We start from the raw sequence: 111,248 nt of genomic DNA on the forward strand, positions 1-111,248 counted from the left end.
TTCTTTTCGGTCACTTGATTGACCGCTTGGATTTTGAATTCTTCGGGATAACGTGGGTTGCTCATGGCACCTCCTGATTGGCCTCAGTTTAAGGCATGGAGGTGTCTACGAAACCCGGGGCGATTCAGTTCGAGTTTCTACTTGTTCACCAATCAAATGGCTGGGTCATTCGTCCGCGCAGGCGAGAAGACCAATTTCGGACAGTACCTGTATGACTTCGCAGCGAGTGGAGTACCAGGGTTAAAGGCCTCGTTGACCTATCTGCGTGGTCATCAGATCAAAGCAACTTCCGGGGTCGGGCACGACCTGAATGAGTGGGAACGCAACGTTCGCTTGGATTATGTAATCCAATCGGGCACCTTCAAAGGCTTGGGTGGAACGGTTCGCTACGCTCAGTATCATGGTTCCGGCACTGCATTGCAGGATCAGGATCAACTCCGGGTTTTCCTGAACTATTCGTACAGCTTTTTTTAGTGTGTATAGACCGTGAAACCAGAGAACCTGGCGGGTGTGACGGCGCCCGTAGGGGGACGCGGTGTCTAATTTGCTGGTTTGACCTTCAGCAACTTTCACATTGATACCTGCAGTCGCGTCCTTGCCAGGGGTAACTCATGACGCATGACCCGAAGGATTAACCCTGTCCCCGATATTGACGCTTCGGCGTCTTTTTTCGTTGCGCTGACATCCCTCGAAAGCCGCGAGTATCCGGACGTTTTTAGTCCAGAATCTAGTCCATGAAAATGGGGGGCTTCGAGATCGGATTGCTGCCGGAGCCCGGCGAGTCATTTGCTGAACATCTCGCCCTGAGCCCAACCTTCAGAAGGCTGGAAGCAGGGCGCTTTCAGATGCAGCCGTCCGGTAGGCCAAGACTACACCCTTGCAACATTGACGGCCGGTCTCTGGTGGTGACGGCTTCACGCGGGCGTTGTTGGCACGTGCATGAGTACTTCCTCGGTCGTTCATTGTAGCAACCCGATATGTCACATCAGTGAGAAGTGCTGAGTAAATTCAGCGCAAATCACTGTTGCAACACTTCGAGGCTCTATCATGCTGACCCGTTGTTTTATCCCCTTTCTATTTCTTTTGGTTTCTTGTACTGCCGGACAAACCCACGGCAGGGATCTGGCTGAAGGACTGACCGAACAGGACCCGTCTGTGGCGTTGCAGAACCACGACCTGCGCTATGGGCTGTGGTCCGGCATTGGACTTATGAAAAATGCAATCGGGCAAAGCTGCAATGCGGTTCTGCTGGATACTCGCGACCGGCAGAATAAAACCGTTGGCCCCGCCTATGTACTGACGAGTGGGCATTGTGTTTACTTCAGCTACGGCACGGCTTCTATCAACCAAACCGTAGAGGCGAGCATCACCTTCAACTATTTCCACGATACTCCCGCGCAACACCGGAAATTTCGCATTAAAACAGCGCATTGGAGCAGTATGGTCGGCACTGATCTGGCGGTTCTGGAGCTTGATGCGCCATTGGCTGCCCTCATTGCAGAGGGGGTCATGCCACTCAAGCTCGCGGCTCATCAGCACACTGGAGAGCGGGAGGTCATCAATGTCGGATCCCCGACCGGGTTTCGCCAAAAAGGCTTACGCATGAGTGCGTGCAAGGAAACGGCAACAAATAGCTTTGTCGAGCATCCCGGTGTATTTCCTGGCGCCATGAAAAACCGTTGCCAAGACCTTCAGTACGGAAGCTCCGGGAGCCCGATGCTCGATCGGGGTACCAACGAAATTACTGGCATTGTCAGCAAGGTCGCTGCTGTCATCAAAAAGGACATCCTCAGCAACTGTCTGAATACCTCCGCGTGTGAAGCGGCCAAGTTTAACTATAGCTATCCAGCGAACGACCTTCATCATTGTTTTGTCGATGGCCAGTTCTTGAATAACACGCGGGACTGCCAACTGAAATCCGTCGAACTCGTCCTTGAAGAGCCTTGGAAACTCAACCCCTACGTGCATTTGCAGCAGGGTGTGAACGGGCTCAGTATTTGGCCCACGTGGAACATCAGATTCTCGGTCAACGATCCCTACTATCGATTCAAGGCCGTGCGCGAGGTCAGGGAGTGTCGATCTCCCAGCGACTATCACAACGCCGTAGCGTCAACGGATGGTTACATCAACCAGGCGATCGGGCCGGCGCTGGGGGCCCATGTGTTGTGCATCATTGGGATACAAAACCGCAGCGAGCCCCTGACGCCAGCCTTGCTCCACAATGTTTTCACACACTCCGTATTTTTGACCGCCCCAACGCCGACACCGCAGATCAGCCTGAGCTACAACGTCAACTGGGACGACCAAACCACAGACTTCACCCATCACTACTTCTACGTGGATGCTTCAGAACGGGCTTTGTGCCAAGACATCGACGACGTCCGCTATGCATTGGCCAACGGCGGCAACCCTTACCAGGTGTCACAGCTCCCCATCACATTGTGCAGCTATGCCCGCAACCTTGCTGGTCAGCCGTCCGCCGTCCGTACGGATGTAATCGAAATATCAAGGTATCTCCCGTCCCAGCAAACGGTGAAGCCATCACCGTCACTACGCTAAGAGCTCATCGGTGACGATAAAAACGTCCCCGCTTGTTCACAAGGAGTGTCAGCGGGACGTTTACAGCGTAAACGCCTTAAGCCACTGGCCATGCCATGGCACACCGACTGCCCGGCGCGAATCCGTGCTGGTACTCCTCGCTCACTATGGCCGCTAGCCTCTGATTCAGGTCTGCGGTGGCTTTGATCTGGAATCCCAGGCGGGCATAAAAGGGGGCGTTCCATGGCACGCTCGTGAATGTCGTGAGCGTTACGAAACTCAGTCTGTTGGCGCGGGCATAGTCCTTTGCGGCCTCAACCAGACGCCGCCCCCAACCTTGTCCCTGCACCGCGTGCATCACGGATAACTCATAGATGTGTAAGTCATTGCCGTGGCGCGCAGCGCTGAGAAAACCTTGCGGCCGGTTTTCGGCGTCCAGGGCGACCCAGCAGGTCGAGAGCGCGATACGTTGGCGATGTTGCTCAACGGACATCGGGGGTGATTCAGCCAGCCAACTCAACCCATCAATCATGCGGAAGGCTTGAGCTGCGGAAATTTCGATGGCAGGCAGGCGTTGCGCATCTTCCGGTACAGCAACGCGAATAATCGCCGGCATGGGTCGCCCTTGGTGAGGTGAGACTGAACTGGAAAAACCAGCGTTCGAGGGGTGAAGATATCATGCACTCAGAGCCTCAGGCTCAGTGGTTTTGATGGCAGTCGAACTCATCAGAGGCCGGTCTAGAGCGGTTGCCGGTATCGCTCAAGGTCCGCGCGCAGGCTCTTACGATCTGCGTGCGGTAACGTCCTCCGCAGTCCAGCTGTCACACCAAACGCCAACCTGGCGAAACAGATGACGCAAAAGCCTTGACCTTTCCATCATGGGAAGCTTCAGGCTTGCTTCATCAGTAACATTCAAGGGGTATTGCAATGGCTACGGTTTCCCATCAGCAGGGGTCCAACCCATCCAGTTCGCGGGAGGTGCGCCTGAGTCTGCCGGTCGAGGGCATGACGTGCGCATCCTGCGTCGGTCGGGTCGAGCGCGCGCTGAAAGCGGTGCCTGGCGTGCACACGGCCGCCGTCAATCTTGCCACCGAGCATGCCAGCATCACCTTCACCGGGGCGCCCGATCCCCAGGCGGCGGTGCGTGCCATCGAGAGCGCAGGCTACAGCGTGCGTGAAGAGACGACTCATCTTGCGATAGAAGGCATGACCTGTGCGTCATGTGTGGGCCGGGTCGAAAAGGCCCTGGCTAAAATCCCCGGCGTGCTCGAAGCCACGGTTAACCTGGCCACCGAGCGTGCCCGGGTGCGCCACTTGGGCGGCGCAGTCTCCACGGCAGACCTTGAAGCAGCAGTGGAGCAGGCCGGCTACAAGGCCCGCCGCTTGTCCGCCGAGTCGCCGAGCGAGGGCGACCAGGACGCCGCGCGGCGCGACAGCGAAGCTCGGGAGTTGCAGCGCTCCATGTTGATTGCAGCGCTCCTCACATTGCCGGTCTTCATCCTTGAGATGGGTTCGCACCTTATCCCTGCCATGCACCATTGGGTGATGGGGGTCATGGGGCAGCAGACGAACTGGTATGTACAGTTCGCGCTGGCCACCCTCGTGTTGTTCGGCCCAGGGCTGCGGTTTTTCCGCAAAGGCGTACCGGCGTTGCTGCGAGGGGCGCCAGACATGAACTCGCTAGTCTCTGTGGGCACCGCGGCGGCTTACGGTTATTCGTTGGTCGCGACGTTTATTCCCGAGGTTCTGCCGCAGGGCACCGCCAACGTCTATTTCGAAGCCGCAGCGGTGATTGTGACCCTGATCCTGCTGGGCCGCACGTTGGAGGCGCGCGCCAAGGGGCGAACCTCACAGGCGATCAAGCGGCTGGTCGGTCTCCAGGCGAAGACCGCGCGCGTGGAGCGCAATGGCGAAATGTTGGAAGTTGCCCTTGATCAGGTGACGGCCGGCGACATTGTCTTCGTCCGTCCGGGGGAGAAGGTCCCGGTCGACGGCGAGGTGATTGAAGGCACCTCGTACGTTGACGAGAGCATGATCAGCGGCGAACCGGTACCTGTGTCCAAAAGCGTAGGCGCCGAAGTCGTTGGCGGCACGATCAACAAGACCGGTGCGTTCAGTTTCCGGGTGACCAAAGTGGGGGCCAACACCGTCCTCGCGCAGATTATTCGCCTGGTGGAAGAGGCGCAGGGCTCCAAGCTGCCGATCCAGGCACTGGTGGATAAGGTCACGATGTGGTTTGTCCCGGCGGTGATGGCGGCGGCCACGGTGACCTTCCTGGTCTGGCTGATTTTTGGCCCGACGCCGGCGCTGACGTTCGCGTTGGTCAACGCGGTAGCGGTGCTTATTATTGCCTGCCCCTGTGCCATGGGGCTGGCCACGCCGACCTCGATCATGGTCGGCACGGGCCGCGCAGCCGAGCTCGGGGTGCTTTTCCGCAAGGGCGAGGCATTGCAGGCGCTACGCGATGTGTCGATTATCGCCCTCGACAAGACTGGCACGCTGACCAAGGGCCGGCCTGAGTTGACCGACCTGGTTCCCGCCGAGGGCTTTGACTACGACGAAGTATTGGCACTTGTCGCGGCGGTGGAGACACGCTCCGAACATCCGATTGCCGAAGCGATTGTCAGCGCGGCAAAGAGCAAGGGCATCACGCTTGCACCGATTGAGGCCTTCGACGCCGTACCGGGCTTTGGCGTGACGGCGAAGGTCGCCGCGCGCACGGTCTCTGTGGGGGCTGACCGGTTCATGACGCAACTGGGCCTTGATGTGACGGGCTTCCAGTCGACTGCCCAGCGTCTCGGCGAGCAAGGCAAAAGCCCGCTCTATGCAGCGATTGATGGCCGCCTGGCGGCGGTGATCGCGGTTGCCGATCCCATCAAGGAGACCACGCCCGAAGCGATCAGGGCCCTGCACGCGCTGGGGCTCAGGGTGGCGATGATCACCGGTGACAATGCGGCCACGGCAGCGGCAATCGCCAGGCAACTGGGCATCGATGAGGTGGCGGCCGAGGTGTTGCCCGACGGTAAGGTCGCGGCGCTGAAGAGGTTTCGCAGCAAGGGGGCGCGAGTCGCCTTTGTGGGTGACGGGATCAACGACGCACCGGCACTCGCCGAAGCAGACGTCGGGCTTGCCATCGGCACCGGCACCGATGTGGCCATCGAAGCCGCTGACGTGGTGCTGATGTCGGGCGACTTGCGCGGCGTGCCGAACGCCATCGCCCTCAGCCAGGCGACGATCCGCAACATCAAGCAGAACCTGTTCTGGGCCTTCGCCTACAACGCGTTGTTGATACCGGTTGCGGCGGGCGTTCTGTACCCGCTGAACGGCACGCTGCTGTCGCCGATCTTCGCCGCGGCGGCGATGGCGCTCTCCAGTATCTTCGTGCTTGGCAACGCACTGCGGCTCAAGCGCTTCCGAGCACCGATGACAGTAGAGAGCAGCGCCGAGGCGCCAGTGGGTGGGGCGGCATTGGCCAAGCCCCGCCTAGCGAATGAGCACTGATATCAGGCTTGGGTTTGAACACGATTGAGGAGGCTGTAATGGCCAGTGAACCTCATCCGAGCGTGATTGTTTAAGGACACGGCCAAGCGTACTCATGCGCCGTGTGCAGGTGAGTTCCCGAATTTGCGGTGAGTAGTTGATAGGTTCCCTCAGGAGGAGAGAATGATGAATATCGGTCAAGCAGCCAAGTTCTCCGGCGTTTCGGCTAAGTCGATTCGGTACTACGAACAGATTGGTTTGGTACCCAAGGTCAGCCGGTCTGATGCCGGCTATCGAAACTACGGTTCACAGGATGTGCAAAACCTGCGTTTCATTCGCCGCGCGCGTGACCTTGGCTTTTCGGTCAGGCAGATCTCCGAGTTGCTGGTTTTGTGGGGCGACCCTGACCGCGGCTGTATCGACGTCAAGGCCATGGCCCTGTCCCATGTGGCCGGGTTGAAGGCAAAGATTGCTGACCTGCAGGCCATGGCGCAAACCCTTGAACAGCTGGCCGAGCAATGCCATGGCAACGATCGTCCGGATTGCCCGATCATTGCCGGTTTGGCACAGCGCACAGCCGCCGTGGCGATGGAACTGCGCCCCAGGGCTCCTCAGAATCCCCCCCGGTTTGGGGGGGATACGGCGGCCTCATCCCAGCATCGCGCCGCGATGCAGATGCATTTGTAAGCGCTGGCAAGGCTCACATTCACTCTTCAGAGCAACTTCAGGAGTTCCACATGCTGCGTTTTTTCATACCAAACATGACCTGTGGCGGCTGCGCCAGGTCCGTTACCCGGGTACTGCTGGGCGTAGACCCGCAGGCCCAGATCAAAACTGATCCGCCCACACGTGTGGTCGTGATTGACAGCACTCTGGATGCGCACACGCTGCTCACGGTGCTGAGTGACGCCGGGTATCCGGGTGAGCATCTGCCGCAAGGGATATCCAGCTGATCGTTGCCGGCGTAGCCCCGCAGGGCTGGCGCGAGATCAGATTTTTATCAATAAAAAGCCGGGAGATTGTCTCCCGGCTTTTGTATTTCCCACGTTTAGAAAGCCGTCACAAGGTGTCAGGAGGCTACGCCTGCAGCCCAAGCAACCAGTACATCAGCAAGATCAGGCGGGTAGCTGCTGAGCGGGTCAAGCTGGGTGCATTGGCTAACATGAACGCCACTCAAATCAAGCCGATGTGCTGACACAAGATTGACCTCGATCATCTGCCTCCCCCGATACTCCCTCTACTCTGGCACTTCCATATAAGGCCAAGGATGGCTCAAGGAGCCTGCGGCCATGCATTCTCAAGGAAGAGTCAGTCATGCAGTCATTGAAGATCATGTTGTTGTCATCGGCGTTCAACGGTTTGACCCAGCGGGCCTGGCTGGACTTACGCCAGTTGGGGCACGCGCCCAGTGTGGTGCTGTTCACCGATGAAGCCTCGGTATGTCGGCAGATCGAGGCATCGGCGGCGGACCTGGTGATTTGTCCGTTTCTCAAGGACCGCGTACCGCAACAACTCTGGAGCAATCCTGAGCGCCCGGTGGTGATCATTCATCCGGGCATCGTCGGCGACCGTGGCGCCAGCGCGCTGGACTGGGCCATCACCCAGCAAGTCAGGCGCTGGGGCGTCACGGCCTTGCAGGCGGTGGAGGAAATGGACGCCGGTCCGATCTGGTCGACCTGCGAGTTCGACATGCCCGCCGACGTGCGCAAATCCGAGTTGTACAACGGCCTGGTGAGTGACGCGGTGATCTCTTGCATCCGCGATGTGGTGGAGAAATTCGCCAGGGGGTTCGTGCCCACGCCCCTCGATTACACGCAGCCCGACGTCGCTGGGCGTTTGCAGCCGAATATGAAGCAGGCTGACCGCACCTTCAGTTGGTACGATTGCGCACGGTTTATCAAGCGCAGTATCGACGCCGCTGACGGCCAGCCCGGGGTGTTGGCCAGCCTCGCCGGCGGGCAGTATTACCTGTATGACGCGCACCTGGATGCGCGCCGCGGCACGCCGGGCGAGATCCTTGCGGTACAGGACGACGCGGTATTGGTTGCTGCCGGCGATCACAGCCTGTGGCTCGGCTCGCTCAAGCGCAAGGCCTTGCCCGGCGAGGAAACCTTCAAGTTACCGGCCCGCCATGTGTTAGCCGGGCAACTGGCTGATGTGCCGGTGCTGGACGGCTCGCTCGCCAACCAAGGCTTCGACGAGATGGCGTATCAGCCGATTCGTTACCGAGAAACCGGTCATGTGGGCGAGCTGACCTTCGAGTTCTACAACGGTGCCATGAGCACTGAACAGTGCCAGCGGCTGGTCGCAGCGTTGCGCTGGGCCAAGGCTCGGGACACCCAGGTGCTGCTGGTCAGGGGAGGGCGCGGGAGCTTTTCCAATGGTGTGCACCTCAACGTGATTCAGGCGGCCGAAGTGCCAGGGTTGGAAGCCTGGGCCAATATCCAGGCCATCGACGATGTCTGCCGCGAGCTGCTGACGGCCCGGCAACTGGTGGTCAGTGGCCTGACGGGCAGCGCCGGAGCCGGCGGTGTGATGCTGGCGCTGGCGGCCGACATCGTCTTCGCCCGGGCGGGTGTGGTCCTTAATCCGCATTACAAGACCATGGGTTTGTATGGCTCCGAATACTGGACCTACAGCCTGCCTCGGGCGGTCGGCAGTGAAGTCGCCCACAAGCTTGTCGAAGAATGCCTGCCGATCAGCGCCCTCCAGGCCCGGCACTGGGGAATGGTCCAGGACATCGGCCCACGCTGCCCACGGGCATTTGGCTTATGGCTGCTGCAACAGGCCAGTGACGCGTTGACCGATGAAAGATACGCCCTGCATCGTGCGCGCAAATCGAACATGAACCTTGCGCAGATTGAGCGCTGCCGCGAAAACGAGCTGGCACAGATGCGGTTGGATATGGTGGAAAACCGCCAGCAGTTTGCCGAGAAGTGCCGCAACTTCGTGTTCAAGCGCAAAACCTGCCAGACCCCGCAGCGCTTGCAGGCGCCGTGGGCATTGGCGCCCAGGGCCACACTGGTTGACTGAGAGGAAAACGCCGCATCTACTCTTTTACCGCCAGGGCGGAATTTCCTTTCTGCCGTGGCGGTCCATAATGCCAATGGAAAAAAGACAGAAAAGGGTGAATTGATGCGGCGAATTTATAGGGGCGTCATCTGCCAGGCCTTGCTGGCCATGGTTATGGCTATCAGCCTGCCGGGATGGGCAGATGCGGCCGCCACGCCGGCGCCAGTAGAGGTCGTCGACAGCCTGGTGCTGTTGCCCGAAGACGCCAACCTCAAGCAGCTTGGCCAGCAGCTTGAGCTGATTCGCCAGAGTGTCCCCATCAGTACCAGTGACGAAAAGCTGGCGGAATTTCGACAGGGCGCACTGCAGGTGCAACAACTGGCCGGGGCATTGCTCACGGTGCGCGCCACCGAGATGGAGCGCATTGACGATCAACTCAAGGTATTGGGCGCGGCCCAGCCGGGAGAGGCGCAGAGCCTCACCGAGCAGCGGGATGCCCTGACCCGAAAAAAGAACAGCCTGCTTGAGGATGAGCAGCACGCCAAGCAACTGAGCCAGACGAGCCGCGAACTCGCCGCGCAGATCGTCAACCTGCGGCGCAATCTGTTCAATTCCCAGGTCACCTCCCGTACCGATTCGCCCTTCAGTCCCACATTCTGGTCGACCCTGATCCGCCCCACCGCTGAAGACCTGCAGCGCCTGGACAACCTCAAGGCCGAAGGCATCGTTGCCCTCAAGAGTGCCATCAGCCCGGAGCACCGCTGGGCGTTCTTCAGCACGCTGTTGGTGGCGGTACTGATCTGGAGTTTCGGCCGGCGACTGCTCGAGCATCTGCTTACCTGGGCGATGATCCGTTGGCTGCCGGAGGGGCGCCTGCGGCGCAGCACGTTGGCGGTGGCGGTAGGCTTATCGTCGATCCTGACGATCATGGGGGCCGTCTCGCTGATGCGCTGGGGCCTGGAAAGCAATGCGGTCCTGAGTGAAAACCTGGGCCGGCTGTCCGATCACTTGGTCACCCTGGCTACATTCTGTGCATTTATTGCCGGCCTTGGACGCGCCTTGCTGATGCTGCCACGCCCGTCCTGGCGGTTGCCGGCCATTGCCGATGAAATCGCCAGTGCCCTGGGGCCTTTCCCGGCGATTCTGGCGGTGGCGCTGATGCTGGTGGCGACCGAGGAGCGGATCAACAATGTCACGGGGGCCAGCCTGGCGCTGACCGTAGCGCTCAATGGCCTGACCGCCCTGACCACCGCGCTGATCTTCATCGCCGCGTTGCTGCGCGTGCGCCACGTGCGCAAAAAACTTGAGTTGCAGCGCCCGGGTGGGCTCGCCGGCATGTTGCCCTTTGTCGCATCGATGTGGGTGGCGGTGATTGTCCTCGCGTTGTTCACCGGGTATCTGTCCCTGGCCTACTTCCTTACCGTCAAACTGTTGTGGGTCAGCGTCGTGGCGGCCACGGCCTACCTGTTGATCGCCTTTTTTGGTGACGTCTGTGAAACCCTGCTTTCGCCCAGGCAGCCCAGCGGCCTGGCACTGGCCAACGCCCTGGGGCTGTCGCCACGGCACCAGGCCCAGGCGTGCACGGTGCTGGCGGGCGTCGGCCGTACCTTGCTGTTGCTCACCGCCGTGATGGCGGCCTTCCTTCCAGCGGGCTCCAGCCCCAGTGAGTTGCTCCAGGGCTTCAGCCAACTGGGCGAATCCAGCAAGACCCTGGGTAACCTGCAGATCGTTCCCCAGGACATCCTCATTGCGCTGCTGATGTTTGTCGTCGGCTTGTTCGCCGTGCGCACCTTGAAGCGCTGGCTGAGTGAGCGGTTGCTGCCGGAAACCAACATGGATGCCGGCATGCGCGCGTCCCTGGTGACCCTGGTGGGTTACCTCGGTTTTGTGTTGTTGAGTCTGCTGGTGATGTCCACCCTGCGGATCAACCTGACCAGCCTGACCTGGGTGGTCAGTGCTTTGTCGGTGGGCATCGGCTTCGGTTTGCAGGCGATTGTGCAGAACTTCATCTCCGGGCTGATCCTGCTCACCGAACGGCCGGTGAAGGTCGGCGATTGGGTCAGCCTGGGGGGCGTGGAGGGCGATATTCGCCGGATCAACGTCAGGGCGACCGAGATCCAGATGTCCGACCGCTCGACGGTGATTGTGCCGAACTCGCAGTTCATCTCGCAAAACGTGCGCAACGTCACCATGGGCAACGCGCTCGGCGTGGTGAGCATCACCCTTACCTTGCCGCTGGATACCGATGTACTGAAGGTTCGCGAACTGCTGATGCAGTCGTTTACCGAGCACGAGGCGATTCTCGACACTCCCGCACCTTCGGTCACGTTCAAGGACCTGGCCAGGGATGGCTTGATCATTGGGGTCAGCGGCTACGTCAACAGCCCACGCTCGGTGTCCGGCACCCGCAGCGACTTGCTGTTCATCCTGCTTGCGCGCCTGCAGGACATGGGGATTACATTGTCTTCGCCCCAGAGCATGGTGCTGATTCCCGGAGAGGCAGGTGCAGTGGCTGGTGATGTTCCTGTGAGGCAATCATGAGGTGGCAGTGCGTGACACTAAAAAGCCCGATAACCGTGATCGCTGCGGTCTTGTTCTGTTTTTCCATGGCGGCGTGCAAGAGTAAAGACATGCCTGAAACCTATAGCTGGACGGGAACTGTCTCTGCACCACAGGAATACCCCATGGAGGTTTACCGTGGCGCCCTGGTCGCTGAGGGCTTTACCTACGGTTTTGATGCGATCTGGGGCACACAGAACACCGGTTGGGGGAGTCCGGGCGGAACCATGACCACGGCGCTGGAAAAAAAGGCAGTGCCCTATCAACTGGAATTCACGTGGTACTCGCTGGTGGAGAGAACGTTCTATAGCGGCCAATGGAACTTGGACCCACTGAAAATAAAGAGCCTCCTGGATGAGGGCTTTGTTGATCAAGACACCCATAAAAAAGACACCTACAGCACGTTTATCGTGGGGTTGGCGCCACAGGGCAGGGTGGTGCTCTGGATGAGCGGGGCGGGAAACCAGAAGGAAGTGGGAGTCTTTCAAGCGCAGGCCACAACGCTTACCAAGGAGAGCGCCTACAGCAATGCCCAGTACATGTTCAAAGACGGCTATGCAGACCGCATGCTCAATGATCCATCCTATAAGACCTTCAGTGCCGATATCCGGCAAAAAATAGCCACGCAGGGCTATCCCCCGGCAAACATCTACGACACCTACCGGGAGAAATACAGCTGGAAGCCTGTCGTTGTGCTGCAGCAAGGCGAATGGCTAGATTTCGGATTCAGCGCCTACAACGGCGAGCAGGAGAATCTTTTCGGAAAGGCCCTACTCGACAATCACTATGTAAAACGTGCCATTCCAACGTTCTGCGGGTTCTATTGGCGCAATGGCAACAGCCGGTATGGCGTCTGGATTGACGCATTCGATGAAAAAGAAATCTTCGATGTTTTCCAGAAACTGGGCAAACAAAAAGACATAGACCTGCTGGTGAAGGTTGACGCGCAAAACACCCGGGTTTCCCTGGCATTAAGGGCGGGCGCGCAAGAGTTTCCCATCGGCAAAGCCAAAGTCAGGCTGTCCCGTAAAATCGAGTAGGCTCCCCCGCCTGAGGGGAGAGCCAGGTTTCACTGCTCAGCAGGGCTGGGCCGCAAGGCTGTTGCTGACATTGCGTCCCAGCACCAGCACGGTCACAAAACCCAAGCCCACCAGCACCGTGGCGAGGCTCAGGAGCACCGAGCTGCCCAACTGGTCGACGATCCGCCCACCAAAGAATGAACCCAGGGCAATAATCACCTGGAACAGGGCGACGAAGAGCGGCATGCCGCGTTCGACATCCTTGGGCGCCACGACAAACATCCAGATACTGGCACAGGCCGGGAAGGCGCCGAAGGCAAAACCCCAGAGCCCAATCAACATGGCCGCGCCGGTCATGCCGGTGGCGAAGTGGGGGAACAGGGCGGTGCTGGTGCCTATCATCAGCGCCACCAGCAACAGGGTGTGACGTACGCTGCGGTTGGCGGCAAAGCCGGCAAAAATATTACCCGCGACCCCAGCCACGCCGAAGAGCAACAGCAACGAGCCAATCGTCGGGCCGTCGAAGCCGGCACTGTGCTTGAAGAACGGCGCCACATAGGTGTACGCGGCAAAGTGCGCCAGGCCGATCAGCAATACTGCGATCAATCCGACCCGCGCTTGGGGGTTGATAAACAAGGCGGGCAGGTCGCGGATGTGGATGGCTTTCTCCGGGTTGAGTCGTGGCAGCAGAAATATCTGCGCCAGGAGGACCGGGACGCCCATCAGCGCGGTGACCAGGAAGGTCATGCGCCAGCCCATCAGGCCGCTAAGCCAGGTGCCTACGGGCACGCCCAGCACGGTGGCGAGGGTCACGCCGACCATGATGATCGAAGTCGCCTGGGCGACGCCCACACCCTTGGGCGCCAGCCGGCCGCTGAGAGCGATGGCGGTCGCCCAGAAGCCGCCGATGCTGATGCCCAGCAGTACGCGGCCCAACAGCAGCAGGCCAAAGTCGCTGGCAAAAGCCACCACCGAGTTGGCGATGATCATGATCAGCGTCAGGCCGATCAATAAATAGCGACGGTCCATGGTGCCAATGCTGACCGACAGCAAAGGCGCGGCGAGGGCGGCCATGATGCCGGGCAGGGTCACCATCAGCCCGGCGTGACCGGCAGTGATACCCAAGTCACTGGCAACATCATTGAGCACACCCACCGGCAGAAACTCGCTGGTTACCAGGGCGAAGGCACCTACAGCCACGGAGAGAATCGCCAGCCACTGCTGTTTGACACTCTGTTGATTATGTTCGGGAAGGCTGCGAGGGGCCTGGTGGGCACTTGGCATGGTGTTGAAATCCGGGGGGAATGCAGCCTGAAGCCAGGCCGGGGGAGAATGTGGAGGCGATTATAGGAACCAGCATTGGCAATTAAACAGGCCGGTCGGTTTGATAGTCATCATCAATGCAATCAATGCAGCGCCTACAAGACCGTTGAGTGGCAGGGACTGTTCAATCGTCCACGGCTGCTTTGGGCTTCATCTGCAGCCCAAGCACGCCCATGGCTACTAATGCCGCGCCGGCACCCGCAATGGGTATATAGGCCAGCCCGAACTGGCTGATCACCCAGCCTGCCCCGATGCCACCCAGCGCAGTGCCGAGGTTGAACGCGGCAATATTGAGCCCTGAAGCCACTGCACTGGATTGGGGAATATGCTGGTGTGCCAGGCGCAGCAAGCGCAGGGTCGACAGGGTCACAATGGCAAAGAACACCACCCCCAACAGCCCCACCAGCATCAAGGTGGCGATGATCGAGTCGCCCCACACATACAAACCCAAGAGGTTGAACATCAATGCGCTCAACCCGCCGAGCAGGCATCGGTCGGCGTCGAATGCATCCGCGAGGTAACCGCCCAGCACGTTGCCAAGGATGGAGCAGACACCGAACACCAGCATCGCAAAACTCAGCACTTGTGGTTGAACGCGGGTGATCTCCAGCAGGAACGGCGACACAAAGGTAAAAAATGAGAAAGTCGCCACGCTCACCAGCATTGCGATGCTGGCAGCCATCAACAGTTCGCGCTGCAGCAGGGCGGCGAGGCTTTGTTTCAGGCCGTGGTCTTTGTGCAGTGCGTCGGCGGGTGGTTGGCGCATCAGCAGTATCAGGCCCAGGGCGCTGATCAAGCCCAGGCCGCCAATCGCCAGAAATACCATGCGCCATGACCAGTAGCTGCCGAAAAAGGTACCGATCGGCACGCCAAAGGCGATCGACAGGGTCAGGCCAATCCACACCAGTGATAGCGCACGCCCGGCCCGTAGCGGGTCAACCAGCTTGACTGCGGCGTTGGAGGCCACGGCCATGAATACACCGTGCGCCAGGCCAATAACGAAGCGTACGCCATGTAGGGTCACGATATCTGCTGCCAGGCTGATGACTACGCTGCCGGTGGCCAGCACGGCGAGGGTCAGGAGCAATACGGTTTTGTCGCGCCAAGTGGCCAGCATGGCGGTGATGACCGGGGCGCCGATGGCCGCACCCAGGGCGTAGGCTGCAATGGCCGAGCCCACTTGCGAGATGGACTCGCTCAGGTCGATGGAGATTGCCGATACCAGGCCGGCGACGACGAATTCGGACAAGCCGAATGTGAAGGTACACAGTGAAAAAATGTAGATGACGGCAGGCATAAGAACTCAGTGACGGGAGGAGGGCGAGCGAGGCTTTAGGTGATGATGGGGCGCTGCTCGCCCGCTGGGAAATACTATAAAAGTCTCTGCCTGATACCTTTGACGACGACTAACCCCAGGTCGATGGCACCGAGGCCGGATTGAAATCGAGCATGGCGATAAAACTGTCCAGCAACGGTGATGGGTTGTCGGTGTTCCAACTCATATACAGGCCGATTGTCGGGTTGGGGGTCGCGCTCACGGGGCCGATCCGCCGAAACACGACCTTGTCGCGCATGATTGAGTGGGCAATCGATTCAGGCACCAACGCGACCCCGAAGCCACAGGCCACCAGGCCGATCAAGGTATGGATCTGCGCGGCCTCCTGTACCACCCTGGGGTAAAAGCCGGCGGCTTCACACAGGGCGATAAGTTGGCTGTGATAGCCAGTGCCCAGGGCTTGGGGGGTGAACACGAAGTCTTCGCCAGCAAAGTGCCGCAAATCGATCTGGCCAGCACCCGCCTTGGGGTGATGGGCGGGCAGCGCCATCACGATCTCTTCATCCAACAATAGGCGCGACTCGACGTTTTGCGCCGAAATCGGCAATTTGCGCATGAAGGCAATGTCCGCTTCTCCCGCCACAATCGCCTTGGCCTGGCTGGAGGATGGCATCTCCTTGATGATCAATTGCACCTTGGGGAAGTGTTCGCGGAACCGGCGCAGGCTATTGAGCAGCGACTCGTAGTAGGTGATCGACACGGCGGTCACTGTCAGCTTGCCCGCGATCCCTTCGGACACTTGGCGAGCGTGTTCGATGCCCAACTCCAGTTCCTTGAGGGTGCTATAGGCGGCGTGCAGGAACGCGTCACCGGCCGGGGTCAGTTTTACCCCGCGTTTGCTGCGGTTGAACAGACTGAACCCCAGCTTGCCCTCCAGGCGGTTGATGGCCTGGCTCAGCGGCGGTTGGGCCATGTGCAGGCGGATCGCCGCCTTATGAAAGTGCAGCTCTTCAGCCACGGCAATGAACTGGCGCAGCAGGCGGGTTTCGATCATGTCTTCTGTTCCTTCATTTGAACCGATCAGTGGGCCAGGCGCGGCAATGGTACCGTTTATTGGCCCGCGTCGAGCCCCAGCCTCTTGTCACTGCCCGTCCGCCCACCCCGGCTGGCGCCCGAACGCCTCGAACAGCTCAATGATGGTTGCCTTGACCTTCTGCACGGCATTGCTCTCGACCACCGTGTCATGCCAGCACAGTGAAAGATCGCGCTTGAACAGTCGATGATCGATCCTGGCCAGCTTGAGCCGCTGTTGCACCAACTCGGCGTGGGCCGCTGCCCACGGCAGGATCGTGACACCCAACTGCGCCTTGACGGCTGAGAACAACAGGTCGGTGGAGTTGGCTTCAAACTCAACCTCGCATTTGAGGCCGGCCTCCTGCAGGGCAAACTCGACCCGGCTGCGGATGGTATTCGGCGCACACGGCAGCACCAGCGGCATTTTTGCCAATGCCTCAATCGACACCGGGTCTTCGGCCAATTCAAATTCCGGCCAGGCCACCAAATACAGTGTTTCAGTTAACAGCCGCTGGAACGCCATGCCTCGGGTTTCGACCACATCAACGTTCACCGCCAGTGCCACCCGCCCCACGGTGATCAGGCGCCCCAGTTCGGCGCTGGGGGCGTCAATCAACTCCAGCTTGATGCCGGGATATCGCTGGCCAATCGCGCGCGCCAAGGGAATGGCCAGCATGCGTGCGGTACTCGAGGGCATGCCGACCGAGACTTTGCCCTGGGGGAAGTCGGCGTCCTGGCGCAGCATTTCCCGGGTGCCATCGGCTTGGCGCAGCAGCTCGATGGCGTGCCGGTAAAGGGTCTGCCCGGCCGCCGTGGCGACTACGCCGTGCACGCTGCGTTCGAGCAACGGCATGCCCATATCCAGTTCCAGATTGCGCATCTGCTGACTGATTGCGGGCTGCGCAATATGCAGCGCTTCACTGGCGCGGGTAATGTTGCCGCACTCGATGACTTTGACGAAGTAGCGCAATTGGCGCAGGTCCATGGGTACCTCTTGAGCCATATGATTTTCCGATGAGATCAGAGGAATATCATATTTTTGGTTTATGAGATACGGCGCCTAGACTCGGACCACAACCCACTAAGCGTTCTTCACTGGAGAACCCTATGCAAGCTTTGCAAGGCGTGAAAATCGTCGACCTGAGTCGCGCACTGTCGGGGCCGTTCTGCACCATGGTGCTGGCAGATCTGGGCGCCGATGTGATCAAGATCGAGTCCGGCCCCGATGGCGACATGAGCCGTACCTGGGGGCCCTTTGACCGGGGCGTGAGCACCTACTATCTATCGTGCAACCGCAACAAGCGCGGCATGTGCATTGACCTGCGCAACCCCAAGGGGCTGGCCACCCTCCAGCAACTGATTGATGACGCCGATGTGGTCATCGAGAACTTCAAGCCCGGCACGCTGCACAGCATGGGCCTCGGTTATGAGGTGCTCAGCGCCCGCAATCCGCGACTGGTGCTGGGCAGCATCAACGCCTTTGGCGCCGATGGGCCGATGAGCAGTTGGCCGGGCTTCGACCAGATCGCCCAGGGCTACTCGGGGCTGATGAGCCTGACTGGTTTCGGCGATGGCGACCCGACGCGCACCGGCACTGCTATTGGCGACCTGACTTCGGGCATGTGGCTGGTGACAGCCGTGCTGGGCGCGCTGCTGGAGCGCGAGCGCAGCGGGCGTGGCCAGCATGTCAGCACCTCGTTGCTGGCCAGCCTGGTCGGCTTGTTGAGTGTGCATGGCCAACGTTACCTCAGCCTCGGGGATGTGCCGCGCCGCACCGGCAACGCCCATTCGGTGATTGCGCCTTATGGCGTGTTCCAGACCCTGGATGGCCCGCTCAATCTGGCGCCGATTACCTCGGCCATGTGGGGGCGCCTGTGCATACTGCTGGATTTGCCCGGGCTACCGGACGATCCGCGGTTCGCCACCAATGAAGCGCGGGTCGAACGTCGTGATGAATTACGCGATATTCTCGAAGACCGCTTGAAAACCCGCAGCAAACGCGAATGGACCGCTCTGTTTGTCGACGCAGGATTACCCGCAGGCCCGATCAATACCCTCGATGAGGTGTTCGCCGACCCACAGGTGCTGCACAGCCAACTGACTGAAACACTTACCCATCCGACCCTCGGCGCCCTGCGCCAGGTGGTGACCCCGGTGTTTGGCAGCACTGCCAGCGGTGCCAGCCGCCCACCGCCACTGCTGGGCGAACACACTGTCGAAATCCTGCGTGAAGCCGGCTTCGACAGCGCCTCGATCAACGCACTGCTCGACGCAAAGGTCGTGTTCCAGGACTCCGCCGACAGCCCCTGCACCCAATCAACAGGAACCGCACAATGAATCCCGCTGCTACTGCCACCGTGACCGTCCACCCAGTCGATGAGCGCATCGCGCGACTGGTCTTCAGCAACCCCGCACAACGCAATGCACTCAGCGCACAACTGTTGCAGTCACTCGATGAGAGCCTGCAGACCCTGGCGGCGCAACGCATCCCGGTGGTGATCCTGGGCAGCGAAGTCGGCCAGTCGGTGTGGAGTGCCGGCCACGACATTCGTGAGTTGCAACACGACCGCGACCCGATTGCCTACGGCAAGCCGCTGGAGCGGGTCATACGTCGCATCCGTGCTTATCCCGGAGTGGTGATCGCCCTGGTGTCCGGCTCGGTGTGGGGTGGTGCGGTGGACCTGGTGATGAGCTGCGACCTGGTCGTCGCGGACCCCAGCGCCAGCTTTGCCATGACCCCGGTGAATATTGGCTTGCCGTACACCACCAGCGGCTTGCTGCGCTTTTTCAACAACTTGCCGATTCATGTGTTGAAGGAAATGTTCTTCACGGCGCAGAAGCTTGATGCGCAGCGTGCGGAACGCTTTGGCCTGGTCAACCGCCTGGTCGACAGCGATGTATTGGAAGCGACTGCGCTGGAGCTGGCGCAAGGTATTGCCAGCAAGGCGCCCCTGGCGGTTGCGGCGGTCAAGGAACAACTGCGCATCCTCGAAGACCTGCAGCCGATGCCGGTGCAGGCCATGGAACAGATCGCCGAATTGCGCCGACAAGCCTGTGAAAGCGCCGACTTTGGCGAAGGCCTGGCAGCCTTTGCCGAGCGCCGGCCGGCGGTGTTCAGCGGTCGCTAGAACACGCGTGCGGTAGCGCCACATCCCGAAAAAATAATAACAAGGGCGGTACCTGCGGGGCCGTCCGACTGCGGGGAGTCAGATTGCAATGAATAATGAGCTTCTGTCGATTCTGGTGTTGGTGGTCATCTTCGGCATCGCCAGCGTGTTGCCCATCAACATGGGAGCGCTGGCCTTTGCGGCGGCCTTTGTCGTCGGTTCGGTGATATTGGAAATGACCCCGGCGACGATCTTTGCCGGGTTTCCCAGTGACCTGTTCCTGACGCTGGTCGGGGTCACCTATCTGTTCGGCATCGCGCAGAACAACGGCACCATCGACTGGCTGATCGAGCGGGCGGTGTTGATGGTGCGTGGACGCGTCGCCTGGATCCCCTGGGTGATGTTCGTGGTGGCGGCATTGCTGACCGGTTTCGGCGCGCTGAGCCCGGCGGTGGCCGCGATCCTGGCGCCGATTGCGCTGAACTTCGCCGTGCAGTACCGCATCAACCCGGTGTTGATGGGGCTGATGGTGATTCATGGCGCCCAGGGCGGCAGTTTTTCGCCGGTGAGCATTTTCGGTGGCATCACCAATCAGATCGTGGCGTCGTCCGGGCTGCCCTATGCGCCGTTCACGTTGTTCATCACCAGCTTGCTGTTCAACCTGGGGATTGCCATGGTGGTCTTCGTCGTGTTCGGCGGTTTGCGCAGCGCGCGCCTGTCGCTGGCACCGGTCTCGTTCGGCCCCACGTTGCATGCGGCGGGTGCATCCCTGGCGATTCTTGGCCATGGCGGTACGCCGGCTTCCCCGGCCTATCACCGCACCGACCTGACCGGCGCCGGTGCGCCGCTACAGGCTGTCAGTGGCCTGGACGGGGCCAAGCTGTCGACACTGATCGGCTTGTTGGCCCTGGCGATCTCGGCGCTGGTGTTCAAGTTCAATATCGGCCTGGTGGCGATGACGGTCGCGGTGGTGTTGGCCATGTTCGCACCCACGGCGCAGAAGGCGGCTATCGACAAGGTCAGTTGGTCGACGGTGCTGCTGATCACCGGGATCATCACCTACATCGGCGTGATGCAGACCATCGGCACCATCGACTATGTCGCCCATGGCATCTCCGGGCTGGGTGAGCCGCTACTGGTGGCGTTGCTGCTGTGTTTTACCGCCGCGATCATCTCGTCCTTTGCGTCGTCCACGGCGTTGCTGGGGGTGATCATTCCCCTGGCCGTGCCCTTCTTGAGCCAGGGCCATATCAGTGCGGTCGGCGTGGTCGCGGCCATCGCCATTTCCACCACCATCGTCGACACCAGCCCGTTCTCCACCAACGGCGCACTGGTGGTTGCCAATACACCGCCGCAGGAGCGCGAAAAAGTCTTGCGCAGCCTGCTGATCTACAGCGCAGTGATTGCCCTGGTCGGGCCATGTGTTGCCTGGCTGACCCTGGTGGTGCCGGGGCTGCTGTGACGATCAGGTACCCATCAGCGGGTTGAACAGTGACTCCAGTGACAGCCGGGCACGGCTCTCCTGGAGCGCTGCTTGGACCGCTTCCTCACCGAATACCAGGCCCTGGAGGTAGGTGAAGTGCGGGTCGAACAGCCCGAGGGTGCCCAGTACCTGACGCAGGTAGGGTGTCAGGAAGTCCGGTTGCCGTGCCGACGCGCCCTGATGAAAACCACCGGAACCCACCAGCACATACACCGCACGGTTGCTCAGCAGACCGGTCTTGCCCTCGGGCCCTGAGCTGAATGTGCGATGAATACGCAGGACGTAGTCGATCCACAGCTTGAGTGCAGCGGGCAGCATGAAATTGTGCATTGGCGTGGCAATCAGCAGGATATCGCAACCTTCCAGCTCGCGGATCAGCGTTTCGGAGACCTCGAAAGCCGGGGCGTCGAACGGCGTGGTCGTCGCCAGGCCCCGGGCGTAATCCATGCCGAGCGGTGGCAGTGGGTGTGTGCCCAGGTCACGTTCGACCAGTTCGAGCCTCGGATGGCGCTGGCGAAGGGTGTCCACCAGTTCCAGTGCCAACTGGTTCGCATGGGAAACCTGGCCATTGGGGCTGGCGTTGATCAATAGAACACTCTTCATGCCGGACTCTCTGTGTGAAGGCGTTGGGTGAAGTGCATGCCGTGGGCCAGCAGCCCTTGGCGAAAGTAGAAACGTTGGGCCAGCGGCATATGCAGCCCGGTGTCCAGCACAAAATGCGCGCAACCGCGCTGCACGGCTTCTTCGCGCACGGCGTCCAGCAGCCGTGCGCCGAGGCCACCGCGCTGCAGGTCGGGGTGTACCACCAGGTCATCGACGTAAATGAAGCGCCCGTAGAGCAGGTTCTCCAACTCGCGGTAACCGGCCAGGCCCACCACCTGCCCAGCTTCCCATGCAGCCAGTAGGCGGTAGCCTTGCCCGACCTGGCGCAGCAGTTGCGCGACATAGTTGGCCGGGTTGGCGACATGGGGTCGCAGTACGCGCATCAGGTTGAAACTGGCCGCGAAGGCCTGCTGGTCCTCCAGATGCCCAAGGGTATAAGCCATGTCGGTCGTCCGCTGTAGAGAGGTAGCTGACCTTAAAGCCCCGATGACTTAAGCTACAGGGCCGAAAAGTGCATAAATGACTAGGCCATGATTCCTCCCTTTACGCTGGACCGTAGCCAGAGCGCGCCGATGTATCGCCAGCTTTACCAGCGATTTCGCGAATCCATTGCCGATGGCCGCCTGCGCCCGGGGGATCGCGTGCCTGCCGTACGCGCGTTGGCGGCGCAGTTGAACCTGGCGCGTGGCACGGTGGAGGCGGCTTACCAGTTGTTGATAGGGGAGGGTTACCTGATTGCACGGGGCGCCGCCGGGACGATTGTCACGCCGCAACTGGCTGCCGTTGCCTCGCCCGTACTCCAGGCCCCGGTTGCTGCGCCGCAGTACTCGTCCAATCATTGCGGGGCGCTGCCGTTGGCACTGCAGATGGGGCTGCCCGCACTGGATGCATTTCCCCGCAAGCTCTGGACCCGGCTGGCCGGTCGTCAACTGCGCCAGGCCGGCCTCGAGGGGCTGGTGTACCCGGACCCGCGTGGCCATGCAGCATTGCGCGCAGCCATTGCCAGCTACCTGGGGATTGCCCGAGGGATTGCCTGCCGCCCGGAACAGGTGTTCGTCTGCGCGGGCTATCGCGCGTGCCTGGACCTGATCAGCCACACGCTGATGCGCCCCGGCGATCGCTGCTGGCTGGAAGAGCCGGGCTACTTCATGGCGCGCAACACACTCCGGGAGGCCGGCGTGCAGTTGGTGCCGGTTGCCGTGGATGAGCAGGGGCTTGATGTCGCGCAAGGCATCGCCCGCTGTGCGGATGCACGCTTTGCCGTGGTTACGCCGACCCACCAGAGCCCGCTGGGGGTATCACTGTCCCTGCCGCGCCGGCTGGCACTGCTGGACTGGGCCAGTCGCCAAGGCAGTTGGATCATCGAGGATGATTACGACAGCGAATACCGCTATCAGGGCCGGCCCTTGCCTGCGCTCAAGAGCCTCGATCAGCAGGGGCGGGTGCTCTATACCGGCACCTTTAGCAAGGTGTTGTTTCCGGGCCTGCGCCTGGCCTATCTGGTGGTGCCGCAGGCGCAAAGCGACGCCTTCGCCCGCCAGGCTGACCGCCTGCATAACCACTGCCCGCAGCTTCTCCAGGCGACGGTCAGCGCCTTCCTCTACGAGGGGCACTTTGCACGGCATTTGAAAAAAATGCGTACGCTCTACGCGCGCCGTCGCCAGTGGCTGGTCGATGCGCTGCAGCAACAGTTCGGCGAACGGCTGTCGATCAACCTCCAGGCCGGAGGCATGCACCTGATTGCGGGCCTGAGTGAAGGGGATGATGTGGAACTCGCCCAGCGTGCCCGGGCCATTGGCCTCGCTGTCGAGCCGCTGTCGCAGTGGTACCTCGAGGCCAGGTCCAGGCACGGCCTGGTACTGGGTTTTACCAACATCGCCAGCGCCGAACAGGCTGCCGCGGTGGCGCTTCGATTGGCTCAAGTCATCACTTAGGTGGTGTGCCGGCAAAAAGGCTTTATCGCTAGGTAAAACCCTACAGTTGTGTGTCTCGAAGGTACTCAAAAGACGTGCTAGCGTAGCCCTTTCATTGCCCTGGGAAGCAAACATGACCACCCGCTACGCAAAAATCGTCCTGACCCTGATGCTGGCGGCCTTCGCCGCGCTGGTGGCGTTCAACAACCTTACTGATTACGGCTCCAACTTTGCCTTCGTCAAGCATGTGTTGAGCATGGACACCACCTTTCCCGGTAATACGGCCATGTACCGGGCAATCACCACACCCTGGCTGTGGCATGGCGCCTATGGGCTGATCATCGCCAGCGAAGCCTTGACTGCCGTATTACTGGCCCGTGGGGCGCTGGCAATGTGGCGGGCCAGGCTAGGTACTGGCCGGCAGTTCGATGCCGCCAAACAGGTGGCCATTGTCGGTTTTACTGCGGGCCTGCTGGTGTGGTTTTTCGGCTTCATGGTGATTGGCGGGGAGTGGTTCCTGATGTGGCAATCCCATCAGTGGAACGGCCAGGAAGCGGCATTCAAGTTCTATATGGCGCTGCTCGGGGTGCTGATTTTTCTCAACCAGGCGGAGGCTGATCGGGACTGAAGCGCCTCACACGGTTAGCGAGTAAATTTGACGAACAACCGTTCAGGGTCGTGTTCGTCAAGGTGCTCGATGCTCCCGCTGGGGACAAACCGGGCCTTTGCGATCAATGCCTGAGAGGCAGTGTTGGAGGCATTGGTCGACACAAACCCTGATGGCGGAGATACCAGGCATGGTGCGACACCGTCCCTATGCAGGCTGAGGACTGGGGCCTTCTGCCTTAAGCCATTTGCGCAAGCGCCCACGTGCATTGTCATAGGGGGAGGCGGTGTTGAACTGGATCATCCGCCCCATCGTCCAGTGCTCGTACCACGGGCATTCATACAGCTCGGCATTCTCGCGGCTCTGGATGCTGGACACGATCCGCTGCTTTGCGCTGTCGAGCCGCTCGAGCAATTGCTCAAAAGGGATGCCTTGGTAGTCGCGGTAGAACTTCTGTGCAAGCTGGCCCAACTGGTTCCACTTGAAGCCGGTTTCCGGGAAGTCGATGACAATGCCGGCGGCGTCCGCGTCCAGCCACTTGAGCACCAATTCATTCCAGCCCACCAGGTAGGCGACCAGATTGGCGACGCTCATCTGCGTCCCCTTGGCATGCCCCTCCAGGCTGCATTCGTTGACCCGGGGCATGGGTACCCGCCGGATGACGCTGAGTAATTTTTCATAGGTTGCATTAATGGCATCGAGCAACTCTTGTTTGTCTTGAGGGACCGCCATAACTCACCCGCACTGTAAAACTGCATCCTGCCTCAGCGTGGGGGGCGAGATCTACACCCACTGCCCTCGATCCTGCCCCATGACCGTCTGCGTGCCCCGTGTGCCGGTCCGGGGGGGCGCATTCTGTTCGGTGATCGACCAGGGGGCCGGAATGAGCGCGCACGGGGAGGGCACTACGGCAGAACTTTGGCTGCCGGCTGCAGTGACAATGACCGAGGCGCCTGTGTCGGCCGGACTTGAGTCGGCCGCAGACGACTGCCTTTCTCAACGGCGTTTCGAGAGACTGCTGGTCGATGACGACCCATTGGTACTGATCAGCAGTGGGGCGATGCCGGATATGACGGGTAGACACCGGCCGCCCTGACGCTAATCCGGACTTCGCAATTTGGTCTGAACTAACGCCCCCGGAGTGTCCTCGCAAGAAGAGGAAAACCCAGGAGGAACACTGATGATCAACTATCCAAAACCCCCTTTCGCACCTCAACAGCAACCTGTGCCGGGTGATCAACGCCGAATGGATCCCCAGCCCGATTGCGGTGAACAAACCTATAAAGGCTCAGGCCGGCTTGCCAACAAAATCGCTTTGATCACCGGGGCTGACAGCGGCATCGGGCGCGCAGTGGCCATCGCTTTTGCCCGGGAAGGCGCTGACGTAGCGGTGTCATACCTGGACGAACACGAGGACGCAAAAGAGACTGCGCGCTGGGTCGAGGCGGCCGGGCGCCAATGCCTGCTGCTGCCGGGAGATCTGAGGAACCTGGCGCAGTGTGCGGCCATCGTGAATGACACGGTGGAGACGTTCGGGCGCATCGACATCCTGGTCAACAATGCTGCGTTCCAGATGTCCCACGAAACCCTTGAAGAAATCAGCGATGAAGAATGGGTAATGACATTCGATGTCAACGTGACAGCGATGTTTCGCATCTGCAAGGCCGCGCTGCCCCACATGGCCGAGGGCAGTTCCATCATCAACACCAGCTCGGTCAACTCCGACACCCCCAACCCGACGCTGTTACCTTACGCGGCCACCAAAGGCGCCATCGCGAACTTCACCGCTGGGCTGGCGCAGTTGCTGGGTAAGCGCGGTATCCGCGTCAACAGCGTTGCGCCGGGGCCAATCTGGACGCCCTTGATCGTATCAACTATGTCGCAGGAGGCGGTGAAGCATTTCGGTGCCAATATGCCCCTCGGTCGGCCAGGCCAACCGGTCGAGGTGGCGCCGATTTACGTACTGCTGGCGTCGGACGAGGGCAGTTACATCTCCGGTGAACGTTATGGCGTGACCGGCGGCAAGCCGATTCTCTGACGCGCCCCTGGTGCTGAACGAAGCGGCGCAGGTCACTGATCCGCCGCGACTTTCAAGGCCTCGGCGCACCCCCAATTCACCGCCGAATTGGGGGTGTGTATCGCCACCTCCGAGCCGGGGATCGGTCACTATCCGGGCATTCTCGCCAAGGCGATTACCCCACCGGCGGCAGGTGGGATGATTGCCGGGATACCACCATTTCCTCGAGGATCTCCCGGACAAGCCTATTGATTCCCGACTCGGCGTGATACTGGGCACGATTGATGCTCGCGATGGTGAATTGATTGGCATCTGGCGCTAAAACAGTCACTGACAGGCTGCCGTCCGGGTTGATCAGGCAGGTGACGACACAGTTGGGTAGGCGACTGGAAAGAGCACTTTCGATCTCTGTTTTGGTGAGCGTTTCCATGAGTTCACTGTGTAAGAAGGAGCGGCAGGGCAAGGCTAGCTCAAAAAGACGCTGCGTAAATACTGGCAGGGTAATGGCAGTGCCTGATGGCGCCACGGTGCGGATTTGTGTGGCGCGATAGTGGACGTTTCGTTGTGCCTCGCCCGGGAGAAAAACAGCGGCCAGGCGCTTCGTGGCTCTAGCTGAACTCATCGAAGTTTGACGTTCTCGCGGCCTGGCTTTGCTGGTGTTTTTCAAACGCCTGCGCCAGAAAGTCGATCAAGGTACGCACCGACGGTAACAGCCCGCGCCTTGAAGGGAAGACAGCGCTGATCACGCCTTCGGTGGGCTGCCAGTCGGGGAGCAGGCTGACCAGGCGGCCGTCGTCTATCTCATCCTTGACCACGGCCAGTGGCAGGTTGGCGATGCCCACGCCCAGCAGTACCGCACTTTTCAGGGTCGGCATGTCGTCGCTGATCAGCCGTGGCGTGTGGCAGATCTCAGCCGTCACGCCTTCTGGCCCGGTCAGCCCCCAGGTGTACTGCAGCATCGGGTTGCCCCAACTGATGGTCGGCAGTCCCGATAAGTCTGCAGGGAGTAGGGGCAATGGATGCTCCTGCAAAAACGCCGGGCTCGCTACCAACACCTGGGGGCTTCTGGCGAGCAGCTTCATCACCAGGTCGCTGCTTTCCAGGGGCGGGAAACACAGGTTCAGCGCAATGTCATAGCCCTCGCTGATCACATCGACCTTGCGGTTGAAACTCTTCACGTTGAGTTCAACGCTGGGGCACTGCGCCATGAACTGGCCCAGCATCGGCGCCACCCAGTAATTGAGCAGCGCGGTGGTGCAACTCAGGCGAATCACTCCGCGCGGCTCGGCTTTGTTGAAGGCGATCAGCTCCTCGGCGGACTCTGCCTCGGCGGTCATTGCCACGCAGTGGCGGTAGTAGGCCTGGCCAATATCAGTGACCTGGAACTGACGGGTGGAGCGTTGTATCAGGCGTGCCCCCAGCCGCGCTTCCAGCTGGCTGACCCGGCGGCTCAAGGTCGACTTGGGCATGTTCAGCGCCCGACCGGCCGCTGCGAAACCACCATGCTCAACCACCTTGGCGTAGAGGAAGAGCTCATTCAGGTCGAACATGGGTATCGTTCCATTTTTGAGATGGTGAAGTTTAATTCAACCACTACCGAGCACCTAGTGTGATGACTAAAGTGGGACCCTGGTTTTTTCCTACAACCATCAGCGGGGCACGCGAGGACGGTCAATAGGCGGGTTTTGTCAGTGAAAGTGGTTCAGTGACGACGAGCTAGACTCCCAGCGCCATAAACACCGTTGACTCTTTCCGGTGCGGCCCATTTCGGGAAACACCTTTTTACCAGGAGCATCATGATGTCTAAACCCTACGTTCGCCTGGACAAAGACAACGCAGCTGTCCTGCTGGTTGACCATCAGGCTGGCTTGCTGTCACTGGTCCGCGATATCGAGCCCGACAAGTTCAAGAACAACGTACTGGCCCTGGCTGACCTGGCCAAGTACTTCAAGCTGCCGACCATCCTCACCACCAGTTTCGAAACCGGCCCCAACGGCCCGCTGGTGCCCGAGCTCAAGGCGCTGTTCCCGGACGCGCCGTACATTGCCCGCCCTGGCCAGATCAACGCCTGGGACAACGAAGACTTCGTCAAGGCCATCAAGGCTACCGGCAAGAAGCAACTGATCATCGCGGGCGTAGTCACCGAGGTGTGCGTGGCGTTTCCGGCGCTGTCGGCCCTGGCCGAAGGCTATGAAGTGTTTGTGGTGACCGATGCCTCCGGCACTTTCAACGAACTGACCCAGCAATCGGCCTGGGCCCGCATGACCGCCAACGGCGCCCAACTGATGACCTGGTTTGGCCTGGCGTGCGAGCTGCATCGCGACTGGCGCAACGATATCGAAGGCCTGGGGACCTTGTTCTCCAACCACATTCCTGACTATCGCAACCTGTTCACCAGCTACAACGCGTTGACCGAGGGCAAGTAAGCCCAGAGGGGGTGGCTGCCCTGTCACGGGCAGCCGCTATTTCAGTCCAGTGCCGCCTGGAACTTGTGCACGACTTCGGTCGGCAGTCGGGCCATCTGGTCCGTGACGGTTTGAAGCTTTTCCTTGAGTGAGATGGGTAGCGCCTGTTCACTTTCGTTGAGCAAGGCTGCGGGTCGCCCGGGTAAAAATCCTGGTGGCGGCCTTACCGCTGGGTGGGTAGCGCTCGAACAAATCCTGCACCCAGTCCGGCCGGGTTTTACTGGCGTCGTTGATCCAGTTGGCCACCGAGTCCTGGGCGTATTTGTCGGTTTCCTCTAGCATGGCAATCAGCAAGGGTTCGGCGATTTTCGGCTGGGCTTTGAGTGGGGCGATGTGTTCGCACCAGACCCCGCGCGGACGCAGGATTTCAACGCAGAAACGGCGGATCAGCGGGTTGTCGTTGCGGGCATGGCTGCGCAACAGTTCCAGCGAAGCCGTCAGGTCCTGGGCCAGTAGAGGGCGCAAGGCAATCCAGGCCCATTCGCGCACGCCAAAGTGGCTGTCGGTGGCGAACCGGAACTGGCTCAGCAACGCCTGTTCCAGCGGCGTGTCGCGTACGCAGAAGGCATTGGCGAAGGCCGCCCAACTGCGCACGGTGTCAGAAGGATGCTCCAGCAGCAACTGCCAGCTCCGTTCGCGCAGGGGCAGGGCGGCGCTTTCCAGCCACTGACCCAGCGCAAGGCCCAGCCCCGCGACTTTCTTCGAAATGCCCAGTGCCTGGCCGGCCTGGGCCGCGCTCAGCAGTGCCTGGGCCAGGGAAGTTTCCACCTGCGAGGCAAGGGCCTGCGCCAGCGCCACCTGGTCGACTGCCAGGCACTCGCCCAAATTGCGGGTTGGCAGGCGGCCCTGGTCGATCAGGGCTTTGCGTTCTTCACTCATATTGATCCCAGCGCTGTGTTCATGGGTTGCTCCCCGGGCAAGGCCTCTTCCCGTTCGAACAGGTTTTGTAGTGGACCTAATGCCCATCCGGCAGTGGCGGGGACAGTGCGCGACTGGTGGAAATGCAATAGAGCGACTCGGACAACCCCTGGCGTTGCTCAGGGCTCAGACCCTGGATGATGCCGCTGATCCAGTGCGTGTGTTCGGCGAATACCTCATCGACCACGCGCTTGCCGTCGGCAGTCAGGCTGATGATTAATTTGCGCCGGTCGGCAGGGTCGGTCTTGCGCTTGATAAAGCCGTCGCCCTGCAGGCCGTCGAGCAAGCCGGTCACCGTGCCGGTGGTAATCGACAGGCGCGTCGCCAGCTCCAGGGGCGAGAGCTTCCCGCCAGCGCTCTTGAGGGTGAGCATGATGACAAAGCGGCCTTCCGAGAGGTTGTAGCGAGCGAGCCGTATGGCACACACGCGATTGATCGCGGCCGCCGCCGACAGTAGCTCGAAACACAGTTTTACGCTGTCCCTGGCCTCGGCCGGTACCCCCTCAAGCTCATGCAGCATGATGTGGTGTTTGTTTTCTAAAATATTCATAAGGCGCAGTTTATCTTGGTGCCTTACTAAATCAACATTTTGTTTAATGTCCCCGGACCAGGTGTCGGCGGCATCAGGAGCGCGGCTTGCTCACCGACCGACTGGCCAGCAGCCCCAGCTCAAACAGAATCCACATCGGCACCGCCAGCATGGTCTGCGAAAACACATCCGGCGGGGTCAGCAACATGCCCACCACAAAGCAGCCGACGATCACATACGGCCGGCTCTTCTGCAGGGTCTGCACATCGGTGATCCCTGCCCAGATCACCAGGAAAGTAGCCACCGGAATTTCAAACGCTAGGCCGAACGCCAGCAACAGCGCGAGGATGAAATCCAGGTACAGGGCGATATCAGTCATCATCGCCACGCCGTCCGGGGTCACGCTGGTAAAGAAGCCGAACATCATCGGGAACACCAGGAAAAACGCGAACGCCATGCCCAGGTAAAACAGCACCACGCTGGCGGCCAGCAACCAGGCGGCGGTGCGGCGTTCCTGGCGATACACCGCCGGTGCGATCATGCCCCAGGCCTGGTGCAGCAACAGCGGCATGCTGATAAACAGGGCAATCATCATGGTCAGCTTGAGCGGCGCCAGGAAGGGTGACGTCACCCCGGTGGCGATCATGGTTGCGCCGCTGGGCAAGAAATCGCGCAACGGTTGCGAGACGAAGCTGTAGAGCTGCTGGGCAAAGGGGAACAGTGCGCAAAACACCAGGAGGATCGCCAGGACGCAGCGCACCAGGCGCGAGCGCAACCGGGTCAGGTGGCCGGTCACCGACAGGCGCGGAGCAGGCAAGGGCAGGTCGCTCATGGGGCAGGTGGTCCTTTGGGCGTGGCGGTTTCTGGCAGCGGGGCGTCCAGGCGGATGCCGTCGCGCAGTTGCTGCTCCAGTTGCCGCAAGGGTTGCTGGTCGATGCTCTGCAACAGGTGTTCGTGGTCCAGTTCCTGGGTGACCTGGGCCTTGAGCGTATTCATCGCCCGCTTGGCCCGGCCCAGCCACAGCCCGGCATTGCGCGCGGCAATCGGCAGGCGCTCGGGGCCCAGCACCAGCAGCGCCACCAGGCCCACCAGCAGCAGTTCGCTAAAACCGATATCGAACATCAGAGTTTGCTGTCGGCAGGTCGCTGAGGTTCGGCTTGCACCTCAAGGCTGGTCTTTTCTGCCGCCTGGGCGCCGGGTTCGTTGCCCATGGAGGAGCGAAAGCCCTTGATGGCCTCACCCACATCACTGCCCAGGCCCTTGAGGCGCCGGGTGCCGAACAGCATCACCACGATCAGCAGCACGATGACCAGTTGCCAAATCCCTATACCGCCCATAACGCCACTCCAAGCCATTGATTTGAAATATGAAGGCGCAGTTTGCCGAGGCTTTATGACGGCGCGGTGACGGTTTTGCGGGAATTGTGTGAGTCTGCCACTTGGTTGAAACATCCACTGTGTTGACTGTCGCCAGGATCTGCATAAAAGGTGGTGTGGCAATGGACAAGAAACGGCAGCAGGGGGCGGCGTTGTTGATGGTGCTGGTGGCCCTGGCGATGCTGGCGGGAGGCATGGCCTGGATGGTCGAGCAGGGGCGCCAGCAGGTCGACAGCGTGCGTCTGGTGCAACAGCGGGTGCAGGCGCGCGCGATCGAACGGGCGGCGCTGGCCTTTACCGAACAGGCCCTGCAAGACCCGCTGTGGCGCGCCAGCCCGTTGTTCTGGCAGGCCATGCGCGGGCAGCCGTTGGCTTATGACTTCAAGGGGGGCAAGGCGAGCATCCAGATTCGCGACCTGCACACCTGCTTCAACGTCAACGCGCTGATCGGCCCCGAAGCCGAACGTGCCCAGCGCCAGTTGGTGCATCTGCTGGGGGCGGACATGGCCGCCGAACGCCTGGCCCAGACCCTGGCCGACTGGCTCGACGCCGACCAGCAGACCCGCCTGCAAGGTGCCGAAAGCAACGAATACTTGCGCCAGTCGCCACCGCGCCTGGCGGCCAATCAACGCATGCGCGATATCAGCGAGCTGAACCTGCTGGCGGTGCCCGACGCGCTGCGGGCGTTGCGTTACCCGCAGTTATGCAGCCTGGACGAGACGGCGGGCTGGCGCCTGAATGCCAATGCGTTGAACCTGGAAATGCTGCCGCTGCTGGATGCGTTGTACGAGGGCGAGGTGTCGCGTTCGGTGCTGACTCGCTTGGTCAGCGCGCGGCCGGCGGGGGGCTATCGCGATGCGGGCGAACTGCGCCAGGCCCTGGGGGCGATGGACGACGCGATGTTCGAGCGCTTGAGCGAAGGTCTGCAGCTCAACGGTGACCACTTTCTGCTGCTCCTGGACATAGACCTGAATGGCCAGCGCTTTCGCAGCCAGTACCGTGTCGAGGCCCAGGGGGTCGTGAAGTGGCATGCGCGGGTACCGGCGCAGGGCATGCTGCTGCGCTCGCGGGAGCCTTTGCCGTTATAGAGCGTATGGGAGCGGGCTTGTGTGGGAGCGGGCTTGCCCGCGATGACGGTGTATCAGTCGATAAATCTATTGGCTGACCTGCCGCCATCGCAGGCAAGCCAGCTCCCACATTTGATTTGTGGTGGTGCCAACATTCTCTGCCCCGCGCAGATCCCCTGTGGGAGCGGGCTTGCTCGCGAAAGCGGCAGTCCAGTCACTGTTTCTGGCGGCTGATCCACCGCCATCGCAGGCAAGCCCCCACATTTGCTGTGCAGTGTGGCGCAAACCCGAGATCCCACCTGTTGATTTTGAGATCACCACAAAGCAAGTGTGGGAGCTGTCGAGCCCCGGCGAGGCTGCGATAGCGGTAGATCAGCCAACATCCATGCTGGTAATGACCTCGTCATCGCAGCCTCGCCGGAGCTCGACAGCTCCCACAAGGATCGTGATGCAGGAGCCGGGCCGGCTCCTGCCGCTGAATCAGATCGCCAATTCACCCCCGTCAGCACGCTGGATCACAACCGTGGAGGCGCGAGGGCGGACTGTGCCGACCGTGACGTCGGTAGCCACACCGGTGGACGGCCAGTTGTCCGGGTGTTGGATGTTGACGAACACCGTCTTGTTATCGGGTGTGAAGGTCACCCCCGTCACTTCAGAACCGTTAGGCCCGACGAAGAAGCGGCGCAGGTCGGCCTGGTTCTGCGCATTGACCGGCACTTGCTTGCCCTGGACATCGACCATATTGGTCGGGATCACCACCAGCATCTGGTCGTTGGTGTAGTCGGTCAGGGTTTTTTCGCCGTTGTCGGTCTGGATCCACATTACGCCACGGCTGTCGAAGGTCATGCCATCCGGGCTGGCGAACTGGTTCAGCGTGGTCAGGCCTGAGCGGTTGATGTCCGGGGCGCCAGCGGCGTTGGCGCCAAACACAAAGATGTCCCAGGTGAAGGACACCTGGTTGTCCGCGTCATGCCAGCGAATGATGTGCCCGTGCTTGTTTTTGACGCGCGGGTTGGCGGCGTTGGCCACGGTGCGGCTGGTGTTGTTGGTGAGCGTCAGGTAGACGTCGCCATTGAGCGGGTTGACCGAGGTCCACTCCGGGCGGTCCATCGGTGTGGCGCCCACGGCGTCGGCCGCCCCACGGGTGTTGAGGATGATCCCCGGCAGGTCGGTGAACTTCGCGCCCAGGGTGCTGCCATCCACGGTCGGGCTGGCCACGTCGAGCAGCAACCAGTTGCCGCTGCCGTCGGCATTGAAGCGCGCCACGTAGAGTTTACCGCTGTCCATGTACTTGGCGCCGGTGGCCAGGCGGTCGCTGGGGTTGGCGTCTGCCGGGTCCCACAAAGCGGTGGAGACGAATTTGTACAGGTACTCGTTCTGCGAGTCGTCGCCGCTGTAGAACACCACTGGCTTGCCGGCGGTGGTCAGGCCCGGCCAGCAACCTTCGTGGCGGAAACGGCCGAGGGCGGTGCGTTTCACGGCGCGGGTCGAAGCGTTGTACGGGTCGATCTCAACGATGTAGCCATAGGTGCTGGCTTCGTTGCGGTAGTCATCAGTGGCGGTGGCGCCGCTTGGGGTCACGTCGAAGCGGCTGAACTCACCGTTAACCTCGCTTGGATCACCGGCAACGCTCTCCCAGCGATAGTTGCCGCTGCCGGTGCCCACGCCGATGCGCACCTGGTCTGCCGGGCGGGCGCCACTTTTATTGACGAAAATCCCTGGCCAGTTTTCTTCGCAGGTGAGGTAGGTGCCCCACGGGGTATAGCCGTTACCACAGTTGTTGTTGGTGCCGCGGGTCTGGGTGCCGGTCGGCGAGAATTTGGTTTTTACGTGCTCGGTGCCTTTCATCGGCCCCGCCAGGTCCATGACCGTAGCCGTGGTGAAGCGGCGGTTCAATGGATCGTTTTCCATCACCTGCCAACGGCCGTTGACCTTGCTGATGCGCATCACACCCGCACCGTGGGCGTTGATTTCCTTGCGCACTTCTTCGACCGGACGAACACCGCCGACCAGGGTCGGGCCCGCCGGGTGCAGGGCTTGTGCATCGATGTATTCGTGGTTGATCGCAAGCAGGCCGTCGGTGGAGCTGCCATTGATTGGAAAGAAGTGCATGCCGTCGTGGTGCATGCCTACCGCGTTGGCCTGGTCGGTCGAGGTGTTGCTGCCGTCGCTTTTCCAGGGGGCAGCGTTGCTGTTCAGCGGTGTACCCCAAGGGGCCAGCACGTGGGCGGTGTAGCCGGCGGCCACGGTGCAGGCATCGGTGAGGGAGCCGGGGATCGAGTTGAAGCCCAGTTTCAGTGCCGGCTTTGGCGGCTGGGTAGGGGTGTCGTTGTCCGAGCCACCGCCGCTGTCAAAACAGCCCGTCAGGCCGGTACCGGCAATCATGGCGATCGCGGCGCCGAGCCCGCCCCGTACCACACTGCGGCGGCTCAGGTAGGCAGTGAGTACCGATTCCATCGGCTCATTGAGGCTCAGGTTGCGATTCTGGTTGTCGCCAGTCTCTCGACTCATTTCATCAGGTCCTTTGTAGATCACGATTTTTGAAAGGAGCCCGAACTCTAAGAGCCGAATGTGATGATTCGCGGTCGGTTTTGTTAAAAATGTATTTAAGTTTAATTTTTTTATTTCCTTTTGTTGCAGATTTGCATATTTCACTCCTGTTAAAAAACTGACATTAAACCGTCATTAATTGACCCCCACTATGCCGCCCTTAAAGCAGTTAGCCTCAGGGTGAGAGAACAATGGTTTCAATGGTGCGGCGCGATGTATTGGGATGGATGACGCTGGGCGCCTGTGCCCCGTGGCTGGCCGGCTGCTCCAGCCGGGGGGCTGCGGCGGGGCCTGCGGACAGCCAGCCGGTCGACCTGCTGTATATCGCTGACACCCTCGATGCACGCCTGCCGGGTCGCCCGGTGGTGCCCGCCACACGCCTGGGGCCGGCGACGCGCATCGGCCAGGCACCTTGGATTACGGGGGCCAATGCGCGTTTTCGCCAGGTCGATGGCAGCCAGTTGGATGGCCTGCTGGATGCCTCCTTAAGTGACGGTGTGCAAACCGGCGGCTACGCGGTACTCGGCGCGGTGTTGCAACGCCTGCGCGATGAAGCCGGGCCTGAGAATAGCCTGACCCTGGAAAACGGCCAGTGCTGGAACGGCAGCGGCCTGGCTTACCTGACCCGTGGCCTGTCCGGGGTCCAGGGCAGCCAGTTGCTCGGCAGCGAAGTGCGAGTCAGCAGCGACGAGCGCGTGCTATGGCCCGAACAATGCCAGGGCCTGTACCAGCAATTCGGCCACCCGGTGCTTGGCGCCGGGCTGGCCAGCGCCAGCGCGCAACGCCTGGCCACCCCAGGCATGCAGGTGTTCCGCCGGGGCGGCGTGCGCATCGCCGTGGTTGGCATTACCGACCCTTATGCGCGGGACCAGCAAGGGTCTTTGAAAGAGTGGTTGCACAGCCTGCAACCGGTGCTCACCCAGGCCCGTGAAGAAGCCGACTTGGTGGTGGCCCTGGCCGATGTCGGTACCGGCCCGGGCTTCTGGCTGGCCGAGCGCCTGAGTCAGGTGGACTTGATGTTGTGTGCCCGTGGCCAGGACCTGTGGCCGCAGCCGGTAGAAATCCTGCAAAGCTCCGGCAAGCGCGTACCGGTGGTGCTGGGCGGGACCCGGGCCAGCGGCGCCTTCCGTATCCGCTGCCAGGCCCAGGCCGGGCAATGGCGCTTTGATGCGCGCTTTTTTGCGGCCCAGGCCAGCGCGTTGGACGCTCCCGCCCAGGCCCACGCCCAGCGCCTGCAACCACGCCTGCAACAACAGCGCGCAGCCCACGCGGCGTGGCTCGACCAACCCTTGGCCAAGGCCCCGGAAAACCTCTGGCGCCGCGATGTACGCGCCGGCAGTTGGGATCGCCTGTTGCACCAGGCCCTGGCCCGCGAGCCCAAGAGCGCGGTACTGCTGCCGGGCCTGCGCTATGACAGCCCCTTGGCCCGTGGCCAGATGATTACCCGCGAACACTTGATCAGCCTGAGCGCCAGCTACCCGGCGCCGGTCGTGGACGTCCCGGCGCAGCAGGTGCGCCAGGTCCTGGAAAACGGCGCCGAACAGCTGTTTGGCGAACCACTGCTATTGGATAACAGCCAGGACTTGCCACGCTGGCTCGGCCAACCCTGGCAGGTCACCTATAGCCCGGGCGGCAAGCGGGTCAGTGAGTTTGCCGAGCCGGTCGGCACCTGCCGCACCTTTGGCCTGGGTTTTGCCGCCGATGCCGGGCAACCGCTGTGGCAGCACCTTGAAGGCTGGTTGCGCGAGCAGCCGGCGGATTGGCAACTGGCGCCGCTGCAATTGCCCGAAGTGCGCTACGTGCAGGGGCATCCGGGATGGCATCCACGGAGCCTGGTCAGTTGAACCGTGCGGGCAACCTGCTGCTGGCAACGCTCCTGGCCTGGCTGGCAGCGCAATGTGTGCTGCAACTGTGGCACGGCATCGCGCAACCGATCGCGCTAAACCCGCCAGCGGCGCCGGTCGCCGACCTGTTGAGCAACCACTGGACACCGCGTCAGGCCCCCAGCGACGACCTGCCGTTGACCACCCTCAAGGTCGATTACCTGGGCAGCCTCAAGGCCACGCCGTTGCGCGCCACGGTACTGGTCCTGCGCTATCAGCAACAAGAACGCACGCTGACCCTGGGTCAGCGCCTGGCTCCCGGCATCGTCCTGCAAGACATTGATGACCGTGGGCTGATTTTCGACAATCAAGGGCAGCGCGAGCGCTTGCCATGGCCGACTGAGCGACCGGTGATCGGCCTCAAGCGCAAGGAATGAACCGACGATGCACATGATCAATAAATGCCTGGGCCTGAGCGCATTGTGCCTGGCCTTGAGTGTGACTCCAGCCCACGCCGAAGACGCGCCGGCCTTGTATGAAGTGAACTTCATCGACACCGAACTCACGGACTTTATCGACAGCGTGTCGCGCATCACCAACACCACCTTCATCATCGACCCACGGGTCAAGGGCAAGGTCACGGTGCGCAGCCTCGATATGCTTGGTAGCGAGGCCATCTATGACATCTTCCTCGCCCAGTTGCGCGCCCAGGGTTTTGCTGCGGTCAACCTGCCCAATGGCAGCGTGAAAATCGTGCCGGACCAGGCCGCGCGCCTGGAACCGGTGCCGGTGGAGTCTGCGCGCCAGGCCGTGCAAGCCAACGATGGCATGGCCACCCGGGTATTCAGTGTGCGCAACGCCGCCAGTGAACAGATGCTCAATATCCTCAAGCCGCTGATTGACCCCCGGGTGGGAGTGATCAGCCCGTACCCGTCGGCCAACCTGCTGGTGATCACCGACTGGCGCAGCAACCTCGACCGTATCGACGCGCTGTTGCAGCAACTCGACCAGGTCAGCCAGGAGCCTCTGGAAGTGCTGCCCCTGGTCAATGCCAGCGCCAACGACACCGCACAATTGATGACCCGCCTGCTGGCCCGCGAGCAGGGCGCCGATGGCGCGCAGGTGGTTGCCGACCCGCGCAGCAACGCGTTGCTGGTACGCGGCAGTGCCGACAGCCGCCAGCGGGTGCGCGCGTTGCTCAAGCAATTGGACCAGCCACAGACTGCCTTGCGACCTTCGAACACGGTGGTGATGTACCTGCGCCATGCCAATGCGGCTGAGGTGGTCAAGGTGCTGCGCGGCTTGAGCCAGGACACCCCGGGCGCCGGTGGCGAAGGCGTGCCCACCGAAGGTGCGCCCAAGCAGATGGCGGTCAGCGCCTCAGGCATTCGCATGGAATCGGAGGAGGGCACCAACGCCGTGGTGATGGTCGGCCCGGACAGCGAAATCGCCGCCTACCGCACCATCGTCGAACAACTGGATATCCGCCGCGCCCAGGTGGTGGTGGAAGCAATCATCGCCGAAGTCTCCGACACCCGCGCCCAGGAACTGGGGGTGCAATGGCTGTTTCTGGGCGACTCGTTTGGCGGCGGCGCGGTGAACTTTACCAATGGTGGGACGAGCATCGCCGGCCTGGCCGGGGCCGCTGGCAGCGGCGACACCGCAGGCCTGGGCAAGCTGTTGGCCAATGTGCCAGGGGCGACCGCCGGCTTCGGCAAGCTCAATGGCGGCGGGCTGAACTTCCTTGCGCTGCTCAATGCATTGAAAAGCGAAAGTGGCTTCAACCTGCTCTCGACCCCGACCCTGCTGACCCTGGACAACGCCGAAGCGTCGATCCTGGTGGGCCAGGAAGTACCGTTTGTGACGGGCTCGGTGACACAGAACAACACCAACCCCTACCAGACCATCGAGCGCAAGGAAGTGGGGATCAAGCTGCGGATCAAGCCGCAGATCAATATCGACAACACCGTGCGCCTGGACATCGTGCAAGAGGTCTCGTCGATTGCCGAGAGTACCGGCGCCAGCGATGTGATCACCAACAAGCGCGAGATCAAGACCAAGGTCATGGTCGAAGACAACGGCCTGGTGGTGCTGGGCGGGCTGATCGGCGACGAGGCCAAGAACAGTGACCAGCGTGTGCCGTGGCTCGGCGATATCCCAGGGATAGGGCGGCTGTTCCGCTCCAACGCCAGCCAGCGCACCAAGCAGAACCTGATGGTGTTTATCCGCCCGCGGATCATGCGTGACGGCGAAACCCTGGCCCAACTGAGCAGCGAGAAGTACCGCAACCTCAAGGTCAATTCGAACCTGGCATTGCCCGCGGTCTCCGATAACAACGCCTTGCTGCGCCTGTTCCCGGCCAGCCGCGAGCGTCTCGACGAGGGCGTGTGGTGAGTACGTTGTTGCCCTATCGACTGGCACGCCAGGCGGGCCTGGCGCGGGCGCCGGGCGCGCAAGGCTGGACCTTGTGTTTGCGCGAGGATGTCGACACCGACGCCTTGCAGGAAGTGCTGCGCGTGCATGGCTTGCCGACGCTGGTTGAGCACCTCGATCCGGCCCAATACGAACTGCGCCTGGGGGCCTTGTACCAGGCCGGCGAGTCGGCCACGGCAGCGTTGATCGAGGGCATCGGCGAGCAGGTCGATCTCGACAGCCTGATCAACGAGCTGCCACGGATCGAAGACCTGCTGGAGAGTGACAACGAAGCGCCGGTGATCCGCCTGATCAATGGCCTGTTCGCTGAAGGCCTGCGCTTGCGGGCCTCGGATATCCATATCGAGACCTTCGAACAGAGCCTGGTGGTGCGCTTGCGGGTGGACGGCCATCTGCGCGAGATCCTGCGCCCGCCACGGGCCTTGTCGGCCATGCTGGTGTCGCGGATCAAGGTCATGGCGCGCCTGGATATCGCCGAAAAACGCCAGCCCCAGGACGGGCGCATTACCTTGCGCTCCGGCGGGCGCGAGGTGGATATCCGGGTTTCGACCTTGCCCGGCATTCACGGCGAACGTGTGGTAATGCGTGTGCTGGACAAGCAGGCCAACCTGCTGGACCTGAACAACCTGGGCATGCCTGCAGAGGTCGAACAGGCCCTGCGCGCCTGCCTGTCGCGGCCCAACGGGATCTTGCTGAGCACTGGGCCCACCGGCTCGGGCAAGACCACCACGCTGTATGCCAGCCTGAATGCGCTGAACGATGGCTCGTGCAATATCCTCACCGTCGAAGACCCGGTGGAGTACGCGATTACCGGCATCGGCCAGACCGCGATCAACCCCCGCGCCGGCATGACCTTCGCCAGCGGCCTGCGGGCGATCCTGCGCCAGGACCCGGACGTGATCATGCTCGGCGAAATCCGCGACCAGGAGACCGCCCAGATCGCGGTGCAAGCCAGCCTTACCGGGCACCTGGTGCTGTCGACACTGCACACCAACAGCGCGGTGGGCGCGGTCACGCGGTTGCGGGACATGGGCATCGAACCGTTCCTGATCGCCTCCAGCCTCAAGGGCGTGATGGCCCAGCGTCTGGTGCGGCGTTTGTGCCATTGCGCAACGCCGGCACCGTTGCTGGCCGCCGAGCGCCAGTTGTGGCCGGAGCTGGCCCTGCTGGAACACAGCTTTCACCCCCAGGGCTGCGACGACTGCCAGGGCAGTGGTTACCACGGGCGGATCGGCCTCTATGAATTCATCACCCTGGATGCCGGCTTGATCAGCCTGTTGTACGACGGCGCCAGCGAAGCGGCCATGCACGAATACCTCGCCGACAAGCGCCAGAGCCTGACCGCCATGGCCACCGAATGCCTGCGCCGTGGCGAAACCAGCCTGGAGCAGGTTCTGCGTGCGGTGCGCGACTGATGCCGACCTATCGCTACCAGGCGCTGGACCTGCGCGGCAATCGCCGCAAAGCCAGCATCCAGGCGGAAAACGAGCGCCATGCCCGACAACTGCTGCGTGAGCAGGGCCTGTTTGCCCGTGAGTTGCAGGTGCAGGGCGCAAGCCTGTCGAGCCCGCGCGGGCAACGGTTGAACCATGGGCAACTGTGCGAATTGACCCGCCAGTTGGCCACGCTGTTGAGCGCCGGCATCCCCTTGGTGGATGCCTTGGCCACCCTGGAGCGCCAGTTGGCGGAGCCGGCGATTCGCAACCTGCTGGTGGCGGTGCGCGGTGCCCTGGGCGAAGGCTTGAGCCTGGCCCAGAGCCTGCGCCGCCAGGGTGGGCAGTTCAATACCCTGTATTGCGCACTGGTCGAGGCCGGCGAGCGCTCGGGCAAATTGGCGCCGGTGCTGGAGCGCCTGGCCGAGCACCTGGAGCAAGTGCAGAAACAACGGCACAAGGCGCGCACGGCGTTGATCTACCCGGCGGTACTGATCCTGGTGTCGCTGGCGGTGGTGATCGGCCTGATGACCTTTGTGGTGCCCAAGCTCACCGAGCAGTTCAGCCACACCGGGCAAAGCCTGCCGCTGATTACTCGGGTGCTGATCGGCGCCAGCGAGGGCCTGGTGATGCTCGGCCCGTGGTTGCTGGGGCTGGGCTTGTTGCTGGCGCTGGGCGCGCGGGTGTTGCTGCGCCAGGCGGTATGGCGCTTGCGCCGCGACAGCCTGGCCTTGCGCCTGCCGCGCATTGGCGTGCTGTTGTCGGTGCTGGAAAGCGCACGGGTCTCACGCAGCCTGGCGATTTTGCTCGGCAGTGGCGTGCCATTGCTCGAATCCCTGGAGGTGGCCACCGCCACGGTTGGCAACCGGCAGATCCACCAGGCCCTGGAGGCGGTGCGTGAGCAGGTCGAAGGCGGCGTGACCCTGTACCGCGCCCTGAGTGCCAGCGGGCACTTCCCGCCAATGCTGCTGAACATGGTCGCCAGCGGCGAGGCCAGCGGCACCTTGCCCGACATGCTGGAGCGCGTCGCCGACAACCAGGAGCGTGGGTTTGCGCGCCAGGTCGACCTGCTGCTGGCGTTATTCGAACCCCTGATGATTCTGCTGATGGGCGCGGTGGTGCTGTTCATCGTGCTGGCGGTGTTGCTGCCGATCATGCAGCTCAATCAGGGCCTGAGCCTTTGAACAGACAACCTGAAAACGGAGAACTTGAAATGCAAAAGCACGCCATGCCTGGCAATCGTGCGGTCAAGCGTCGCGAGCGCGGCTTTACCCTGATGGAAATCATGGTGGTGATTTTTATCATCGGCCTGTTGATCGCGGTGGTTGCGCCCAGCGTACTCGGCAGCCAGGACAAAGCCATGCGCCAGAAGGCCCTGGCCGACCTGGCGACCCTGGAGCAGGCGCTGGATATGTACCGCCTCGACAACTTGCGATTCCCCACCTCGGAGCAGGGTTTACAGGCCCTGGTCAGCAAGCCGAGCCTGGAACCCTTACCGCGCAGCTGGCGTGCCGACGGCTACATCCGCCGGTTGCCCGAGGACCCGTGGGGCAATGCCTATGGCTACCGCACCCCAGGGCAGCATGGCCGGGTGGACCTGTTTTCCCTGGGCGCCGACGGCCAGGAAGGCGGCGAAGGCACCGACGCCGATATCGGTAACTGGGACCTCTAGGCATGCAGCGCAGTTGCGGGTTTTCGCTCCTGGAAATGCTGGTGGTGTTGCTGATCGTCGGCTTGTTCAGTGCCCTGGGCGTGGCCTACCTGGACGCCGGCCAGGCGCCGATGCGCCAGGCCCTGGCCCAACTGGCCAGCGAGGCGCGCAGCCAGGCGGCCCAGGCGCGGCATGCCGGGCAGTTGCTGGGCTTGCGCTGGAATGGCCGCAGCCCGGAGTTCGTACGCTGGCAGGTGGGCCGGGGCGCGCCTGGGTGGCAGGTCGCACCCTCGCGCGGCGCGCCCTGGCCGGCCGGCTTGCAACCTGACTGGCCGGTGAGCCGCGAGCCCCAGGTGATGTTCACCCCGTCGGGGCTGGCCCGCCCGGTGTCACTCACCTGGCGCTGGGCCGAGGGCCGCCAGCGCTGGCAATGGCAAGCGGACAACACCTTGCATATCGCGACCCTGCCATGAAGCGCCAGCGCGGTTTTACCTTGCTTGAAGTCATGGTCGCCCTGGGGATTGCCGCGTTGATGGCGGTGATGGTCAGCCAGTTGTTGCGCCAGCGCATCGCCACCCATCAAGCGGTCGCGCAACATCGCCTGGGCAGTTTGTGCGCGCGGGAGCTGGAGACGCGGTTTGGCGTGGAACAGTACTGGCCGCAGATCAATGCGGTGAGCGGCGAGCTGCGTCAGGGGCCTGCCACCTGTTACTGGCAACTGACCCTGGGCAACACCGGGGTCAACCGCTTGCGCCGGGGTGAGTTGAGCTTATTTGCCGATCCCCAGCAGCGTCAGCCCCTGGGTCAGTTCAGCCTGTTCCTGGTGCGCCCATGAAGGCGGCGCAGCGTGGCCTGACTCTGATTGAGCTATTGGTAGCCATGGCCCTTACGGCGGTGGTCGGGGTGTTGCTGGCGGCCTTGGTCAATGGCTGGGTCAAGGTGCGTGAGCGCCTGGACGAGCCCGGCAGCGAACCCCAGGTATTGGAGTTCTGCATGGCCCTGGAGCGCCGCTTCGATGGCCTGGTGTTGCGCCAGTTGTACGAGCAGCGCTTGCCCCTGGACCTGGCGTGGCTGGAGTGGCAGCCGAGCCTTGGGCAATTGCAGTGGGTGGCCCTGGGCGCCTGGCCGCCGGTAGAGGGCGCGTCGCGTGTGCAACGTCAGCGCCTGCTGTTCGATGCACGCCAGCAGCGCTTGAACCTGCTGGTCTCGGCCGACCTGTACGCCGCCGACAAGCCGCGCTGGCAACTCAAGGAGTCACTGGCGCCGGTCGAGCGCGCCACGTTCAGTTTTTACCAAGGCACGCGCTGGCTGGCCTTTCCTTCTACTGTTGCCGCCCAGCCCAATCGCGGCGTGCGGATAGAGTTCGAGCACCATGGAGCCCCATATGTCTGTACTTTCGCCTTGCCCGATACCCAGCCATGAGCCGGAGCGCAGGCATGTTTGAGCGTCTGCGGGGCAAACCGCGGGAATGGTTGCTGGTGCGCCCGCCGGCCACCGCCGAGGGCCGTTGGCAGTGGTTGCACTACAGCGCGCACCGGGCTTGCGCAAGCGGCGCCTGGCCGCCACCGTCGGCGCTGCTGCAATTGCCGGGTGCCTTGATTATTCCAGCGCTCGATTGCAGTCATTTCTGCCTGCCGGCGCCGCCGGGGCTCAAGCGCCACGAGTGGCCGCAGTTGTTTGAAGAGTATGCGCAGCAGCCTGGCGAAGCGTTGCTGGTCAGCTGCCTGTCCCGCGAGGCCGGGCAGCTTGAGTTGTTGGTGATGCAACGCGAGCAGGTCCAGCAATGGCTGGCCGAGTGCGCCGCGCTTGGGCTGCAGATCACCCATGGCTGGGCGGAGTTGCAGTTGTTGCCGCCAGCAGAGCCTGGGCAGGTGGTGGAGTGGCGGCGCGAATCGCTGCGTTGCCTCAAAGCGCATTCCCGGCAATGGTTGGTGTGGCCGCCGGTATTGGGTGAGCGCTTGCCCCAGGTTTGGCGCGACCTGCCTGCCGAGACGCTCGAGGGCGACTGGCCGTCGCGCCTGGCGCGCCTGGAGCAGTTGCCCAGTGTGCTGGAGGGTATGCGGCCGACGCGTACACGGGGGCCGCGAGCGCCACGGGTGAGCCGCGTACAACGACATTTGCTGCTGGGTTGCGTGGCGTTGGCGGCGTGTTGGAGTGCGGTGTATCTGGTGCAGAGTCTGCGTCAGGTTGATGTTTGGAAAGCCCAGGTCAGGGCGCTGGCCGGGCCGGCCAACAACCCGCAACAGGCGCGTACGGCCCTGGCGCGGGTGCAGGGCGAGGCGACCGAATGGCAGGTGCGTCAACAAAAAATCGTGGCCCTGGAGCAGGCGCTCTCGGGCTGGTTGCAGCAGCAACCGGGCTGGTCGGTGTCGCGCATCGAGTTTGACGGCAGCCGTTGGCGCCTGGCCTTGCGCGGCAATGGCCCCCAGCCGCTGCCCGCCGAATGGCAGGCCATGGCCCAGGCTGCCGGCGCGCAATGGACTGACCAGGCGCAACATGTCGCCGGTCAATTGCACCTGAGTTTTGATCTGGGAGAGCAACCATGAAAGCCCGGATGCTGGAGTACCTGGCCCACTTCAACCAACTGCCGCCCAAGCGCCGCTATGGCCTGTTGGCCGGCTGGTCAACCGTCGGGCTGTTGTTGCTGGTGCTGCTGACACGGCCGCTGCTGGCGGCCTGGCAGGATGCCCGCCAGTGGCAGGCGTTGGCGCAACAGGCCGGCGCGCTGGTGCCGCCAGCGGCGTTCTCCAACGAGCAGTGGCAGGCCCTGGCCGTGTCGCGCCAATGGGTACTGACCCGCGTTGAACAGCAGGGCGACCGCTGGCAATTGCAGGGCGAGCTACCGGGGCCCCAGGCCCTGCAGCTGCTGCTACGGACCGTGCAGGAGCAGGGTGGGCGACCCGTGCAGTGGAGCCTGGAGCAGGGCGGCGGCCAGGGTTACGCCTTCAGCCTGGAAGTGGCGGCGCGGCCATGAGTCGCGCGGTCATCCTCTGGGGTATTTGGGTGTTCAGCCTGACCGTGCTACTGGAGCTGCCGGCCGCCTTCGTTGCCCGCCAGTTGCCATGGCCGGCCGGCTGGCAGCCCAGCAGCGTTTCGGGCAGCCTGTGGACTGGCCGCGCGGCACGCGTCGGAGCCCTGGCGCCGGTGGACTGGAAGATCCGGCCGTGGGCGGCGCAAGTGAACCTGGGCTTTCAACAGCGCATCTGGGAGCTGTCGATCCGTGGCTGGCCGTGGAACTGGCAGGCGCAGATGGCACCGCGTGCGGTCAGCGCCTTGCCCGCGCCGATGTTCGTGCTGGACGGACGTTGGGAAGGGCGATTGCAGGTCAATGGCGCGGGCATGAGTTGCCTTCGGGCCGAAGGCGAATTGCTGGGGCACGAGCTGGCGCTGTTGAGCCCGTGGCTGGTCAAGCTGGGCAATACCCGGATCGAGTTGCAGTGCCGGGATGGGGTGCAGTTGCTAGCGGATCTGCAACTGGCTGGCGAGCATCATTTCAAGGTCGAAGCCAAGCCACAGCGGTTGCAAGTAGACGGGCAGGTGGAGCCGGGTGCTGCCGTGATTCCGCTATTGGTGCAGGCGCGATGGCTGCAGCCCGCTGCCCAGGCGTTCAGCAAGGTGCTGGGTAAACCCTGAGGGTTCGATGGATCACCAAAAACTGTCTATTGTCTATGGGCAGGTAGTCTCGCACTTGCGTGTGCGTGGTGTGATTTTCGGTGCGGGTTGTTAGGGCGCCCTGGCGCCCGGAGCGTTCATGGAAAAGCTCAACGTTGGCCCCAAGTCGTCGCTGCAAGGCAAGGTTTCCAATCTTTCTACTGCACGGGCTTATCTGCTCGCCTGTTCGCTGCTGCTACTGGCCATGTTTCTGTTGGTCGGGGTGTTGCTGGTGTCCATTGCCGAGCACTTGAATCACGATGCCGGCGAGCACAGCCGCATTGATATCGAAAACGCCCTGCTGTCGGTTGAGCGCGTCGCTGGTTCGACGGTCAAGGACTATGCGTTTTGGGGGGATGCCTACGAGCACCTGCATCAAAAGGTGGATGTGGACTGGGCGTTTGGCCGGCAAAACATCGGCACGACGCTGTTTTCCGACTTCGGTTTCCAGGGGGTGTTTGTTGTCGATCCAGCCGGTCGCACGGTGTATTCGCTGATTGACGGCCAACTGCAGAGCGTCGCCGTGCAGGACTGGTTGCACCTGCCGATCGAGCCCCTGCTGGCCCAGGCCCGGCAGGCCGCGACCAACAGCCAATCGGTGACCCGGCTGATACAGGCCGATGGCATGCCGGCGGTGTTGGCCGCCGCTGCGCTGACGCCTGGCACCGATCCGAACGTAGAGGCCGATAGCGGTCCCGCTTCGGTGTTGATCTTCATTGCCAAGCTGGCGCCGCAACGGCTGGCTGCACTGGGCGAGGATTTTGGTGTGCAAGGTCTGCGGGTCGCCCCGGCCGGCGGGGCGGCGGCGGGCGCACCGAGCCTGAGCCTCAGGGACAATGCAGGTGTTGTGCAATGGACCGCGGAGGATCCTGGGCGCCAGTTGCTGGGGCTGGTTGTGCCGCTGGTGACAGTTGCCGGCCTGATCTTTGCCTTGATGGCCTGGGTTATCCAGCGCCGCAGTACCGCTGCCGCGCGGCTTATGGACCTTAATTACGCCACCCTGCAAGCCAGTCGTGCGGCGCTGGCGGTCAGCGAGGAGCGCTTTCGTGATGTGGCCGAAGCGGCGTCCGACTGGATCTGGGAAGTCGATACCCAACTGCGGTTTACCTATCTGTCGGAGCGCTTTGATGTAATTACCGGCCTTGTCGGGGCCAACTGCCTGGGGTTGGCGGTGGATCAGCTGCTGACCTCTGATCAGGGCCTGTTGGCCATCTGGTTCAAGGACCACGCCCATCGCCCGAATGCCATCGTGCAGTGCAGCTATGTGTCTGGCGAGGGTCAGCGACGCATTTGCCGGCTGTCGGTGCGGGAGATACCTGGCCAGGGTTATCGAGGCACCGCCAGCGACATCACCGAAGAGGTCGAGGCCCGGCGGCGCATTGAATATCTGTCGCAACACGATGCCTTGACGGGGCTGGCCAACCGCACGCGCATGCAGGAATTCCTCGAGGGCAAGCTCAAGGCGGTGCCGACCCTGGCAAGGCCGTTGGTCATGCTCAGTATTGATCTTGACCGCTTCAAGCCGGTCAACGACTTGCTGGGGCACGCGGCTGGCGATGATGTACTCAATCAGGTGTCCCGGCGTTTGCAGGGCTGCCTGCGTGGGGATGATCTGGTGGCGCGCATAGGTGGCGATGAGTTTATGTTGGTGGTGGCGGGCGTGAGCTCGCCGCTGGAGGTGGAAGGCCTGTGTCGGCGCCTGATCGACTGCATCGAACAACCGTTTTACATCACCGAACATGAAGTGTTTATCAGTGCCAGCATTGGTATTGCCATGGCGCCGGCGGACGCGACCCTGGCCGAAGAGCTGCTGCGCTATGCCGATATCGCCCTCTACGAAGCCAAGGAAGGCGGGCGTAACACCTGGCGCTTTTATGCAGGCGATATGAACGCACGCATCATTGAGCGGCGCCAACTGGAAGCCGATTTGCGCCAGGCGATCAAGCACGGCGAACTGCGCCTGGATTTCCAGCCGCGCTACCGCATTGAAGGCAAGCGCCTGGCCGGTGCCGAGGCCCTGGTGCGTTGGGAGCACCCAAGGCGCGGGCTGCTGGGCCCCGACGTATTCGTCCCCATCGCCGAGGAAACCGGGCTGATCCTGCCGTTGAGCAACTGGGTGCTGCACGAGGCCTGCCAGACGGCCGCGGGCTGGCCTGACGACGTGATGATTTCAGTCAACCTGTCCTCCACCGAGTTCCAGCGTGGGCACTTGGTGTCGCGGGTCAAAGCGGTGTTGCTGGAGACGGGCTTGAACCCGGCGCGGCTGGAGCTGGAGCTGACCGAAAGTGTGATGCTCAATGACGAGAAAGTCGCCTTGAGCATCATGCAAGGCCTCAAGGCCCTGGGCGTGCGCTTGCTGATGGATGACTTTGGCACCGGCTACTCGTCGCTGAGTTATCTGCGCTCATTCCCCTTCGACGGGCTGAAGATCGACCGCAGCTTTGTCGGCGGCCTGACCTCCGGTGGTGGCGATCAGTCGATCATCCAGGCGATTGTCGGCCTGGGCCGGGCGCTCTCGCTGACGGTGACCGCCGAAGGCGTGGAGACCCTCGACCAACTCACGGCGCTGAAGGACGTGCAGTGCGATGAAGCGCAGGGTTTCTACCTCAGCGTGCCGGTGGATGCCCAGGCGATCAGCGCGCTGATCACGGGCCGGACTGCTTAGCCGCTCCTGACCCTGCTTGCACTGATCGCATATAGATAATATGTTAACAATATAACTATAAATGGTCTGTGGGAGGGGGTATGCCTGCCTTGTTCAACCCTTGCGTTGAGTTCGCCAACTGGAATCGTGACTTGCGTGCAGTCTGCGGCAATTTCAGCACCGCGCAGTCAGATCGACACAGCCTGTTTATTGGCAGCGTCCACGGCCAGGACGTGTGTGGCCTGGAGTTGGCGCATATCCGCACCAATGCCGGGCTGATCAGCCGCCATCATACCCACGGCGATGGCGACGATGACCGCCACTGTTTTCTGATCCTGCAGGGCAGCGGCCATCAACGCATCCGCCAGCAGCACCGGGTGATTGACTTGGGGCCCGACGATATCGCCCTGGTGGACTCGGCCCAGGCCTTCGAGATTGAGCCCCAGGGGCTGGTACAGAATATCTCGGTGCATCTGTCCCGCGCCGAGGTCGCCCGGCAATTCGGCCAGCAGCGCCTGTTTGGCAAGCTGGCGCGCAACAGCGTCGCCACCCATATGATTCGTGCATTGGTGCGCTCCCTGGAGGATGCGCAACTGAGTGAAGGCTATGGCGGCGAGAACGATGGCCCGGCCGTGGAGCAGGCCCTGATTGGCTTGGCGGTTGCCGGTCTGGACGAGCGCGCCGAGGGCCAGCCGGGCTTTGCCTGCGTGGGCCAGGACGACATTTATGGCCTGGCCACGCGCCTGGTGGAAGCCTCCCTGCAAGAGACCGAATTGAGCCCCGAATACCTGGCGCGGCACCTGAATGTCTCAGTGCGCCAACTCTACCGGCTGTTCGAGCAGCGGCATGAAAGCATCGCGCGCTACATCCAGCAGCGCCGCCTGGAGCGGGTGGCCCAGGACCTGCGTGCGCGGGATTTGCGGCATGAGTCAATCACCCAGATCGCCTTCAAGTGGGGGTTTGTCGATGCCGCGCATTTCAGTCGCGCCTTCAAGCGGCATTTCCAGCATGCGCCCCGGGACTTTCGCCAGCAGCCGCTATAGGCCGCGCTTTGGCAGGGAATGCCAAGGGCTTTGGCAGCCTCAGTCAAGTGGCCGCAGGTGGCAGACCCTCTAATAGCGTGGCCTGAGTCGATTAATGTTGGAGAACAATAACAATGAATACACGGAGCCTGCTGTTGGGCACGCCCCTGCTATTGAGCGCGTTCGCCACCCTGGCCTTGGCCGGGCCGGCCCAGGTCGATGGGCCGCGCATCATCGCCGCCGACCGTGAGCCCGGTAACTGGATGAGCCACGGTCGCACCTACGATGAACAACGCTACAGCCCGCTGAACAGCGTGAATGCCGACAATATCGGCCAACTGGGCATGGCCTGGACCACCAAGCTGGATATCGACAGTGGCACCGAGGCCACGCCGCTGGTGGTCGATGGGGTGATGTACACCACGGGTGCCTTCAGCATCGTCTATGCGATCAATGCGGCCACGGGTGAGTTGTTGTGGAAGTACGATCCCAAGGTCCCTGCCGAGAACCTTGGCCAGGGCTGCTGCGGTCCGGTCAACCGTGGCGTGGCGGTGTGGCAGGGCAAGGTCTATGTGGGCAGTTTCGATGGGCGCTTGATTGCGCTGGATGCCGGCACTGGCCAGCCGGTGTGGAGCGTCGACACCCTCATTGATCGCAGCAAAAGCTACTCGATTACCGGCGCGCCACGCATCGTCAAGGGGAAGGTATTGATCGGCAACGGGGGCGCCGAATTTGGCGTGCGCGGTTATGTCACCGCCTATGACGCCGACACGGGTAAGCAAATCTGGCGCTTCTACACCGTGCCGGGTGACCCCAAGCTGCCGCCGGAAAATGCGGCGATGGCCAAGGCCATGAAAACCTGGGACGGTGACGGCTGGGTCAAGTGGGGTGGCGGCGGCACGGTGTGGGACTCGATGGCCTACGACCCGCAACTGGACCTGCTTTACGTGGGCACCGGCAATGGCTCGCCGTGGAACTACCAGTTCCGCAGCAATGGCAAGGGCGACAACCTGTATGTGTCATCCATCCTGGCGCTGCGCCCGGACACCGGCGAGTACGTCTGGCACTACCAGATCACCCCGCAGGACCAGTGGGACTTCACCGCGACCCAGCACATGATCCTCGCCGATATCGAGATGAATGGCAGCGTACGCAAGGTGATCATGCAGGCGCCGAAAAACGGCTTTTTCTATGTGCTGGATCGCACCAACGGCAAACTGTTGTCGGCAAAGAATTTCGTGCCGGTGAACTGGGCCAGTGGCATCGACCTGCAGACTGGGCGGCCGATCCTTACCGGCGCGGCGGACTATTCCAAGGAACCCAAGGTGGTGCAGCCGAGTTTCCTTGGCGGGCATAACTGGCACCCCATGTCCTACAGCCCGAAAACCGGCTACGTGTACATTCCGGCGCAGTACACCCTGGCCGAGTTGAAGGCGGCCAAGGTCCCGCAGTTCCTGGCGAACAAGTCAGTGGTGAACTTCGGCCTGGATGTGCCGGACCTGCCGGAAGACCCGAAAGTCCTCAACCAGATCCGGGATGCTTGGAGCGGAGAGTTGATCGCCTGGGACCCGGTCAAGCAGAAGGCGGCCTGGAAACAACCCTATGTCAGCGCCGGCAACGGCGGCACCCTCGCCACGGCCGGCAACCTGGTGTTCCAGGGCACGGCCGATGGGCGGGTGGTGGCCTATCGCGCCGACACCGGTCAGCCGCTGTGGGAGCACCGGGCCAACTCCGGGGTGATGGCGGGGCCGGTTACTTATACGGTCAATGGCGAGCAGTACGTGGCGTTTTCCGTGGGGTGGGGCGGGATCCTGCCGCTGTTGACCGGCCCGCTGACCAACAAGGGCAAGGTGCGCGCTGAATCGCGGGTGATTGCCTTCAAGCTCGGTGCCACCGGTGAGCTGCCACCCCCCAAGGCCGCGCCGGTACTGCCGACTACCCGCCAGGTACTCACGGCGACCCCCGAGCAACTGGTGCAGGCGCGTGGCATGTTCAATGGCCTGTGTGCCGGTTGCCATGGCCTGAACGCGATCAGCGGCGGGGTCGTGCCCGACCTGCGTTACCTGGATGACAACAAGCACGCGGCATTTCCGGCCTTTGTCAGTGGCGCGTTGATCAATAAGGGCATGCCGAACTTCTCCGACATTCTGCAGCGCGAAGACATGGAGTTGCTGCGCCAGTACCTGGTCAAGCGCACCCGGGATCTGCAGGCCGACCTCAACGCCATTCACTGATCTCCCCTTGTTTGAACTGTGCCGGGCGACGTCTTTTGACGTCGTCATGGCCGAGTGTTGCCTCCAATAACAATAACGGTACTTGCCATGAAAACACTTAGCATCCTGACCCTGCTCTTCAGCCTGGTTCCATTGGCTCACGCCGACGTCAAGCCGGACCCCGGCGACTATACCGCCTTGCCCCAGGGCACCGATGTGGTGGTGCTGTACCAGCAGAACCCACGGGGCGACAAGGTTTACTCGGGCGGCAAGAAAGTCGCCGACAACCTTGACCTGGACATGACCGTCGGGGTGTTGCGCCTGATCCACTTCACCGAGTTCTTCAACACCGGCCTGACCTGGGACCCGCAAATAGTCATTCCTTTCGGTTACCAGAAGACCGGCGCCAGCGACAGCAAGCACTCAGGGTTGGGCGACATTACGTTTGGCGGCACGCTGTGGACCCTCGCGGACCAGACCAACAACCAGCACCTGGGCTGGTCGGCGTTTGTCACCGCGCCCACGGGCAGTGACAAGAACCAGGGTTTTGCCCTGAGCAACAACCGTTGGGCCCTGGATTTCCAGGTGGGCTATATCAAGGGGCTGACCGACAAAATCACCTGGGATGTGATTGCCGAGACGGAGTTCTACGGTGAACAGCGCGCCACCGATGCCAAGAAAGATCCGCTGCTGCAACTGCACAACCACCTGCGCTACAACTTCACTCCAGAGACTTACGCGGCCATCTCCTATCGGCACAATTGGGGCGCCCGCGAGACGCTGGACCATGAAACCCTGGCCACCAGCCGCAGCAATGGCACGCTGGGCTTCACCGTGGCCACGATGGTGGGCAAGCAGGTACAGGTGCTGGGGCAATTGATGCATGACACGGCGGTGCGCGAAGGGGTGAAGATCGACAATTCGCTGCAGTTTCGCCTGGCGTATTTCTACTGACGCTGTCTGTAGGCGCTGTCTCGCGGGGCGTGACAGCGCGGTCTTATTGTTGGGCGAGGATGCTTTCGAGCAACCCGGGAAATCGTTCGGCCAACACATCGGCCCGCAACGAATTCATATGGGTCGTGCCCACGCTGCGCGTATGCACCAGCCCGGCATCACGTAAAACCCGGAAGTGGTGGGACATGCTGGACTTCGGCCGCCCGCCATCCAACTCGCCGCAACTGGCTTCTTCTACGCCGGCCAGGCAGCGCACGATGTCCAGGCGCACAGGGTCACTCAACGCATAGAGCAGGCGTTCGAGGGTCAAGTCTTCGGGGGAGGGGTGTTTAAAGGCTCGCATGAACCGAATGATAACAGGGCTGGCATTGTTTACCATAGTTCGATTAAGATCGAACTATCGAATCAAACGTCACCCTCGTTTCAGGAGCTTTTTCATGTCTGCATTGTTCGAACCCTTCAAGCTCAAAGACGTTACGTTGCGCAATCGTATCGCCATTCCACCGATGTGCCAGTACGTGGCCGATGACGGCATGGTCAATGACTGGCATCACGTCCACCTCGCCAGCCTGGCCCGTGGCGGCGCCGGCCTGGTGGTGGTCGAGGCCACTGCCGTGGCTCCCGAAGGCCGGATCACGCCGGGTTGCGCGGGTATCTGGAGCGACGCCCATGCCCAAGCCTTTGTGCCCATGGTGCAAGCGATCAAGGCGGCAGGCGCGGTGCCCGGCATCCAGATCGCCCACGCCGGGCGCAAGGCCAGTGCCAACCGCCCATGGGAAGGCGACGACCATATTGCCGCCGACGATGTCCGTGGCTGGCAAACCCTGGCGCCCTCGGCGATCGCGTTTGGCGCGAACCTGCCGAAAGTCCCCCAGGCCATGACCCTGGAGGATATCGCCCGGGTGCAACAGGACTTCGTTCAAGCCGCACGCCGTGCCCGTGACGCCGGTTTTGAGTGGATCGAACTGCATTTCGCCCACGGTTACCTGGGCCAGAGCTTTTTCTCGGAGCACTCCAACCAGCGCACCGATGCCTACGGTGGCAGCTTCGACAACCGCAGCCGTTTCCTCCTGGAAACCCTGGCCGCCGTGCGTGAAGTCTGGCCGGAAAACCTGCCGCTGACCGCGCGTTTCGGGGTGCTCGAATATGACGGGCGTGACGAACAGACCCTGGGCGAGTCCATCGAACTGGCCCGTCGTTTCAAGGACGGCGGCCTGGACCTGTTGAGCGTCAGTGTCGGCTTCACCATCCCCGACACCAACATCCCTTGGGGGCCAGCGTTTATGGGGCCGATTGCCGAGCGCGTACGCCGCGAAGCCGGTCTGCCGGTCACGTCGGCCTGGGGTTTCGGTACACCGCAACTGGCCGAAGGGGCGTTGCAGGCCGGTCATCTCGACCTGGTTTCCGTGGGCCGTGCGCACCTGGCCGACCCACACTGGGCATACTTCGCCGCCAAGGAACTGGGGGTGGACAAGGCTTCCTGGACCCTGCCGGCGCCTTACGCGCATTGGCTTGAGCGCTATCGCTAAGGGGTGACCGTGTTGTGTGTGGGAGCTGTCGAGCTTTAGCGAGGCTGCGATGGCGTCCTGTCGGCGATCCATATATCGACTGATCCAGCGCTATCGCAGGTAAGCCAGCTCCCACATTGGAGAGTCTTTACTCAGCCGTCGCAGCCTCTGCGACGGCTTTTTTGTGGGCCATGAAAAGTACAATCTTCCATCCGGAACGTGCATGTTGCGCTGCGACCAAGCGCCACATACTGGGCGTGTCTTTACGAACGTTCCCGGTTGTTTTAAGCCTCCTGCCGAGTGAGCAGGGCGCAGGCAGGCCAGGAATGGGGATATCCAATAATAAAGAGAGCACCCATGAAAAAGCCAAACCCTCTGTTGGAAGACCTCAAGTCGGTCTTGCCCGCCATTGCTGCCAATGCCTTCGCCGCCGAGAAAGATCGCAGCGTACCTGCCGAGAACATTGCGTTGCTCAAGGGCATCGGCATGCACCGGGCATTTCTGCCGAAAAAGTACGGAGGCATGGAAATCTCCCTGCCGCAGTTTGCCCAGTGCATCGCTTTGCTGGCCGGCGCTTGCGCAAGCACCGCGTGGGCCATGAGCCTGCTGTGTACCCATAGCCATCAGATGGCTATGTTCTCGGTCAAGTTGCAGGACGAGGTCTGGGGCGTCGACCCCGACGCCACCGCCAGCAGCAGCATCGCGCCATTTGGGCGTACTGAAGAAGTGCCGGGTGGCGTGACCTTCAGCGGTGAGATGGGCTGGAGTTCGGGTTGTGACCACGCCGAATGGGCGATCATGGGCTTTCGCCGCAAAAACGCCGAAGGCACCCAGGATTACTGCTTCGCGGTACTGCCGCGCAGTGACTATCAGATTCGTGACGACTGGTATGCCGTGGGCATGCGTGGCAGCGGCAGCAAGACCCTGATCGTCGATCAGGCTTTCGTGCCCGAGCACCGTATCCAGAAGGCCAAGGACATGATGGAAGGCAAGTCGGCGGGCTTCGGCCTGTACCCCGACAGCAGGATTTTCTTCGCCCCCTACCGTCCGTATTTTGCCAGTGGTTTCTCCACCGTCGGCCTGGGAGTCGCCGAGCGCATGCTCGAGGTGTTCCGCGAAAAAACCAAAAACCGTGTGCGCGCCTACACCGGTGCGGCCGTCGGCGCCGCGACCCCTGCGTTGATGCGTCTGGCCGAGTCTACTCACCAGGTGGCCGCCGCACGCGCCTTGCTGGAAAAAAGCTGGGACGAGATCGCCGAGCACAGCGAGCGCCATGAATATCCAAGCCGCGGCACCCTGGCGTTCTGGCGGACCAACCAGGGCTACGCCACTAAAATGTGCATCCAGGCGGTGGATCGCCTGATGGAGGCGGCGGGCGGTGGCGCCTGGTTTGAAACCAACGAACTGCAGCGCCTGTTCCGCGACGTTCACCTCGCCGGCGCCCATGCCTACACCGACTATGACGTTTGCGCACAGATTCTCGGGCGCGAATTGATGGGCCTGGAGCCTGACCCGGCGATGGTCTGACCACGCTACGCTTACCTATAAGAATAATCAGGGCAGGGCCTTCAGCCTGTCCGGGAGTCTTGCATGTCTATTGAAAACCAAGTCGATACCCGCGCCTTTCGCCGTGCCCTGGGCAATTTCGCCACCGGTGTCACCGTGGTCACCGCCGCCGACGCCAGCGGGCGCAAGGTCGGTGTCACCGCCAACAGTTTTAACTCGGTGTCTTTGGACCCGCCGCTGATTCTCTGGAGCATCGACAAACGCTCCACCAGCCACGCCGTGTTTGAAGCCGCCACGCACTTTGCGGTGAATGTACTGGCGGCCGATCAGATTGACCTGTCGAACAACTTTGCCCGGCCCCGGGAGGACCGTTTTGCCGAGATCGAATACCAGGCGGGTGCGGGCGGGGCGCCGGTGTTGGCCGACTGCTCGGCACGCTTTGAGTGTGAGAAGTACCAGCAGGTCGATGGGGGTGATCACTGGATCATGATTGGCAAAGTGGTGGCTTTCGACGACTGCGGCCGCTCACCGTTGCTCTATCACCAGGGCGCCTATTCCATGGTCCTGCCACACACCCGCATGACCCGCCGTGAGGAGGGCCAGCCAGCGAGCAGCCATTTCCAGGGGCGCCTGAGCCATAACCTCTATTACCTGATGACCCAGGCGTTGCGGGCCTATCAGGCCAGCTACCAGCCCCGCCAACTGTCCACCGGCCTGCGCACCAGTGAAGCGCGGATGCTGATGGTGCTGGAGAACGATGCCGGCCTGAGCCTGGCCGAGTTGCAGCGCGAAGTGGCAATGCCGGTGCGCGAGATCGAAGAGGCGGTGAACAACCTCAAGCGCAAGGCGTTGGTACGCGATGATCAGGACCGGGTAAAGCTCACCACCAAGGGCATCGACGAAACCGAGTCGTTGTGGACCATCGCCCGAGAGCAGCAGGACACGGTCTTCAGCCAATTCAGCGAGGAGCAACTGGAGACCTTCAAGACGGTACTCAAGGCAGTGATCCGGCACTGAGCGCGACGGGTCAATCCAGGTGTTGGAATTCTTTGACGATAAAGTCGATAAACACCCGGGTCTTGGCCGGCAGGTGGTGTCGTGAGGGGTAGACGAGGTTGATTTCCAGGCGAGGCAGGCTCCAGTCGCTGAGGATCGGCACCAGGCGCCCGGCGACGATATCGTCGTGGATCACATAAGTGGGTTGCGCGAGAATGCCCTGGCCCTGCAGCGCGGCCGCGCGCAACAGATAGCCGTCGTTGGATTCCAGCGCCGGAGTGGCGGGCACCTTGATGGTCTGGTCTTCGCGCTGGAACGTCAGCTCATAGGGATCGGTGGCGTAGGTGTAGAGCAACAGTTGATGCTCGGCCAACGCCTGCGGATGTTGCGGGCGGCCGCAGCGCTCGAGGTAGTCCGGCGAGGCAGCCAGTATGCGTCGGGTATCGGTCAGGCGGCGGATCACCAGGCTGGAGTCCGGCTCACTGTCACGGGTGCGCAGGGCGACGTCGATGTTGTCGTCAATGATGTCGTGGTAGCGGTTCTCGGCCACGATATCCAGGCGTACATCCGGGTACTGCTCCTTGAACTTGGGCACCAGCTGCAGGATATGTTGCAGGCACAGGGATAAGGATGCAGTCACACGCAACACCCCATGGGGGTGGTTTTTGCTCGCGCTGACGGCCTCGGTCGCGCCTTGCATCGCCGTGAGGGCTGCCTTGGAGTTGGTGTAGAACACCTTGCCGACTTCGGTGACGAACAAGCGCCGGGTGCTGCGCTCGATCAGCCTTACGCCCAGGCGATTCTCCAGTGCCGCCAAGTGCCGGCTGGCCGCCGCACTGGACAGGTCCAGGGCGTCTGCGGCCTTGGTCACGCTGCCCAGCTCCGCGACCTTTACAAACAACTCATATTCGGTCCAGCGATCCATCAGCATTGCTCCACTGCGCGCAAGGGTGTTTTCCAGTTACAGCATTTTTCAGGTGTATGCCGACCGTTAAGCTTTTTTTGCCCCTGCCAGTCTAGCCGTTGAGTGCAGGGAAAAACTTGATTGGAGTCGAAATGAGCAAGCATCTGGATGTGGTGAAAAAGTACTTCAAGTATTGCGTCGACGGTAAGGATGTTGAGCGCGTAGCGGAATTTTTTGCCGACGATGTGGTGGTTCACCGCCCCGATTGTCCGGCGCCTATCGTCGGTGTCGAACCGTTCAAACAGGCCTTGCGCCTGAACGTGACCGAGCGCTACGAGTCGATCGCGACAACCTTCCAGAAAGAAGTGGTGGCCGGTGATGTGGTGGTGGTTGCGTTGATGCATCACGCCAAGGGTTCCAACATCTGGCATGGTTTTGATGTGAGCGGCAAAGACCTGTCCTGGAGCGCGTTGACGTACTTCCGGTTCAATGCCGAAGGCAAAGTGGTCGAGGAAATCGTCGAGCGCAATGAGCTGTTCATGGCCAAGCAACTGGGGATTGTCGAGTACGACTGACCCGGGCGATTCCCCTGCAGGGACGCAGGCGCACAGCGCACTTTCACTGTGCCAGTGAAACTCTTGACGCGTGCGGGTGGTTTTTCTCGGCGGGGCGAAGGGTAACGATGGACTCGCTGTTTTTGCCTATTTTGATTGGAGTCCTTTTATGGATCTGGTAAGCCTGTCCAAGCGTCGTTATACAACCAAACTCTTCGATTCATCGCGCAAGATTCCCGTGGCAACCATTGAATTGTTGCTGGAACAACTGCGCAACAGCCCGTCTTCCGTCAACTCGCAGCCCTGGCACTTTGTCATTGCCCACGAAGACGAGGGTAAAGCTCGGATTGCGGACAGTATGCAGGGTGGTTTTGAGTTCAATCGCGCGAAGACCCTCGATGCCTCCCATGTGATTGTGCTCTGCACGCGTACCCAGATGCCCGAGGAGTACCTGCAGGCGCTGCTGGAGCAAGAAGCCAGCGATGGGCGTTTTGTGGATGAGCAGGCCAAGGCCGGGCAGGACAAAGGCCGGCGGCGGTTTGTCGATCTGCATCGTTATGACTACAAAGACCTGCAACACTGGATGGAAAAGCAGACTTACCTGGCCCTGGGCACGCTGTTGCTCGGCGCTGCTGCCCTGGGCCTGGATGCCACGCCCATGGAAGGCTTTGACAGTAAGGCGCTGGATGCCGAACTGGGTTTGCGCGAGCGCGGCTTTACCAGCCTGGTGGTGGTGAGTGTGGGTTACCACAGCCATGAGGATTTTAATGCGGGCCTGCCCAAGTCCCGCTTGCCGGCGCCGGTGTTGTTCGAGTTTATCTAAGGGGGGGCTGTGGCGAGCGGGGCAAACCCGCTTGCCGTTCAGCTAAGCGAGGGTGCAGGCAATCGGTAACCTGTGGCGAGGGAGCTTGCTCCCGTTGGGGCGCGAAGCGGCCCTAAAATGCGACTGCTACGCACAATAAGCCATAGGCTCCAAGCTTGCTGTCAGCTCACCGGTGCCAGCCATCCGCGCAGCATCTGCGGATGGCGCGCCAGCCACTCCCTGGCCGCCTCATCCGCCGAGCGTTCACCCCGATTGAATGCATCATCCAGCTCGGCAACGATCGGGTTCGACAGACGAATATTATCCAGCACCTGAATCTCTGCCCGGGTCAGCAACGCCAGGCGATCTTCCCGTGCCAGCAGCACTGCCCGATCCACATTACCGAGCAAACCCCTGGGGTCCTTCAGTTCGCGGATACGGTAGCGGTGGTGCAGGAACTGCGGATGCCACAAGGGCACGATGCCCCAGTGCCCTTGGCGATACAGGGCCTCAAAAGCGTCGACGCAATCGTCCTGAGTGCCGGTGCGGAATTGGTAGCCGGCGTCGCTCAAGCCGTACTCATCCATGATTTTCAGGGAAAACCGGGTAATTCCCGCACCCAACCCAATGCCCTGAATCAGCGGGTGCATGCGCGCGCGAACCTCGGGTTTGCGCAGGTCGTCGATGGATGCCACGTCAGCCTCGCTTACATAGTCGGGCACGCCCCACATGGCATAGGGCTGGTAATGCAGGCCCAGTTCACGGGCGGGCACGGCCTGTCGGTACACGCCATGGCTGCATGGCAGCCAGGCCGAGGCCAACATGTCGATGGTGCCTTCGCGCAAGCGCTCGAAATTCACTTCGTGCAGGGCATATTGCCGTTCGACAGTCAGGCCCATGCGCTGCAGGACCAGCGCCACCACGGCGGCGGTGGCGCGATGGAAGGACAGATCGGTGACGCCCAGGCGCACCACACGCGAGCCGTTGGCGATATTGGCCAGGGAAAAGTCCTGGTGGGTCACGGTCGGCGTTTTTGCTGGGCGCCGGGGTGGGGTTCTGCGCATGTTGCTTCCTTCAAGAGCAGCGGCTGATCACGGAGCTAGAGGGTGGGGGCCGGCGCTGCATCAATCTTCACGCGCAGCAGGCTGTAGGGCTTCTGGCGCAAGTCGCGACCTGCGTGGAAGATGCCCTGGCGATGCAACTGGTTGGCCATGAAGTACAGGTAGCCGTCCGGCCCGATGGACAGGGTGTCGGGCCAGAGCACACGCGGGTCGTGGACGATGGTCTGCCACTGTCCATCCGCCAGGCGTTTGCGCACGCTGTTGTGTTCGTAGTCGCCGGCATACAGGGCGCCGGAGGCATCGGCTTCGAGGCCATCGGAAGCGCCTTTTTCCCCCAGGTCCTTGACCGCCATATCCAGCCGCGCTTCGCTGACCGAGGTGTCGCGCAGCAACGCGGTGGGTACCGAGTACAGATGGCGGCTGGACAGCGGGCAGAAGTACAGCGTCTGGCCGTCAGCGGACAGGGCGATGCCATCGGACGCTACTGCAAACGGACGGGTGCTGCCGTCGGTGTTGCGAACCTGCAAGACCTGGCCTTCGACCTTGGGCACGAAGTTCGGGTCTACCGAGGTCGAGGTGGCACCGCTGAGTCGGCGCAGGGCAGTGCCGCTGGCAATGTCCATGACGATGATCGCCCCGGGGCCGCTCAGGGAAGAGTCGGTGATGTAGATCACCCCTTCATCGCCCACCCGGAAGTCAAAACGCATATCGTTGACGTAGGTGCTGGGCAGCATCACGTTTTTCGGAAACACCAGGGTCTTGACCACTTTGTTGGTGGCCAGGTCGATGGCTACCAGCTTGGCACCGCCCGGCGTTGGCGAGGCGAAACCGGGGGCGGCAGTGTCCAGTATCCAGATCCGCCCGCGACCATCGGCCACCACACTTTGCACGCTGATAAAACCCTTGGCCGGGTCTTTCGGATCGGCCTGGTTCATAGCCAGGTCAGGGTAGGGCACGACCTGGCCATCGCGCAGTTCACCCACGGTGAACGGCACCGCGTCGCCCCAGCGTGGAAAATTGACAAAGATCCGCCCGTTTTCGGCAACGCTGACGCCGGTGGGCATGGCGTCGTGGAAGGCGAACACCTGCTCGAGGGTGCCAATGGTTTGCTCGCTGGGCATCGGTTGGGCCTGAGCCGCCTGGCTGCTGATGGCAATCGACAAGGCCAGGGCAGACCAGATAAAGGAGTGCTTGAAGTGCATGAAAAGCTCCGGGAATCCGCAGGAAGGGGCGCGTTGCAGCCCATGGTGTGCGTTCCCGGCCCATGGAAAAACCCACGAATGGCGCTAACAGTTTCATCGCAATCGAGAAAGTGCAGGGCGTTTGAGCCTGATTTGCGGCGGTTCCAGGTAAATCTGCGGTTGCATGCGCCACTGTTCGCCCGCCAACAGTCAATCAACAGTTTGCTGATTAACCGTGTGTGGCATGGCTATGGAGCTGTCGCAAAGTGAGGAATCATGGGGTTCTCAATCTTGGCGTAACTCGTGCAACGGAGCGCACCTGGCTATATAACTAACGCATCCACGTCGCTCTGCACGCGGGTTTACACCGGCGCAGGCGATGGCATGAGCATTCTTCGGGCAACCAGTAAGGGCGTATTTGCATGAGTGAAACCGAACGCGGACAGGCGACAAAGGCCATCCGCAACGCCGATGTGCTGATCATCGGCGGGGGCCTGAGCGGCACGCTGCTGGCTGTGCAGCTGTTGCGTTTGCCCGGCACGCGGAAGATTCTGGTGATCGAGCCGCGCACGGAACTGGGGCGAGGCGAAGCCTATAGCGCGGTGGAGCTGGGGCACACCCTCAATGGCAATGCGGCGCGCATGAGTGTGGACCCGGACAACGCCGATGACTTGACCCACTGGTTGAGCGAGTACATCGCCGCCGGCGGCTGGCCGGAATCGGACCAGCAGCACGTGCCGGTCAGCGAGCTGTTTCCACCCCGGGGGATCTTTGGCGTGTACGCGCAACAGCGGCTGGCGCAGGCTCGGGCGGGATCGGCGTCAACCGTGGAGCATATTCGCGCCGAGGTCATCGACGTGCAGGTAGAGCCGGGCGGCGTGCGCCTGACCCTGGATGATGGCCAGGCACTGCGCGGTGCCCGGGCCGTACTGGCCACCGGTATGTTTCCGGCGGCGCGCACGCCACAAACCCACTCCAGCGGTTTGAATGCGGTGGCGGTTGATCCGTGGGATGTGCGCGCCATGACGCAACTGGACCCACACGCCACGGTGTTGATCATCGGCTCCGGCCTGACCATGGTCGACGCCGTGGTGTCACTGGAACAGGCTGGCCATCGCGGGCCGATCGAGATCTTTTCGCGCCATGGCCTGTTGCCCCATGTGCGCCGGCAACCCCCTACGTGGGCGGACTTTCTCGCTGACGATCATGGCCTGCGCAGCCCACTGCAATTACTGCGGGCAGTGCGCCGCGAATGTCAGAAAGCCCTGGCCCAGGGCATCGACTGGCAAGCACCGCTGGACACCGTACGCGCCCATATCGGTCGTTTGTGGAGCCAGGCCAGCGAGCGCGAGAAACGCCAGTTCGTGCGCCATGTGCGGCCCTGGTGGGAGAGCCATCATCATCGCTCGCCACCCCTGAGCGCCGAACTGCTGGCGCGCCTGCACGGGGAGGGGCGCCTGCGTATCCACGCGGCCTCGTTCCTGGGCCTGGAGCCCACGGTAAACGGCGAAGTGACCCTGCGCCTGCGCCGTCGTGGCGAACAGCACACCACCCACTTCAGTGGCGCGGCGTTGATCAACTCCAGCGGGATCGAATACGACTGGCGCCGCGTGGCCCGGCCGTTGCCCAGGCAATTGCTGGCCCGCGGCTTGATCAAACCCGGGCCCTTGGCATTGGGGATAGCGGCGGATGCCTCGGGTGCGGTACTGGATGAGCACGGCGTTGTGAGTGAGCGACTCTTCGCCATGGGCCCGCCGCTGCGCGGTATGTGGTGGGAGAGCACGGCGGTGACGGATGTGGCGCTTCAGGCCAAGGCACTGGCGCTAAAGCTGGCGCAACTCTAAAGGTGGGAGCTGTGGTGCATCCAAAATCGCCCCGCCGACAAGGCCCCCTGTGGGAGCGGGCTTGCTCGCGATGGCGGCGGTTCAGTCACTGTTTCTGGCGGCTGATCCACCGCTATCGCAGGCAAGCCAGCTCCCACCTTTGATTTGTGGTGGAGCCAACATTCTCTGCCTCAGTGAGATCCCCTGTGGGGGCGGGCTTGCTCGCGAAAGCGGCAGTCCAGTCACTGTTTTTGGCGGCTGACCCACCGCCATCGCAGGCAAGCCAGCTCCCACATTTGATTTGTGCTGGGCCAAAATCATCTGCTCCAGTGAGATCCCCTGTGGGAGCGGGCTTGCTCGCGATGGCGGCAGTCCAGTTACTGTTTTTGGCGGCTGACCCACCGCCATCGCAGGCAAGCCAGCTCCCACCTTTGATTTGTGGTGGAGCCAACATTCTCTGCCTCAGTGAGATCCCCTGTGGGAGCGGGCTTGCTCGCGAAAGCGGCAGTCCAGTCACTGTTGCTGGCAGCTGACCCACCGCTATCGCAGGCAAGCCAGCTCCCACATTTGAGTTGTGGTGGGGCCAAAATTATCTGCCTGAGTGAGATTCCCTGTGGGAGCGGGCTTGCTCGCGAAAGCGGTAGTCCAGTTACTGTTTCTGGCGGCTGACCCACCGCCATCGCAGGCAAGCCAACTCCCACATTTTGGATCTACGTTTATCTTGGGGTTGCATCCAGCCTGACAAACCCGGGCTTGAGTCCGAATACCTCTACGCCTTGGGCGGTAGACTGGCCCGTGGTGACTGTCATCCGTTTCATCGGCTGGTCCATTGCCGCCCGGTACTCCACGCTCATGGTCCCGGCATCATGGCTGATCGCCTGGGCAGGCACGATGATCGCCTGGTCATTGTTGTAGGTCACGACGGTCAGGCGTGCGCTCATGCCCAGGCGGACCCTTTGCAGTTGTTTCTCGGTCAGTTTGGGAATCGACAGGGTCACCGGAAATTGCGCGCTGCCCTGGCTGTCATTGGCGATCGCCAGGCCGCTGACCACGCTGACCGAGCCGCTCAGGTGCTCGCCATCGAAACCGTCGCCCATGACTTCCACCGGCTGGCCCTGATGCAGCTGGTTGATATCCAGCTCCGAGACTTTGGCGACGATCTTCAGGCGTTCGATATTGGCCAGCCCGAACAACACCTGGCCCTGGCTGACCTTGCTGCCCGCCTGTACCGGCGCGTTGCTGTTGCCGCTGCCTTGCGGGGTGGCGCTGCCCGGTGGCGGCACGACGATCCCGGAAAACGGCGCCTTGACCTCCTGACCTTCGAGCAGTTTGCGCAGGGCGTCGTACTTGACCGTGGCGTTGGTCAATTCCATGTCTGCAATCTGCCGGTATTCACCCTTGCCCTGATCAAGGGCCTGTTGCAGTTCACTGCGGGCGGCGGTCAGGTCCAACTGTTGCTGCTGGGCCTGTTGCTTGAGGTCGTCCAGTTCGTTGCGTGGGATGATGCCGCGCTTGAACAGGTTCTCGCTTTCAACCAGTTTGCGCTGGGTGTTGTCGGCGCTCATTTGCGAGGTGCGCAGGCTGCGTCGGGCGCGGCTGACGGTGGGGCCGCTGTCCCAGTCCTGCATTTCCTGCACGGTCCGCCGGGCCTTGAGCTGGGCGGAGAGCGCTTCGCGCAGTTGCACTTCGAGGGTGGCGGGGTCCATGCGTAACAGAACCTGGCCGGCTTCGACCCGTTGCCCCTGTTCCACCAGGTTGGCCTGCACATTGCCGTCGAAGGGGGCTGTCAGGGTGACGGTGGTGTCCGGTTCGATCTTGCCCACCAGGCCGATCTGGTGCACCAGGGCCTCGCGCTTGACCTCCAGCCATTGCTCGGCCGTGCCGGTCTGATCGGCGGCAGGCGTTGGGCGACTGAGCAGCGCGAATCCGCCAGCGCCCAGCAGTATCAGCAGTGCAACGCCCAGCAGGGCTTTTTTAGTAGTCATTGAGGGCAATTTCCCAACTTTCCAAGGTCATGCCCAGCGTCAGGTCGAGCTGGGTCTGGGCATTCAGGTAAGCAATCAGGGCATTGAGGCGGGCGTTTTCGGCGTTGCGCAAGTCCGCTTCGAAACTCAGCACCTGGAAGTTGGTGGAGCGCCCGGCGCCGAGCTTGTCCCGTTCGATCTCGATCTTGCGCCGGGACAGTTCCACCGCCCGCTGGGCAATTTCATACTGGCGCCAGCGGGTGCCAAGGTCGCGCACCACGTTATTGACGCTACGCTCCAGTTCCTGGCGCGCGTCGGTGATCAGGATGGCCTGGTTCTCCACATTGACCCGTGCGCGCACTTCGGCCTGGCGGGTACTGATATCGCCGATGGGAATGCGCACCTGGACCCCGGCATAACTGTCCCAGCGCCGATTGCTGGTACTGCCCGCGTCGTTGTCGGTGTTGGCGCGGATCTGATTGGCGCCGCCCACCAGGTCGACCTGCCAGCGCCCGGAATCCTTGGCCAGCACCAGGTTGAGGTCGGCCTGTTGGCTGCCCAGCAGCGCCGAAAGATATTCGGGCTGCTGGTTCTGCGCCAGGTTAAAGGCCTCACGCTTGTCGATGTCCATGCGCGTGGCCTCCAGGGCTTCGGTGGCACGGATCGGGGTCGCCAGGTCCAGGGCCAGCAGGCGCAGCAACGCCAGGCGGCTCATGTCCAGTTGGTTCTGGGCTTCCTCGACCCCCAGTTGCTGGGAGGCGATGTCGGCCTCGGTCTGCACGATTTCGAACTCGGCCATGCGCCCGGCATTGATCAAGGCCTTATTCACGTCCAGTAGGGTATTGGAGCGCTTGAGGGCTTCCTGGGCGATGCTCAGTTGCTCCTGGGCACGCAGCAAGTCGCGGTAGGTGGCGATGATCTGGCTGATGGTCTGCGCGACGTTGGCCTTGAGGTTCAGGCGGTTGGCTTGCTCGGACAGGCGTGACAGCCGTAGCGGGGCGGTGGTGGCATCCCAGCCGGCGCCACGCATCAGTGGCTGGATGATGGCCAGGTCCAGGCCGTCGCTGCGGTAGCGCCCGGCATGGTTGGCGTTGTTCAGTTGCTGGGTCCAGCCCATGCTCAGGCGGGTGCCGTACTCGCCGAGCAAGCTGGTGGTGGGTGACAGGTTGGCATTGCGGGCGCGGTCGTCGCTGCCCTGGGTGGTGCGGTAGGCACTGTTGAGCACCAGCTTGGGGTTGAAGGCATCTTCGGCCACTCGCAAGTCGAACTTCTGCGCCACTCGTTGCAGGTAGGCGCTGCGAATCGCCGGGTTGTTGCGCAGGCCCAGGTACACCGCGTCGCCCAGGGTCAGGGTGGTGAGCTGGGCATTGAGCGAGACACTGTGCTCATAGCCGCTGCGGGTGGTGGTCGGCGCCGAAGGGCGGATCACGATATCGGCGGCCACGCAGGGCAGGCTCACCAGGGCAATCAGCCACAGCAGGGGTTTATTCATCGCGCAGGGCCTCCACCGGCTGCAAGCGTGACGCCGAGACTGCCGGGTAGATCCCGAAAAACAATCCCACCAGCAAGGTGCTGCCCACGCCCAGGGGCAGGGCCGACACCGCCAGGGAAAACTGCCAGCCCGACAGCCAGGCATAGAGATAGGCGGCCCCCATGCCCAGCACCGCGCCGCACAGGGCGCCGACGGCGGTGAGGGTCACGGCTTCGAGCAGGAACAGGTTGCGGATGTCGCGCTGGCGAGCGCCGAGGGCCATGCGGATGCCGATTTCCCGGCGGCGTTCCGAAACGTTCATCAGCATCACATTCATCACCCCGACCCCACCGCCCACCAGGGAGATGGCGCCCAGGGCCAGCAACAGATAGGCGAAGGTGCGGCTTTGCCGGGTCATGCCGTCGATCATTTGCTGGGGGATCTGGATCTCGACGGTGTGCTCGGTAAGTTGCGCGCCCAAGGCCTTGGTGGTCTCGACGGCGATGTGCTCCATGTCCTGGCCGGCTGCTGCGCGCAGGACCACGCTGCCAACCTGCGGCGAGGAATAGATACGGCGCATGCCGGCTGCCGGGATGAACAGTGACTCGTTGGTTTGCACCGGAATCAGCATCGACCGCGGCTGGTTCTGCAGGATGCCGATGACCAGGTACAGGTAGTCGTTGACCCGCACCCGGTCGCCCAGGCGCAGCGGGTCACCGGGCGCGCTTAACGCCTGGGCGATCTGGTCGCCGACCACCGCGTAGGTTTCGCCGCTGTCGAACTCGGACAGGAAGCGCCCTTCGCGCAGCGCCAGGCGCATCGCCTCCTTGAGGCCAGGGGTGCTGCCAATCAAGCCGGCGTTGGTGGTGCGGCCATGAAAGATCACCGGCCCGCTGAATGAGGAAATCGCGCCGATGTGGGCGATGCCCGGCACGGCCTGGCGTACGGCTTGTAGATCGAGGTGGGTGGGCATGTGCGCATTGCTGTTGCCTTTGGGCGGGAACTGCGCCACCAGGGTGTCGGTGCCCATGTCCTTGAAAATCATCGCGGCATCTTCGGCGGCGTTATGTCCGATATTGATCAGCGCGACTACCGATGAACTGCCGATGACGATCCCCAGCAGGGCCAGGATCGAGCGCTTACCCAGGGTGCGCAGGCTGACAAAGGCTTCATGCAACAACTGGCTCAGGCTCTGTTCGACCCGCAGGCTCATACGCACTCTGCCTCGTGGACCACGCCGTTGCGCACCAGGATCTGGCGATCCAGGCGTTCGGCGATATGCGGGTCGTGGGTGACGATGATCAGCGTGACGCCTTGATCGTGGTTCAGGGCCAGCAGCAGGTCCATGATGTCCTGGGCGGTGTGACTGTCGAGATTGCCGGTGGGTTCGTCGGCCAGAATCACCGCCGGTGCGCCCACCAGCGCGCGGGCAATCGCCACCCGCTGGCGCTGGCCACCGGACAGGTCGGCGGGGCGATGATGGGCCCGTTCGGCCAGCCCAACTTGCTCCAGCATGTGCAGGGCCCGCGCCACCGACTCCTGGCGCGACACACCGCGATAGCCCAGGGGCAGGGCAACGTTGTCCAGGGCGCTGAGGCGCGGCAGCAGGTTGAAACTCTGGAACACAAAGCCGATCTGTTGGTTGCGGATCGCGGCCAGTTGATCCGGCGTGGCGTGGAAAATGTCATGGCCGGCAAAGTGATAGGCGCCGCAGTCGGGCAGGTCCAGCAGGCCGAGGATATTGAGCAGGGTACTTTTGCCGGAGCCCGAAGCTCCGAGAATGCCGCAGCTTTCTCCGCGGGTGATAGAGAGGCTGACGTCATTGAGAATGGCCAGGTGCTGTCCGGCCAATTGGTAGCTTTTGCCGATGCCTTGCAGAGAAATAAAGCCTGGGAGCGTTGGAGTATCTGTCATCATGACTACGCCTTGCGCTGCGGCTATCCGGCTTGCTCCTGAAAATCGTTGTAACATCTTCAGGGCCTGCGTCACGATTGCCAATAGCTGGTTTTTATTCTTTTTTTAAAAACATTGTTTGAATAGTAACTGTGATGCCACAGCTTCGCCAGCCACAGAAATAGAGCGGTTGTTCTGGTGGCAGAGCCTATACCGGTGGCAGGAAAACGCCTGGTCCTGCCCTGGGCAAGCCGTTTACAGGGCGAGCGGCAACGCGCTTGGATAGTATGGTGCAGTGTCACTACTTGCTTTCAAGCATCCGCCCCGGTATAAAAAATCAAATTTTTTTTTAAAACATATTTCCCCCGTGGAACTTATATGGTCGCGAAGAAACTCAGCGCTCCAAATGTAACCAAGACTCGACTGCTGGATGCGACAGAGGCTCTTTTCATCAAGTACGGCTACGACGCCGTGCTGTTGCGGCAAATCACCGAGAAGGCTCAGGTCAATCTCGCCGCAGTAAATTATCACTTCGGGGACAAGGACTCCCTGATGAAAACATTACTGATGCAACGCCTGGAGCCGCTCAACGAGCAGCGCCTGGAATTGCTCGCCCGGTGCGAGGCCGAGTCTGACGGACCGCTCGACTGCGATACCTTGCTGGGTGTGCTGTTCGCCCCGGCCATGGGCCTGGAGCGCAGTGATCCGGCCAGCGGCGAGGGGCGGTCCTTTATTCGTTTCCTCGGGCGGGTCTACAGCGATACCTCACCGTTTATTCAGGAATACCTCAAGGTGCATTACCAGCCGGTGTTCCAGCGCTTCTTCGAAGCCTTCGCCCTGGCGTTGCCCGACCTGCCGCGCAATGAGCTGGGGGTGCGCCTGCAATTTGCCCTCAAGGCGATTTCCGGGGTGATGGCCGGGACCGAACTGCGCCTGCTGATGAACTCCATGAGCCTCGGGCGCCCGGCCACCGACGCCGAAGTCATGGCCAAGCTGATCACCCTGGTCTCGGCGGCCATTCGTGTGCCGCAGCAAAGCCCGGAAGCTGAAACAGCGCTGGCGCGGGTACTCGATACCCAGCGTGCGATTCGCGGCCAGTCGGCGCTGCCGGCAACCGGTAAAGTTGTGCGCTGAGCAAATCACGCGCAAAAAAAAGCCCGCTGGGGCGGCGGGCTTGATGTACAACGTTTGTAACGGATGAGGCTTTACAGTACGTCTGCGGATGTGAATAAAACGTGAAAAAAATGTGGATCCAATATTAAGTTGCAGCGTTTTTCAGATTTTCCACGCCTTGGCACTTTTCGCCAATCGGGCGTGCATCGCGTCGACATTTGCCGCCAGCTGCGCGGTCAATAACCGATAGCCATCCAACGCACTGTGCACTGGCGCCTCCAGGGCAGCTTGGGGATCAGGCGCAGCTAGGCTGGTTCGTTCCAAGCGTTGCGTGGCGCCGGATTGCAGGGCCCGCGCCATCCCGATCAACTGCACACGAATCTGCCGATGCTCAGCCTTGAGCGCCAGTTGCAAGCGGGCCATGGCCTGCTCATCCCGTGGGTCAGGGCGGGTATTGCCGAGAATTTCCAGGGTGCTGATGCACATCCGTAGATGGCGCTGGATCCCATCCAGCTCGGTCATGGAAATCCGCACTTCCTTGGACACCGACGGCATCAACGAACGCAGTTGTAACATCGCCGCATTCAAGCGATTGAGCCGCTTGAGGTGCTCGTCATCGGTGACCGACTGGCCACTGATGATCCGGCTGTAGATGGCGGCGCAGTCGCGCAGCGCGCTGGCCAGGTTGTAGCGCCAGGAGTACACGGCATACAGCGGCAGGGCAAAGGAAAACGCCAGGGCCAGGGCGATGCCGATCAGGATGTCGACGGTGCGCCACAGGCCATCGGACAGTGGGTTGTCCCCGTGGCCGGCGACGATAAACACGGTGATCCCCGACAGCAACGCGGTGTATCCACCCTTGCCGATGGCGTGATAGGAAAAAAAGCCACACACCACCGACATCAACAGGTAGGTCAACAAGGGTTGGCCCAGATAAGCCTGTTGCGCCACCAGCAGCAGGCCGACACTGGCCCCGATCAGCGTGCCATAGGCCCGCTCCACCGCTTTCTTGCCGATATTGCCGTGGTGCTGCAGGCCGCCAATCACCACCAGCATGGTCACCGAGGCCCATTCACCGTGGGGCAGGTTGATACCGGTGGTCAGCAGGATGGTCGCGAGTAGGCCGATGGACACCCGTACCGCGTGGATCAGTTTGGCATGACGATAACGGCGATAGGGGTCGAGCAGTGGCCGCAACAGGCGGCGGGCGAAGGGCGGCAGATTCATCGGGATTAAGAAGGCCTCATCGTTAGATGTTATGAGGTCCAATGTGGGAGCTGGCTTGCCTGCGATCGCATCACCTCGGAGTCACTGACACACCGAGGCACCTGCATCGCGGGCAAGCCCGCGCCTACATGGGAGCAGTTTAGAAAATATAGTCGGTGGTCAAAAAGCTCGACGCCCGGTCCCGAATGATATCGCTGATCAGTGCTTTGTTGCTGTCCTGGAACTTGGTTGCCACCAGGGTGCGGATCGAGAACACCCGCAGGGCGTCATGCACCGACAACGTGCCTTCGGCCGAGTTCTTGCGGCCATTGAACGGGAAGGTGTCCGGGCCGCGCTGGCATTGGGCGTTGATATTGATCCGGCCCACCTGGTTGGCGAAGGTGTCCACCAGGCGCCCGACTTGCGCCGGGTCGGTGCCGAAGATACTCAACTGTTGGCCGAAATCCGACTCCAGGACGTAGTCGATCACCGTGTCCAGGTCGCGGTAGGGCACGATCGGCACCACCGGGCCGAACTGCTCCTCGTGGTACACCCGCATCTGTGGGGTCACCGGGTACAGCACCGCCGGGTAGAAGAACGAGCCACGGCTGGCACCGCCATTGGCGTTCACTACCTTGGCCCCGTGTTGCGCCGCGTCGGTTACCAGACCGTTGAGGTAGTCCACCTTGCCTGCTTCCGGCAGCGGCGTCAGCGACACACCTTCGTCCCAGGGCATTCCCGGTTTGAGGCTGGCGAGTTTGTGGTTGAACTTCTCGATAAAACGTTCGACCACGGCTTCATGCACAAACAGGATTTTCAACGCGGTACAGCGCTGGCCGTTGAACGACAGCGAGCCGGTGACCGCTTCGTTGACCGCGTTATCCAGGTCGACCTCAGGCAATACGATGCCGGGGTTCTTCGCATCCAGCCCCAGGGCTGCTCGCAAGCGATGTGGGCGCGGGTGCAGCTTCTTCAAGTCACTGGCTGCCTTGTTGGTGCCGATAAACGCAAAGATATCCACCTTGCCGCTGGCCATCAGCGCACTGACGGTCTCGCGGCCGCTGCCATAAATCACATTGATGACGCCGGCCGGGAAGCTGTCGCGGAAGGCTTCCAGCAATGGCCGGATCAACAGGACGCCGAGCTTGGCCGGCTTGAACACCACGGTATTGCCCATGATCAGCGCCGGGATCAGTGTGGTGAAGGTTTCATTGAGCGGGTAGTTATAGGGGCCCATGCACAGGGCGACGCCCATGGGCACGCGGCGGATCTGCCCGAGGGTGTCCTGTTCCAGCTCGAAGCGGCTGGAGCGGCGGTCCAGTTCCTTGAGGGCATTGATGGTGTCGGTGATGTAGTCGCAGGTGCGGTCGAATTCCTTCTGGGAATCCTTGAGGTTCTTGCCGATTTCCCACATCAGCAGTTTCACCACGGCATCGCGCTGTTCGCGCATGCGCCGCAAAAACGCCTCGACATGCTGGATACGCTCGACCACCCGCATCGTAGGCCATTGGCCCTGGCCACGGTCGTAGGCCCGAACTGCGGCGTCGAGGGCAAGCAGGGCGGTCTCGGCATCCAGCAGCGGCGTGCTGCCGATAATCACGGGGGTGTCGCCGTCGGCACCGGCCAACTGGACAGGGCTGCGCACCTGGGCCAACGGGCCGTTCCAGGTGCGTAACTGGCCGTCGACCAGATAGTCGCGTTGCTCGATGGGGGCGGCGAGGCGAAATTGTTCGGGAATGCCTTCGGCGGTCGGGAATAGATTGGCAAGCAGGTGAGTGGTGGTCATGTCGCTACCCCTGGAGTGGTTGCACAGCTTGAGTCAGAGATTCCCCCATCGGAGGGCTCTGTTGCAAGGCTTACACGCATTTCCCTACGCACACTGGGGCGCGGCGGGTAAACTACGCGGCTTTCTTGAAGGAGTTCATATGAGTCAGTACCAGCCGGGCATTCTTGCCGCACCGGTGCCGTTGCAGGCACGCCATCTGTTTTTCGCCATCGAGTCCATCGACGCCGTGCCGGCAGCGCTCGACGCGCTGGTGCAGTTGGTCGACTCGGCAGTGGTGGTGGGTTTGGGTGAGCCGCTGGTCAAGGCACTGGGCGCGCACATCGAAGGGCTGCGCAGTTTTGCGCCCATCTCGGCGCCGGGTGCCCACAACCCGTCCACCCAACAGGCGCTGTGGTGCTGGTTGCATGGCGAAGACCGTGGTGAGTTGCTGTTGCGCAGCCGGGCCTTTGAAAAAGCCCTGGCGCCGGGCTTTCGCCTGGTGCAGATGACTGAAGGTTTCCGCTACAAGACAGGCTTTGACCTGACCGACTACGAAGACGGCACCGAAAACCCCCATGACGACGCCGCCGTCGAAGCGGCCGTTGCCGGCAGTGGCGCCAGCTTTGCCGCGATCCAGCAATGGCAACACGACCTGGACGGTTTCGCCGCCTTGCCGGCCCAGGAGCGCGACCACATCATCGGGCGTCGCCATGGCGATAACGAAGAGCTGGACGACGCCCCAGAGTCCGCCCACGTCAAGCGCACCGCCCAGGAGAGCTTCACCCCCGAAGCCTTTGTGGTGCGCCGTTCCATGCCCTGGGCCGAAAATGGCCAGGCCGGGTTGATGTTCCTCGCGTTCGGCCACTCCTTTGACGCCTTTGAAGCTCAGTTGCGCCGCATGAGCGGCCTGGAAGACGGGATTGTCGATGGCCTGTACCGCATCAGCACACCGTTGACCGGTGGCTACTACTGGTGCCCGCCGCTCAAGGATGGGCGTCTGGACCTGGGCGCGATCTTCGCGGCCTGAGCCAAACACTTGTAGGAGCCCACAAACGGGCTCCTATGAGGTCAGGCGCCGCGCATGGCTTCCAGCCACGCTGGATCCAGGCGCGTTTGTTCAGCCTTGATTCCCAGCGCCTTCATCTGCGCCTTATGTTTCTCGATCTCCCCGACCAGTTGCGCCTGGGCGCTGGAATTGGCGTCCAGTTCATGCATCTGCGTCAGCCCCAGGTGATAGAACCGCAGCAGCTTCATCGCCGTCGGGTCGTTGGCCTGGACCCGCTCGGTCACCTTGTGCATCACATTGGTCACCCGCATCAGGCTGCGCTTGAGCTGCCAGCCATAGATCGCCGGCGCCAGCCAGGCCTGTGACCAGAGCGGACCGCGTACCAGGGCGATAGTCAGCACTACGCCGGCCGCCACTCCCCCGATATTGAAACGAAAGTTGTCGCCGCCGGGCTCGCCAAACAGCATCACGGCCAGGCTCGACAGCAGCATGGCCAGGGCGATGAAGATCACCGCGACAATCAGCGTGCTGCGGCGGGTCTGCTGGCGATAGGTTTGCGGATCGACAGGTTTGATCTCAAACATGCGGGATGCAGTCTCCATGAACTAAGTAGGGGTATTGCGCGGCGCGGCATCTTCTCATGGTTTGTGGGTGGGCGTGAGAAAGTTGAACGATGGCAGCCGGGGTTTTCTCTAACGCATGTATGCATCGTCAGCAAAGCGAAGGAGATGACTGTGACTGAACAATCGAACAAGCCCGATGGCCCGCATTCGTCGGAACACGCCAGTGATCAGCACGATTTGGGGTTTGACCCAGACTCACCGGATGTGGCCGACCCGCAGGTCGACCCGGTCGGCCCGGCCATTGCGCCGTTGGACAAGAAGCACAAAGCCGGCAAGCAGCCGGCTTATGATCCCTTGGGCGATCTGAAACCATAACTTCACGCCCATCAGTGCAGGAGCTGGCAAACCAGCTCCTGCCGCAGCCCCTACAGGCGCTTGGGGGCGATCCAGGTGACGTCGGTGATGCCGTATTTCTCCGCCCATGGCCGCGTGGTCTTCTTGGTGCGCTCGTGGCCAGGACGGCCAATGCGTCCGACGTGGGCCACCCCGGCGTCACAGCTGGCCCAATGCCATGCCTCGGCGTTATTCATCACCTCCGCACGCACTACAAAAGACTTGGGCTCGCCATGCAGCCTGTATTGGATGGTGTAGATCGTTGCCGTGCCCATATTGCCTCCCTGTTTTGATATGGAGTTGATGCAATTAGGTTCAGAAAGGTTCAGAAAGTTTGCGCCCCATTCCTACGATCTATTGCCACAGATCAGTATTGGCAGCGGCAACGGTTACGGGTATTAGTGAAACCTTCGCCCGCGCCCAAGGATCGCGCCATGTCCCAGGATTCACCGAACCTGACCCACAGCCGCCTGTACCTGCAACGCCTGGGGTATGACAGCCCGCCAGCACCCACATTGGAAACCCTGGCGCAGTTGCAATTGCGCCATGTCTGTACCTTCGCCTTCGAAAACCTCTCGGTGTTGGCGCAACTGCCAGTGCCCCTTGATCTGGCCAGCATCGAGCAAAAAGTCCTGTTCGACGGGCGGGGAGGTTATTGCTACGAACTGAACCAGATGTTCCTGGCCTTGTTGCAAGAGCTGGGCTTCGATGCTCGGGGCATCACCGGTCGAGTAGTCATAGGCGGGCCGCCTGATGCCCACACCCCGCGTACCCATCGCCTGAGCCTGGTGACCCTGGCGGGTGTGCGCTACATCAGCGATGTCGCGTTTGGTGGCATGGTGCCAAGCAGCCCGTTGCAGCTGGACAATCTGGCGCCACAGGCCACGGCCCATGAACCCTATCGCCTGACCTTGAAGGACGGCAGCTACACCCTGTGGGCCCAGGTTGGCGAGGAATGGCGAGGGCTGTACGTGTTCGACCTGCAGCCGCAGTCGCACTTCGACTATGAACTGGGCAACTGGTATGTCTCGACCCACCCCGATTCGCCGTTCATCAAACAGTTGAAAGTGGCGCTGATCGGGCCCGGCCTGCGGCGTACGTTAAACAACGGCAACTACGCCGTTCATCACGTGGGCGGTGACAGCGAAAAACGCTCGATCACCGACGTCGACCAATTGCTGGAACTGCTGCGTGAAGCGTTTGGTTTACGCGTGCCCAAGCACCCACAGCTACGCCCGCGACTGGCGCAACTATTGGCCGATAGCTGATAGGCCTACTCTGGAAGGCCTGATCCAGAGCCTTCGCTGAAGCGTTTTACCTCCAACTCCAAGGCAAATTAAATCGAACCTTTTGCAAAACAGGGGGTTCGAACCGTTTCTTGAATAATTTGCCCACCTAAAAAAGGAGATGTAAAACGATGTCCAAACTATTCGGAAAAATCCTCAAGAACTCCTCGGTCCTGGCCCTGGTTGCCGCACCGGCGATGGTATTCGCTGCGCCGTCCACCGATCCGATTTCCACCTTCGGTATCCTCGGCAGCTACAACGACTTCAAGCTTGAAGGCGGTAGCGAAAGCGACAAGGACCATATGCCGGAAGCCGGCCTGTTCTATAACTTTGGCAACAAGCTGACTGCCGAATCCGGCTTTATCTATCAGGCCGGCGTGGACGCCAAGTTTGGCAAGAAAAGCGACAACAAACTCAAGGAGGGCCAGGCCGACCTCGACCTGGGCTGGCGCGCCGCGCTGGATGCGCGCAACTTTGTCGACGTGCTGGTCGGCGGTGGCTACAGCTGGACCCGTTATGAGCCGGACTCTGGCGACTACGACATGAAACTCACCAACAAGTCGCCGTTTGCCAAGGCGGCGGTGGGTTACAACCATCAGTTCGACAGCATGACCATGCGCGTCGAAGTGGGCGCCCGCCATACCATTGACGGCCGCGCCAAGCTCAAGGTTGACGGCATTGGCAGCGACACCGTGGACCTCAAGGACCGCACCAATCCCTACGCCGAAGTCAGCTTGCTGATGAACCAGAACGGCGACCTGCCGGTGATGGCGGGCCTGTACTACACCCGTACCGAGTACAAGCTCGACGCGGACTCCGAAGTGGCCGATAACACCAAGCTCAAGCGCGATGAGTACGGCTTCAAGGTCGGTCTGGCTTTCTAAGCCGGCTATTGCGGGCGCCGGCGTTCTGTAATGGAGCGCCGGTCGCCCGACCCTGTCCGCCCAAGCCCCCCTTTGTGTCCCCCAATACCCTCAACGCCGCGCCGTCCCTGACTTAGTGTGAACCCAGCTGTTCATACTAAAAAAGAGAGGCTGGCTATGTGGTCTACGACCTCCCGCCGCATGGGTTTGCTGCTGGCCTTGCTTGGCCTGCTGGCCGCCTGTGACGACAAACCGCAACATCCCCCGCAGCCTGCCACGGCAAGCAACGCCATGCCTGCCGACCCGGCGCTGGCCCAGCTCTACGACACCAGTTGCAAACTGTGTCACGCCAACCCTGCCTCCGGCGCGCCGTTGACCGGCGACAGCCAGGCCTGGAGCCCGCGTGTTGCCCTGGGCGCGGACACCCTGCTGGACCACACCCTCAACGGCTACAACGGCATGCCGCCGATGGGCCTGTGCATGCAGTGTTCCGAGGACCAGTTCCTGGGGCTGATCAGTTTTATGGCCGGTGTTCATATCCAATAACAACAATGGGGTAGGTAATGGTGCTTTCACGCAGGCAACTGTTGCAGCGCTCGGCGGTGGCCGGCGCATTTCTGGCAATCAGCAGTAACCCGGCGCTGGCCCAATTGGCCCGGGCGCCGCGCTTGATCCCCTGGCGCAATTGGTCGGGCGCCCAAAGCTGCCTGCCCCTTGAGCGGCTGGCGCCCAAGGACCTGGGGGAGTTGGTGCAGATCATTCGCCAGGCACCGGGCAAGATCCGCCCGGTGGGCTCGGGCCATTCATTCAGTGCCCTGGTACCGACAGATGGCACATTACTGTCACTGAGTTTTTTCAATGGCTTGCTCGAGCACGATGCCAGCAGTCTGCAAGCCACCTTCGCCGCCGGCACGCCCATGTCACGCATGGGGCCGGCGCTCAAGGCTGTCGGCCAGGCCCTGCCGAACATGGCGGACATCGACTATCAGACCCTGGCCGGCGCCATTTCCACCTCGACCCATGGCACCGGGGTTGGGTTTACCTCGTACTCAGCCGGTGTCACCGGCCTGCAACTGGTGACGGCCGACGGCGAGGTGCTGGACTGCGACGCCGGGCGTGAGCGCGAGTTGTTCAACGCCGCACGGGTGTCGCTGGGCGCGCTCGGCGTGACCACCCGCGTGCGCATGCAAAACCGCACCCCTTACCGTCTGCGTGAGCGCCAATGGATAGCGCCGACCGAAGAGCTGTTGGAGGATGTGGCGAACAACACCCGCGAGAACCAGCATTGGGAGATGCTGGTGGTGACACATTCCGACTACGCGCTGTCCATCGCCCTCAACGAAACCACCGACGCGCCAACCCCGCCAATCGACCCGGCAGAGGCGGGCGGCAATGAGTTTGTGTCGATTATCGAGAACCTCGACAAATATGCCAGCGACTTCCCCGCAACCCGCCGCACGCTGCTGAACAGCCTGCGCTATTTCGCCAGTTTCCAGGACCGTGTGGCTGAATCGTTCGAGGTCTACGCCAACGTGCGCAATGTGCGGTTCAACGAGATGGAGTATTCGGTGCCCGCCGAACACGGTCCGGCCTGCCTGCGGGAAATCCTCAAGCTGATCCGCGAAAAAGACCTGCGCACCTGGTTTCCCATCGAGTACCGCTACGTCAAGGCTGACGATATTCCCTTGAGCATGTTTGAAGGCCGCGACAGCTGTTCGATCTCGGTGCACCAGCACTACACCATGGACCATCACAACTTTTTTGCCGCGATCGAGCCCATCTTCTGGAAATACGCCGGCCGGCCGCACTGGGGCAAATTGCATACCCTCAATGCCCGCGCCCTGCAGGCCCTGTATCCGCGTTGGAACGAGTTCGCGCGGGTGCGCCAGGCCCTGGACCCCGGCGGCAAATTCCTTAATGCACACCTGTCATCAATCCTGGGAGTAGCCTGATGAACCGCAGACACTTCATGGTCGGCACCCTCGGCGCCGGTGCGTTGCTGGTGGCGGGCGCGGCGCTGCTGCGTCCGGCTGACCGGGGCTCGCCCTACAGCGAATATTTTCGCCAGTTGAACCAGCAGCTCAAAGCCCATGGGCCGATGCGTCCGGTGCTGCTGATTGACCTGGATCGCCTGGATCACAATATCGACATCGTCATGCAGTCGGTGCAGCGCGGAGGTAAACACCTACGGCTGGTGGAAAAATCCCTGCCTGCGCCGGGCCTGTTGGCCTACATTGCCAAGCGCGCCGGCACCCAGCGCCTGATGTCGTTTCACCAACCCTTTCTCAACCATGACGCCCAGGTGTTTCCCGACGCCGATATCCTGCTGGGCAAGCCGTTGCCGGTGCGTTCTGCCGAGCTGTTCTATCAAGGCCATCAGGGGCCCTTCGACCCCGCCCGGCAATTGCAGTGGCTGCTGGATACGCCACAGCGCCTGCAACAATACCTGGCGCTGGCCCAGGGCCTGGGCACACGGCTGCGGATCAATATCGAACTGGATGTGGGCCTGCACCGCGGCGGTATCAGCGATAACACGGTGCTGGGGCAGATGCTGGGGTTGATCAGTGCACACCCCAGGCACCTGGAATTTGCCGGCTTCATGGGCTATGACCCGTTTGTCGGCATGGGCGTGCCGGGCATCCTTGGCTCGCCCCAGACGTTGTTCGACAAGGTCATGCAGCGCTACAACGGCTTTGTCGACTTCACCCGCCAGCAGTTTGCAGGGCTGTGGCATGCCGGCCTGACGCTCAACACCGCTGGCAGCCCCAGCTATGGGATGCATGAGCAGGAGCAACTGAGCAGTGAAGTTTCTGTGGGCACCGCCATGCTCAAGCCAACGCACTATGATTTGCCATCCCTCAGCGAGCACGTCCCGGCGGCCTACATTGCCACGCCAGTGCTCAAAAGCACCGGCGCGGTCAACATCCCGGCGCTGGATGATAAATCCCGGTTGTTGTCCTGGTGGGATCGCAACCAGCGCGCGACGTTTTTTATCTATGGTGGCAACTGGATGGCCGAGTTCGAGTCGCCCTCGGGGCTGCAAAGTAATGGCTTGTATGGCCGCAGCTCCAATCAGGAGATGGTCAATGGCTCGCCGGGGGTTGGCTTGAACATCGACGATCAGGTGTTCATGCGCCCGACCCAGACTGAATCGGTGCTCTTGCAGTTTGGCGATCTGCTGGCGGTGCGCGGCGGTAAAATTGTCGACAATTGGCCGGTTTACAGCGGTTGAAATGACGCACTCCTGCGCAGGAACTGGCCTGTGGCAAGGGGGGCTTGTTGTGGCAAGCCCCCTCGCTTCAGGCGGATCCTACAACGCAAACGGAATCGTCAGCTTGGCCCACAACATATCGCCTTCCGGCCGGTTCTCTACATCAAACTCCTTGGCCCAACGAATCTCCGCACTGGCGTACTTGAGAAAGGTGAAGTACACCGCCGGCCCCACCGCAAACACCTGGCCCCGCACCCCATCGTCGACATCTTCGCCGTAGATATTGGTGACAGTGCGCCCGTACTGCTTATCGTCAGTCGTCTGCTTGAGATAGTAGCCATTGATACCCAGGCTCAGGTTGTCGGTCACCTTGTAGCTGGCCGAGTAGTCGAAGTGGAAAATCTGCCCGGAACGGTAGTCCGTGGCGTGGTTTTCCTTGTTGAAACTGTAGGTGGTCTTGATCGACAGCTCAGTGCGCTCGTCAGGCAGCCATGTCACCGACACCAGGGGCTTATAGGTGTAGAAATTGTTGCTGGTATTGGCCAGGCGGAAAGCATCGTACTCACCGGTAGGCACGGTGATTTCCACGGCGGCACCCAGGGTCAGGTTTTTGCCCAGGTCCCACAGGATTATCGGCGCGATGGTGGTGTCACCCATGCTTTCGCGCTGGTCAGACATGCCGAACAGCGCCACTTGTTGCTTGAGGTACGGCTGCGCGATGTAGCCGCCCAACCGCCCGCCAAACACCCGCAACGGGCTCAGGTAGTCCAGGCGCGGGATGATCGCGTCCGAGCGGATCTTCACCTGCGGCACTTTGCCCCCCAGGGAACTGATGTCCAGTTTCGTCGCTTCATAGTGGTTGTAGTAAAGGTTGAAAGCGAACATGTGGTCCGGCAGGTGATCGACATCCAGGGGCAGGATGTAAAAGCCGTCGGTACCAGGGCCGATATTGTCTACGCCGCCCTCGGTGGCCAGGGTCGGCAGGCTGATGCTGATAAGCGCCAGGGCAAAGGGCAGGGGGGCAAGCGCACGGGTCGGATTCATGTCAGGGCTCATTATTATTGTTGGAAGGTCGGCCCTCACCGGGGCCTGGCCCATACAAATAAGCCCTTGGCGCCCTAGTGGGCAGGGTATTGGCGGCCACATAAGGGGGCTTTGCCGGACAGCGTTCATTCAGAGTGCGGCGAGCCTTGCAAGCACCTATGATTGTCAGGATGTTTCTAAAACAATAGCCGGGCATACAGTCGGGAATCGCAGATCCATGCACAGCAAAACCGTTGATCCACATTACGAATTGGCCCTGGTCTCGCCCTTTCTCCTGCAAACCCTGGGGCAGGTTGTGGCGCAAAAGGGCGCCAATGCCGAGCATCTTTGCCGTGGCCTGGGGTTTACCCTGGCGGACCTGGACGACCCGGCGCTGCGCATTTCCTACCGCCAGGCCGTGGCGATGATCCAGCGGGCCCTCAAGGTCATGCCTGAGCAGGGGCTGGGCCTGCGTGTCGGCAATCAGAATGTGCTGGGCACCCTGGGTTTGCTGGGGCATGTCATTTCGTTGTGCAAGACCCTGCGCGATGCCTTTGCCGTGGGCGAACGGCACCAGCACACCTCCGGCGGCATCGCCACCTCGCGCACCCTTGAAGGCGCGCTGGAGGTCATGGTCGAGGTCGAATGCCTGCTGCCCTATGCCGACGTCCAGGTTTTTGCCGCCGAAGAGTTCTTTGCCAGCCTCATGGTCTACGGTCGGACCCTGGTGGGCAGCGAATTCAAGCCGTTGCGCATGGAGTTCATGCATGCGCCGCCGGTGTATGCCGCCGAGTACCAGCGCTTGTTCGGTGATGATGTGCGTTTTGGCTGTCTGCACAACCGCATGGTGCTTGAGGCCCGCTGGCTTGACGTGCAATTGCCCAATCACCATGCCCTGGCATTGCGCCAGGCCCTTGGCCTGCTGGAACTGGAAAGTGCCCAGCTGCACCGCAAAATGGACCTGATCCAGGCGGTGGAGCGCGCTATTTCCCGCGACTTGCAGGGCAGTCAATTGGAGAAGGTCGCCAGTGACCTGAACATGAGCGGGCGCACCCTGCGTCGGCGCCTGACCGACCACGGGCTGACGTTCGAAGCCTTGCTGGAACAGGTGCGTCGTGCCCGGACCATGGGTTTGCTGGGCAACCCCGGGCTGTCCATCGAGCGTATTACCCAAGAGGTCGGCTACAGTGACGTACGTAGCTTTCGCCGGGCGTTCAAGCGCTGGACGGGGCTCAGTCCCAGTGCGTTTCGCAGCGTGGGCTGAGGGCCGGCGCGTGGCCGTGGATTTGCATTGAACCCTGTGGCGCGGGCAGTGCCACATGATGGCAACGCACACTTATCTGGAGGTTGGCATGCGCACCATTGATCTGGCGGGTACCCCGGTTCCGGTCATCGGCCAAGGCACTTGGCGTATGGGGGAAGATTCTGCACGGCGAACAGCGGAAGTCGCTGCCCTGCAATTGGGTATCGACGAGGGCATGACCCTGATCGACACCGCCGAGATGTACGGCGAAGGCGGTGCGGAAGAAGTGGTCGGGGAGGCGATCCAGGGGCGCCGGGACCAGGTGTTCCTGGTCAGCAAGGTCTACCCGCACAACGCCAGTAAAACCGGGGTCCCACGGGCCTGCGAAGCCAGCCTCAAGCGCCTGGGCACCGATCACATCGACTTGTATCTGCTGCACTGGCGCGGGCAATACCCTCTTGCAGAAACGGTTGACGCCTTTGAGCGGCTGCGCGATGCCGGCAAGATCGGGCGCTGGGGCGTGTCCAACTTCGACGTATCGGATCTTCAGGAGCTGGCATCACCCGCCTGCGCCACCAATCAGGTGCTCTACAACATCGAACAGCGTGGTATTGAGTTCGACCTGCTGCCCTGGTGGCAACAACACAACCTGCCGTTGATGGCGTACTGCCCGATCGCCCAGGGAGGAGACCTGCTGAGCAGCCCCACCCTCAAGCAGATTGCCCGTCGACACGAGGCCACACCGGCTCAAGTGGCCCTGGCATGGGTACTGCGGCAGGACCGCGTTATCGCCATCCCCAAAGCCGTGAGCCCTGAACACGTGCGCCTCAACGCGGCGGCGGCCAGGCTGGTTCTTGACGAGCATGACCTGGATGCCATCGACCGGGTATTCGGCGCACCAATCCGCAAGCATCCGTTGGCGATGGTGTGACACACCCGACTGCTACGGCATCGCAGCTTGCGCCGCCGCTGTCCGGGCTGCCGGCCTTGAACCCACAGCGCTTCACTGCCTGGACACCGGCCTATGCCGCCCCGGAACTGCTGGACGGCGCACCCCTGTCAGCCAGTAGCGAGGTCTATGGTGCAGCGTGTCTGGTGTATGACCTGGCGCTGGGCAGGCGTAGTACACAAGGCGCGCGACTGGCGCCTCCGCGACAACTGCCCCGGCGTTGCTGGCCGGCACTGAAAATAGCGCTCAATGGCGACCCGCAGCGGCGAACCATCACCCTCGACGAGTTGCAGGTGGCCATGCAGTGTGAACATTCGGTGGTGGGCCGCTGGTTCGCTGCCCGTTAAGGTGAACTGTCTGCCAGACCATGCAGCTGACAATACTCAGCCCACTCCAGTCCCGCCATCTGGGCCACTTCCTTGTGAACCTCCAGGCGCTTGGCCTCGAACTCCTGTGGCGACTGGCTGATCAGTTGCAGTGTCAGTTCCCAGGCAAACAGGTTGCGGGCTTCTGCCTCGGCCTCAAAGGCCTCATGCAGGCGCTCGGCCCGGTATTGCGCCATGGTTTCCCGCTTGGCCTGGGCTGCCAAGGGGTTCAGCGTGTCCAGTTCGGTGCGCAGATCGGGGTGCTGGCTCAGGAATATATCCAGGGCAAGCTGAAGGTTTTCGCCAGGTTCAGACAAGGGGGGGCTCCGCAAATACAGGTTGCGCGACCTCAGGACGAGGCTTGTTCGTAACGGCTTTTGCGTCGGGCACGTTTACGCAGCCGATTGGCTGTCCACTGTTGCAGTGGATCCAACAAGAAAAAAAACAGGTAGGCGGTCAGCACCAGGGTCAAGTCGATCCAGGTTTTGCTGATAGGCCCTTCGACGGCTTCAACGGCGGCCTTGATCAAAAACAGTACAGCGACCCCACACAACCAAAGCCCTACGGTGAAAACCAGAGGTCGCGCACGATTTGTAAGCCTGCGTTGCATGTTCAATACATCTCCCTGAGAACGCTGGGTCAGTCGGCGTACCGATGCCTGCGGGTGTAAACGTGGCCTGCGGATCGAGTCATTCGATGCCGGCCTGCGGGTCGACAGACCCGTACAGCTCATGACATGAGCGGGTGGCAGTTGGTTCCGAAAACCTGCGGTACCCGCGTGGGCAGCAAGGCCCTCAAGCACGGTATTGTTTCAAAAAGCGTAGGAAATTACACCCTTGTCTGCACGTCTGCTGGTATCCCAGGACGACGCATCGATGCCAAACGCGGCAAAATCCTTTCATTTTCGGGGCCCGGCCGTGTAGCGTTAAGCCCTCGTTGAAGACCGGTGTGATGGCCCGAGGGCAGGGAGATAGTCATGGCGCAGACGCTGTTCAAGCTGTTCTTCACCCAACGCCTGGCAGCCCTGGCAAGCACGGAGTCGCTGCGAGCCATCCGGGAAGGCCTGTTATGGATCTTGCCATGCTTGCTGGTCTCGGCGGGTTTTCTGCTGTTGTCCGAATGCGCCCGCATTCTCGACTTCCCATCGCCGGTCGTGGCATTCCTGGCCGGCCTGCATGCCAAGATCAGTTCCGTGATCCCGCTGCTGGTGGCCGCTTCCATCGGCTATATGCTGGCAATCCAGCACCGCTTAGCGCAGTTGCCAGTAGCGTTTTTGTGCCTGGCACACGTGGTCATTGCCTCCTTTGTCCTGCGGGACTATCCACGTGCGTCGGCAACCTTTGTCCTGTTTATTGCCATCGCCTCGCCGTTGATCAATGTCCCGGTGATTGCCTGGCTGCATCGCTACCGCTGGACCCGCTTGGTCAACGCAGACCTGGTGGGACACAACCTCAGGGGTACGATCAACATGGTGGTACCGGGAGCAATCACCGCATTGCTACTGGTGGTGACGTTGTCGTTGCTGTTGCAGGTTGCTCATGTGGCGCAGTTCCAGGGCCCGGTGATGCTCGATACGCTGCAGTCCCCTTATGGCACCGGTGTGTTTGTCACGGCGATCAATTCGCTGCTGTGGTTTTTTGGCATCCATGGCGTGTACGCGATCCAGCCGCTGTTTGATGCCCTGGACCAGGCCGTGATACTCAATGGCGCGGCATTGGCGGCGGGGGAGCCCGTCCTGTATGCGTTGAATGGCGGTCTGCTGGGGTGCTTTGCCTTTATTGGCGGGGCTGGCGGTTCCCTGTGCCTGTTGCTGGCGATTCTGCTGTTTTCCAAAAGCCAGTCCATGCGGTTGCTGGCGGTGGCCAGCCTGCCGCTGTCGCTGTTCAACGTCAGCGAAGTGCTGCTGTTTGGCTTGCCGATCATTCTCAATCCGCGCCTGTTTATCCCTTTTTTAGCCGTGCCGGTGATCAATACGGTGCTGGCATTGCTGGTGGTGCAGGCCGGCTGGGTCTCGCCAGCGGTGGCCAGTGTGCCGTTCACCGCGCCGGTGCTGCTCAACGCCTACCTGAGTACCCAGGGCGATCTGGCTGCGGTGGCGCTGCAACTGGTGCTGCTGGGAGTCGGGATACTGGTCTATGCGCCCTATGTCCGCGCGATTCATCGGCAGGCGGTGGAGGGCGGTACTGTTTACCTCAAGTCTTTCGACATGACCTTTCGCGGGCTCGAAGAAAAAGGGCGTCTGCTGGAACTGGACCCAGTGCTGACTGCGCACCGGGCGCTGGCACGCCAGGCCAGTGCATTGAGCAGGATCCAGCAGATCAGCGACTACGAGTTCTACCTGGAGTACCAGCCCCAGGTGTCCTCCCTGACGGGTTTGTGCACCGGCTGTGAAGCGCTGATGCGCGCGCGGGATAGCCAGGGCAAGGTGCATTCGCCGTGGGAGTTCCTCCAGTGGCTGGCCCAGGCCCGGTTGATGCCGGACGTGGACGTCTGGGTCGCCTCCCAGGCCGTGCGTCAGTACCAGAAGTGGCAGAAAATCGGCTTTGCCCTACCGATCACCATTAATGTCTCCAGCGCCACCCTGACGAACCCCGCCTATGGCAGGCAACTGGTGGACATCCTCTCCCTGGCCCACGGCCATGTGTCGGTGGAGATCACCGAGGATGCGCTGGTGAGCGATATCCAGGCGACCCGGCAGATGATCCAGAAGCTGCAGGCCATTGGTGCCAAGGTCTATATCGACGACTTTGGCACGGGGTTTTCGGCGCTGAGTTACCTGCACCAGTTCCCGGTGGACTTCATCAAGATCGACCGCAGTTTTGTGGTGGCCCAGCAGGACCCCAAGGGCGCGCAGGTCTTGACCGGCATGCTGCGCTTTTGTGAGGCGCTGAACCTGGGGGTGGTGGTGGAAGGGGTGGAAACCGCTGAGCAGTTGGCCTTCCTCCAGTCGGGCAGGGGGCACGCCGGGGCGGAGTTGATTATCCAGGGCTGGTATTTCAGCAAAGCGTTGCCCGGCGACGCGGTGCAACGATTTGTTCGCGAGCGGGCAGTCAAGATGAATGATGAGGCCGGTGCATAGCCACGTCTTGCATTGATCCTACAAATAAGTCCTGCAAATAATTCCACTCTATATTGAGCCTTGACTTCCCGTGCGCTGGCGCTTGCGCCGAAGTTGGCCGGTGGTTCGAGTTATTCGACTTTCCTACGAGTATAAAGCTGTTGCGTAGGACTTCTCGTAAATGGAGGGTGCCCCTCTGGCGTAAGTGATTTTTTCAGGTAGATTATTTGATACGAGTTTTAAAAAGAAATTTCTAAATATAGGCTCTTGTGGAGGCGATTGACTTGTCTGCAATGTTTTTAGGCGCAATTTTCTAGTTTAAGTTTCCGTACTTGCTTGGGGCCTTGTTTGATGTCGGCACTGCTCTGTATCTATGTTCTTTATGGAAGGTGTTGGCAAAGGGCTAATCAAGTCTTGCAGTATCGACCTGTCGCCAATGCCCACCCGGCAGGGCTCCTGGAGTGGGTGTAGCAGTACCAGCATCGTCTTGCTTGATCTGAATGTCGTGGGTTTTTTCGGAGTCGATGGGGCTCACAAACGCTTATTGCCAGAAATTTGTCTGCCTTGGGGTTAGGGACGTTACTGAGTGTATGTGGCGTTAAATAAAGATGCAGCGCGCCCTATGTAAGTGTTCGGCAAGCCAGAAACTAACGAGTGGTAATAAAACAGAGCTGCTCGGGGTTTTATAAGTTTAAAAAGGTTCCTGGATTGATAAGCGATTTAATGCCGTTATTTGAATTGAGATTTGGTCAGAGAGGGGGGTGTCACAGCTTCAATGTGAACTCTTGCTCATGGCCATTACCCCGGCGAAATAGTTCGCCATCCATGTGAGGAAAAATAATGAAAGGTTTGAAAGCCCTCGTTCGTGTAAGTTCGTTTGCTCTGTTGTTCGGGGCGGCTTCCATGGCCAGCGCCGTGTCGATTATCCCGGAAGGTCCATTTACCACTGAGGCAGGCACGATTGTTGTAACGTCGCCATCTTCCTTCGGGGCTCCCATTACCTGCGGCGTCACTTTCGGCGGCAATGTATCCGCAGGCGTAGCCACCATCACTTCGGCAACGCTCACTGGCGGTGGCCTGTGCAATCTGCCGAAGATGAAAAACGTTCCGTCTCCGGGTTGGGTATTGACCGCGACCAGCTATAACGCGAGCACCGGCATCGGTAGCGGCACCGTCTCAAACGTGGGTTGGACCGTGGCGTTCCCTTCCTCCAACTGCGGCCCGGGTACCCTCAATGGCGAGTGGAACCAGGCGACTCGCACGTTGACCGGTAAAAACCAGCCGCTTTCCGGCAACTGCGCCGTCCAGTCCCTGACCGTCAAGGTCCCGAGCCTGAGCGTGGCGCCTTGAGCCATCGCGCTTGCTAGTGCAAAGGGCTGATCACCCGTGAAAGGCAGGTGCCTTATTCGAGGCACCTGCTGGGGTGGGTAACGATACGACGGAGTGGTGCATGAAACACAACAAACAGCAGGTCCTGGCATTCTTTGCCCTGGCAGTGTTGGGTGGGCTGACGGTTGCGGCGTGCCCGGTCCAGGCCGGCGGGTTCATGACGCCGACTGCCAACACCGCAGGCTGGGGCCGGGCGTTCGGTGGCGGTTCGCTGTTCAGGAACGACCCATCAGCGGCCTTCAACAACCCGGCGGCGATGGCCTTTATCGACCGGCCCGTTTCGCAGTTCACCCTCAACTACGCCAATATCGACATCAAGTACAAAGGCTCGGCGTATGACTACGCGGGCAATCCCGCATCCATTACGGTCCTTGATCCTGATACCGGCCTGCCGACCTCGACGCCGCGCACCGGTGACGGTGGCCAGGGTGGGTTTGAAGCCTGGGCACCGACGGGCTTTACGGTTATCCCGATCAACGAGCGTTTTGCCTTTGGCCTGAGCCAGGTGGTGCCCATGGGGGCCCGCACGACGTGGGACGAGGACTGGAAGGGCCGGGACTTTGCGGTAGACACCAAAATCGAAACCGTGGGCCTGACCGGTTCGCTGTCGTTCAAGGTCAATGATCAGTTCTCCATCGGTGGCGGGGGGATTTTGCAGCACACCACAGGCTTTGTAAGCCAGAACGTTGACCTCTACGCCGCCGCTGCGCAGTCGCCGGACCTGGGCTACACGCCGTTTCCCGCCGGCCAGGGCCTGGCATTGATGCGGGTCAAAGTCGACAACATTTCCCTGGGCTGGTTTGCCGGTATGGCTTGGAAGCCGACCACCCGGGATACCTTGGGCCTGAACTACCACGCCAAGATCAAGAACAAGCTGGAGGGCAAATACAATATCTACGCCGATGCACTCTCCAGAGATGTCATGACCACCCCTGTGCTGGATGGCAAGACCCTGGTCGAACTGGCCTATCCAGGCCTGCATCTGTATCCCGGTGGCGCCAATGCCTCGGCCCAACTGGACATCCCGGCCAATGCCTCCCTGGATTGGGTACACCAGTTCTCCGACCGCCTGACCCTGGGCGTGAGTGCCACCTGGACCCAATGGTCATCGTTCAAGGCCCTGACCTTGAAGTCGGATGGCAGCACCCTGGTGTCGATTCCCTACAACTACAAGAACACCTGGATGTACGCCCTCGGCGGCGACTACAAACTCACCGATGACTTCACCCTGCGCAGCGGCGTGGCCTTTGACCAGACCCCGACCCCCAACTCCACCCGTGACCCGCGGATTCCTGATGGCGATCGGATATTTGCGTCCCTGGGGTTTGGCTACAACATCCGGGCGGTTCCGGGCTTGAGTATCGACGGTGCCTATTCACGGCAGTTTGTAGAAACCGTCAAGCTCAAGACCAAGAACGTTGATCGCCTTGGCGCGGCGTCGCTGGACGGCAAAGCCCAGCTCAAGGGCGAAGTGCTCAGCCTGGGGGCTACCTACGCCTTCTGATCCAGATCCCGTGTGGCAGCGGGCGTGCCCGCGATGGCGGCCCTTCAGTCACCGCCGTTACTGGCTGGCACGTCACTGTCGCCAGCCATCCAGCCCCCCATCAATGCGAAGTCCCCTCCGCAAACTCAATCTTGTTCCCCACGTTGTACTTGCCCGAAGGCTTGTTCATGGGGATCCGCTTGACCTCCTGCAACGTCTGGCTGTCATACACGATCAACGCGCCCTCGCGATCCCAGATGCTCAACAGCAAGTAGCGCCCATCCTTGGTGAACTCCACATGTGCTGCGGTCTTGCCCGGCATGGGCCGCAGGGTATGGGCGATTTCCAGGGTCTGCTTGTCGATCAAGTGGATCGCATCGTTGCCGGGTGCGAAAAACACATCACTCCACACATAGCGCGAGTTGCTGTGGCTGCGCATAAAGAACCCCGGCCCGAGGGTGGGAATTTCCTTGATCAGTTTCCAGGTCTTGAGGTCCAGCACCGAGATCTGCCCCTTGCTGATATTCGGCGTGGCAAACACCCACTGCCCATTGCGTTGCCAGTAGGTCCCCGAGCCCAGGTGCGGCATACCCGACAGCGCGATGTCGGTGACCACCTTCCCGGAGTCGAGGTCGATCACTTGCCCGCCACCGGCCTTGCGCGAAGTGGCGAGCAGTTGCCGGTAGTCAGGGGAAAAGGAAAAGTCATCGAGCACGTCCTGGGCCTGGATGCGCCGGGGCTCGAAGCTCGGGGTCGCGGCCGCGTAGGACAACTCCCAGACCTCATTCACATCCTTGAGGGCGACGATAAAACTGTTGCGCGGCGGTGCGGTGTACACCGCGCTGACCCGCGAATTCGTCGGCAGGGTCTTGACCAGCGACAGGTCGCGCGCATCCAGCACCACCAGGTTACCCGGCAGGTAATTGCCCACCAGCACCCAGCGCCCGTCCTTGCTCACCGCCAGGTTGCGGGTATTGAGGCCGGCGCGGACCTCGGCGATCAGCTTGAGGTTATGCAGGTCATACAGGCTGATCCAGCCGTCGCGCGAAGCAAAGTACACAAAGCGCCCGTCCGGGGAAAACTTCGGCCCGCCGTGAACGGCAAAGTGCGAGGCAAAACGGTCGAGCACCTCAAAACGGTCACCGTCGAGAATGTCGATGTGATGGTCACCGGATTCCACCACCACAAACAGGTTCAGCGGGTCGGCGTGATGCTGCGGGGTGCTGGGCAGTTGGCTGAGGTCGGCCAGTTGGCGGTGGCTGCTGCGGATATCCTGCTCGTTCCAGGTCGCGGGCGTGGCGGGCGGCTGTTGCAGGAACGTCACCAGGCCGTCGATCTTTTGCGCGCTGAGTTGACCGGCGAATGCCGCCATCTGGCTGGCCGGGCGCCCGTGTTCGATGACCTGGCGAATCTCGGCCGGCTTGATCCGCCCCAGGCTCTCCGGCAACAACGCCGGGCCGGTGCTGCCGACCCGGTTGAGGCCATGGCAGCTCTGGCAATGCTGCTGGTAATCGGCGGCGGCATCCGGCGCACCGTGGGCGGCGCTGGCCCAGAGCAGCGGCACCAGCCACAGGCGCTTCATACTGCCACCCTGGGCCGCGCGAGGTGAGCGGGCGCGAGGCTGGCGGGGTAGTGCAGGGGCGCATCGGCAAACAGATCCACCACATGCCCGATCACCGTCAAGGTCGGCACGCTGGGCTCGCACATCAAAGCCAGGGCCGGCAGTTGGCGCAGGGTGCCGCGATGCACTTGCTGGTCGACGCGGGCCCCGTTGCAGATCAACGCCGCCGGCGTCTCCGCAGACAGCCCGGCGCCGATCAGGCGTTCGGCGATCATCGCCAGGTTCGACAGGCCCATGTAGAACACCAGGGTCTGGCTGCCGTCGGCAAGGCTGTCCCAGGGCAATTTCAACTCACCGTCGCGCTGCAAATGCCCGGTGACGAAGCGACACGAGTTGACCAGATCACGGTGCGTCAACGGGATGCCCGCATAGGCGCTGCAGCCGGATGCTGCGGTGATGCCTGGCACTACCTGGCACGACACCCCTTGCGCCAGCAGGTATTCCAGCTCTTCGGCACCGCGGCCAAACACGAAGGGGTCGCCGCCCTTGAGCCGCACCACGCGCTGTCCTTGCTGAGCCAGTTCGGCCAGCAATTCATTGATCTGCTCCTGGGGCAGGCTGTGATATCCGCTGGCCTTGCCCACGTAATGGCGGGCGCAGGTCAGCGGGATCAGGGTCAGCAACTCGGCACTGATCAGGCGATCGAACACCACTGCATCCGCCTGCATCAGCAGGCTCCAGGCGCGCAGGGTCAACAGGCGCGGGTCGCCGGGACCGGCGCCGACCAGGGCGACTTCGCCGGGGTGGAAGGGGCTGTGCAGCGCGTAGGGTAAGGCGTAGGTTGAGTGCATGAGACTTCCTTGGTTCATCATCAGGTTGGCGCTCCCCGGTTGTTTCACCAGGTGAGCGGCCGGTGGTTCAGCGTGCCGAGCAAGGAATCAAGGTGGGCGGGGTGCGGGCGATTTCTGCGTTGCTGAGGTAGCAACCGGGGTCCGGGCCCCAGAGATCGCCGTCGGCCCAGGCGCGGGTGCGCGTGTTGCCGTTGCAGATGTTCAGCCAGCGGCAGTCGGTGCAACGGCCACCGACCTCCCGCGGGTATTGGCGCAGGCGCAGCAGTAACGGGTCGGGGCGTTCCAGCCAGATTTCGCGAAACGAGGTGCGGCGCACATTGCCCACCGAGTGTTGCCACCAGTAAGTGTCCGGGTGCACTTCGCCGGTGTTGTCGATATTGGCGATACCGCTGCCCGAGGCATTGCCGCCCCAGGCATGCAGCAGGTGTTCGAGTTGCGGGTAGTGTTCCGGCAAATGCTGATGCACCCATTGCAGCAACAGCACGGCGTCGGCGTCGTTGTTGCCGCTCACAAAATCGCTGGCCACGCCGTTCTGGACGTCGTTCCAGGCCTGCTGGAAGATCATCAGCATGGCGTCGCGGCTCATCTGCTGATGGGCGTCCAGTTGCCGGCTGCGCTTGCCGCGCCCGCTGTAGTTGAGGTGCGAGAGGTAGAACTTCTGCACATCGTATTCGCGCATCAGCCCCAGCAGTTGCGGCAACTGCGCGTGGTTTTCCTGGGTCAGGGTGGTGCGCAGGCCTACACGAATGCCAGCCTGGCGGCACAGGCTGATGGCATGCATCGAGCGCTCGAAACTGCCCTCGCACTGGCGGAATGCATCGTGGGTGGCCTTCAAGCCATCAATGCTGATGCCCACATAGTCAAAGCGCGCATCGGCGATCTGCTGGATATTGCCTTCGTCAATCAACGTGCCATTGCTCGACAGCGCCACGAAAAAGCCCTTGGCGCGGGCATAGGCGCTGAGCTGGAACAGGTCATCGCGCAGCAAGGGCTCGCCGCCCGAGAGGATCAACACCTTGACCCCTGCGTCGTGCAGGTCGTCGATCACCTTCAGCGCGGCCTCGGTATCCAGCTCATCGCGGAACACACTGTCGGCGCTGGTGGCGTAGCAGTGCTTGCAGGTCAGGTTGCAGCGGCGCAGCAGGTTCCAGATCACCACCGGCGCGCGGTCGCTGCCCGGTTTGGCGCTGCGCGGTGGTGGGCATTGGCCGGCCAGGGTGCGCAGGTAATGACTGATCCTAAGCATGGGGTGGTCCTTGTGTGGGGGAGCTGTCTCGCCCTGCGAGGCTGCGTTAGCGGTGGGTCATCCAGCATCTGTGTGGGCAGCTTCCACCGTGGATCGTTGGGTCAGGCGCAGGCCGGTTTTTTTCAGGATGCGACTGCTCACCAACATCTCGTCCGCCCGGCTGGCATCGCCCAGCAAGAAGCGCAGGTGTTCACGGTAACTGTCGATTTCTTCGCGGCTGCGGCCATGGACCATGGCGAACAGGTTGTAGGGCCAGTCCGCGCGCCGGGGCCGGCGATAGCAGTGGCTGACAAAGGGTTGGGCGCCGATCAGTTCGCCCAGGCGCGGCATCTGTTCATCGCACACATCCCACACGGTCATGCCGTTGTGGCGATAGCCCAGGCGATAGTGATTGGGCACGGCGGCGATCCGGCGGATCGCGCCTTCACCCTGCAAGCGCTTGAGCAGGTCCAGGGTGGATTCGACGCTGATCCCCAATTGCTCGGCGAGCCAGGTCCAGGGGTCTTCCAACAGGGGCAGGCCGGCGTCGGTCAAATGGATCAAGCGCTGGGCCAGGCTCTCGTCAAACCGGGAAGTACAGACCGACATGGTAGGTTTGCTCCTTGGGCAGGTTAAGCACCTCAAGCCCGGTGATGGTGTGGATGTGCGAGAGGGTCTGCTCGAGCTCTTCGGCGGTGCCGCAGGCCAGCACAAACCACATGTTCCAGTGATGCTCGCGCCGGTAGTTATGGGCCACTTGCGGGAGTTCGTTGAGCTGCGCCGCGACCTGTTCAAAGCGTGCTTCAGGTACCGCCAGGGCGGCCAGGGTGAAGGCGCCGCCCAGGCGCTCAATATCAAACATCGGCCCGAAGCGCGTCAGCACGCCGTCTTCGAGCAGCAGGTGCAGGCGGTCGAGCAGTTCGTCGGGCGTGCTGTGCAGCTCTGCAGCCAGTAACTGCCACGGGTGACGAACCAGGGGCAGGCCCCGTTGCAGGCGGTTGATCAACTGACGGTCAAGTTCATCCATGGGCCCATACCTGGGATGGCGGTGGCGCAAAACGCCCGCCGCACTGCTTGAACATGCGTGTACTGAATAACAGGTGGTGGGGCAGGTCGCTGAGCAGGTGCTGTTGCAACAGTGCCTCGATCTGCGCCTGCACCGCTGCGCGCTCACGCCCGTGGACCATGCAGAACAGGTTGTAGCGCCAGTGCGGCAAGCGCCGTGGCCGCTGATAGCACAGGGTGATGCCCGGCGCGCAACCCAGGCGCTGGCCGACTTCGTCGATCAGCGCATCGGGCACATCCAGCACCAGCATCGCGTTGGCCACAAAGCCCAGGGCGCGGTGGTTGAGCACCAGGCCGACGCGGCGGAACAGGCCCTGCTCCTGCCATTGCTGCATCTGCCGCAACACTTGCTGGTGATGGGCGCCGATCTGCTCGGCCAGGTCTTCATAGGGCCGCGACACCCTCGGCAGGCCGCGCTCCAGGCATTGGCGCAGGTCGAGCAGTTGCTCGTGGTTCAGCGGCGCGATCACAGGTGGCCTCCCAGGGCAAAGCCCAGGTCGATGCGGTAGGAGGTGAGCATCGGCAGGTCCAGAGGGATGAGGCCTGTGTCTTTTTCCAGTTCGTCGAGAATCTGTTCCAGGTGCCGGCGATTGGGCCCGGTCAGCACAAACCATAGGTTGTAGTGATGCTCGCGGGCGTAGTTGTGATTGACCTCGGGATAGCGACTGATGCGCGCGGCCACCTGCTCCAGGCGTTCGGCGGGCACCGCCAGGGCGGCCAGGGTACTGGCCCCGGCGCGGCTGTGATCGAACACCGGCCCGACCCGTGACAGTGCGCCTGCCAGTTCCAGGCGTTGCAGGCAGGCCATCAACTGTTTCTCGCTGCAGCCGAGGGTGTTGGCCATTTCCATGTAAGGCTCGGCGCACAGCGGCATGCCATGTTGATAGCGGTCGATCAGGCGCGTGGTGAGCTCGTCAAGTTCCATCTCAATACCCCATTTTTTGCGCGCGGCTGCTGAAGAAGATTCCGCTGGGACTTTCGGCCGGCAGGGTCTTGAGCAAGGTCAAGCGATAAGGATCCCAGACCTGCACCTGTTGGCCGTCGCGAACCGACAGCCACAGCTGCTCACCGCGCCCGGTGAATTCCATATGCAGCACACCAGGGCCGGGACGCAGGTCCGCGACCACCTGGTGGGTTTCAGTGTCGAGCACCTGTACCCGGTCGTTGTCCGGGTAGGCGAAGTTGACCCACAACTGGCGCCCGTCGGGCCGTGCGGTGACAAAAATCGGTTGGCCGGCCACGGCAATGGTGGCGGTCTGTTGCCAGGTGCGCGCATCCATCACCAGCACCTGATGGCGGCCTACGGCGGGCACGAAGGCCTGGTTATCGGCCACGGCCCAGCCTTCCAGATGCGGCATCTTGTACACCGGCAGTTTTTGCTGGCCGCGACCGTAGTCGGCGAGCACACGCTTGACCCCATGTTCGGGGTGCCACAGGTCGAGCTGGGCCATGCCGTCCTCGCCAAACAACCCGGCCATGTAGTAACGGCCATCGGCGGTGATCAGCGCGTCATAGGGCTGGCGACCAATGCCAGTGAAGCGGGTGATGGCCGGGGTGTTGCCCTGGCTGAAATCGGCGCTCCAGATCTCGTCGGTATCGAACAGGCTGAACACAAAGCGTTGTCCCGGCGCATCCACCAGGCCCACCACCCGCGAGCGTTTGCCGTCGGCCTGGGGCGTGGCCGGGATATCGGCCACCTGTTGCAGGGTCACGGCGTCGAACACCTTGACGCCACCGGGCTGGTAGTTGGAGACGGCAATCAAACGCCCGTCCTGGCTGATCGCGCCACCGATGCTGTTGCCCCCCTGGATCAGGCGTTTGTCGATGCGTTGGGTCAGCAGGTCGACCTTGGTCAGCCCGCCGTCACGGCCAAACAGGTAGGCGTAGCGCTGGTCCCGGGAAAACACTGCCGAGGCGTGGGACAGGTCGCCCAGCCCCTCGACCCTTGCCAGGCGGGCCTGGTGGCTGCTGTCGATAATCAGCAGGCTGCCGCTGGCGCGCTCCACCACCAGGCCCAGGTCGCCGCTGCCGCGCAACGGTGGCTGGGAGCAGGCGGTGAGCAACAGGCCGGCAATGCAGGCAAGCAGGGGACGGATCATGGCGCGGGGGTTCCTTGCAGGAGGCGATCCACCAGCCAGGCAATATCGCCGGCATTGAGCAACGGCGCCCAGCCGGGCATCGCCAGGGCAGGGCGGCCATAGGTCACGGTGGCAATCAGGCTGTCGCGGGTTTGCCCAGACAGGGCTTGCGGGGTCAGGGCCGGGCCCAGGCCACCGGTCAGGTGCAGGCCGTGGCAGGCGCCACAGTCCTGGGTCAACAGGTGTTCCAGTTGGACCTGGCGCGCAGGCGCCGGTGCTCCGTGCACCGGCGCAGGAATGAGGAAGAGCAGCGCCATGGCCGAACCGATCATCGAGATTTGCATGGCGCGCTCCTTGTGCTTATTTCAGACTCAACACCCATTGGGCGAGGGTCAGGGCTTCGGCATCCGTGACGGGGTTGGCCGGCATCGGAATCGGTCCCCAGTTACCCTGGGTGCCGTTCTTGATGTGGCTGGCCAAGGTTTTGTCAGCGTCCTTGACGCCGGCATTTTTTGCCGCCACTTCCTTGAGCGCCGGGCCCACCATCTTGCTGTCGATGGTGTGGCAGGCGGCACAGGGTTTGCTCTTGAACAGCGCCGCGCCGTCTTCGGCCATTGCGGTGGACAGGCTCAGGGCCGCGCCCAGGGTCGCCAGTGCAAGCAGGATATTTTTCATTGGTTTGCCTCTTGTTGATGAAGCTCAATAAATGTCGAATTGGGTGTTGTAGACGTTGAACTTGCCGGTCGGGGTAATCAGGCGCTTGTCCCGGATCACGTTCTTGAGCTTGAGGGTCTTGTCATCGACCACCACCAGCGCCGACTCCTCTTCCTGGCCGTTCCACACCGAGAACCACACTTCATCGCCTGCCTTGTTGTATTCCGGCTGCACCACGCGCAGGGCGCCTTGCTTGATGCCCGACCATTCGGCAATCGGCAGTACGGTGTAGCCAGCGTCGAGCTTGTCGATGTTGAACACCGCGACCGACTGGCTGAGCTTGGTGTCGGGGTTGAGCGTGGTGTCGACATACAGGTGCCGCGAGTTGGGGTGGGTCTTGATAAACAGCGAGCCACCGCCCTGGCCGTTGAGCGAGGTCACTTGCTTCCAGGCGTACTGCGGGTGCTTGACCGGGTCGGTGCCGATCACCGAAACCCCACCGTCACCCAAGTGACTGGTGGCCCACACCGGACCGTATTGCGGGTGTACAAAGTTGGCGCCACGGCCGGGGTGCGGGGTCTTGCCGACATCCACCAGAGCGGTGAGCTTGCGCTCCTTGGAGTCAATCACTGCAACCTTGTTGGAGTTGTTCGCCGCCGTCATGAAGTAGCGATGGGTGCTGTCCCAGCCGCCGTCGTGCAGGAAGGGCGCGGCGTCGATGGTGGTGATGGTGAGGTTTTTGATGTCTTGGTAATTGACCAGCATGACCTTGCCGGTTTCTTTGACGTTGACGATGAACTCGGGCCATTCGTGGGATGCGATGATCGCCGCCACCCGTGGTTCGGGGTGGTATTCCTGCTTGTCCACGGTCATGCCGCGGGTCGAAACGATCTGCTTGGGCTCCAGGGTCTCGCCGTCCATGATGGTGAACTGCGGCGGCCAGTAGGAACCGGCAATCGCGTACTTGTCTTCATAGCCTTTGAACTTGGAGGTCTCCACCGAACGGGCCTCGATGCCCACCTTGATCTCGGCGACTTTGGTCGGCTCGGCAGGCCACAGGTCGATCATGTCGATCTTGGCGTCACGGCCGATCACCAGCAGGTAGCGGCCCGAAGCGGAAATTCGCGAGATGTGCACGGCGTAGCCGGTGTCGATGAGCTTGACGATTTTCTTGCTGTCGCCGTCGATCAGGGCGATTTTGCCGTCGTCACGCAGGGTCACGGAGAACAGGTTTTCCAGGTTCAGCTGGTTGAGCTGCTTCTTGGGACGGTCTTCGGGTTTGACCAGCAGCTTCCAGGTCTTGAGCGTCTCGGCCATGCCCCATTCCGGTGGGGTGGGCGCGGTGTGCTGGATGAAGGTCGCCATGCTGGTGATCTGCGCCTTGGTCAGCGCATTGGAGGTGCCCCAGTTCGGCATGCCGGCGGGGGAGCCGTAGGTGATCAGGGCTTCCAGATACGCCTGGCCCCGGGCCTGGGTGATGTCCGGGGTCAGCGGCTTGCCGGTGGCGCCTTTGCGCAACACACCATGGCAACCGGCGCAGCGCTCGAAGTAAATCTGCTTCGAGGCATCGAACTCGGCTTGGCTCAAGTCCGGTGCGCCGGGGCTCTTGACCATGGCTGCAACCGGCGCGGGAGCCGCCGCGAAGGCCTGTGTTGAGAGGGCCAGGGCCAGCGCGCAGCTGAGCCTGGCCAGCGTCAGTACGAAGGGTGTTTTGTTGCGAGTCAGCATTCCATATCTCCTCAGGCAAGACCTTTGCGATCTGGGTAGAGCGCAGGTTCTTAGTGCCAGCAGAGACTATGTCGCGGCGGGTGAATGACCGCTTGACGGCGATCAAGTTTGCCCTGAGTACGGCTTGCCAGGTTGTCGCAGGCCCCCGTAGCGTGGCTGCCAAACCCGCTGTCCATGCAAGGTGCGCTATGACCGAACCCTTCTACCAAGCCGTCAACAACGAACATGAGTTGTTCGAGCACGCCTGGCGCCACCGCATGCCGGTGCTGATCAAGGGCCCCACCGGCTGCGGCAAGACCCGCTTCGTCCAGCACATGGCCCACCGTCTGCAATTGCCGCTGTATACCGTGGCCTGTCACGACGACCTCAGCGCCGCCGACCTGATCGGCCGCCACCTGATCGGCGCCCAGGGCACCTGGTGGCAGGACGGCCCGTTGACCCGCGCAGTGCGTGAAGGGGGCATTTGCTACCTGGACGAAGTGGTCGAGGCACGGCAAGACACCGCCGTGGTCCTGCACCCGGTGGCCGATGACCGTCGCGAGCTGTTCCTGGAACGCACGGGCGAAGTCCTCAAGGCGCCGCCGTCGTTCATGTTGGTGGTGTCCTACAACCCCGGTTACCAGAACCTGCTCAAAGGAATGAAACCCAGCACCCGCCAGCGGTTTGTGGCGATGCGCTTTGGTTATCCCGCGACAGCCGAAGAAGAGCGCATCGTCGCCCGCGAAGCTCAGGTGGATGGCGCCTTGGCGGCCCAGGTGGTGCGCCTGGGGCAGGCCTTGCGCCGGCTGGACCAGCATGACCTGGAAGAAGTGGCGTCCACCCGCTTGCTGATCTTCTCCGCCCGCCTGATTGCCGCTGGCATGCACCCGCGCGAAGCCTGCATGGCCTGCCTGGCGGAAGCGCTGAGCGACGACCCGCAAACCGTCGCGGCCCTGATGGACGTGGTTGATGTTCATTTCAGTTGAGCGGCGGCTGCCGGGTGATTTGGCGATGTGGTTCTTTATCCTCGCCGAACTCTCGGTGTTTGCGATTCTGATCCTCGCCTTTGCCGTGACCCAGACGCTGCGGCCCGAGGTCTTTGCCGAGGGCCGCGAACAGTTGGATACCTCCACCGGCCTGGCGATGACCCTCAGCCTGCTGACGGCCGGCCTACTCGCCGCGTTGGCACAGCAACAGGTCATTGCAGGTCGCCCACGGCGGGCAGGTGGGTTATTGGCGTTGGGACTGGCGGTGGCGGCGGTTTATGTGTGGATCAAACTTGGCGAGTACGGGCACCTGGCTGCGGCCGGCCTGGGCCTGGAGCGCAGCACGTTCTTTACCCTGTACTGGATTTTGACCGGGTTTCATTTTCTGCATGTGCTGTTGGGCATGCTGATCCTGGCGTGGCTGGCGTTGCGCTGCTGGCGCCGGGCCTATGGTCCGGGGCGTCAGTCGGGTTTCGAGTCCGGGGTGTTGTATTGGCATATGGTGGATCTGGTGTGGGTGGTGCTGTTTCCGTTGGTGTACGTGTTGTGAAATTGCTGGCGTGCTGGGCCGGGCTGGTGCTGCTGAGCGTGGGCACCGTCATGTCCGGCGCTGCGGGCTGGTGGTGGCTGGTGGTGTTGGCAGCGGTGGCCAAGGCCTGGGTGATTGCCGATGGGTTTATGGAACTGCGGCATGCGCCTTGGGGATGGCGGGCGGCGATGTTGGCGTGGCCGGTGGTGCTGGTGGCAGGGATGGTCGTGATGCGTTGATGACGATGATGGACCTCCTGGCTGTGGGAGTGGGCAAAGACTTCAAGGAGAGCCGGCGGTCTGCCCGGTAAAAAGATCATGGTGTGGCGCGGGGATATTAAATAGAATGAATCTCATTTGAGACTCACTCGCGCCGCCCAGGGTTCGCTTGCCATGAATGATGCCGTATTGCCAACGACCGCCGCAGAACCCAGCCTGAGCACTTTGTACCGCGACCATCGCAGTTGGCTGGAAAGCTGGTTGCGCCGGCGCCTGGGCAACGCCTGGGATGCCGCCGACCTGAGCCAGGACACCTTCCTGCGGGTGCTTGCCAGCGCCCAGCCAGTGTCGCAATTGCAGGAACCACGGGCCTATCTGGTGACGGTGGGCAAGCGCCTGCTGGTCAATTTCCACCAGCGCCGCAGCCTGGAGCAGGCGTATCTGAATGCCTTGGCACGCCTGCCTGAAGAGTGCGTGCCGTCGCCGGAGCAACGCTGGTTGCTACTGGAAACCCTGCAGGCCCTGGATGAATTGCTCGACGGCCTGGCGCCGGTGGTGCGCCGGGCGTTTCTCTGGAGCCAGCTCGAAGGCCTGGGCTACCGGGAGATTGCCGAGCGCCTCAAGGTCTCGGAGCGCACGGTCAAGCGCTATATGGCCCAGGCCTACGAACATTGCCTGCTGGTGGAACTGTGAGCCGTACCCCAGCGGATGTGGCCCGGGCCGCGGCGCACTGGCTGGCGCTGTTGGAGTCCGGCACTGCTGGCGAGCGCGACCATGCCGGCTTGCAACAATGGCGCGACAGCCATCCCCAGCACGAACAGGCCTGGCAAAAAGCGCAACTGCTGCGCCAGCGCTTTGCCGACTTACCATCCTCCCTGGCCATGGCCAGCCTCGACCGCCCGCAACCGGGCCGGCGCGCCGTGCTCAAGCGTGCCCTGGGCGTGGCTGCGCTGGTGCCGGCGGCCTGGTTGCTCAGTCGCCAGTTACCCCTCGACGTATGGCGTGCCGACCTGCATACCGCCACTGGCGAGCGCAAGCGCGTGCCGCTGGTCGATGGCAGCACCCTGCAACTGAACACCGCCAGCGCGGTGGATGTGGACCTCGCTGCGCGGCGCCTGACCCTGGTCGAAGGGGAGATGGCGCTGACCGTACCCGGTACGACGGCATTGACCGTACATAACCGTTATGGCCAGGTTATCGCCAGCCAGGCCGAGGTCTGCGTGCGCCAGTTGGCGGATGCTTGCCTGGTGTCGGTGCTCAAGGGGCGGGTACAAGTACTCGACGGGCACGGGCGTGCTGCCTGGGTGCAGGGAGGGCAACAAATACGGCTGCAACCTGTGGGGCTGGGGGCGCCGATGCCGTTCGACGTGCAGCAACTGGGGTGGCGCGACGGTGTACTGACGGCGCAGAACCAGGCGCTGGGTGACTTCCTGCGCGAACTGGATCGCTACCGCCCGGGCGTCCTGCGCTGGGACCCGAGCCTGGAAACCTTGCGCGTCACCGGCAGTTTCCGCCTGGACGACACCGACTCCATCCTCAGCCTGTTGGCCACCACTCATGGGCTGCAGGTGCAGTTCCGCACACGCTATTGGGTCACGCTGCAGCCGCGCAAAACCCTGGGCTGATCGCGATCTTGTTGTCCCTGCAGGTCCCATGGGGGAGCGGGCAAGCCCACTCCCACACAAGCCCTTTCCCACTTTTTTATCGGCCTGTTCGCAAGACCGTGGCCCTTTTTTTCGGCTCGCCTGTCATCCAAGGCAAGTGAACGAAAACAGAGAGCCTTTTAATGCCCGTCGTCCCGCCATCATTGTTGCGCCTGAGTTTGGTGCTGAGCCTGAGTGCCAGTCCGTTGTTTGTTCCTGTGAGCTGGGCCGAGGACGCGGCCCGACGCAGTTATCAGGTGCCGGCCGGCACCCTGGGCAGTGCGTTGACCCGCTTTGCCGGGCTGGCCGGGGTCAATCTGTCGGTCGATCCGGCCCTGGTCGGCGGCCGGCAAAGCGCCGGGATCTCCGGTGAGTTTGCCGTCGAGGAAGGCTTCGCGCGTCTGCTGCAGGGCTCGGGCCTGCAATTGCAGGCGGTGGGTGAGCGTGCCTACACCTTGATCCCCGCGCCGCAGGGCGGTACCTACCAGTTGCCAGCCACCTCGATTCTCGGGGCCGCGAACACACCCGTCGCCGAAACCTACGCCGGTGACCAGGTCACGCGCAAAGGTGCGCAGGGCATGCTCGGCGACGGCGACTTTATGGATACGCCGTTCAACCTCACGTCCTATACCGCCAAGGCAGTGAAAAACCTGCAGGCGCGGACCCTCGGCGAGATGGTTGCCAGCGATCCTTCGGTGCGCATCACCAACCCGGCCGGCGGGCGTTTCGAGCAGTTCTCGGTGCGCGGTTTCAGCCTGTTCAACAGTGATGTGTCCTACGGCGGCCTGTATGGCGTGCTGCCGACCTACGCCATCGACATGGAAATGGTCGAGCGCGTCGATATCCTCAAGGGCCCCGGCGCCTTGCTCGGTGGCATCGCGCCTCGGGGCAGCATCGGTGGCGGGATCAATATCGAGCCCAAGCGCGCCGGCGACACACCGCTCACCGAGTTCACCGGCAGCTATGCCTCGGCCGGGCAGTTCGGGGGGGCGGTGGATATCGGTCGGCGGTTTGGCGATGAGCAGCAGTTTGGCGTGCGCTTCAATGGCGTGAAGCAGTCCGGCGATACCGAATGGGATCACCAGGAGGTGGACCGTGAAATGACAGTGATCGGCCTCGACTACCGCAAGGAGCGGGTGCGCCTGTCCCTCGACCTCGGGCGCCAGGAACGCACCGGCGACGCACCTCAGGAGCGCGTGGAAATCGCCAAGGGTAGCGTGATGCCCAAGGCCAAGGACATCCGTGACAACTTCGCCCAGTCCTGGACCTACTCCCATACCAAAGACACCTTTGGCGCGGTGCGTGGCGAGTTTGATGTCAGCGATTCATTGATGGTCTATGCCGCAGCCGGGGCGCGCAAAGGCAACTACGACTTCCTGCGCCACGGCGTGCAGGCAACCCAGAGCAATGGCGACTTCACCGTGGTGCCGCGCAGCTTCCGTCGCGACGAAGACGTCAAGACCGTCACCGTCGGCGCGCGCAGTTGGTTCGACACCGGCTCGGTAGGGCACACCCTCAATGTCAGCCTCAATCAGTTCAATATGGATTTCGACAATGCCGGCGAGCGCTACACCCCCGGCAAGAGCAACCTCTACAACCCGGTGGTTTTGCCCCGCCCAGGCAAGGCCGTGCGCTGGGACACCAGCACCCACACCGAAAACCGTTTCACCAGCCTGGCCCTGGCCGACACCCTGGCTTTTTTTGATGAACGGGTGCTGCTGACCCTCGGCGCCCGCCTGCAAAAGGTCCAGGTCACCTCCTGGAGCAATGGCATCAAGGACCAGCCGGAGTACGACGAACAAGCTACCTCGCCGGCCCTGGGCCTGGTGGTGAAAGTCACCGATCAGTTGTCCCTGTACACCAACTACATGGAAGGCTTGAGCCAGGGCGAGACCGCGCCATCGAGCGGGGTGCGCAATGAAAACGCGATCTTCCCACCGACCAAGAGCAAGCAGGTGGAAGTCGGCGCCAAGTACGACATGGGCAGCTTCGGCATGAGCGCCAGCGTGTTCCGGATCAAGCAGCCGGCCTATGGCATCGACAGCCAGGGTTTCTTCAAGCCCAACGGCGAATTGCGCAACCAGGGTGTGGAACTGAACGTGTTTGGCGAGCCCCTGACGGGCGTGCGCCTGCTCGGTGGGGTGATGCTGCTCGACAGCGAACAGACCAAGACCGCCCAGGGCCTGACCGACGGCAAGCGTGGCACCGGTGCGCCGATTGCCAACGTCAACCTGGGCGCCGAATGGGATATCCCACGCCTGCAAGGCGTGACCCTGACCGCCCGTGCGATCCATACCGGCGCGCAGTACCTGGATGCGGCCAACCAGCAGAAAATCGACAATTGGGAACGCTATGACCTGGGCGCGCGCTACACCTTCAAGGTCAAGGAAAACCCTGTGACCCTGCGCGCGACCGTGGAGAATGTGCTGGACACCACTTACTGGGCGTCGGCCGCGACCTCCAGCGACAGCGCGCCGGGCCTGACACTGTCGACGCCGCGGACGTGGCTGGTGTCGGCAACAGTGGGTTTTTAATATTCAAAAAAGGAATAAATAAATAGTTATTTATTCCTTTTATTGTTGGTGCGGAGGGCGCATTTTAAAGGCCTGCGCATTCGTGCGAATTGACCCAACAGTGAAAGGAAAACCCACATGACCATCAAAGCGATCAACGTGCGCAACCAGTTCAAGGGCGTGATCAAGGAAATCCTGCTCGGCGAAGTGGTGTCCGAAATCGACGTGCAGACGGCGTCCGGAATCGTCACTTCGGTGATCACCACCCGCTCGGTGCGCGACCTGGAGTTGAAGGTGGGCAGCGAAGTGATTGCCTTCGTCAAATCCACCGAAGTGTCCATCGCCAAGCTCTGAGCCCAGCCCTTGCAGGCGTCGGCAAGCCGGCGCCTACAGGGTTTTCAGCGCACGTTCCAGGCGTGAAATACCTTCTTCGAGCAACGCCCGCGGGCAGCCGAAGTTCAAGCGCACGAACTGCTGGCTGTCATCGCCAAATTCCACACCTGCACTCAAACCCACCTTGGCCTGTTCCAGGAAAAACCGCTGTGGGTCGTCCAGGCCCAGGGCGCTGCAATCCAGCCAGGCCAGGTAGGTGCCTTGCGGGGCATGCATGACCACGCCGGGCAGGCGTTTTTGTACGGCATCCAGCAGGTAGTCGCGGTTGTCTTGCAGGTACGCCACCAACGCTTTCAACCATTCATCACATTGGCTATAGGCCGCCCAGGTGGCTTCCAGGCCCAGGGGGCTGACGCTGTCGACCATGCCGCAGCGCGCCTTGTTGAAGCGTTCGCGGATAAGCGGGTCCTGGACAATGGCAAAGCAGGTCTTCAGGCCGGCGACGTTGTAGGCCTTGCTGGCTGACATCAGGGTAATGGTGCGGCGGGCGATTTCTGCGCTCAGCGACGCGGTGGGGATATGCCGGCGCCCGTCAAAGCACAGCTCGGCATGGATTTCGTCAGAGATAATCAGCGTGCCCTGATCCAGGCAGGCGTTGGCCACGGCCAGCAGCTCCTCGCGGGGGAACACCTTGCCCAGTGGGTTGTGGGGGTTGCTCAACAGCAACGCACCGGCGCCTTTCAAGGCCTGGCGCAAAGCGGGCAGGGGGGTGAGGTATTCGCCCTGGTCGTTCAGTTCGAAGGGCACTTCGATCTTGGGCAGGTTCCAGTTGCCCGCGGCATGGCGCAGCGGCGCATAGTTGGGGGTTTGCAACACCACCGACTGGCCTGGCTGGACAAAGGCGTGCAGAGCCATGTTGAAACCGGGCTCGACGCCCGGCAGGAACAACAGTTCATCGGGCTGCACGCGCCAGGCGTACTTGTCCCACAGGTCGTGGATGATCGCTTCGCGCACTTCTGGCCGGGCGACGCTGTAGCCGAGCATCTGCTGGTCCAGGCGTGCGTGCAGGGCCTTGAGGATCGCCGGTGGCGCGGCGATATCCATGTCGGCAATCCACATCGGCAAGACATCTTCTGGGTAACGGCTCCACTTGGTACTGCCGGTGCCGAGGCGAGGGTGGATCGTGTCGAAATCAAAGCTCATGGGGGCGCTCGTGTCAGGAAGGCGGGCGAAGAATGCCGTCGATTCTAAGTCAGCCGGCCTGATAGGTCATCAACTGCTCCTCGCACATAATGCGGATGGTGCGCCGTTGCACTTCAATCAGCCCGGCGTCCACCAGCCGATGCAGAATCCGCGAAAACGTTTCTGGCTGAATCCCCAGTTTGGAGGCCACCAGGCGCTTGGGCACTTGCAGCACTACATCGCCACTGGCCAGATCGCGCTCCTGGATCAGGAAGTTGATGACCCGGCGACTGGCGTTGGCCAGGCTCAGGGTGTCGATGTCCTTCAGGCGTTGATGCAGGTGGATGCTCATCGTGCCGAGGATCGCCAGGCAGATCTGCGGCTGGTCCTCCAGGGCCTTGCGGTAATGATGGCCCTCGATGCTCACCAGCACGCTGTCCTTGAGCGCCGTGGCACTTACCGGATACGCCTTGGCGTGGCTGAACAACAGGGCTTCGGCAAAGGTCTGGCCGGGGCGGATAACCTCCACCAAGTGCTCCTGGCCTTCGCCGGTGACCCGGTGCAACTTGACCTGGCCGCTGACCAGCAGGAAAAACCGATCGGCAGGGTCGCCCTGGTGCATCAGGGTCACATGCCCGGGCAGACGTTTGAGGTTGGCCAGGGTGCAGACGTCCTGGAAGATCTTCTCCGGCAACGGACTGAACAGATGATGCCGGCGCAGGGTTAAGACGATGGATGGGTGGGTCAACATGGCGTACCTCCGCTCCCGCCCATGGTAGGGCGTGCGGCCGGCGGGGCCTATGCCTCGTTGGAGGTAGCCCCGTAGAGGGAGTGTTCGCGCAGCAGTGCCGAAAATGCATCCCGGGCCGGGTGACAACCTGCATGGGCGTGCCAGTAAAACCGGTTGTCGATGTGCGTCAGTTCCGCGAACTCATGGCCTTGCCAGTTGGCACCCTGGCGGTATTGCTCGTAGATCCCCCGAGGCACCAGCGCGGCGCCGCTGCCAGCACTGACACAACCGACAATCGTGCCGTAGCTGGCGATGCTGACGATGGGGCAGACCTGGTCGTGGCGAGACAACCACTGCTCCAGCGCCAGGCGATAGGGGCAACCTGAGGGCCACATAAACAGGGTCAGGCCCTGCAGGTCCGCGACGCTGCGCACCGGGCCCAGCGACGTGGGGGCAATCAGTATCAGGTCTTCGCTGTACAGCACCGCGCTTTCCAGCCCCGGGCGTTGCACATCCACGGCGACAATCGCCGCGTCCAGCCGATGGTGCTGGATATCATCGAGCAACTGCGACCAGGTGCCGGTGCTCAACTCCAGCGACACTTGGGGGTACAACGCGTGATAACGCGCCAGCAGCTGTGGCAAGCGCCCGGTTGCGCTGGACTCGATAGCACCGATGCGCAGTCGCCCATGGGGCGCGCCACCGGGGGCGACGGCACGCCGGGAGGCTTCGGTCAGGTCGAGGATTTTCGTCGCATATTCGATAAACACTTCGCCGGCGGGGCTGACCCGCAGACCCCGGCCCTCGCGCACAAACAGCGCGACGCCGAGTTCCTGCTCGAGGGACTTGAGCCTTGCGGTGATATTGGACGGCACGCAATGCAGCTGCTGCGCCGCACGGGCGATGCTGCCCAGTTCGTAGACCGCCTTGAACATGCGCAGTTGGGACAGTTCCATGGTTCACCTGGAGTGAAGAGTGGGCTCAGTTTAAGTCACTTTTTTCCGGGGCTGGGGTTTCTCATACTTTTGCCAGGCAGTGCCTGTGTGCTGCCACGTCCCTGAGAACGCTCATGCCTCGTGCAAAAATTATCCTGGCAACACTCTTCGTCATTCTCTGCTGGGCGTATTCGCCGATCGGCATCCATATCGCGTTGCAGGCTTATGCGCCCGATAACCTGGCGTTGTTGCGTTTTTTGATCGCCTCCGGGTTCATGGCCGGTGTGGCCTGGATCAAGGGGATTTCCCGGCCTAGACTGCGGGATTTGCCTTTGTTTGCGGTGCTGGGATTGTTTGCGGTGACGCTGCACCACATCGCCCTCAACTACGGCCAGCGCGGTGTGAGTGCCGGCGCTGCCAGCGTCCTGGCGCAATCCACGCCCTTGTTCAGCGCGTTACTTGCCAGCACGCTGTTCAGGGAGCGGCTCGGCGCCTGGCAGTGGGGCTGCGTGCTCGGCGGTCTGCTCGGCGCCGGGGTGGTGGCGGTAGGGGATCGCGGCTTGGGCGAGCTGGATGGGCATGGGTTGTTGATCCTGCTGGCGGCGGCGTCCTGGAGCCTGTATTTCGCTCTGCAAAAGCGTTATTCCCAGCATTACGACGGGCTGACCCTGGTGTGTTTCACCCTCTGGTCAGGTACGGCGTTGCTGCTGGTGTATCTGCCAGGGCTGCCGGCGGAGTTGGCCCAGGCTTCGGTGTCGGTGAACCTGGCAGTGCTGGTGCTGGGCATCTTTCCCAGTGCGCTGGCGTACCTGGCCTGGGCTTATGTGCTGACGCATAGCCAGGTCAGTCGGGCAGCGATTGCGCTTTATCTCATACCGCCGGTGGCGATGCTGATGGCGTGGGTGATATTGGCGCAGCGGCCTTCGGTGATGGTGATTGTGGGGACGGTGATTGTCCTGGCGAGTGTGGGGGCGTTGACGGTGAAAGTGCGGTGACGTAACTGACTGTCGCCATTGGGTGGCTGGCGATGGCCATGTTTGGGGTGGGGTACATATCCGTTGTTGCGATGGCGGTACATCAGTCCCTACCCAGCCTGACGCAAATGCTCCATCGCCCACACCGCCGCTTCCACCCGCGAGCGCAACCCCAGCTTGTGCAGCAAGTTCTTCACATGCACCTTCACCGTGCCCTCGGTAATCCCCAGTTTGTGCCCGATCACCTTATTGCTATACCCCCCGGCAATGGTCTTCAACACCTGCCGCTCGCGCTCGGTCAGTTCCACCGCCGCATGGGGCTGGGGCGAGCGCAGGGCCTGGGCCAGCACCCGAGTCAGGCCGGGGCTGATCACCAGGGCGCCGTGCAGGGCATCGCGGATGTACTGGATCAGCAACTCCGGCTCCATGTCCTTGAGCAGATACCCATTGGCATCCAGGCGCAGGGCGTCGCGGATGTCGTCTTCGGCATCGGACACGGTAAACAGCAAGACCTTGCCGCCATAGGCCATGGCCCGCAGGCGGCGCAGGGTTTCCAGGCCGTTCATCTGCGGCATGTTGTTGTCCAGCAGCACCAGGTCCGGTTGCAGCGATTCGATCAGGCCCAGGGCTTCTTCGCCATTGCCGGCTTCGCCCACCACGTGCAGGTCATCTTCCAGTTCGAGCATCTGGCGCATGCCGTGGCGCATCATCGGATGGTCGTCGACGAGCAGGATGCGGTGGCGGACTGATGGGTTGATGAGCGCCGTGTTCATGACAAGCTACCTTCTTGTAGGGAGGGCCCGAGAAATTCCGGGCGAAACAGCAAGTGCACCCGGGTGCCCTGGGGCTCGCGGGAGGAAATGTCCAGCTGGCCGTGCAGGCTGCGGGCGCGTTCGTCCATGATGGTCAGGCCGTGGTGTTCACGTTGGTCCACCGGCTCGCTGAAGCCGCGGCCATCGTCTTCAATGCTCAGGCTGACGGTTTCGCCATGCTGGCGCAGTTGCAGCCAGGCATTCTCGGCATGGGCATGGCGCAGGCAGTTGGACAGGGCTTCGCGGGTCACCTGCAACAGGTGGATCTGTTCACTGGCCGACAGTTGGAAGGCCAGGGCATCCACGTGCAGGTGTACCTGGAACTCGCCACGCCGGGAGAATTCCTCGGCGGTGTCTTTTAGCTCCTGGACCAGCCCGGCATCGTGAATTTGCAGGCGGAAGGTGGTGAGCAACTCCCGCAGCTGCCGATAGGCATTGTTCAGGCCTTCGCGCAGTTCGCCGGTGACGGTTTCCAGGGTGGCCTTGGGTTCGTCGCGGCGCAGCAGGGTCTGCATGCGGCTGACTTGCAGCTTCATATAGGACAGGGCCTGGGCCAGGGAATCATGTAGTTCGCGGGCGATGATGGTGCGTTCGTCGAGCAGCAGCAGGCGGTGGTCCTGTTCGCGCTGGCGTTTGAGGGACAGCGAGGTGCCGATCAGGTTGGCCAGGGCCTGGATCAGTTGTTGCTCCCAGGCCTGGGGCGCATGGCCGTCGACAAAGTGTGCCTTGAGTTCGCCCAGTTCCGCGCCCTGGTTGCTGATGCTGAACACCTGGGGCGGGGCCACGTGATGGCGCTCGCAGGTGGCGCAATCGCCAATGGCGCAGACGTTGCGGCTGTTGCCGCCGTGCAGCGCGAGCATCTGTTGCGCCGGGGCGAGGAAGTGCCCTTGCAGGCACAGCGACAGGCGCAGGCCCGGCAGGCGTTTCTGGAAGCGCCGGATCAACTCGTCAAGCCCTTCGGCGTTGGCCAGGCGCGTGGCCAGGCTGCGACTGCTCTCGTAGAGCAATTCCAGGGCGGCGTTGGCCTGCTGCAAATTGAGGGTTTTTTGCTGCACCTGGCTTTCCAGGGTGCGGTGGGACTGCTCGATGGTTTCGGCCAGGGTGTTGAAGCTCAGGGCCAACTGCCCCAGCTCATCCTGGGAGCGGTGATTGACCCGGGTCTGGTAATCCCCCTCACGAAAGCGCCGGGTGGCGTCCACCAGTTCCTTCAAGGGGGTGACCACGCCGTACTGCAATTCATACAGCCCAAGCAGCAGGATGATCAGCGTGCTGAACAGCGCCAGGCCCTGGATCAACTGTTGCCAGCCTTGTTTGTGCTCGCTCTGTTGCTGCAACAGGCTGACGAACTGGTTCAGTTGCTCGACAAAAGCCGGCGCGCGTTCGCGGAAGAGGGCGCCGTCGTCGCGCTCGATGGCCGGGCGCAGCTCCTGGTTCCAGTGTTGCTGGATCTGCCGGTAGCTCTGTTGCAAGGCGCTGTGGGGGCCGTCTTCCAGTACTGCTTTCAACGACTGGCTGTCGAGGCGCCGTTGCAGGCTTTGAGTGATGGCCTGGATCTCGTCGGCGGGGGCATGGTCGGCGAGCTTCCAGCTCAGGTGGTAGGTCTCCATGCGCACCGAGCCTGCGGTGTTGATGGCCGCGCCATCGCCCTGGCTGAACCAGGCGATCAGCCCGGCGCTTAGGGAACTGGCCAGGGCCAGGATTGCAATCAGGATGACCGCGACACCGGCGCGTGCGGGCAGGGAGCTGCGCAGCCAGTTAAACATCACGGCGTAATCGAAGGGGTAAGAACAGCAGCATGACGGCACCTGGCACGGGAAACAGCATTGAATTGTGCATTCCCTGGCGCACTACCTCTAAAGAGTTGCCGGCGGACCCTCCCACGGGAAAAAGCCGGCACAAGAGATCAATCCATTGATAAATAAAGACTTTCTCT

The 111,248-nt window shown here is 62.0% G+C and carries 106 protein-coding genes and 2 pseudogenes; 60 read left to right on the forward strand and 48 right to left on the reverse strand.

The annotated features are described in order from the left end of the window. Positions 1–129: 129 nt before the first annotated feature. Both HBR93_RS15395 and HBR93_RS15400 read left to right on the forward strand, forming a co-directional pair. Positions 130–474: pseudogene (locus HBR93_RS15395) on the forward strand (OprD family outer membrane porin); the annotation flags it as partial. A gap of 573 nt (positions 475–1,047) precedes the next feature. Then, the gene (locus HBR93_RS15400) at positions 1,048–2,559 is read left to right on the forward strand and encodes a trypsin-like serine protease (RefSeq protein ID WP_169960621.1); all 1,512 of its coding nucleotides are present in this window, start codon (positions 1,048–1,050) and stop codon (positions 2,557–2,559) included. 76 nt (positions 2,560–2,635) lie between these two features. On the opposite strand, the gene HBR93_RS15405 is transcribed toward HBR93_RS15400, so the two are convergent. Then, a complete protein-coding gene (locus HBR93_RS15405) occupies positions 2,636–3,154 on the reverse strand; it encodes a GNAT family N-acetyltransferase (protein WP_169960622.1) in 519 nt (172 codons plus the stop codon). Positions 3,155–3,465: 311 nt separating this feature from the next. Between HBR93_RS15405 and HBR93_RS15410 the strand changes: the two genes are divergently transcribed. From HBR93_RS15410 to HBR93_RS15435, 6 genes are all read left to right on the forward strand, one after another. Beyond that, a complete protein-coding gene (locus HBR93_RS15410) occupies positions 3,466–6,039 on the forward strand; it encodes a heavy metal translocating P-type ATPase (protein ID WP_169960623.1) in 2,574 nt (857 codons plus the stop codon). A gap of 165 nt (positions 6,040–6,204) precedes the next feature. Beyond that, positions 6,205–6,705 (forward strand): Cu(I)-responsive transcriptional regulator, encoded by a 501-nt coding sequence (gene cueR / locus HBR93_RS15415; RefSeq protein WP_169960624.1) that lies wholly within the window; start codon positions 6,205–6,207, stop codon positions 6,703–6,705. Between the two features lie 50 nt (positions 6,706–6,755). Then, positions 6,756–6,971, forward strand: coding sequence for a heavy-metal-associated domain-containing protein (locus HBR93_RS15420; protein WP_169960625.1), 216 nt, complete (start codon positions 6,756–6,758; stop codon positions 6,969–6,971). A 361-nt stretch (positions 6,972–7,332) separates the two neighbouring features. Then, positions 7,333–9,051 (forward strand): hydrogenase maturation protein, encoded by a 1,719-nt coding sequence (locus HBR93_RS15425; protein WP_169960626.1) that lies wholly within the window; start codon positions 7,333–7,335, stop codon positions 9,049–9,051. Between the two features lie 102 nt (positions 9,052–9,153). Beyond that, positions 9,154–11,571 carry a DUF3772 domain-containing protein gene (locus tag HBR93_RS15430; RefSeq protein WP_057959279.1) on the forward strand — a complete coding sequence of 806 codons (2,418 nt, stop codon included), beginning with the start codon at positions 9,154–9,156 and terminating at the stop codon, positions 11,569–11,571. Between the two features lie 89 nt (positions 11,572–11,660). Next, positions 11,661–12,629: a DUF2931 family protein gene (locus HBR93_RS15435; RefSeq protein ID WP_222932496.1), complete on the forward strand. Its 969-nt coding sequence runs from the start codon at positions 11,661–11,663 to the stop codon at positions 12,627–12,629. Positions 12,630–12,665: 36 nt separating this feature from the next. On the opposite strand, the gene HBR93_RS15440 is transcribed toward HBR93_RS15435, so the two are convergent. The 4 genes from HBR93_RS15440 to HBR93_RS15455 all read right to left on the reverse strand — a co-directional run bounded on the left by HBR93_RS15440 (position 12,666) and on the right by HBR93_RS15455 (position 17,284). Next, positions 12,666–13,892 carry an MFS transporter gene (locus HBR93_RS15440; RefSeq protein ID WP_057444027.1) on the reverse strand — a complete coding sequence of 409 codons (1,227 nt, stop codon included), beginning with the start codon at positions 13,890–13,892 and terminating at the stop codon, positions 12,666–12,668. A 163-nt stretch (positions 13,893–14,055) separates the two neighbouring features. Continuing rightward, complete coding sequence (locus tag HBR93_RS15445) at positions 14,056–15,228, reverse strand: MFS transporter (RefSeq protein WP_169960628.1); 1,173 nt, start codon at positions 15,226–15,228, stop codon at positions 14,056–14,058. Between the two features lie 109 nt (positions 15,229–15,337). Continuing rightward, complete coding sequence (locus HBR93_RS15450; protein ID WP_169960629.1) at positions 15,338–16,261, reverse strand: LysR family transcriptional regulator; 924 nt, start codon at positions 16,259–16,261, stop codon at positions 15,338–15,340. Between the two features lie 87 nt (positions 16,262–16,348). Further along, on the reverse strand, positions 16,349–17,284 hold the full coding sequence (locus HBR93_RS15455; RefSeq protein ID WP_262377308.1) for a LysR substrate-binding domain-containing protein: 936 nt from the start codon (positions 17,282–17,284) through the stop codon (positions 16,349–16,351). Positions 17,285–17,388: 104 nt separating this feature from the next. On the opposite strand from HBR93_RS15455, the gene HBR93_RS15460 reads away from it, so the two are divergent. The 3 genes from HBR93_RS15460 (at position 17,389) to HBR93_RS15470 (ending at position 20,850) form a co-directional block, all read left to right on the forward strand. Beyond that, positions 17,389–18,618, forward strand: coding sequence for a CaiB/BaiF CoA-transferase family protein (locus HBR93_RS15460; RefSeq protein WP_169960630.1), 1,230 nt, complete (start codon positions 17,389–17,391; stop codon positions 18,616–18,618). Continuing rightward, complete coding sequence (gene scpB / locus HBR93_RS15465; protein WP_120733369.1) at positions 18,615–19,409, forward strand: methylmalonyl-CoA decarboxylase; 795 nt, start codon at positions 18,615–18,617, stop codon at positions 19,407–19,409. The genes HBR93_RS15460 and scpB overlap by 4 nt, the downstream gene beginning before the upstream one ends. An 88-nt stretch (positions 19,410–19,497) precedes the next feature. Next, entirely contained in the window at positions 19,498–20,850 is a 1,353-nt protein-coding gene (locus tag HBR93_RS15470; RefSeq protein WP_057440912.1) for an SLC13 family permease, read from the forward strand. A 3-nt stretch (positions 20,851–20,853) separates the two neighbouring features. Here HBR93_RS15470 and HBR93_RS15475 read toward each other — a convergent pair whose 3' ends face one another. Both HBR93_RS15475 and HBR93_RS15480 read right to left on the reverse strand, forming a co-directional pair. Next, positions 20,854–21,474, reverse strand: a complete 621-nt coding sequence (locus HBR93_RS15475) for an NAD(P)H-dependent oxidoreductase (protein WP_169960631.1) — start codon at positions 21,472–21,474, stop codon at positions 20,854–20,856. After that, the gene (locus HBR93_RS15480; RefSeq protein ID WP_057440916.1) at positions 21,471–21,917 is read right to left on the reverse strand and encodes a GNAT family N-acetyltransferase; all 447 of its coding nucleotides are present in this window, start codon (positions 21,915–21,917) and stop codon (positions 21,471–21,473) included. Before HBR93_RS15480 ends, HBR93_RS15475 begins: the two co-directional genes overlap by 4 nt. A gap of 87 nt (positions 21,918–22,004) precedes the next feature. On the opposite strand from HBR93_RS15480, the gene HBR93_RS15485 reads away from it, so the two are divergent. Further along, positions 22,005–23,408 carry a PLP-dependent aminotransferase family protein gene (locus HBR93_RS15485; protein WP_169960632.1) on the forward strand — a complete coding sequence of 468 codons (1,404 nt, stop codon included), beginning with the start codon at positions 22,005–22,007 and terminating at the stop codon, positions 23,406–23,408. Positions 23,409–23,520: 112 nt separating this feature from the next. Then, positions 23,521–24,015, forward strand: coding sequence for a DUF2165 domain-containing protein (locus tag HBR93_RS15490; protein ID WP_169960633.1), 495 nt, complete (start codon positions 23,521–23,523; stop codon positions 24,013–24,015). A gap of 14 nt (positions 24,016–24,029) precedes the next feature. Here the strand turns inward: HBR93_RS15490 and HBR93_RS27010 are convergent. Both HBR93_RS27010 and HBR93_RS15495 read right to left on the reverse strand, forming a co-directional pair. Continuing rightward, positions 24,030–24,161, reverse strand: a pseudogene (locus tag HBR93_RS27010) (GNAT family N-acetyltransferase); the annotation flags it as partial. Positions 24,162–24,201: 40 nt separating this feature from the next. Continuing rightward, positions 24,202–24,726 (reverse strand): ClbS/DfsB family four-helix bundle protein, encoded by a 525-nt coding sequence (locus HBR93_RS15495; RefSeq protein WP_169960634.1) that lies wholly within the window; start codon positions 24,724–24,726, stop codon positions 24,202–24,204. Between the two features lie 448 nt (positions 24,727–25,174). On the opposite strand from HBR93_RS15495, the gene HBR93_RS15500 reads away from it, so the two are divergent. Then, entirely contained in the window at positions 25,175–26,032 is an 858-nt protein-coding gene (locus HBR93_RS15500) for an SDR family oxidoreductase (protein ID WP_169960635.1), read from the forward strand. 154 nt (positions 26,033–26,186) lie between these two features. On the opposite strand, the gene HBR93_RS15505 is transcribed toward HBR93_RS15500, so the two are convergent. Together HBR93_RS15505 and HBR93_RS15510 are read right to left on the reverse strand one after the other, a co-directional pair. Beyond that, a complete protein-coding gene (locus HBR93_RS15505) occupies positions 26,187–26,441 on the reverse strand; it encodes a hypothetical protein (RefSeq protein ID WP_081044217.1) in 255 nt (84 codons plus the stop codon). Between the two features lie 178 nt (positions 26,442–26,619). Next, positions 26,620–27,561 carry a LysR substrate-binding domain-containing protein gene (locus HBR93_RS15510; RefSeq protein ID WP_169960636.1) on the reverse strand — a complete coding sequence of 314 codons (942 nt, stop codon included), beginning with the start codon at positions 27,559–27,561 and terminating at the stop codon, positions 26,620–26,622. Between the two features lie 249 nt (positions 27,562–27,810). Between HBR93_RS15510 and ycaC the strand changes: the two genes are divergently transcribed. Next, entirely contained in the window at positions 27,811–28,437 is a 627-nt protein-coding gene (gene ycaC / locus HBR93_RS15515; RefSeq protein WP_169960637.1) for an isochorismate family cysteine hydrolase YcaC, read from the forward strand. A gap of 147 nt (positions 28,438–28,584) precedes the next feature. On the opposite strand, the gene HBR93_RS15520 is transcribed toward ycaC, so the two are convergent. The 5 genes from HBR93_RS15520 to tatA form a co-directional block, all read right to left on the reverse strand. Next, entirely contained in the window at positions 28,585–29,355 is a 771-nt protein-coding gene (locus HBR93_RS15520; RefSeq protein WP_169960638.1) for a hypothetical protein, read from the reverse strand. 76 nt (positions 29,356–29,431) lie between these two features. After that, on the reverse strand, positions 29,432–29,944 hold the full coding sequence (locus HBR93_RS15525) for a MarR family transcriptional regulator (protein WP_115128394.1): 513 nt from the start codon (positions 29,942–29,944) through the stop codon (positions 29,432–29,434). Between the two features lie 73 nt (positions 29,945–30,017). Continuing rightward, positions 30,018–30,755, reverse strand: coding sequence for a twin-arginine translocase subunit TatC (gene tatC / locus HBR93_RS15530; protein ID WP_115128393.1), 738 nt, complete (start codon positions 30,753–30,755; stop codon positions 30,018–30,020). Continuing rightward, entirely contained in the window at positions 30,752–31,045 is a 294-nt protein-coding gene (tatB, locus tag HBR93_RS15535) for a Sec-independent protein translocase protein TatB (RefSeq protein WP_057440939.1), read from the reverse strand. The genes tatC and tatB overlap by 4 nt, the downstream gene beginning before the upstream one ends. Next, complete coding sequence (gene tatA / locus HBR93_RS15540; protein WP_115128392.1) at positions 31,045–31,260, reverse strand: twin-arginine translocase TatA/TatE family subunit; 216 nt, start codon at positions 31,258–31,260, stop codon at positions 31,045–31,047. Before tatA ends, tatB begins: the two co-directional genes overlap by 1 nt. A 161-nt stretch (positions 31,261–31,421) precedes the next feature. Here tatA and gspK point away from each other — a divergent pair, with 161 nt between their 5' ends. After that, complete coding sequence (gspK, locus tag HBR93_RS15545; protein WP_169960639.1) at positions 31,422–32,387, forward strand: type II secretion system minor pseudopilin GspK; 966 nt, start codon at positions 31,422–31,424, stop codon at positions 32,385–32,387. A 459-nt stretch (positions 32,388–32,846) separates the two neighbouring features. Here the strand turns inward: gspK and HBR93_RS15550 are convergent, their stop codons facing one another. Continuing rightward, positions 32,847–34,877: a PhoX family phosphatase gene (locus HBR93_RS15550; protein ID WP_169960640.1), complete on the reverse strand. Its 2,031-nt coding sequence runs from the start codon at positions 34,875–34,877 to the stop codon at positions 32,847–32,849. A 230-nt stretch (positions 34,878–35,107) separates the two neighbouring features. Here HBR93_RS15550 and HBR93_RS15555 point away from each other — a divergent pair, with 230 nt between their 5' ends. From HBR93_RS15555 to HBR93_RS15630, 16 genes are all read left to right on the forward strand, one after another. After that, a complete protein-coding gene (locus HBR93_RS15555; protein ID WP_169960641.1) occupies positions 35,108–36,760 on the forward strand; it encodes a lipoprotein UxpA in 1,653 nt (550 codons plus the stop codon). Then, positions 36,733–37,176: a hypothetical protein gene (locus HBR93_RS15560; protein ID WP_057440946.1), complete on the forward strand. Its 444-nt coding sequence runs from the start codon at positions 36,733–36,735 to the stop codon at positions 37,174–37,176. The genes HBR93_RS15555 and HBR93_RS15560 overlap by 28 nt, the downstream gene beginning before the upstream one ends. 13 nt (positions 37,177–37,189) lie before the next feature. Next, the gene (gene gspD, locus HBR93_RS15565) at positions 37,190–39,133 is read left to right on the forward strand and encodes a type II secretion system secretin GspD (protein WP_169960697.1); all 1,944 of its coding nucleotides are present in this window, start codon (positions 37,190–37,192) and stop codon (positions 39,131–39,133) included. Positions 39,134–39,138: 5 nt separating this feature from the next. Beyond that, complete coding sequence (locus HBR93_RS15570; protein WP_081044222.1) at positions 39,139–40,587, forward strand: ATPase, T2SS/T4P/T4SS family; 1,449 nt, start codon at positions 39,139–39,141, stop codon at positions 40,585–40,587. After that, positions 40,587–41,789, forward strand: coding sequence for a type II secretion system inner membrane protein GspF (gene gspF, locus HBR93_RS15575; RefSeq protein WP_057440948.1), 1,203 nt, complete (start codon positions 40,587–40,589; stop codon positions 41,787–41,789). Before HBR93_RS15570 ends, gspF begins: the two co-directional genes overlap by 1 nt. 29 nt (positions 41,790–41,818) lie before the next feature. Continuing rightward, positions 41,819–42,277 (forward strand): type II secretion system major pseudopilin GspG, encoded by a 459-nt coding sequence (gene gspG, locus HBR93_RS15580; RefSeq protein WP_269835616.1) that lies wholly within the window; start codon positions 41,819–41,821, stop codon positions 42,275–42,277. Between the two features lie 2 nt (positions 42,278–42,279). Further along, a complete protein-coding gene (gspH, locus tag HBR93_RS15585) occupies positions 42,280–42,729 on the forward strand; it encodes a type II secretion system minor pseudopilin GspH (protein WP_115128386.1) in 450 nt (149 codons plus the stop codon). After that, positions 42,726–43,091 (forward strand): type II secretion system protein, encoded by a 366-nt coding sequence (locus HBR93_RS15590; protein ID WP_057440952.1) that lies wholly within the window; start codon positions 42,726–42,728, stop codon positions 43,089–43,091. Before gspH ends, HBR93_RS15590 begins: the two co-directional genes overlap by 4 nt. Then, the gene (locus HBR93_RS15595; RefSeq protein ID WP_115128385.1) at positions 43,088–43,678 is read left to right on the forward strand and encodes a prepilin-type N-terminal cleavage/methylation domain-containing protein; all 591 of its coding nucleotides are present in this window, start codon (positions 43,088–43,090) and stop codon (positions 43,676–43,678) included. The genes HBR93_RS15590 and HBR93_RS15595 overlap by 4 nt, the downstream gene beginning before the upstream one ends. Positions 43,679–43,692: 14 nt before the next feature. Next, the gene (locus HBR93_RS15600; RefSeq protein WP_169960642.1) at positions 43,693–44,802 is read left to right on the forward strand and encodes a type II secretion system protein GspL; all 1,110 of its coding nucleotides are present in this window, start codon (positions 43,693–43,695) and stop codon (positions 44,800–44,802) included. After that, positions 44,799–45,230: a type II secretion system protein GspM gene (gspM, locus tag HBR93_RS15605; protein WP_115128383.1), complete on the forward strand. Its 432-nt coding sequence runs from the start codon at positions 44,799–44,801 to the stop codon at positions 45,228–45,230. Before HBR93_RS15600 ends, gspM begins: the two co-directional genes overlap by 4 nt. Beyond that, the gene (locus tag HBR93_RS15610; protein WP_115128382.1) at positions 45,227–45,889 is read left to right on the forward strand and encodes a general secretion pathway protein GspN; all 663 of its coding nucleotides are present in this window, start codon (positions 45,227–45,229) and stop codon (positions 45,887–45,889) included. The genes gspM and HBR93_RS15610 overlap by 4 nt, the downstream gene beginning before the upstream one ends. Before the next feature lie 118 nt (positions 45,890–46,007). Continuing rightward, a complete protein-coding gene (locus tag HBR93_RS15615; protein ID WP_169960643.1) occupies positions 46,008–48,572 on the forward strand; it encodes an EAL domain-containing protein in 2,565 nt (854 codons plus the stop codon). 80 nt (positions 48,573–48,652) lie between these two features. Then, positions 48,653–49,594, forward strand: a complete 942-nt coding sequence (gene feaR / locus HBR93_RS15620; protein WP_057440965.1) for a transcriptional regulator FeaR — start codon at positions 48,653–48,655, stop codon at positions 49,592–49,594. Positions 49,595–49,707: 113 nt separating this feature from the next. Beyond that, the gene (locus HBR93_RS15625; protein ID WP_169960644.1) at positions 49,708–51,807 is read left to right on the forward strand and encodes a PQQ-dependent dehydrogenase, methanol/ethanol family; all 2,100 of its coding nucleotides are present in this window, start codon (positions 49,708–49,710) and stop codon (positions 51,805–51,807) included. 87 nt (positions 51,808–51,894) lie between these two features. Beyond that, complete coding sequence (locus tag HBR93_RS15630) at positions 51,895–52,740, forward strand: transporter (protein WP_115128378.1); 846 nt, start codon at positions 51,895–51,897, stop codon at positions 52,738–52,740. A 43-nt stretch (positions 52,741–52,783) separates the two neighbouring features. Here HBR93_RS15630 and HBR93_RS15635 read toward each other — a convergent pair whose 3' ends face one another. Then, positions 52,784–53,119: a helix-turn-helix domain-containing protein gene (locus HBR93_RS15635; protein ID WP_057440971.1), complete on the reverse strand. Its 336-nt coding sequence runs from the start codon at positions 53,117–53,119 to the stop codon at positions 52,784–52,786. Positions 53,120–53,177: 58 nt separating this feature from the next. On the opposite strand from HBR93_RS15635, the gene HBR93_RS15640 reads away from it, so the two are divergent. The 3 genes from HBR93_RS15640 to HBR93_RS15650 all read left to right on the forward strand — a co-directional run bounded on the left by HBR93_RS15640 (position 53,178) and on the right by HBR93_RS15650 (position 56,771). Then, entirely contained in the window at positions 53,178–54,269 is a 1,092-nt protein-coding gene (locus HBR93_RS15640) for an NADH:flavin oxidoreductase/NADH oxidase (protein WP_115128377.1), read from the forward strand. 336 nt (positions 54,270–54,605) lie between these two features. Then, positions 54,606–55,775: a p-hydroxyphenylacetate 3-hydroxylase oxygenase component gene (locus HBR93_RS15645; RefSeq protein ID WP_057440975.1), complete on the forward strand. Its 1,170-nt coding sequence runs from the start codon at positions 54,606–54,608 to the stop codon at positions 55,773–55,775. Between the two features lie 63 nt (positions 55,776–55,838). Beyond that, complete coding sequence (locus tag HBR93_RS15650; RefSeq protein WP_115128375.1) at positions 55,839–56,771, forward strand: p-hydroxyphenylacetate 3-hydroxylase reductase component; 933 nt, start codon at positions 55,839–55,841, stop codon at positions 56,769–56,771. 10 nt (positions 56,772–56,781) lie between these two features. Here HBR93_RS15650 and HBR93_RS15655 read toward each other — a convergent pair whose 3' ends face one another. Beyond that, entirely contained in the window at positions 56,782–57,675 is an 894-nt protein-coding gene (locus HBR93_RS15655) for a LysR family transcriptional regulator (RefSeq protein ID WP_169960645.1), read from the reverse strand. A gap of 131 nt (positions 57,676–57,806) precedes the next feature. On the opposite strand from HBR93_RS15655, the gene HBR93_RS15660 reads away from it, so the two are divergent. Beyond that, on the forward strand, positions 57,807–58,229 hold the full coding sequence (locus HBR93_RS15660; RefSeq protein WP_169960646.1) for an ester cyclase: 423 nt from the start codon (positions 57,807–57,809) through the stop codon (positions 58,227–58,229). Positions 58,230–58,377: 148 nt separating this feature from the next. Further along, positions 58,378–59,031, forward strand: coding sequence for an oxygen-insensitive NAD(P)H-dependent nitroreductase NfsB (locus HBR93_RS15665; RefSeq protein ID WP_057440983.1), 654 nt, complete (start codon positions 58,378–58,380; stop codon positions 59,029–59,031). 161 nt (positions 59,032–59,192) lie between these two features. On the opposite strand, the gene HBR93_RS15670 is transcribed toward HBR93_RS15665, so the two are convergent. After that, positions 59,193–60,074, reverse strand: a complete 882-nt coding sequence (locus tag HBR93_RS15670; RefSeq protein ID WP_169960647.1) for a glycine betaine ABC transporter substrate-binding protein — start codon at positions 60,072–60,074, stop codon at positions 59,193–59,195. 35 nt (positions 60,075–60,109) lie between these two features. Further along, positions 60,110–61,192, reverse strand: a complete 1,083-nt coding sequence (locus tag HBR93_RS15675; RefSeq protein WP_233096753.1) for a major royal jelly family protein — start codon at positions 61,190–61,192, stop codon at positions 60,110–60,112. Positions 61,193–61,674: 482 nt separating this feature from the next. Here HBR93_RS15675 and HBR93_RS15680 point away from each other — a divergent pair, with 482 nt between their 5' ends. Further along, the gene (locus HBR93_RS15680; RefSeq protein WP_169960648.1) at positions 61,675–63,096 is read left to right on the forward strand and encodes an FAD/NAD(P)-binding protein; all 1,422 of its coding nucleotides are present in this window, start codon (positions 61,675–61,677) and stop codon (positions 63,094–63,096) included. Positions 63,097–63,791: 695 nt separating this feature from the next. Here HBR93_RS15680 and HBR93_RS15685 read toward each other — a convergent pair. From HBR93_RS15685 to HBR93_RS15700, 4 genes are read right to left on the reverse strand one after another with little or no spacing between them, the layout of a single operon-like run. Continuing rightward, a complete protein-coding gene (locus HBR93_RS15685) occupies positions 63,792–65,060 on the reverse strand; it encodes an HlyD family efflux transporter periplasmic adaptor subunit (protein ID WP_169960649.1) in 1,269 nt (422 codons plus the stop codon). Continuing rightward, positions 65,050–66,531, reverse strand: a complete 1,482-nt coding sequence (locus tag HBR93_RS15690; protein WP_057959328.1) for a TolC family protein — start codon at positions 66,529–66,531, stop codon at positions 65,050–65,052. The genes HBR93_RS15685 and HBR93_RS15690 overlap by 11 nt, the downstream gene beginning before the upstream one ends. Then, complete coding sequence (locus HBR93_RS15695) at positions 66,524–67,723, reverse strand: ABC transporter permease (RefSeq protein WP_169960650.1); 1,200 nt, start codon at positions 67,721–67,723, stop codon at positions 66,524–66,526. Before HBR93_RS15695 ends, HBR93_RS15690 begins: the two co-directional genes overlap by 8 nt. Continuing rightward, positions 67,720–68,427: an ABC transporter ATP-binding protein gene (locus tag HBR93_RS15700; protein ID WP_115128368.1), complete on the reverse strand. Its 708-nt coding sequence runs from the start codon at positions 68,425–68,427 to the stop codon at positions 67,720–67,722. The genes HBR93_RS15695 and HBR93_RS15700 overlap by 4 nt, the downstream gene beginning before the upstream one ends. A 354-nt stretch (positions 68,428–68,781) precedes the next feature. On the opposite strand from HBR93_RS15700, the gene HBR93_RS15705 reads away from it, so the two are divergent. Further along, positions 68,782–69,537, forward strand: a complete 756-nt coding sequence (locus tag HBR93_RS15705; RefSeq protein ID WP_169960651.1) for a TetR/AcrR family transcriptional regulator — start codon at positions 68,782–68,784, stop codon at positions 69,535–69,537. Positions 69,538–69,678: 141 nt separating this feature from the next. On the opposite strand, the gene HBR93_RS15710 is transcribed toward HBR93_RS15705, so the two are convergent. After that, complete coding sequence (locus HBR93_RS15710) at positions 69,679–70,743, reverse strand: FUSC family protein (protein ID WP_169960652.1); 1,065 nt, start codon at positions 70,741–70,743, stop codon at positions 69,679–69,681. A gap of 139 nt (positions 70,744–70,882) precedes the next feature. Next, positions 70,883–72,508: an NADP-dependent glyceraldehyde-3-phosphate dehydrogenase gene (locus HBR93_RS15715; RefSeq protein ID WP_169960653.1), complete on the reverse strand. Its 1,626-nt coding sequence runs from the start codon at positions 72,506–72,508 to the stop codon at positions 70,883–70,885. 139 nt (positions 72,509–72,647) lie between these two features. Between HBR93_RS15715 and HBR93_RS15720 the strand changes: the two genes are divergently transcribed. After that, complete coding sequence (locus HBR93_RS15720) at positions 72,648–73,514, forward strand: Dyp-type peroxidase (protein ID WP_057959333.1); 867 nt, start codon at positions 72,648–72,650, stop codon at positions 73,512–73,514. 41 nt (positions 73,515–73,555) lie between these two features. Here HBR93_RS15720 and HBR93_RS15725 read toward each other — a convergent pair whose 3' ends face one another. After that, positions 73,556–74,077, reverse strand: a complete 522-nt coding sequence (locus tag HBR93_RS15725; RefSeq protein WP_057959334.1) for a DUF3087 domain-containing protein — start codon at positions 74,075–74,077, stop codon at positions 73,556–73,558. 150 nt (positions 74,078–74,227) lie between these two features. On the opposite strand from HBR93_RS15725, the gene HBR93_RS15730 reads away from it, so the two are divergent. Continuing rightward, positions 74,228–74,431 (forward strand): DUF6021 family protein, encoded by a 204-nt coding sequence (locus HBR93_RS15730; protein ID WP_232544792.1) that lies wholly within the window; start codon positions 74,228–74,230, stop codon positions 74,429–74,431. 50 nt (positions 74,432–74,481) lie between these two features. Here the strand turns inward: HBR93_RS15730 and HBR93_RS15735 are convergent, their stop codons facing one another. Next, on the reverse strand, positions 74,482–74,724 hold the full coding sequence (locus HBR93_RS15735) for a DUF6555 family protein (protein ID WP_057436926.1): 243 nt from the start codon (positions 74,722–74,724) through the stop codon (positions 74,482–74,484). Positions 74,725–74,883: 159 nt separating this feature from the next. Here HBR93_RS15735 and HBR93_RS15740 point away from each other — a divergent pair, with 159 nt between their 5' ends. From HBR93_RS15740 to HBR93_RS15760, 5 genes are all read left to right on the forward strand, one after another. Further along, entirely contained in the window at positions 74,884–75,717 is an 834-nt protein-coding gene (locus HBR93_RS15740) for an arylamine N-acetyltransferase (RefSeq protein ID WP_120733308.1), read from the forward strand. A gap of 149 nt (positions 75,718–75,866) precedes the next feature. Beyond that, positions 75,867–76,619, forward strand: a complete 753-nt coding sequence (locus HBR93_RS15745; protein WP_057436922.1) for an outer membrane beta-barrel protein — start codon at positions 75,867–75,869, stop codon at positions 76,617–76,619. Between the two features lie 156 nt (positions 76,620–76,775). After that, positions 76,776–77,144 (forward strand): c-type cytochrome, encoded by a 369-nt coding sequence (locus tag HBR93_RS15750; RefSeq protein WP_115128364.1) that lies wholly within the window; start codon positions 76,776–76,778, stop codon positions 77,142–77,144. A gap of 77 nt (positions 77,145–77,221) precedes the next feature. Next, entirely contained in the window at positions 77,222–78,550 is a 1,329-nt protein-coding gene (locus HBR93_RS15755) for a D-arabinono-1,4-lactone oxidase (RefSeq protein WP_169960698.1), read from the forward strand. A 68-nt stretch (positions 78,551–78,618) separates the two neighbouring features. Further along, a complete protein-coding gene (locus tag HBR93_RS15760; protein WP_169960699.1) occupies positions 78,619–79,830 on the forward strand; it encodes a DSD1 family PLP-dependent enzyme in 1,212 nt (403 codons plus the stop codon). Positions 79,831–79,908: 78 nt separating this feature from the next. Here HBR93_RS15760 and HBR93_RS15765 read toward each other — a convergent pair whose 3' ends face one another. Further along, positions 79,909–80,853, reverse strand: coding sequence for a transporter (locus HBR93_RS15765; protein ID WP_169960654.1), 945 nt, complete (start codon positions 80,851–80,853; stop codon positions 79,909–79,911). Between the two features lie 217 nt (positions 80,854–81,070). Between HBR93_RS15765 and HBR93_RS15770 the strand changes: the two genes are divergently transcribed. The 3 genes from HBR93_RS15770 (at position 81,071) to HBR93_RS15780 (ending at position 83,371) form a co-directional block, all read left to right on the forward strand. After that, positions 81,071–82,096 (forward strand): AraC family transcriptional regulator, encoded by a 1,026-nt coding sequence (locus HBR93_RS15770; protein ID WP_169960655.1) that lies wholly within the window; start codon positions 81,071–81,073, stop codon positions 82,094–82,096. Between the two features lie 88 nt (positions 82,097–82,184). Then, positions 82,185–83,006 carry an aldo/keto reductase gene (locus tag HBR93_RS15775; protein ID WP_057436903.1) on the forward strand — a complete coding sequence of 274 codons (822 nt, stop codon included), beginning with the start codon at positions 82,185–82,187 and terminating at the stop codon, positions 83,004–83,006. After that, a complete protein-coding gene (locus HBR93_RS15780; protein ID WP_169960656.1) occupies positions 83,003–83,371 on the forward strand; it encodes a hypothetical protein in 369 nt (122 codons plus the stop codon). Before HBR93_RS15775 ends, HBR93_RS15780 begins: the two co-directional genes overlap by 4 nt. Here the strand turns inward: HBR93_RS15780 and HBR93_RS15785 are convergent. Then, positions 83,368–83,706, reverse strand: a complete 339-nt coding sequence (locus HBR93_RS15785) for a DUF6388 family protein (RefSeq protein WP_057959356.1) — start codon at positions 83,704–83,706, stop codon at positions 83,368–83,370. The two genes, HBR93_RS15780 and HBR93_RS15785, sit on opposite strands and share 4 nt — an antisense overlap. A gap of 32 nt (positions 83,707–83,738) precedes the next feature. Further along, complete coding sequence (locus tag HBR93_RS15790; protein ID WP_232544788.1) at positions 83,739–83,918, reverse strand: hypothetical protein; 180 nt, start codon at positions 83,916–83,918, stop codon at positions 83,739–83,741. A 447-nt stretch (positions 83,919–84,365) separates the two neighbouring features. Between HBR93_RS15790 and HBR93_RS15795 the strand changes: the two genes are divergently transcribed. The 3 genes from HBR93_RS15795 (at position 84,366) to HBR93_RS15805 (ending at position 89,340) form a co-directional block, all read left to right on the forward strand. Next, positions 84,366–86,468 carry an EAL domain-containing protein gene (locus HBR93_RS15795; protein ID WP_169960657.1) on the forward strand — a complete coding sequence of 701 codons (2,103 nt, stop codon included), beginning with the start codon at positions 84,366–84,368 and terminating at the stop codon, positions 86,466–86,468. 819 nt (positions 86,469–87,287) lie between these two features. Continuing rightward, positions 87,288–87,797, forward strand: coding sequence for an alkane oxidation protein activator PraB (gene praB / locus HBR93_RS15800; protein WP_169960658.1), 510 nt, complete (start codon positions 87,288–87,290; stop codon positions 87,795–87,797). 100 nt (positions 87,798–87,897) lie between these two features. After that, positions 87,898–89,340: an outer membrane protein transport protein gene (locus tag HBR93_RS15805; RefSeq protein WP_169960659.1), complete on the forward strand. Its 1,443-nt coding sequence runs from the start codon at positions 87,898–87,900 to the stop codon at positions 89,338–89,340. Between the two features lie 100 nt (positions 89,341–89,440). Here the strand turns inward: HBR93_RS15805 and HBR93_RS15810 are convergent, their stop codons facing one another. The 11 genes from HBR93_RS15810 to nirS form a co-directional block, all read right to left on the reverse strand. Next, a complete protein-coding gene (locus HBR93_RS15810; RefSeq protein WP_169960660.1) occupies positions 89,441–90,901 on the reverse strand; it encodes a cytochrome D1 domain-containing protein in 1,461 nt (486 codons plus the stop codon). Next, positions 90,898–91,731 (reverse strand): uroporphyrinogen-III C-methyltransferase, encoded by an 834-nt coding sequence (cobA, locus tag HBR93_RS15815; RefSeq protein WP_169960661.1) that lies wholly within the window; start codon positions 91,729–91,731, stop codon positions 90,898–90,900. Before cobA ends, HBR93_RS15810 begins: the two co-directional genes overlap by 4 nt. 67 nt (positions 91,732–91,798) lie before the next feature. Beyond that, entirely contained in the window at positions 91,799–92,977 is a 1,179-nt protein-coding gene (gene nirJ / locus HBR93_RS15820) for a heme d1 biosynthesis radical SAM protein NirJ (RefSeq protein ID WP_115128344.1), read from the reverse strand. A 57-nt stretch (positions 92,978–93,034) separates the two neighbouring features. Further along, a complete protein-coding gene (locus HBR93_RS15825) occupies positions 93,035–93,565 on the reverse strand; it encodes an Lrp/AsnC family transcriptional regulator (RefSeq protein WP_169960662.1) in 531 nt (176 codons plus the stop codon). Further along, a complete protein-coding gene (locus HBR93_RS15830; RefSeq protein ID WP_115128342.1) occupies positions 93,540–93,983 on the reverse strand; it encodes an AsnC family transcriptional regulator in 444 nt (147 codons plus the stop codon). The genes HBR93_RS15825 and HBR93_RS15830 overlap by 26 nt, the downstream gene beginning before the upstream one ends. After that, positions 93,976–94,491, reverse strand: coding sequence for an Lrp/AsnC family transcriptional regulator (locus tag HBR93_RS15835; RefSeq protein WP_057436868.1), 516 nt, complete (start codon positions 94,489–94,491; stop codon positions 93,976–93,978). Before HBR93_RS15835 ends, HBR93_RS15830 begins: the two co-directional genes overlap by 8 nt. After that, on the reverse strand, positions 94,488–94,946 hold the full coding sequence (locus tag HBR93_RS15840) for an Lrp/AsnC family transcriptional regulator (RefSeq protein ID WP_057959364.1): 459 nt from the start codon (positions 94,944–94,946) through the stop codon (positions 94,488–94,490). Before HBR93_RS15840 ends, HBR93_RS15835 begins: the two co-directional genes overlap by 4 nt. Position 94,947: 1 nt before the next feature. Continuing rightward, positions 94,948–96,120 (reverse strand): cytochrome D1 domain-containing protein, encoded by a 1,173-nt coding sequence (locus tag HBR93_RS15845; protein ID WP_169960663.1) that lies wholly within the window; start codon positions 96,118–96,120, stop codon positions 94,948–94,950. Further along, positions 96,117–96,416, reverse strand: a complete 300-nt coding sequence (locus tag HBR93_RS15850; protein ID WP_225923881.1) for a cytochrome c — start codon at positions 96,414–96,416, stop codon at positions 96,117–96,119. The genes HBR93_RS15845 and HBR93_RS15850 overlap by 4 nt, the downstream gene beginning before the upstream one ends. A 43-nt stretch (positions 96,417–96,459) precedes the next feature. Further along, a complete protein-coding gene (locus HBR93_RS15855; RefSeq protein WP_169960665.1) occupies positions 96,460–96,774 on the reverse strand; it encodes a c-type cytochrome in 315 nt (104 codons plus the stop codon). Positions 96,775–96,798: 24 nt separating this feature from the next. Continuing rightward, positions 96,799–98,367, reverse strand: coding sequence for a nitrite reductase (gene nirS / locus HBR93_RS15860; RefSeq protein ID WP_232544800.1), 1,569 nt, complete (start codon positions 98,365–98,367; stop codon positions 96,799–96,801). Between the two features lie 302 nt (positions 98,368–98,669). Between nirS and HBR93_RS15865 the strand changes: the two genes are divergently transcribed. The 7 genes from HBR93_RS15865 (at position 98,670) to HBR93_RS15895 (ending at position 104,703) form a co-directional block, all read left to right on the forward strand. Continuing rightward, positions 98,670–99,446 (forward strand): CbbQ/NirQ/NorQ/GpvN family protein, encoded by a 777-nt coding sequence (locus HBR93_RS15865; protein WP_169960667.1) that lies wholly within the window; start codon positions 98,670–98,672, stop codon positions 99,444–99,446. Beyond that, a complete protein-coding gene (locus tag HBR93_RS15870; protein WP_169960668.1) occupies positions 99,430–99,996 on the forward strand; it encodes a cytochrome c oxidase subunit 3 in 567 nt (188 codons plus the stop codon). Before HBR93_RS15865 ends, HBR93_RS15870 begins: the two co-directional genes overlap by 17 nt. Further along, entirely contained in the window at positions 99,993–100,214 is a 222-nt protein-coding gene (locus HBR93_RS15875; RefSeq protein ID WP_057959367.1) for a cytochrome C oxidase subunit IV family protein, read from the forward strand. Before HBR93_RS15870 ends, HBR93_RS15875 begins: the two co-directional genes overlap by 4 nt. Positions 100,215–100,367: 153 nt before the next feature. Next, on the forward strand, positions 100,368–100,886 hold the full coding sequence (locus HBR93_RS15880) for a sigma-70 family RNA polymerase sigma factor (protein ID WP_169960669.1): 519 nt from the start codon (positions 100,368–100,370) through the stop codon (positions 100,884–100,886). After that, entirely contained in the window at positions 100,883–101,818 is a 936-nt protein-coding gene (locus tag HBR93_RS15885) for a FecR domain-containing protein (RefSeq protein WP_169960670.1), read from the forward strand. Before HBR93_RS15880 ends, HBR93_RS15885 begins: the two co-directional genes overlap by 4 nt. Positions 101,819–101,979: 161 nt before the next feature. Then, positions 101,980–104,370 (forward strand): TonB-dependent receptor, encoded by a 2,391-nt coding sequence (locus tag HBR93_RS15890; RefSeq protein WP_169960671.1) that lies wholly within the window; start codon positions 101,980–101,982, stop codon positions 104,368–104,370. Positions 104,371–104,487: 117 nt separating this feature from the next. Next, on the forward strand, positions 104,488–104,703 hold the full coding sequence (locus HBR93_RS15895; RefSeq protein ID WP_003173733.1) for a TOBE domain-containing protein: 216 nt from the start codon (positions 104,488–104,490) through the stop codon (positions 104,701–104,703). A gap of 33 nt (positions 104,704–104,736) precedes the next feature. On the opposite strand, the gene HBR93_RS15900 is transcribed toward HBR93_RS15895, so the two are convergent. Genes HBR93_RS15900 through HBR93_RS15910 form a run of 3 tightly spaced genes read right to left on the reverse strand, consistent with a single transcriptional unit; the run spans position 104,737 to position 107,550 of the window. Continuing rightward, the gene (locus HBR93_RS15900) at positions 104,737–105,885 is read right to left on the reverse strand and encodes a PatB family C-S lyase (RefSeq protein ID WP_057445048.1); all 1,149 of its coding nucleotides are present in this window, start codon (positions 105,883–105,885) and stop codon (positions 104,737–104,739) included. A gap of 49 nt (positions 105,886–105,934) precedes the next feature. After that, a complete protein-coding gene (locus HBR93_RS15905) occupies positions 105,935–106,615 on the reverse strand; it encodes a Crp/Fnr family transcriptional regulator (RefSeq protein WP_169960672.1) in 681 nt (226 codons plus the stop codon). A 47-nt stretch (positions 106,616–106,662) separates the two neighbouring features. Beyond that, on the reverse strand, positions 106,663–107,550 hold the full coding sequence (locus HBR93_RS15910) for a LysR family transcriptional regulator (protein WP_120733264.1): 888 nt from the start codon (positions 107,548–107,550) through the stop codon (positions 106,663–106,665). A 113-nt stretch (positions 107,551–107,663) separates the two neighbouring features. On the opposite strand from HBR93_RS15910, the gene HBR93_RS15915 reads away from it, so the two are divergent. Continuing rightward, entirely contained in the window at positions 107,664–108,524 is an 861-nt protein-coding gene (locus tag HBR93_RS15915; protein WP_057445050.1) for a DMT family transporter, read from the forward strand. An 89-nt stretch (positions 108,525–108,613) separates the two neighbouring features. Here the strand turns inward: HBR93_RS15915 and narL are convergent, their stop codons facing one another. Next, positions 108,614–109,261: a two-component system response regulator NarL gene (gene narL, locus HBR93_RS15920; protein ID WP_081044232.1), complete on the reverse strand. Its 648-nt coding sequence runs from the start codon at positions 109,259–109,261 to the stop codon at positions 108,614–108,616. An 11-nt stretch (positions 109,262–109,272) separates the two neighbouring features. Next, positions 109,273–111,078, reverse strand: coding sequence for an ATP-binding protein (locus HBR93_RS15925; protein ID WP_057436849.1), 1,806 nt, complete (start codon positions 111,076–111,078; stop codon positions 109,273–109,275). Positions 111,079–111,248 lie beyond the last annotated feature (170 nt).

It is taken from the genome of Pseudomonas sp. WS 5411, assembly GCF_012985595.1.
GTDB lineage: Bacteria > Pseudomonadota > Gammaproteobacteria > Pseudomonadales > Pseudomonadaceae > Aquipseudomonas > Aquipseudomonas shahriarae.

What these genes read in the sequence shown, in the direction of transcription:
- HBR93_RS15660 (WP_169960646.1), top strand. Translation starts at nt 57,807, where the DNA reads ATGAGCAAGCATCTGGATGTGGTGAAAAAGTACTTCAAGTATTGCGTC.
- cueR (WP_169960624.1), top strand. Translation starts at nt 6,205, where the DNA reads ATGAATATCGGTCAAGCAGCCAAGTTCTCCGGCGTTTCGGCTAAGTCG.
- HBR93_RS15795 (WP_169960657.1), top strand. Translation starts at nt 84,366, where the DNA reads ATGGCGCAGACGCTGTTCAAGCTGTTCTTCACCCAACGCCTGGCAGCC.
- gspK (WP_169960639.1), top strand. Translation starts at nt 31,422, where the DNA reads ATGGACAAGAAACGGCAGCAGGGGGCGGCGTTGTTGATGGTGCTGGTG.
- gspM (WP_115128383.1), top strand. Translation starts at nt 44,799, where the DNA reads ATGAAAGCCCGGATGCTGGAGTACCTGGCCCACTTCAACCAACTGCCG.
- HBR93_RS15460 (WP_169960630.1), top strand. Translation starts at nt 17,389, where the DNA reads ATGCAAGCTTTGCAAGGCGTGAAAATCGTCGACCTGAGTCGCGCACTG.
- HBR93_RS15685 (WP_169960649.1), bottom strand. Translation starts at nt 65,060, where the DNA reads ATGACTACTAAAAAAGCCCTGCTGGGCGTTGCACTGCTGATACTGCTG.
- gspD (WP_169960697.1), top strand. Translation starts at nt 37,190, where the DNA reads ATGATCAATAAATGCCTGGGCCTGAGCGCATTGTGCCTGGCCTTGAGT.
- HBR93_RS15690 (WP_057959328.1), bottom strand. Translation starts at nt 66,531, where the DNA reads ATGAATAAACCCCTGCTGTGGCTGATTGCCCTGGTGAGCCTGCCCTGC.
- feaR (WP_057440965.1), top strand. Translation starts at nt 48,653, where the DNA reads ATGCCTGCCTTGTTCAACCCTTGCGTTGAGTTCGCCAACTGGAATCGT.
- HBR93_RS15910 (WP_120733264.1), bottom strand. Translation starts at nt 107,550, where the DNA reads ATGGAACTGTCCCAACTGCGCATGTTCAAGGCGGTCTACGAACTGGGC.
- HBR93_RS15425 (WP_169960626.1), top strand. Translation starts at nt 7,333, where the DNA reads ATGCAGTCATTGAAGATCATGTTGTTGTCATCGGCGTTCAACGGTTTG.
- HBR93_RS15825 (WP_169960662.1), bottom strand. Translation starts at nt 93,565, where the DNA reads ATGTCGGTCTGTACTTCCCGGTTTGACGAGAGCCTGGCCCAGCGCTTG.
- HBR93_RS15500 (WP_169960635.1), top strand. Translation starts at nt 25,175, where the DNA reads ATGATCAACTATCCAAAACCCCCTTTCGCACCTCAACAGCAACCTGTG.
- HBR93_RS15900 (WP_057445048.1), bottom strand. Translation starts at nt 105,885, where the DNA reads ATGAGCTTTGATTTCGACACGATCCACCCTCGCCTCGGCACCGGCAGT.
- HBR93_RS15600 (WP_169960642.1), top strand. Translation starts at nt 43,693, where the DNA reads ATGTTTGAGCGTCTGCGGGGCAAACCGCGGGAATGGTTGCTGGTGCGC.
- HBR93_RS15715 (WP_169960653.1), bottom strand. Translation starts at nt 72,508, where the DNA reads ATGACCACCACTCACCTGCTTGCCAATCTATTCCCGACCGCCGAAGGC.
- HBR93_RS15550 (WP_169960640.1), bottom strand. Translation starts at nt 34,877, where the DNA reads ATGAGTCGAGAGACTGGCGACAACCAGAATCGCAACCTGAGCCTCAAT.
- HBR93_RS15705 (WP_169960651.1), top strand. Translation starts at nt 68,782, where the DNA reads ATGGTCGCGAAGAAACTCAGCGCTCCAAATGTAACCAAGACTCGACTG.
- HBR93_RS15590 (WP_057440952.1), top strand. Translation starts at nt 42,726, where the DNA reads ATGAAGCGCCAGCGCGGTTTTACCTTGCTTGAAGTCATGGTCGCCCTG.
- gspF (WP_057440948.1), top strand. Translation starts at nt 40,587, where the DNA reads ATGCCGACCTATCGCTACCAGGCGCTGGACCTGCGCGGCAATCGCCGC.
- HBR93_RS15710 (WP_169960652.1), bottom strand. Translation starts at nt 70,743, where the DNA reads ATGAATCTGCCGCCCTTCGCCCGCCGCCTGTTGCGGCCACTGCTCGAC.
- HBR93_RS15650 (WP_115128375.1), top strand. Translation starts at nt 55,839, where the DNA reads ATGTCTATTGAAAACCAAGTCGATACCCGCGCCTTTCGCCGTGCCCTG.
- HBR93_RS15905 (WP_169960672.1), bottom strand. Translation starts at nt 106,615, where the DNA reads ATGTTGACCCACCCATCCATCGTCTTAACCCTGCGCCGGCATCATCTG.
- HBR93_RS15485 (WP_169960632.1), top strand. Translation starts at nt 22,005, where the DNA reads ATGATTCCTCCCTTTACGCTGGACCGTAGCCAGAGCGCGCCGATGTAT.
- HBR93_RS15480 (WP_057440916.1), bottom strand. Translation starts at nt 21,917, where the DNA reads ATGGCTTATACCCTTGGGCATCTGGAGGACCAGCAGGCCTTCGCGGCC.
- HBR93_RS15525 (WP_115128394.1), bottom strand. Translation starts at nt 29,944, where the DNA reads ATGAATATTTTAGAAAACAAACACCACATCATGCTGCATGAGCTTGAG.
- HBR93_RS15720 (WP_057959333.1), top strand. Translation starts at nt 72,648, where the DNA reads ATGAGTCAGTACCAGCCGGGCATTCTTGCCGCACCGGTGCCGTTGCAG.
- cobA (WP_169960661.1), bottom strand. Translation starts at nt 91,731, where the DNA reads ATGCACTCAACCTACGCCTTACCCTACGCGCTGCACAGCCCCTTCCAC.
- HBR93_RS15775 (WP_057436903.1), top strand. Translation starts at nt 82,185, where the DNA reads ATGCGCACCATTGATCTGGCGGGTACCCCGGTTCCGGTCATCGGCCAA.
- HBR93_RS15840 (WP_057959364.1), bottom strand. Translation starts at nt 94,946, where the DNA reads ATGGAACTTGACGAGCTCACCACGCGCCTGATCGACCGCTATCAACAT.
- HBR93_RS15850 (WP_225923881.1), bottom strand. Translation starts at nt 96,416, where the DNA reads ATGGCGCTGCTCTTCCTCATTCCTGCGCCGGTGCACGGAGCACCGGCG.
- HBR93_RS15915 (WP_057445050.1), top strand. Translation starts at nt 107,664, where the DNA reads ATGCCTCGTGCAAAAATTATCCTGGCAACACTCTTCGTCATTCTCTGC.
- HBR93_RS15615 (WP_169960643.1), top strand. Translation starts at nt 46,008, where the DNA reads ATGGAAAAGCTCAACGTTGGCCCCAAGTCGTCGCTGCAAGGCAAGGTT.
- HBR93_RS15665 (WP_057440983.1), top strand. Translation starts at nt 58,378, where the DNA reads ATGGATCTGGTAAGCCTGTCCAAGCGTCGTTATACAACCAAACTCTTC.
- HBR93_RS15610 (WP_115128382.1), top strand. Translation starts at nt 45,227, where the DNA reads ATGAGTCGCGCGGTCATCCTCTGGGGTATTTGGGTGTTCAGCCTGACC.
- HBR93_RS15655 (WP_169960645.1), bottom strand. Translation starts at nt 57,675, where the DNA reads ATGGATCGCTGGACCGAATATGAGTTGTTTGTAAAGGTCGCGGAGCTG.
- HBR93_RS15735 (WP_057436926.1), bottom strand. Translation starts at nt 74,724, where the DNA reads ATGGGCACGGCAACGATCTACACCATCCAATACAGGCTGCATGGCGAG.
- HBR93_RS15560 (WP_057440946.1), top strand. Translation starts at nt 36,733, where the DNA reads ATGGCATCCACGGAGCCTGGTCAGTTGAACCGTGCGGGCAACCTGCTG.
- HBR93_RS15750 (WP_115128364.1), top strand. Translation starts at nt 76,776, where the DNA reads ATGTGGTCTACGACCTCCCGCCGCATGGGTTTGCTGCTGGCCTTGCTT.
- HBR93_RS15400 (WP_169960621.1), top strand. Translation starts at nt 1,048, where the DNA reads ATGCTGACCCGTTGTTTTATCCCCTTTCTATTTCTTTTGGTTTCTTGT.
- HBR93_RS15490 (WP_169960633.1), top strand. Translation starts at nt 23,521, where the DNA reads ATGACCACCCGCTACGCAAAAATCGTCCTGACCCTGATGCTGGCGGCC.
- HBR93_RS15700 (WP_115128368.1), bottom strand. Translation starts at nt 68,427, where the DNA reads ATGATGACAGATACTCCAACGCTCCCAGGCTTTATTTCTCTGCAAGGC.
- HBR93_RS15745 (WP_057436922.1), top strand. Translation starts at nt 75,867, where the DNA reads ATGTCCAAACTATTCGGAAAAATCCTCAAGAACTCCTCGGTCCTGGCC.
- HBR93_RS15810 (WP_169960660.1), bottom strand. Translation starts at nt 90,901, where the DNA reads ATGAAGCGCCTGTGGCTGGTGCCGCTGCTCTGGGCCAGCGCCGCCCAC.
- HBR93_RS15740 (WP_120733308.1), top strand. Translation starts at nt 74,884, where the DNA reads ATGTCCCAGGATTCACCGAACCTGACCCACAGCCGCCTGTACCTGCAA.
- HBR93_RS15770 (WP_169960655.1), top strand. Translation starts at nt 81,071, where the DNA reads ATGCACAGCAAAACCGTTGATCCACATTACGAATTGGCCCTGGTCTCG.
- HBR93_RS15880 (WP_169960669.1), top strand. Translation starts at nt 100,368, where the DNA reads ATGAATGATGCCGTATTGCCAACGACCGCCGCAGAACCCAGCCTGAGC.
- HBR93_RS15870 (WP_169960668.1), top strand. Translation starts at nt 99,430, where the DNA reads ATGTTCATTTCAGTTGAGCGGCGGCTGCCGGGTGATTTGGCGATGTGG.
- HBR93_RS15595 (WP_115128385.1), top strand. Translation starts at nt 43,088, where the DNA reads ATGAAGGCGGCGCAGCGTGGCCTGACTCTGATTGAGCTATTGGTAGCC.
- HBR93_RS15865 (WP_169960667.1), top strand. Translation starts at nt 98,670, where the DNA reads ATGACCGAACCCTTCTACCAAGCCGTCAACAACGAACATGAGTTGTTC.
- HBR93_RS15435 (WP_222932496.1), top strand. Translation starts at nt 11,661, where the DNA reads ATGCCTGAAACCTATAGCTGGACGGGAACTGTCTCTGCACCACAGGAA.
- HBR93_RS15440 (WP_057444027.1), bottom strand. Translation starts at nt 13,892, where the DNA reads ATGCCAAGTGCCCACCAGGCCCCTCGCAGCCTTCCCGAACATAATCAA.
- HBR93_RS15475 (WP_169960631.1), bottom strand. Translation starts at nt 21,474, where the DNA reads ATGAAGAGTGTTCTATTGATCAACGCCAGCCCCAATGGCCAGGTTTCC.
- gspH (WP_115128386.1), top strand. Translation starts at nt 42,280, where the DNA reads ATGCAGCGCAGTTGCGGGTTTTCGCTCCTGGAAATGCTGGTGGTGTTG.
- HBR93_RS15555 (WP_169960641.1), top strand. Translation starts at nt 35,108, where the DNA reads ATGGTTTCAATGGTGCGGCGCGATGTATTGGGATGGATGACGCTGGGC.
- HBR93_RS15470 (WP_057440912.1), top strand. Translation starts at nt 19,498, where the DNA reads ATGAATAATGAGCTTCTGTCGATTCTGGTGTTGGTGGTCATCTTCGGC.
- nirS (WP_232544800.1), bottom strand. Translation starts at nt 98,367, where the DNA reads ATGGTCAAGAGCCCCGGCGCACCGGACTTGAGCCAAGCCGAGTTCGAT.
- HBR93_RS15725 (WP_057959334.1), bottom strand. Translation starts at nt 74,077, where the DNA reads ATGTTTGAGATCAAACCTGTCGATCCGCAAACCTATCGCCAGCAGACC.
- tatB (WP_057440939.1), bottom strand. Translation starts at nt 31,045, where the DNA reads ATGTTCGATATCGGTTTTAGCGAACTGCTGCTGGTGGGCCTGGTGGCG.
- HBR93_RS15680 (WP_169960648.1), top strand. Translation starts at nt 61,675, where the DNA reads ATGAGTGAAACCGAACGCGGACAGGCGACAAAGGCCATCCGCAACGCC.
- HBR93_RS15895 (WP_003173733.1), top strand. Translation starts at nt 104,488, where the DNA reads ATGACCATCAAAGCGATCAACGTGCGCAACCAGTTCAAGGGCGTGATC.
- HBR93_RS15625 (WP_169960644.1), top strand. Translation starts at nt 49,708, where the DNA reads ATGAATACACGGAGCCTGCTGTTGGGCACGCCCCTGCTATTGAGCGCG.
- tatA (WP_115128392.1), bottom strand. Translation starts at nt 31,260, where the DNA reads ATGGGCGGTATAGGGATTTGGCAACTGGTCATCGTGCTGCTGATCGTG.
- HBR93_RS15495 (WP_169960634.1), bottom strand. Translation starts at nt 24,726, where the DNA reads ATGGCGGTCCCTCAAGACAAACAAGAGTTGCTCGATGCCATTAATGCA.
- HBR93_RS15455 (WP_262377308.1), bottom strand. Translation starts at nt 17,284, where the DNA reads ATGGCTCAAGAGGTACCCATGGACCTGCGCCAATTGCGCTACTTCGTC.
- HBR93_RS15855 (WP_169960665.1), bottom strand. Translation starts at nt 96,774, where the DNA reads ATGAAAAATATCCTGCTTGCACTGGCGACCCTGGGCGCGGCCCTGAGC.
- HBR93_RS15670 (WP_169960647.1), bottom strand. Translation starts at nt 60,074, where the DNA reads ATGCGCAGAACCCCACCCCGGCGCCCAGCAAAAACGCCGACCGTGACC.
- HBR93_RS15830 (WP_115128342.1), bottom strand. Translation starts at nt 93,983, where the DNA reads ATGGATGAACTTGACCGTCAGTTGATCAACCGCCTGCAACGGGGCCTG.
- nirJ (WP_115128344.1), bottom strand. Translation starts at nt 92,977, where the DNA reads ATGCTTAGGATCAGTCATTACCTGCGCACCCTGGCCGGCCAATGCCCA.
- HBR93_RS15890 (WP_169960671.1), top strand. Translation starts at nt 101,980, where the DNA reads ATGCCCGTCGTCCCGCCATCATTGTTGCGCCTGAGTTTGGTGCTGAGC.
- HBR93_RS15695 (WP_169960650.1), bottom strand. Translation starts at nt 67,723, where the DNA reads ATGAGCCTGCGGGTCGAACAGAGCCTGAGCCAGTTGTTGCATGAAGCC.
- HBR93_RS15450 (WP_169960629.1), bottom strand. Translation starts at nt 16,261, where the DNA reads ATGATCGAAACCCGCCTGCTGCGCCAGTTCATTGCCGTGGCTGAAGAG.
- HBR93_RS15640 (WP_115128377.1), top strand. Translation starts at nt 53,178, where the DNA reads ATGTCTGCATTGTTCGAACCCTTCAAGCTCAAAGACGTTACGTTGCGC.
- HBR93_RS15445 (WP_169960628.1), bottom strand. Translation starts at nt 15,228, where the DNA reads ATGCCTGCCGTCATCTACATTTTTTCACTGTGTACCTTCACATTCGGC.
- HBR93_RS15635 (WP_057440971.1), bottom strand. Translation starts at nt 53,119, where the DNA reads ATGGTAAACAATGCCAGCCCTGTTATCATTCGGTTCATGCGAGCCTTT.
- ycaC (WP_169960637.1), top strand. Translation starts at nt 27,811, where the DNA reads ATGTCTAAACCCTACGTTCGCCTGGACAAAGACAACGCAGCTGTCCTG.
- scpB (WP_120733369.1), top strand. Translation starts at nt 18,615, where the DNA reads ATGAATCCCGCTGCTACTGCCACCGTGACCGTCCACCCAGTCGATGAG.
- HBR93_RS15645 (WP_057440975.1), top strand. Translation starts at nt 54,606, where the DNA reads ATGAAAAAGCCAAACCCTCTGTTGGAAGACCTCAAGTCGGTCTTGCCC.
- HBR93_RS15675 (WP_233096753.1), bottom strand. Translation starts at nt 61,192, where the DNA reads ATGCCCAGCGAGCAAACCATTGGCACCCTCGAGCAGGTGTTCGCCTTC.
- HBR93_RS15845 (WP_169960663.1), bottom strand. Translation starts at nt 96,120, where the DNA reads ATGATCCGTCCCCTGCTTGCCTGCATTGCCGGCCTGTTGCTCACCGCC.
- praB (WP_169960658.1), top strand. Translation starts at nt 87,288, where the DNA reads ATGAAAGGTTTGAAAGCCCTCGTTCGTGTAAGTTCGTTTGCTCTGTTG.
- HBR93_RS15520 (WP_169960638.1), bottom strand. Translation starts at nt 29,355, where the DNA reads ATGAGTGAAGAACGCAAAGCCCTGATCGACCAGGGCCGCCTGCCAACC.
- HBR93_RS15405 (WP_169960622.1), bottom strand. Translation starts at nt 3,154, where the DNA reads ATGCCGGCGATTATTCGCGTTGCTGTACCGGAAGATGCGCAACGCCTG.
- HBR93_RS15925 (WP_057436849.1), bottom strand. Translation starts at nt 111,078, where the DNA reads ATGTTTAACTGGCTGCGCAGCTCCCTGCCCGCACGCGCCGGTGTCGCG.
- HBR93_RS15410 (WP_169960623.1), top strand. Translation starts at nt 3,466, where the DNA reads ATGGCTACGGTTTCCCATCAGCAGGGGTCCAACCCATCCAGTTCGCGG.
- HBR93_RS15505 (WP_081044217.1), bottom strand. Translation starts at nt 26,441, where the DNA reads ATGGAAACGCTCACCAAAACAGAGATCGAAAGTGCTCTTTCCAGTCGC.
- HBR93_RS15805 (WP_169960659.1), top strand. Translation starts at nt 87,898, where the DNA reads ATGAAACACAACAAACAGCAGGTCCTGGCATTCTTTGCCCTGGCAGTG.
- HBR93_RS15630 (WP_115128378.1), top strand. Translation starts at nt 51,895, where the DNA reads ATGAAAACACTTAGCATCCTGACCCTGCTCTTCAGCCTGGTTCCATTG.
- HBR93_RS15420 (WP_169960625.1), top strand. Translation starts at nt 6,756, where the DNA reads ATGCTGCGTTTTTTCATACCAAACATGACCTGTGGCGGCTGCGCCAGG.
- gspG (WP_269835616.1), top strand. Translation starts at nt 41,819, where the DNA reads ATGCAAAAGCACGCCATGCCTGGCAATCGTGCGGTCAAGCGTCGCGAG.
- HBR93_RS15765 (WP_169960654.1), bottom strand. Translation starts at nt 80,853, where the DNA reads ATGAATCCGACCCGTGCGCTTGCCCCCCTGCCCTTTGCCCTGGCGCTT.
- tatC (WP_115128393.1), bottom strand. Translation starts at nt 30,755, where the DNA reads ATGAGCGACCTGCCCTTGCCTGCTCCGCGCCTGTCGGTGACCGGCCAC.
- HBR93_RS15430 (WP_057959279.1), top strand. Translation starts at nt 9,154, where the DNA reads ATGCGGCGAATTTATAGGGGCGTCATCTGCCAGGCCTTGCTGGCCATG.
- HBR93_RS15510 (WP_169960636.1), bottom strand. Translation starts at nt 27,561, where the DNA reads ATGTTCGACCTGAATGAGCTCTTCCTCTACGCCAAGGTGGTTGAGCAT.